This is a genomic window from Kushneria phyllosphaerae (assembly GCF_900312995.1).
Classification (GTDB): Bacteria; Pseudomonadota; Gammaproteobacteria; order Pseudomonadales; family Halomonadaceae; genus Kushneria; species Kushneria phyllosphaerae.
In genome coordinates this window covers 743779-856722 of the sequence record NZ_ONZI01000002.1, presented here as the reverse complement: position 1 = coordinate 856722, position 112944 = coordinate 743779, and the positions used below count along the sequence as shown (strand labels likewise).

The 112944-nt window shown below is 60.4% G+C and carries 110 protein-coding genes and 4 tRNA genes (3 of these 114 running past the window's edge); 58 read left to right on the top strand and 56 right to left on the bottom strand.

Annotated elements, in window-relative coordinates:
* Window positions 1-4: the end of a type I secretion system permease/ATPase gene (locus KSP9073_RS09855; RefSeq protein ID WP_243409179.1), read on the top strand. The gene continues 2216 nt to the left of window position 1, outside the view; 4 of the gene's 2220 nt are visible here — the last part of the coding sequence; the start codon falls outside the window, past its left edge; its stop codon occupies window positions 2-4.
* On the top strand, window positions 1-1391 hold the 3' portion of the coding sequence (locus tag KSP9073_RS09850) for an HlyD family type I secretion periplasmic adaptor subunit (RefSeq protein WP_165814219.1). Its footprint begins 13 nt before the window's first position; 1391 of the gene's 1404 nt are visible here — the last part of the coding sequence; its start codon lies beyond the left edge, outside the window; it ends in the stop codon at window positions 1389-1391. Before KSP9073_RS09855 ends, KSP9073_RS09850 begins: the two co-directional genes overlap by 17 nt.
* Window positions 1392-1435: 44 nt before the next feature.
* Complete coding sequence (locus KSP9073_RS09845) at window positions 1436-2785, top strand: TolC family outer membrane protein (RefSeq protein ID WP_108842764.1); 1350 nt, start codon at window positions 1436-1438, stop codon at window positions 2783-2785.
* On the top strand, window positions 2782-4707 hold the full coding sequence (locus tag KSP9073_RS09840; protein ID WP_108842763.1) for a bifunctional diguanylate cyclase/phosphodiesterase: 1926 nt from the start codon (window positions 2782-2784) through the stop codon (window positions 4705-4707). Before KSP9073_RS09845 ends, KSP9073_RS09840 begins: the two co-directional genes overlap by 4 nt.
* Before the next feature lie 80 nt (window positions 4708-4787).
* Window positions 4788-5417, top strand: coding sequence for a transglutaminase-like cysteine peptidase (locus tag KSP9073_RS09835; protein WP_207771452.1), 630 nt, complete (start codon window positions 4788-4790; stop codon window positions 5415-5417).
* 137 nt (window positions 5418-5554) lie between these two features.
* The gene (locus KSP9073_RS09830; protein WP_108842761.1) at window positions 5555-6769 is read left to right on the top strand and encodes an aspartate aminotransferase family protein; all 1215 of its coding nucleotides are present in this window, start codon (window positions 5555-5557) and stop codon (window positions 6767-6769) included.
* An 11-nt stretch (window positions 6770-6780) separates the two neighbouring features.
* Window positions 6781-7827, top strand: a complete 1047-nt coding sequence (locus KSP9073_RS09825; protein ID WP_108842760.1) for an arginine N-succinyltransferase — start codon at window positions 6781-6783, stop codon at window positions 7825-7827.
* Complete coding sequence (gene astA, locus KSP9073_RS09820) at window positions 7821-8882, top strand: arginine N-succinyltransferase (protein WP_108842759.1); 1062 nt, start codon at window positions 7821-7823, stop codon at window positions 8880-8882. Before KSP9073_RS09825 ends, astA begins: the two co-directional genes overlap by 7 nt.
* Before the next feature lie 31 nt (window positions 8883-8913).
* Window positions 8914-10431, top strand: coding sequence for a succinylglutamate-semialdehyde dehydrogenase (gene astD / locus KSP9073_RS09815; RefSeq protein ID WP_108842831.1), 1518 nt, complete (start codon window positions 8914-8916; stop codon window positions 10429-10431).
* Window positions 10428-11810, top strand: coding sequence for an N-succinylarginine dihydrolase (astB, locus tag KSP9073_RS09810; protein WP_108842758.1), 1383 nt, complete (start codon window positions 10428-10430; stop codon window positions 11808-11810). The genes astD and astB overlap by 4 nt, the downstream gene beginning before the upstream one ends.
* 73 nt (window positions 11811-11883) lie before the next feature.
* On the top strand, window positions 11884-12942 hold the full coding sequence (locus KSP9073_RS09805; protein ID WP_108842830.1) for an NAD(P)-dependent alcohol dehydrogenase: 1059 nt from the start codon (window positions 11884-11886) through the stop codon (window positions 12940-12942).
* Window positions 12943-13037: 95 nt separating this feature from the next.
* The gene (locus tag KSP9073_RS09800; RefSeq protein WP_108842757.1) at window positions 13038-13982 is read left to right on the top strand and encodes a carbohydrate kinase family protein; all 945 of its coding nucleotides are present in this window, start codon (window positions 13038-13040) and stop codon (window positions 13980-13982) included.
* A 34-nt stretch (window positions 13983-14016) separates the two neighbouring features.
* Window positions 14017-14412: a CopM family metallochaperone gene (gene copM / locus KSP9073_RS09795; protein ID WP_243409178.1), complete on the top strand. Its 396-nt coding sequence runs from the start codon at window positions 14017-14019 to the stop codon at window positions 14410-14412.
* 153 nt (window positions 14413-14565) lie between these two features.
* Window positions 14566-16002, top strand: a complete 1437-nt coding sequence (gene eat, locus KSP9073_RS09790) for an ethanolamine permease (protein ID WP_108842755.1) — start codon at window positions 14566-14568, stop codon at window positions 16000-16002.
* A gap of 87 nt (window positions 16003-16089) precedes the next feature.
* Window positions 16090-16806 (top strand): type 1 glutamine amidotransferase, encoded by a 717-nt coding sequence (locus KSP9073_RS09785; RefSeq protein ID WP_108842754.1) that lies wholly within the window; start codon window positions 16090-16092, stop codon window positions 16804-16806.
* Between the two features lie 66 nt (window positions 16807-16872).
* Here KSP9073_RS09785 and KSP9073_RS09780 read toward each other — a convergent pair whose 3' ends face one another.
* Window positions 16873-17907, bottom strand: a complete 1035-nt coding sequence (locus KSP9073_RS09780; RefSeq protein WP_108842753.1) for an FAD:protein FMN transferase — start codon at window positions 17905-17907, stop codon at window positions 16873-16875.
* Window positions 17908-18043: 136 nt separating this feature from the next.
* Between KSP9073_RS09780 and KSP9073_RS09775 the strand changes: the two genes are divergently transcribed.
* A complete protein-coding gene (locus KSP9073_RS09775) occupies window positions 18044-19003 on the top strand; it encodes an alpha/beta hydrolase (protein ID WP_108842752.1) in 960 nt (319 codons plus the stop codon).
* A 198-nt stretch (window positions 19004-19201) separates the two neighbouring features.
* Window positions 19202-20668 carry a carbon starvation CstA family protein gene (locus KSP9073_RS09770; protein WP_108842751.1) on the top strand — a complete coding sequence of 489 codons (1467 nt, stop codon included), beginning with the start codon at window positions 19202-19204 and terminating at the stop codon, window positions 20666-20668.
* A gap of 101 nt (window positions 20669-20769) precedes the next feature.
* On the opposite strand, the gene KSP9073_RS09765 is transcribed toward KSP9073_RS09770, so the two are convergent.
* From KSP9073_RS09765 to KSP9073_RS09745, 5 genes are all read right to left on the bottom strand, one after another.
* Complete coding sequence (locus KSP9073_RS09765) at window positions 20770-21561, bottom strand: transporter substrate-binding domain-containing protein (protein WP_108842829.1); 792 nt, start codon at window positions 21559-21561, stop codon at window positions 20770-20772.
* Window positions 21562-21689: 128 nt separating this feature from the next.
* Entirely contained in the window at window positions 21690-22415 is a 726-nt protein-coding gene (locus tag KSP9073_RS09760; RefSeq protein ID WP_108842750.1) for an ABC transporter permease, read from the bottom strand.
* A complete protein-coding gene (locus KSP9073_RS09755; RefSeq protein WP_108842749.1) occupies window positions 22415-23119 on the bottom strand; it encodes an ABC transporter permease in 705 nt (234 codons plus the stop codon). The genes KSP9073_RS09760 and KSP9073_RS09755 overlap by 1 nt, the downstream gene beginning before the upstream one ends.
* 16 nt (window positions 23120-23135) lie before the next feature.
* Window positions 23136-23909, bottom strand: a complete 774-nt coding sequence (locus tag KSP9073_RS09750) for an ABC transporter ATP-binding protein (RefSeq protein ID WP_108842748.1) — start codon at window positions 23907-23909, stop codon at window positions 23136-23138.
* A 127-nt stretch (window positions 23910-24036) separates the two neighbouring features.
* Window positions 24037-25050, bottom strand: coding sequence for a succinylglutamate desuccinylase (locus tag KSP9073_RS09745; protein WP_108842747.1), 1014 nt, complete (start codon window positions 25048-25050; stop codon window positions 24037-24039).
* Window positions 25051-25224: 174 nt separating this feature from the next.
* Between KSP9073_RS09745 and KSP9073_RS09740 the strand changes: the two genes are divergently transcribed.
* Window positions 25225-26130 (top strand): cation diffusion facilitator family transporter, encoded by a 906-nt coding sequence (locus tag KSP9073_RS09740; protein WP_108842828.1) that lies wholly within the window; start codon window positions 25225-25227, stop codon window positions 26128-26130.
* Between the two features lie 74 nt (window positions 26131-26204).
* On the top strand, window positions 26205-27455 hold the full coding sequence (locus KSP9073_RS09735) for an ABC1 kinase family protein (protein WP_108842746.1): 1251 nt from the start codon (window positions 26205-26207) through the stop codon (window positions 27453-27455).
* A gap of 13 nt (window positions 27456-27468) precedes the next feature.
* Here the strand turns inward: KSP9073_RS09735 and KSP9073_RS09730 are convergent, their stop codons facing one another.
* From KSP9073_RS09730 to KSP9073_RS09720, 3 genes are all read right to left on the bottom strand, one after another.
* Entirely contained in the window at window positions 27469-27792 is a 324-nt protein-coding gene (locus KSP9073_RS09730; RefSeq protein ID WP_108842745.1) for a DMT family transporter, read from the bottom strand.
* Window positions 27774-28121 (bottom strand): DMT family transporter, encoded by a 348-nt coding sequence (locus KSP9073_RS09725; protein ID WP_108842744.1) that lies wholly within the window; start codon window positions 28119-28121, stop codon window positions 27774-27776. Before KSP9073_RS09725 ends, KSP9073_RS09730 begins: the two co-directional genes overlap by 19 nt.
* 78 nt (window positions 28122-28199) lie before the next feature.
* On the bottom strand, window positions 28200-28733 hold the full coding sequence (locus KSP9073_RS09720) for a lipocalin family protein (protein WP_243409177.1): 534 nt from the start codon (window positions 28731-28733) through the stop codon (window positions 28200-28202).
* Window positions 28734-28869: 136 nt separating this feature from the next.
* Here KSP9073_RS09720 and KSP9073_RS09715 point away from each other — a divergent pair, with 136 nt between their 5' ends.
* Entirely contained in the window at window positions 28870-30513 is a 1644-nt protein-coding gene (locus KSP9073_RS09715) for a methyl-accepting chemotaxis protein (RefSeq protein WP_279310056.1), read from the top strand.
* Window positions 30514-30602: 89 nt separating this feature from the next.
* On the opposite strand, the gene KSP9073_RS09710 is transcribed toward KSP9073_RS09715, so the two are convergent.
* On the bottom strand, window positions 30603-31682 hold the full coding sequence (locus KSP9073_RS09710; protein ID WP_108842742.1) for a tartrate dehydrogenase: 1080 nt from the start codon (window positions 31680-31682) through the stop codon (window positions 30603-30605).
* Window positions 31683-31727: 45 nt separating this feature from the next.
* Complete coding sequence (locus KSP9073_RS09705; protein ID WP_243409176.1) at window positions 31728-32636, bottom strand: alpha/beta fold hydrolase; 909 nt, start codon at window positions 32634-32636, stop codon at window positions 31728-31730.
* Between the two features lie 91 nt (window positions 32637-32727).
* Between KSP9073_RS09705 and KSP9073_RS09700 the strand changes: the two genes are divergently transcribed.
* On the top strand, window positions 32728-33633 hold the full coding sequence (locus tag KSP9073_RS09700; protein ID WP_108842740.1) for a LysR family transcriptional regulator: 906 nt from the start codon (window positions 32728-32730) through the stop codon (window positions 33631-33633).
* Window positions 33634-33690: 57 nt separating this feature from the next.
* Here KSP9073_RS09700 and KSP9073_RS09695 read toward each other — a convergent pair whose 3' ends face one another.
* Window positions 33691-34131: a hemerythrin domain-containing protein gene (locus KSP9073_RS09695; RefSeq protein ID WP_108842739.1), complete on the bottom strand. Its 441-nt coding sequence runs from the start codon at window positions 34129-34131 to the stop codon at window positions 33691-33693.
* A gap of 307 nt (window positions 34132-34438) precedes the next feature.
* Between KSP9073_RS09695 and KSP9073_RS09690 the strand changes: the two genes are divergently transcribed.
* The gene (locus KSP9073_RS09690) at window positions 34439-35908 is read left to right on the top strand and encodes a glycosyltransferase (RefSeq protein WP_108842738.1); all 1470 of its coding nucleotides are present in this window, start codon (window positions 34439-34441) and stop codon (window positions 35906-35908) included.
* Window positions 35909-35927: 19 nt separating this feature from the next.
* Here the strand turns inward: KSP9073_RS09690 and KSP9073_RS09685 are convergent, their stop codons facing one another.
* From KSP9073_RS09685 to KSP9073_RS09675, 3 genes are all read right to left on the bottom strand, one after another.
* Complete coding sequence (locus KSP9073_RS09685; RefSeq protein WP_108842737.1) at window positions 35928-36605, bottom strand: TVP38/TMEM64 family protein; 678 nt, start codon at window positions 36603-36605, stop codon at window positions 35928-35930.
* Between the two features lie 234 nt (window positions 36606-36839).
* Window positions 36840-37673, bottom strand: coding sequence for a dioxygenase family protein (locus tag KSP9073_RS09680; RefSeq protein WP_108842736.1), 834 nt, complete (start codon window positions 37671-37673; stop codon window positions 36840-36842).
* Between the two features lie 25 nt (window positions 37674-37698).
* The gene (locus KSP9073_RS09675; RefSeq protein WP_108842735.1) at window positions 37699-38136 is read right to left on the bottom strand and encodes a DoxX family protein; all 438 of its coding nucleotides are present in this window, start codon (window positions 38134-38136) and stop codon (window positions 37699-37701) included.
* Between the two features lie 103 nt (window positions 38137-38239).
* On the opposite strand from KSP9073_RS09675, the gene KSP9073_RS09670 reads away from it, so the two are divergent.
* Window positions 38240-39136, top strand: a complete 897-nt coding sequence (locus KSP9073_RS09670; protein ID WP_133241011.1) for a LysR family transcriptional regulator — start codon at window positions 38240-38242, stop codon at window positions 39134-39136.
* 49 nt (window positions 39137-39185) lie between these two features.
* Here the strand turns inward: KSP9073_RS09670 and KSP9073_RS09665 are convergent, their stop codons facing one another.
* The 3 genes from KSP9073_RS09665 to KSP9073_RS09655 all read right to left on the bottom strand — a co-directional run bounded on the left by KSP9073_RS09665 (window position 39186) and on the right by KSP9073_RS09655 (window position 42021).
* Window positions 39186-39983 carry a M90 family metallopeptidase gene (locus KSP9073_RS09665; protein ID WP_108842733.1) on the bottom strand — a complete coding sequence of 266 codons (798 nt, stop codon included), beginning with the start codon at window positions 39981-39983 and terminating at the stop codon, window positions 39186-39188.
* 160 nt (window positions 39984-40143) lie between these two features.
* The gene (locus KSP9073_RS09660; RefSeq protein ID WP_108842732.1) at window positions 40144-40353 is read right to left on the bottom strand and encodes a hypothetical protein; all 210 of its coding nucleotides are present in this window, start codon (window positions 40351-40353) and stop codon (window positions 40144-40146) included.
* Between the two features lie 105 nt (window positions 40354-40458).
* The gene (locus tag KSP9073_RS09655; protein WP_108842731.1) at window positions 40459-42021 is read right to left on the bottom strand and encodes a bifunctional GNAT family N-acetyltransferase/carbon-nitrogen hydrolase family protein; all 1563 of its coding nucleotides are present in this window, start codon (window positions 42019-42021) and stop codon (window positions 40459-40461) included.
* Window positions 42022-42261: 240 nt separating this feature from the next.
* Here KSP9073_RS09655 and KSP9073_RS09650 point away from each other — a divergent pair, with 240 nt between their 5' ends.
* Entirely contained in the window at window positions 42262-43623 is a 1362-nt protein-coding gene (locus tag KSP9073_RS09650; RefSeq protein WP_108842730.1) for a Na+/H+ antiporter family protein, read from the top strand.
* 97 nt (window positions 43624-43720) lie between these two features.
* The gene (locus KSP9073_RS09645; RefSeq protein WP_108842729.1) at window positions 43721-44416 is read left to right on the top strand and encodes a glutathione S-transferase N-terminal domain-containing protein; all 696 of its coding nucleotides are present in this window, start codon (window positions 43721-43723) and stop codon (window positions 44414-44416) included.
* 84 nt (window positions 44417-44500) lie between these two features.
* Here KSP9073_RS09645 and KSP9073_RS09640 read toward each other — a convergent pair whose 3' ends face one another.
* From KSP9073_RS09640 to KSP9073_RS09615, 6 genes are all read right to left on the bottom strand, one after another.
* Entirely contained in the window at window positions 44501-45268 is a 768-nt protein-coding gene (locus KSP9073_RS09640) for an RNA methyltransferase (protein WP_108842728.1), read from the bottom strand.
* A complete protein-coding gene (locus tag KSP9073_RS09635) occupies window positions 45261-45758 on the bottom strand; it encodes a GNAT family N-acetyltransferase (RefSeq protein WP_108842727.1) in 498 nt (165 codons plus the stop codon). Before KSP9073_RS09635 ends, KSP9073_RS09640 begins: the two co-directional genes overlap by 8 nt.
* A 135-nt stretch (window positions 45759-45893) precedes the next feature.
* Window positions 45894-47534: a chaperonin GroEL gene (gene groL, locus KSP9073_RS09630; protein WP_086899634.1), complete on the bottom strand. Its 1641-nt coding sequence runs from the start codon at window positions 47532-47534 to the stop codon at window positions 45894-45896.
* Between the two features lie 58 nt (window positions 47535-47592).
* Window positions 47593-47886 carry a co-chaperone GroES gene (locus KSP9073_RS09625; RefSeq protein ID WP_086899633.1) on the bottom strand — a complete coding sequence of 98 codons (294 nt, stop codon included), beginning with the start codon at window positions 47884-47886 and terminating at the stop codon, window positions 47593-47595.
* Window positions 47887-48049: 163 nt separating this feature from the next.
* Window positions 48050-48535 carry an FxsA family protein gene (locus KSP9073_RS09620; protein ID WP_108842726.1) on the bottom strand — a complete coding sequence of 162 codons (486 nt, stop codon included), beginning with the start codon at window positions 48533-48535 and terminating at the stop codon, window positions 48050-48052.
* A gap of 270 nt (window positions 48536-48805) precedes the next feature.
* Window positions 48806-49072, bottom strand: a complete 267-nt coding sequence (locus KSP9073_RS09615; protein WP_108842725.1) for a ComEA family DNA-binding protein — start codon at window positions 49070-49072, stop codon at window positions 48806-48808.
* Between the two features lie 180 nt (window positions 49073-49252).
* Here KSP9073_RS09615 and pyrF point away from each other — a divergent pair, with 180 nt between their 5' ends.
* Window positions 49253-49954 (top strand): orotidine-5'-phosphate decarboxylase, encoded by a 702-nt coding sequence (pyrF, locus tag KSP9073_RS09610; protein WP_108842724.1) that lies wholly within the window; start codon window positions 49253-49255, stop codon window positions 49952-49954.
* Window positions 49955-50013: 59 nt separating this feature from the next.
* Here pyrF and lapB read toward each other — a convergent pair whose 3' ends face one another.
* From lapB to KSP9073_RS09595, 3 genes are all read right to left on the bottom strand, one after another.
* Window positions 50014-51204, bottom strand: a complete 1191-nt coding sequence (gene lapB, locus KSP9073_RS09605; protein ID WP_108842723.1) for a lipopolysaccharide assembly protein LapB — start codon at window positions 51202-51204, stop codon at window positions 50014-50016.
* Window positions 51205-51510 (bottom strand): lipopolysaccharide assembly protein LapA domain-containing protein, encoded by a 306-nt coding sequence (locus tag KSP9073_RS09600; RefSeq protein WP_108842722.1) that lies wholly within the window; start codon window positions 51508-51510, stop codon window positions 51205-51207. It abuts the gene before it with no gap.
* 135 nt (window positions 51511-51645) lie between these two features.
* On the bottom strand, window positions 51646-51942 hold the full coding sequence (locus tag KSP9073_RS09595) for an integration host factor subunit beta (RefSeq protein ID WP_108842721.1): 297 nt from the start codon (window positions 51940-51942) through the stop codon (window positions 51646-51648).
* Between the two features lie 208 nt (window positions 51943-52150).
* Between KSP9073_RS09595 and KSP9073_RS09590 the strand changes: the two genes are divergently transcribed.
* Both KSP9073_RS09590 and KSP9073_RS09585 read left to right on the top strand, forming a co-directional pair.
* Complete coding sequence (locus tag KSP9073_RS09590) at window positions 52151-52444, top strand: FAD assembly factor SdhE (protein WP_108842720.1); 294 nt, start codon at window positions 52151-52153, stop codon at window positions 52442-52444.
* Window positions 52425-52805, top strand: a complete 381-nt coding sequence (locus KSP9073_RS09585) for a YgfX family protein (RefSeq protein ID WP_108842719.1) — start codon at window positions 52425-52427, stop codon at window positions 52803-52805. The genes KSP9073_RS09590 and KSP9073_RS09585 overlap by 20 nt, the downstream gene beginning before the upstream one ends.
* Before the next feature lie 5 nt (window positions 52806-52810).
* On the opposite strand, the gene KSP9073_RS09580 is transcribed toward KSP9073_RS09585, so the two are convergent.
* The 12 genes from KSP9073_RS09580 to uvrC form a co-directional block, all read right to left on the bottom strand.
* Entirely contained in the window at window positions 52811-53953 is a 1143-nt protein-coding gene (locus KSP9073_RS09580; RefSeq protein WP_108842718.1) for an FUSC family protein, read from the bottom strand.
* A gap of 116 nt (window positions 53954-54069) precedes the next feature.
* Window positions 54070-55095, bottom strand: coding sequence for a dipeptide ABC transporter ATP-binding protein (locus KSP9073_RS09575; protein ID WP_108842717.1), 1026 nt, complete (start codon window positions 55093-55095; stop codon window positions 54070-54072).
* Window positions 55092-56093: an ABC transporter ATP-binding protein gene (locus KSP9073_RS09570; RefSeq protein WP_108842716.1), complete on the bottom strand. Its 1002-nt coding sequence runs from the start codon at window positions 56091-56093 to the stop codon at window positions 55092-55094. Before KSP9073_RS09570 ends, KSP9073_RS09575 begins: the two co-directional genes overlap by 4 nt.
* A 71-nt stretch (window positions 56094-56164) precedes the next feature.
* Window positions 56165-57103: an ABC transporter permease subunit gene (locus KSP9073_RS09565; protein WP_108842715.1), complete on the bottom strand. Its 939-nt coding sequence runs from the start codon at window positions 57101-57103 to the stop codon at window positions 56165-56167.
* 15 nt (window positions 57104-57118) lie between these two features.
* The gene (locus KSP9073_RS09560) at window positions 57119-58129 is read right to left on the bottom strand and encodes an ABC transporter permease subunit (RefSeq protein ID WP_108842714.1); all 1011 of its coding nucleotides are present in this window, start codon (window positions 58127-58129) and stop codon (window positions 57119-57121) included.
* 393 nt (window positions 58130-58522) lie between these two features.
* Window positions 58523-59449, bottom strand: a complete 927-nt coding sequence (locus KSP9073_RS09555) for a S66 peptidase family protein (protein WP_207771451.1) — start codon at window positions 59447-59449, stop codon at window positions 58523-58525.
* Window positions 59450-59517: 68 nt separating this feature from the next.
* Window positions 59518-61113: an ABC transporter substrate-binding protein gene (locus KSP9073_RS09550; protein ID WP_108842712.1), complete on the bottom strand. Its 1596-nt coding sequence runs from the start codon at window positions 61111-61113 to the stop codon at window positions 59518-59520.
* Between the two features lie 500 nt (window positions 61114-61613).
* Window positions 61614-61700 (bottom strand) — tRNA-Leu (locus KSP9073_RS09545).
* Window positions 61701-61765: 65 nt separating this feature from the next.
* Window positions 61766-61839 (bottom strand) — tRNA-Cys (locus KSP9073_RS09540).
* A 61-nt stretch (window positions 61840-61900) separates the two neighbouring features.
* Window positions 61901-61975, bottom strand: a tRNA-Gly gene (locus KSP9073_RS09535).
* A gap of 83 nt (window positions 61976-62058) precedes the next feature.
* A complete protein-coding gene (gene pgsA, locus KSP9073_RS09530; protein ID WP_108842711.1) occupies window positions 62059-62607 on the bottom strand; it encodes a CDP-diacylglycerol--glycerol-3-phosphate 3-phosphatidyltransferase in 549 nt (182 codons plus the stop codon).
* Between the two features lie 71 nt (window positions 62608-62678).
* Entirely contained in the window at window positions 62679-64514 is a 1836-nt protein-coding gene (gene uvrC, locus KSP9073_RS09525; RefSeq protein ID WP_108842826.1) for an excinuclease ABC subunit UvrC, read from the bottom strand.
* A 171-nt stretch (window positions 64515-64685) separates the two neighbouring features.
* On the opposite strand from uvrC, the gene KSP9073_RS09520 reads away from it, so the two are divergent.
* Together KSP9073_RS09520 and KSP9073_RS09515 are read left to right on the top strand one after the other, a co-directional pair.
* Window positions 64686-64761: transfer RNA gene (locus KSP9073_RS09520), tRNA-Ala, on the top strand.
* A 448-nt stretch (window positions 64762-65209) separates the two neighbouring features.
* Window positions 65210-65653 (top strand): CBS domain-containing protein, encoded by a 444-nt coding sequence (locus KSP9073_RS09515; protein WP_108842710.1) that lies wholly within the window; start codon window positions 65210-65212, stop codon window positions 65651-65653.
* Window positions 65654-65767: 114 nt separating this feature from the next.
* On the opposite strand, the gene KSP9073_RS09510 is transcribed toward KSP9073_RS09515, so the two are convergent.
* The 3 genes from KSP9073_RS09510 to KSP9073_RS09500 form a co-directional block, all read right to left on the bottom strand.
* The gene (locus KSP9073_RS09510) at window positions 65768-65965 is read right to left on the bottom strand and encodes a putative motility protein (protein ID WP_243409175.1); all 198 of its coding nucleotides are present in this window, start codon (window positions 65963-65965) and stop codon (window positions 65768-65770) included.
* A gap of 59 nt (window positions 65966-66024) precedes the next feature.
* Window positions 66025-66255 carry a hypothetical protein gene (locus tag KSP9073_RS09505; protein ID WP_108842708.1) on the bottom strand — a complete coding sequence of 77 codons (231 nt, stop codon included), beginning with the start codon at window positions 66253-66255 and terminating at the stop codon, window positions 66025-66027.
* Window positions 66256-66362: 107 nt separating this feature from the next.
* Window positions 66363-66560, bottom strand: a complete 198-nt coding sequence (locus KSP9073_RS09500) for a hypothetical protein (RefSeq protein WP_108842707.1) — start codon at window positions 66558-66560, stop codon at window positions 66363-66365.
* Between the two features lie 176 nt (window positions 66561-66736).
* Here KSP9073_RS09500 and KSP9073_RS09495 point away from each other — a divergent pair, with 176 nt between their 5' ends.
* Entirely contained in the window at window positions 66737-67285 is a 549-nt protein-coding gene (locus KSP9073_RS09495; protein ID WP_108842706.1) for a hypothetical protein, read from the top strand.
* Between the two features lie 180 nt (window positions 67286-67465).
* Here the strand turns inward: KSP9073_RS09495 and argF are convergent, their stop codons facing one another.
* A complete protein-coding gene (gene argF, locus KSP9073_RS09490; protein WP_108842705.1) occupies window positions 67466-68383 on the bottom strand; it encodes an ornithine carbamoyltransferase in 918 nt (305 codons plus the stop codon).
* A gap of 395 nt (window positions 68384-68778) precedes the next feature.
* On the opposite strand from argF, the gene grxD reads away from it, so the two are divergent.
* Window positions 68779-69123: a Grx4 family monothiol glutaredoxin gene (grxD, locus tag KSP9073_RS09485; protein ID WP_108842704.1), complete on the top strand. Its 345-nt coding sequence runs from the start codon at window positions 68779-68781 to the stop codon at window positions 69121-69123.
* Between the two features lie 120 nt (window positions 69124-69243).
* On the opposite strand, the gene rnt is transcribed toward grxD, so the two are convergent.
* Complete coding sequence (rnt, locus tag KSP9073_RS09480) at window positions 69244-69906, bottom strand: ribonuclease T (protein WP_108842703.1); 663 nt, start codon at window positions 69904-69906, stop codon at window positions 69244-69246.
* Between the two features lie 255 nt (window positions 69907-70161).
* Here rnt and KSP9073_RS09475 point away from each other — a divergent pair, with 255 nt between their 5' ends.
* The 4 genes from KSP9073_RS09475 to KSP9073_RS09460 all read left to right on the top strand — a co-directional run bounded on the left by KSP9073_RS09475 (window position 70162) and on the right by KSP9073_RS09460 (window position 74785).
* Complete coding sequence (locus tag KSP9073_RS09475) at window positions 70162-71382, top strand: argininosuccinate synthase (RefSeq protein ID WP_108842702.1); 1221 nt, start codon at window positions 70162-70164, stop codon at window positions 71380-71382.
* Window positions 71383-71492: 110 nt separating this feature from the next.
* Entirely contained in the window at window positions 71493-71813 is a 321-nt protein-coding gene (locus KSP9073_RS09470; RefSeq protein ID WP_108842701.1) for an HlyU family transcriptional regulator, read from the top strand.
* A gap of 49 nt (window positions 71814-71862) precedes the next feature.
* Window positions 71863-73584, top strand: a complete 1722-nt coding sequence (locus KSP9073_RS09465) for a SulP family inorganic anion transporter (protein WP_165814218.1) — start codon at window positions 71863-71865, stop codon at window positions 73582-73584.
* Between the two features lie 139 nt (window positions 73585-73723).
* The gene (locus KSP9073_RS09460) at window positions 73724-74785 is read left to right on the top strand and encodes a tRNA-queuosine alpha-mannosyltransferase domain-containing protein (protein WP_108842699.1); all 1062 of its coding nucleotides are present in this window, start codon (window positions 73724-73726) and stop codon (window positions 74783-74785) included.
* 8 nt (window positions 74786-74793) lie between these two features.
* Here KSP9073_RS09460 and nth read toward each other — a convergent pair whose 3' ends face one another.
* The 4 genes from nth to metG form a co-directional block, all read right to left on the bottom strand.
* Complete coding sequence (gene nth / locus KSP9073_RS09455; protein ID WP_108842698.1) at window positions 74794-75432, bottom strand: endonuclease III; 639 nt, start codon at window positions 75430-75432, stop codon at window positions 74794-74796.
* 53 nt (window positions 75433-75485) lie between these two features.
* Window positions 75486-76517, bottom strand: a complete 1032-nt coding sequence (locus tag KSP9073_RS09450; RefSeq protein ID WP_108842697.1) for an RnfABCDGE type electron transport complex subunit B — start codon at window positions 76515-76517, stop codon at window positions 75486-75488.
* Between the two features lie 108 nt (window positions 76518-76625).
* Window positions 76626-78215 (bottom strand): sensor domain-containing diguanylate cyclase, encoded by a 1590-nt coding sequence (locus tag KSP9073_RS09445; protein WP_108842696.1) that lies wholly within the window; start codon window positions 78213-78215, stop codon window positions 76626-76628.
* 209 nt (window positions 78216-78424) lie between these two features.
* Window positions 78425-80524, bottom strand: coding sequence for a methionine--tRNA ligase (gene metG / locus KSP9073_RS09440; protein ID WP_108842695.1), 2100 nt, complete (start codon window positions 80522-80524; stop codon window positions 78425-78427).
* Window positions 80525-80669: 145 nt separating this feature from the next.
* Here metG and KSP9073_RS09435 point away from each other — a divergent pair, with 145 nt between their 5' ends.
* From KSP9073_RS09435 to KSP9073_RS09420, 4 genes are all read left to right on the top strand, one after another.
* Entirely contained in the window at window positions 80670-81152 is a 483-nt protein-coding gene (locus KSP9073_RS09435; protein WP_108842694.1) for a GNAT family N-acetyltransferase, read from the top strand.
* The gene (locus tag KSP9073_RS09430; RefSeq protein WP_108842693.1) at window positions 81153-81563 is read left to right on the top strand and encodes a DoxX family protein; all 411 of its coding nucleotides are present in this window, start codon (window positions 81153-81155) and stop codon (window positions 81561-81563) included.
* A gap of 70 nt (window positions 81564-81633) precedes the next feature.
* The gene (locus tag KSP9073_RS09425; RefSeq protein ID WP_108842692.1) at window positions 81634-81981 is read left to right on the top strand and encodes a YkgJ family cysteine cluster protein; all 348 of its coding nucleotides are present in this window, start codon (window positions 81634-81636) and stop codon (window positions 81979-81981) included.
* A 47-nt stretch (window positions 81982-82028) separates the two neighbouring features.
* A complete protein-coding gene (locus KSP9073_RS09420; protein ID WP_108842691.1) occupies window positions 82029-82703 on the top strand; it encodes a spermidine synthase in 675 nt (224 codons plus the stop codon).
* Window positions 82704-83105: 402 nt separating this feature from the next.
* On the opposite strand, the gene KSP9073_RS09415 is transcribed toward KSP9073_RS09420, so the two are convergent.
* Window positions 83106-84485 carry an NAD-dependent succinate-semialdehyde dehydrogenase gene (locus KSP9073_RS09415; RefSeq protein WP_108842690.1) on the bottom strand — a complete coding sequence of 460 codons (1380 nt, stop codon included), beginning with the start codon at window positions 84483-84485 and terminating at the stop codon, window positions 83106-83108.
* Window positions 84486-84670: 185 nt separating this feature from the next.
* Between KSP9073_RS09415 and KSP9073_RS09410 the strand changes: the two genes are divergently transcribed.
* From KSP9073_RS09410 to dcd, 4 genes are all read left to right on the top strand, one after another.
* The gene (locus tag KSP9073_RS09410; RefSeq protein WP_108842689.1) at window positions 84671-85132 is read left to right on the top strand and encodes a tellurite resistance TerB family protein; all 462 of its coding nucleotides are present in this window, start codon (window positions 84671-84673) and stop codon (window positions 85130-85132) included.
* A gap of 277 nt (window positions 85133-85409) precedes the next feature.
* Complete coding sequence (arfB, locus tag KSP9073_RS09405; protein WP_108842688.1) at window positions 85410-85820, top strand: alternative ribosome rescue aminoacyl-tRNA hydrolase ArfB; 411 nt, start codon at window positions 85410-85412, stop codon at window positions 85818-85820.
* Between the two features lie 151 nt (window positions 85821-85971).
* Window positions 85972-86778: an iron-sulfur cluster carrier protein ApbC gene (gene apbC, locus KSP9073_RS09400; RefSeq protein WP_086899600.1), complete on the top strand. Its 807-nt coding sequence runs from the start codon at window positions 85972-85974 to the stop codon at window positions 86776-86778.
* 164 nt (window positions 86779-86942) lie between these two features.
* A complete protein-coding gene (gene dcd, locus KSP9073_RS09395) occupies window positions 86943-87509 on the top strand; it encodes a dCTP deaminase (protein ID WP_108842687.1) in 567 nt (188 codons plus the stop codon).
* 26 nt (window positions 87510-87535) lie between these two features.
* Here the strand turns inward: dcd and cadR are convergent, their stop codons facing one another.
* Window positions 87536-87967, bottom strand: a complete 432-nt coding sequence (gene cadR / locus KSP9073_RS09390; RefSeq protein ID WP_108842686.1) for a Cd(II)/Pb(II)-responsive transcriptional regulator — start codon at window positions 87965-87967, stop codon at window positions 87536-87538.
* A gap of 258 nt (window positions 87968-88225) precedes the next feature.
* On the opposite strand from cadR, the gene glpT reads away from it, so the two are divergent.
* On the top strand, window positions 88226-89560 hold the full coding sequence (gene glpT, locus KSP9073_RS09385) for a glycerol-3-phosphate transporter (protein ID WP_108842685.1): 1335 nt from the start codon (window positions 88226-88228) through the stop codon (window positions 89558-89560).
* 73 nt (window positions 89561-89633) lie between these two features.
* Here the strand turns inward: glpT and KSP9073_RS09380 are convergent, their stop codons facing one another.
* Entirely contained in the window at window positions 89634-90605 is a 972-nt protein-coding gene (locus tag KSP9073_RS09380; protein ID WP_108842684.1) for an alpha/beta hydrolase, read from the bottom strand.
* 348 nt (window positions 90606-90953) lie between these two features.
* Here KSP9073_RS09380 and KSP9073_RS09375 point away from each other — a divergent pair, with 348 nt between their 5' ends.
* Complete coding sequence (locus tag KSP9073_RS09375) at window positions 90954-92051, top strand: YncE family protein (RefSeq protein ID WP_165814217.1); 1098 nt, start codon at window positions 90954-90956, stop codon at window positions 92049-92051.
* A 119-nt stretch (window positions 92052-92170) separates the two neighbouring features.
* Window positions 92171-93307 carry a YncE family protein gene (locus KSP9073_RS09370; protein WP_165814216.1) on the top strand — a complete coding sequence of 379 codons (1137 nt, stop codon included), beginning with the start codon at window positions 92171-92173 and terminating at the stop codon, window positions 93305-93307.
* Between the two features lie 134 nt (window positions 93308-93441).
* On the opposite strand, the gene KSP9073_RS09365 is transcribed toward KSP9073_RS09370, so the two are convergent.
* Window positions 93442-93798 (bottom strand): hypothetical protein, encoded by a 357-nt coding sequence (locus KSP9073_RS09365; protein WP_108842681.1) that lies wholly within the window; start codon window positions 93796-93798, stop codon window positions 93442-93444.
* Window positions 93799-94054: 256 nt separating this feature from the next.
* Window positions 94055-94363 (bottom strand): hypothetical protein, encoded by a 309-nt coding sequence (locus KSP9073_RS09360; protein ID WP_108842680.1) that lies wholly within the window; start codon window positions 94361-94363, stop codon window positions 94055-94057.
* 278 nt (window positions 94364-94641) lie between these two features.
* Between KSP9073_RS09360 and KSP9073_RS09355 the strand changes: the two genes are divergently transcribed.
* From KSP9073_RS09355 to speB, 5 genes are all read left to right on the top strand, one after another.
* Entirely contained in the window at window positions 94642-95016 is a 375-nt protein-coding gene (locus tag KSP9073_RS09355; protein WP_108842679.1) for a winged helix-turn-helix domain-containing protein, read from the top strand.
* A gap of 131 nt (window positions 95017-95147) precedes the next feature.
* Window positions 95148-95927 (top strand): molybdate ABC transporter substrate-binding protein, encoded by a 780-nt coding sequence (modA, locus tag KSP9073_RS09350; RefSeq protein ID WP_108842678.1) that lies wholly within the window; start codon window positions 95148-95150, stop codon window positions 95925-95927.
* 36 nt (window positions 95928-95963) lie between these two features.
* Window positions 95964-96668 (top strand): molybdate ABC transporter permease subunit, encoded by a 705-nt coding sequence (gene modB / locus KSP9073_RS09345; protein ID WP_108842677.1) that lies wholly within the window; start codon window positions 95964-95966, stop codon window positions 96666-96668.
* Window positions 96669-96692: 24 nt separating this feature from the next.
* Window positions 96693-97757 carry a molybdenum ABC transporter ATP-binding protein gene (gene modC, locus KSP9073_RS09340; RefSeq protein ID WP_108842676.1) on the top strand — a complete coding sequence of 355 codons (1065 nt, stop codon included), beginning with the start codon at window positions 96693-96695 and terminating at the stop codon, window positions 97755-97757.
* 147 nt (window positions 97758-97904) lie between these two features.
* Window positions 97905-98801: an agmatinase gene (gene speB, locus KSP9073_RS09335; RefSeq protein WP_108842675.1), complete on the top strand. Its 897-nt coding sequence runs from the start codon at window positions 97905-97907 to the stop codon at window positions 98799-98801.
* A gap of 1 nt (window position 98802) precedes the next feature.
* Here the strand turns inward: speB and KSP9073_RS09330 are convergent, their stop codons facing one another.
* Window positions 98803-100377 (bottom strand): sensor domain-containing diguanylate cyclase, encoded by a 1575-nt coding sequence (locus tag KSP9073_RS09330; protein ID WP_165814215.1) that lies wholly within the window; start codon window positions 100375-100377, stop codon window positions 98803-98805.
* 324 nt (window positions 100378-100701) lie between these two features.
* On the opposite strand from KSP9073_RS09330, the gene KSP9073_RS09325 reads away from it, so the two are divergent.
* Window positions 100702-102015, top strand: a complete 1314-nt coding sequence (locus tag KSP9073_RS09325; protein ID WP_243409174.1) for a purine-nucleoside phosphorylase — start codon at window positions 100702-100704, stop codon at window positions 102013-102015.
* Between the two features lie 81 nt (window positions 102016-102096).
* On the opposite strand, the gene KSP9073_RS09320 is transcribed toward KSP9073_RS09325, so the two are convergent.
* The gene (locus tag KSP9073_RS09320; protein WP_108842673.1) at window positions 102097-104031 is read right to left on the bottom strand and encodes a metallophosphoesterase family protein; all 1935 of its coding nucleotides are present in this window, start codon (window positions 104029-104031) and stop codon (window positions 102097-102099) included.
* A 173-nt stretch (window positions 104032-104204) separates the two neighbouring features.
* Between KSP9073_RS09320 and KSP9073_RS09315 the strand changes: the two genes are divergently transcribed.
* Entirely contained in the window at window positions 104205-104783 is a 579-nt protein-coding gene (locus KSP9073_RS09315; protein WP_108842672.1) for a histidine phosphatase family protein, read from the top strand.
* 52 nt (window positions 104784-104835) lie between these two features.
* On the opposite strand, the gene cra is transcribed toward KSP9073_RS09315, so the two are convergent.
* Entirely contained in the window at window positions 104836-105861 is a 1026-nt protein-coding gene (cra, locus tag KSP9073_RS09310; protein WP_108842824.1) for a catabolite repressor/activator, read from the bottom strand.
* Window positions 105862-106084: 223 nt separating this feature from the next.
* Here cra and ptsP point away from each other — a divergent pair, with 223 nt between their 5' ends.
* From ptsP to KSP9073_RS09290, 4 genes are all read left to right on the top strand, one after another.
* Window positions 106085-108937: a phosphoenolpyruvate--protein phosphotransferase gene (ptsP, locus tag KSP9073_RS09305; RefSeq protein WP_108842671.1), complete on the top strand. Its 2853-nt coding sequence runs from the start codon at window positions 106085-106087 to the stop codon at window positions 108935-108937.
* Window positions 108934-109872 carry a 1-phosphofructokinase gene (pfkB, locus tag KSP9073_RS09300; protein WP_108842670.1) on the top strand — a complete coding sequence of 313 codons (939 nt, stop codon included), beginning with the start codon at window positions 108934-108936 and terminating at the stop codon, window positions 109870-109872. The genes ptsP and pfkB overlap by 4 nt, the downstream gene beginning before the upstream one ends.
* Window positions 109873-109963: 91 nt before the next feature.
* Window positions 109964-111727, top strand: a complete 1764-nt coding sequence (locus tag KSP9073_RS09295) for a PTS fructose-like transporter subunit IIB (protein ID WP_108842669.1) — start codon at window positions 109964-109966, stop codon at window positions 111725-111727.
* Window positions 111728-111904: 177 nt separating this feature from the next.
* Window positions 111905-112944, top strand: the 5' portion of a protein-coding gene (locus KSP9073_RS09290; protein WP_108842668.1) for a sodium-dependent transporter. 424 nt of this gene lie beyond the right edge of the window; the window shows 1040 of its 1464 coding nt (coding positions 1-1040); the start codon lies at window positions 111905-111907; the stop codon falls past the right edge of the window.

The window sequence follows — 112944 nt, the reverse complement described above, 5'->3', positions numbered from 1 at the left end:
GTAGATCGAAACGCTGGCCGCGTCCCAAAAGTCATGAGCTTGAACTGGCCGACGATGCCAGTGCCGCCATGCTGATGGCCACGCCCTGGCGCTCGCGCATTCTGTTATGGGTATTGCTGGCGGTGCTGGCGGCATTTATTGGCTGGGCGGCGCTGGCTCATGTCGAGATCGTGACCCGCGGTACCGGCCAGGTCGTGCCTTCGACGCGCCTGCAGACCATCCAGAACCTGGAAGGCGGGATCGTCAGCGAGCTCTACGTACGCCAGGGCGATATTGTCGAGCCCGGCCAGAAGCTTGCGCGAATCGACCCGACCCGGGCCAGTTCCGATCTTGCCGAACGTGAATCCACCCTGGCAGGACTTCAGTCGGCCATTGCCCAGTATCATGCCGAGCTATCGTCGGTGGCCATCGATGCCGAGGCCGACAGCTGGCAGGATCAGGTCATCATTACCTCACAGCCGCCCGAGTTCAATGAAGCGTTCATGGCGGATAATACAAGGCTTGCGGACACGTCTGCCGAAGGTTATCGCGAGCGGATAGGTGGGCTGCGCACGCAGCTGGCTCAATCCCGCGATCAGATCGCTCAGCGCAACCAGGAGCTCAATGAGCTTCGCGCTCGGGCCGGCAGTCTATCTCGCAGCTATCAGCTGGCCAGTCAGCAGCTGGCGATTACCACCCCGCTGGTGCAGGAAGGTGTGGTCTCCCGGGTGGATCTGCTCGAACAGCAGCGTCAGGTCAATGACCTGCGCGGCGAGCTTGAGTCTGCACGATTGTCCATCCCTGCCAAACAGTCCGAGCTGCAGGAGGCCATCAGTCGACGTCGCGATGTGGCCGCCCAGTTCCGTGTGCGTAGCGCCGATGCCCTGACCGAGGCCCGAAGCCGGATGGAGAGCCAGCAGCAGGGACGCGCCAGCCTGCAGGACCGGCTGGATCGAACGCTGGTGACGTCGCCGGTACAGGGCAGTGTGCGCACCATCAACGTCAATACCATCGGTGGCGTCATCGAACCTGGCGCGAGCCTCATGGAGATCGTGCCCATCGAGGATCAGCTGCAGATTGATGTGCGCATCCCGCCTCGCGACATCGGCTTTATCCATCCGGGGCTGCCGGCCACGGTCAAGCTCTCTGCCTATGACTTCACCATCTATGGCGGGCTCAAGGGCGTGGTAAAGCGCATCAGCCCGGACACGGTTCAGGATGAGAAGGGCAACAGTTTCTACGAGGTCACCGTCGTAACCGATCAGAATCATCTGGGCAGTGACAGCAGCGCCATGATGATCATTCCCGGCATGCAGGCCAGTGTGGATGTGATCACGGGCGATCAAACCATCCTGCAATATCTGCTCAAACCGATATTGAGAGCGCAGCAGGGCGCTCTGCGGGAACGTTGAGTGCGGCCACGCCAAACAATGACAAATAGATCAGGGGATTTGTGATGAAAAAATGGTTGGCCGGGTGCCTTGTGCTTTCACTCACAGGGGCGGCGCAGGCGCAGTCGCTGGATGACGCCGTGACGCAGGCCATCATGGAAAACCCCATAACGCGCACGGAAGTCGCGCGCTATGAACAGTTCAGAGACGATGCCCGGGCGCAGCGGGGCGCCTGGCTGCCGTCGGTGGATCTGGAGGCGCGTGCCGGGCGAGGCAGTAACGACAGCGAGGTCAACGGACTTGATCGCAACAGTGACGTCCACGATTATCGTCGCGGCTCGATAACGCTGTCACAGCTGATCTGGGACAACAACCGCACCCTTGAGCGGGTGCGCAATGCCGACAATCAGGTTGATTATCAGCGCTGGGAGGTGGCCGCTGCGGCCAATCGACTCGGGCTGGCGACAATCGAGACCTATCTGGACGTTTTGCAGACCCAGCGGCTGATCGAACTTGCCGAGCGCAATGTGGACACCCACCAGCGCATTGCCGCCGACATTCGGCGTCGCAGCGAGCTGGGTGCGGGAACGGCCACCGACGCCAGTCAGGTCGACGGCCGTCTGGCCCGGGCTGAAGCCAGCCTGATTGCGGCATATAATAACCGTGAAGATGCCATTTCCTCCTTTGTGCGGCTGGTTGGCGAGCCGCCTCGGGATCTGGCACCGCCGCAGGAAGTTGATCTTGCCGTCGTTCCCGACGATATCGATGCGGCGCTGGCCATGGCCAATGAACACAACCCGATTCTGGTGGCGGCTCGTCGTTCAGTGACGGCCGCCGGTCATGAAGTCGGTGCCGAACGCGCCGATTTTCTGCCGGAGCTGCGCTTTCAGGCCAGCCGGCTGGCCAGCCGGGACTACGACTTTGAGGGCAGCCGTTCCAGTGACTGGAATGCCGATCTGGTGATGTCGTGGAATCTTTATCGCGGCGGCATCGATGTCGCCGAAATGCGTGCGCGCCAGCACTCGCTGGAAGCTGTGCAGTACGACAGTGACCGCGCCCTGCGCGAGGTGCGCGACGAGCTGCGCCTGGCCTGGAATGCTCGCGACTATGTGTCTAGCCAGCTGCCGTATCTGGCGCGTCACATGAGCGCCAGCGAGCAGACCCGAGTCAATTATCGCAAGCAGTTCGATATTGGCCGTCGCACCCTGCTGGATGTGCTGGACAGTGAAACCGAGCTCTACGGTGCCCAGCAGGATCAGCTCCAGGCACGTTTTGCCCTGATTCGCGCGCAATATCGATTGCTGGCTGTCACCGGCAACCTGCTCGACACCCTTCAGATTTACATTGATCCGGAGGATGTTGAGGGAAATCAGCTGCTTGGAACAGGCAGTAGTGCTCAGGGGGATGCCACATGAGTCTCTTTCATCGTCTGGTGGCAGGGGTGGCCGGTTTGTTGCTGGTCTTTTCGATCGGCATCTTTGCCATCAACGTTAACCATGCCCGTCAGTCGCTGCTCGACAGTCAACGTATGGAAACGTCCAACATGACGCAGGGGTTGAGCCTGGCGCTGGTGCAGTTCATTGAAGCGGGTGACTGGACCAGCGCTCGAACGCTTTTGCAGGCCACCTCGGACGGCAGCTTTGTCAGTGCGCTCAGGCTCGATGCGGTGGGGCTGGACGAGCCGATCGTGGTGCAAAACCCGGGTGCAACCCGGGCGCCTGGCTGGTTCCAGTCGCTGATCGCGCTGCCACAGCTGTCCAATCGGCGCGAAATTTCCGGCGGCTGGTCGCCGCTGGGCACCATCATGCTAGAGGCTGACAACAGTCTGCCCTACAACCAGCTGTGGAAGCTGGGTCTGAACCTGCTGCTGTGGCTGGCGATCGGCATGGCGCTGACACTGGTTATCTGTGCGCTGGGCTTCCGACGGCTTCTGGCCCCACTGCATCGCCTGTCCCATTACCTGGAAACCCTGCAGATCGAAGGTTATGCCCAGCCGGTTGCATCGACCCGCGTTCGGGAACTTCAGGGCATCACTCTGGCGGTCAATCAGCTCAGCGCGCGGCTCAACGACCAGTTCGTGGCACAGACCGCGCAGGTTATCCGTCTGCAGCGCATGGCCGAGCAGGACGCTGTCTCCAAACTGGGCAATCGCGCCTATCTAACCCGCATCCTGGATGAGTGGCTGGCGGCGCCTGAAAGCGGGGCGCTGATGATCCTGCGGATCGATCACCTCAGCGAAATCTATCGTCGTGATGGCTTTGAGCAGCGTGATAGCGCCATTCGAGCCATCGGTCATTACCTGTCGGGCATCAGCGTTCAGGGCACACCCATTCAGGCCGCCAGACTTTCGGCTGAAGAGTTTGCCCTGATCGTGCCCGATGACAGCGATGATCACCGTGAAGAACTGTTGGTGACCCTGCTGGACAGAATCGACGACATTGTGGATATCAATCCGCTCGATGAGTCGCGCGTGCATCATGCCCGCGCGGGTGTCGTACTGCGTGAACCGGGACTTCAAAGGGCCACCATGCTTTCCAAGGCCGATAGTGCGCTGCGTGAAGCCATTGAATCCGATCAGCGATGGGTTACTGGATCACGCGAGGCGCGCCACAACGAACGCAGTCGCGGTGAATGGCGCATGGTGATTGACCGTGCACTGGCCAGCAATGAAGCCACTTTCGTGGCGCAACCTGTACTGCTTAACGATGGTCAGGAGCTGCATCGAGAACTTTTTATGCGGCTCAGGGAAGGCGACGAACTGCATATGGCCTCGACCTTTTTGCCCATCGCGCGGCATTTCGGCATCGGCGCGCAGATGGACCGCTATGTACTGGACTGGTTGAGCCGCCATGGTCATGAGACCAATCGCCGTCTGGCCGTGAACCTGACCCAGGATCTGATTGGCAACGATGCAGAAGTGAATGGCCTGATCGAGTGGCTGAAAAATTATCCGACGCTGGCCTGTCGTCTGGACCTTGAGGTCACCGAAGACAGCGTCTTGCGCCATACCGACAATGTACAGCGCCTGTTCCGCGTGGCGTGGAACCTGGATGGGCGGGGCGGTATTGATCGATTTGCACGTGATTTGAACTCCCTGCCGATTCTGAGCCGGCTACGGCCGGATTACGTCAAGATCGATCAGACCTTTTTCGTGCGTGATGACGTCGATAATGAGTTTCTGCGCAGCCTTTGCATGGCTGCCCATCAGATCGAGGCGCTGGTGATCGTAACGCGTGTCGAGTCCGAGGCGCAGCGAGAGCGCGTCACTGATATCGGAGCGGACGGCTATCAGGGCTATCTCGCACCGGCCGTGCCATTGAACCCCGTGGTCAATTGATCGACGCATCGGCCGATAGACAAGCATGATCTGACAGGGAATGTCTTGTGATGGGGCAATGGGGCAGATGGGGAGTGACAGTGTTGCTGGCGATCGCCATTCCGGTCTCGGCCGGCATGCTGTCGAATGCCTCTACTCCAGCCTCTTCTGCCATCACGTCGCATTACGGTACTGCCGGTCTTGAGCGGGTGCAGCGCTGGCAGGCGCTGATCACCCGGCTCAAGGGCCAGTCAGTGACGGCGCAGCTGGCCGGCGTCAACGACTTTTTCAATCAGCTGGGTTTTGTAGATGACGTCAATATCTGGCATCAGGAAGATTACTGGGCCACGCCGATCGAGTTTCTGGGGGTTGGGCGCGGGGACTGCGAGGACTTTGCTCTGGCCAAGTATCTGACCCTGCTCGAACTGGGGGTCCCCGATGACCAGATGCGCCTTCACTACGTCAAATACGTGCCCTATGACCAGTTCCACATGGTGCTTTCCTGGGCGGCCACGCCGCAGCAGATGCCTGTGCTTCTGGACAACATCAATAAAACCATCGCACCGGCAACGTCACGCCGGGATCTGATCCCCATCTATAGTTTCAACGGCAGCAGCCTCTGGACATCGACGGCATCGGGCCAGGAGGCGCCGGTCGGCAGTTCAAGCCATCTGAGCCGCTGGGAGGACTGGCAGGTGCGCGTGCGCAATGGCGCCATGCAGTCGCCCTGACCCTGCTACCAAAACGATGGCATCTTTGCTGCATGGATCACGTTTGCCCCCTGCCTTTTGCCGGTCTCCTCTGCGTATACTGATATACCTGTCGGCGACGTCTTGTCGCCAGATGTGTTTGTCAACGGAGACCTGTCATGAGCTGGACCCCCACCCGTGAAGCCTTTGATCAGTACATGCTGCCCAATTATTCACCCCAGAAGGTGATACCGGTGCGCGGCGAGGGTAGCCGCCTGTGGGACCAGGAGGGTCGCGAATATATCGATTTTGCCGGCGGCATCGCGGTCAATGGGCTGGGACACTGCCATCCGGTACTGATGGAAGCGCTGAAGGCACAAAGCGAGAAGGTCTGGCACCTCTCCAATGTTTATACCAATGAGCCGGCACTGAAACTGGCCCGTACGCTGGTCGAGAAGACCTTTGCCGACAAGGTGTTTCTGTGTTCCTCAGGGCTGGAGGCCAACGAGGCGGCCCTCAAGCTGGCGCGTCGCTATGCCCATGACACGGCAGGCGAACAAAAGCATCGCATCGTTTCCTTTCGACAGTCCTTCCACGGCCGCTCCTTTTTCACCGTCAGCGTCGGCGGTCAGCCCAAGTACTCCCAGGGGTTCGGCCCGGTGCCCGGCGGTATCGTGCACGGCACCTATAACGATCTTGAAAGTGCGCGCGAGCTGATCAACGACGACACCTGTGCGGTTATTGTCGAACCCATGCAGGGTGAGGGCGGCGTCACCCCGGGCACGCCCGAGTTTCTCGAAGGTTTGCGCACGCTCTGTGACGATCACAAGGCGCTGCTGATCCTTGATGAAGTCCAGTGCGGTGTCGGCCGCAGCGGCCATCTGTACGCCTATATGCATTACGGCATTACCCCCGACATTCTGACGTCAGCCAAGGCGCTGGGCGGCGGTTTCCCGATGGGCGCGATGATGACCACCGACGAGATTGCGCGCGTGTTCGTGGTCGGCACCCATGGCTCGACCTATGGCGGCAATCCGCTAGGCTCGGCGGTGGCGCTGGCGGCGGTGGAAACCATCAGCTCGCCCGAGGTGCTCAAGGGCGTCGAGGCGCGCTCACAGCGGTTTCGCGAGCATCTGCAAAAACTCAACGAAAAATATAATTGCTTCAGCGACATCCGCGGCATGGGGCTGCTGCTGGGGGCCGAATTCAATGAATCCTTTGGCGAGCGGGGGCGTGATGTACTGGCAGCCGCGACCGAAGAGGGGCTGATGCTGCTGGTGGCCGGCCCCAATGTGCTGCGCTTTGCGCCGTCTCTGGTCATCGAGCTGGAAGTGATTGATGAAGGCATGGCGTGTCTTGATCGTGCCCTGGCGCGGGTAATGGCCAACGGCTAAGGGGCGTTGTCATGTCACTGATTGCACGCAGTGCCACGCCTGATGATGTCGACGCCATCATGGCCATGGCCGCGATGGCGCGTCCTGCCCTGACCAACCTGCCGGCCGATCGTGACCGCTTGATGCAGCGCCTGGCTTCGAGCCAGGCGGCGTTGGCAGCAAGCGTTGACCGCCCGGGGGATGAACAGTATGTGCTGGTGGCGGAGACCGAGGCGGGTGAGGTGATCGCTACGGCCACGGTCAAGGCGCTGGCAGGGGGCCGGGAGGCCTATTACACCTATCGTCAGGAAACGCTGATTCACGCCTCGCAGCAGCTCGATGTCCGCCGCGAAGTGGACATTTTATCCATCTCGCATGAGATGTCTCACGCCTCGCTGCTGTGCGCGCTGGCGACCACCGATCATGGCCAGGCCGACAGCGCTCGCCGCCTGCTGCGCGCCGCGCGGCTGGCGCTGATCGCCCGGTTTCCGGAGCGCTTTGCCGCGACACTGTTCGTGGCGCTGTCCGGCTATCGTGAGGGTGGGCGAACGCCCTTCTGGGATGGTGTGGGGCGCCATTTCTTCTCGCGTGACTTCGATGACATTCACCGGGCAGCAAGCCTGGGGTCGAGAAGCTTTATTGGTGAAGTCATGCCGCCGTTTCCGCTGTACCTGCCGCTTTTGGACGACCATGCGCGTGACGCTATCGGTCGGGCCGGCGACAATCATCTCAACGCCCTGACGGCCTGGCAACAGGAGGGATTTCGCCTGTCGCGCCATGTCGACATGCTCGATGGTGGACCGCTGCTGGAAGCGTCGCGCGATCATCTGCCCCATGGTCAGTGGCTGACCGCGCAGATTGATGACGCCGTGCCCGAAGGCGCCGGCGCCAGGCCCATGCTGATTGCCAGCCAGCGGCGGGGTGACTTCAGGGCCAGCGTGGTCACAGGGTGTATCAACGAGCGGGGGCAGTGCGTGATGGACGTCGACAGTGCCCGGGGCTTGTCGGTGGATACCGATGAACCCGTGCTGGTGATCCCGTTTGATGGCACAGAGGATGCGGAGGACCCATCATGCTGATTCGCCCCATCGAGGAAGGGGACATCGATGCCCTGCAGGCGATCGCCGTCGAGACCGGCCCCGGGTTTACCTCCCTGCCGGACAGCCGCGACTTTTTGATCGACAAGATCGCCCATGCTCGCGAGAGCTTTCAGCGCTCGCATGACACGACAGACGATGCGCCTGAAGCTGCGCTCTATTTCTTTGTGCTCGAGGATGACAGCCAGCCTCTGGAGAGTGCCGAGCGTCTGGCCGGCTGCTGTGCGATCGAGTCGCGAGTCGGGCTCGAAGCACCATTTTACCACTACCGCATTGGCCAGCTGGCGCATTCCTCCAGCCATTTGGAACTGCATCGAACGCTGGATACGCTCTTTTTGTGTTCCGATCACACCGGCTCCGCCGAGGTGTGCTCGCTCTATCTGCGAGAGCGCTGGCGCGGCGAGGCACAAAGACCGATGCGCAACGGCACGCTGTTGTCCCGGGCGCGATGGCTGTTCATGGCCGGCTTTCGAGAGCGCTTCCCGGACCGGGTGCTGGCCGAGATGCGTGGTCGCTTTGATGACGACGGCAACAGTCCGTTCTGGGAAGCACTGGGCCAGAAATTTTTGCCCATCGAGTTTCAGCGTGCCGACCATCTCACCGGCATGGGCGAAAAGGGGTTTATCGGCGAGATGATGCCGCGCCACCCGATCTGTATCTCCTTTCTGCCGCCCGGTGCCCGGGCATGCATTGGTCAGGTCCATACCCAGACCCGCCCGGCGCTGGCGATGCTCAACCGCGACGGTCTGCGCTTTGAAGGCTACATCGACATCTTTGACGGCGGCCCGACCGTGGAGGCCTACATTGATGACGTGCGCTCAATTCGCGATAGCCGGACCGCCCGTGTCAGCGTTCAGGAGGCGCTTTCAAATGACGAGCGGCCGGGCTGGCTGGCGGCCACGACCGGGGCGGCGGTGGATTTCCGGGCCGGCTGGGTCGGGCGGGGGCCGCAGGACGACGTGATTGCCCTGACCCCGGAAGAGGCGCAGCGGCTGAAGGTCGACAACGGAGATACGCTCAGGCTGCTGGCCACCTGAGCATGCCATGTTCATGGAGGAAGAGATGAGTATCGAGATCATGCAGCAGCTGTTGGTAGGCGGTGAATGGATTTCGGGCGAGGGGAGCGCATTTGAAAAGCGTGACCCGGTCAGCGGTGAAGGTCTCTGGCAGGGTCGTGGTGCCAGTGTCGATCAGGTGGCGCGAGCGGTTGCTGCCGCCCGGAAAGCCTTTCCGGGCTGGGCACGACAGCCGATCGAGACCCGTATCGCCCTGCTGGAAGCCTTCCGTGAGCGTCTGGAACATCACCGCAGCGTGCTGGCGGATACCATTGCCCGGGAAACCGGCAAGCCACGCTGGGAGGCCGGTACCGAAGTTCAGGCCATGATCGGCAAGATTGCCGTTTCCATGGCGGCCTGGCATGAACGCACGCCCACCCGCGTGCGGGAAAACGCCGGCGTGCGCGCCGTGGTGCGTCATCGCCCCCACGGCGTCATGGCCGTTTTCGGGCCTTACAATTTTCCGGGCCATCTGCCCAATGGTCATATCGTGCCCGCGCTTCTGGCCGGCAACACGGTGGTATTCAAGCCCAGCGAGCTGACGCCGGCCACGGCTGATCTGGTGCTTTCCTGCTGGCAGGAAGCCGGCCTGCCGCCGGGCGTGATCAATCTGGTACAGGGCGGCATCGAGACCGGCCAGGCGCTGGCCGGCGACACCGGGATCGACGGGCTGCTCTTTACCGGCAGCGAGGGGACCGGAAAGCGTCTGCACGAAGGCATGGGCGGTCGACTGGAGACGATGCTGGCGCTGGAGCTGGGCGGCAATAATCCGCTGCTGATTCATGACGTGCCGGAAGACATCGAGGCCACGGTGCTGACCATTATTCAGTCCGCCTATCTATCGGGCGGCCAGCGCTGTACCTGCGCCCGACGTCTGCTGGTGCCGGAAGGCACTTCGGGAGATCGGCTGATCGAGGCCCTGCGTCAAACACTGGCCACGCTGGTGGTGGGGCCGCAGTTTGATGGTATGGATGGACACGGCGAGCAGGAGCCATTCTACAGCGGGCTGGTGTCTCCAGAGGCGGCGCAGAAAATGCTCGACGCCCAGCAGCAGCTCGAGACGATGGGGGCAAGGGTGCTGTCGCGCATGACGTGCGTGAAGAAGGGCACCAGTCTGCTGTCGCCGGGGTTGATGGACGTGACCGGCATTGAGGGGTCGGACGAGGAATATTTCGGACCGTTGCTAAAAATATACCGTTATCCTGATTGGGAAAATGCGATTGCCGAGGCCAACAACACCCGTTTTGGACTGGCCGCCGGACTGATTGGCGGCACTTTAGAGGTCTGGGAAGACTTTGTGCTGCGCATTCGTGCCGGCGTGGTCAACTGGAATCGACAGACCACCGGTGCGGCCAGCGATGCGCCCTTCGGTGGCGTGGGCGCCAGCGGCAATCACCGCCCCAGCGCCTGGTATGCAGCGGATTACTGTGCCTGGCCGGTCGCTTCCATGGAAAGCGATACGCTGGTGCTGCCGGATCAGCTGCCGCCGGGCATTACGCTGGCCTGCCATGACGGTGAGGAGGCCATATGAGTGATGCCATCGAGATCAATTTTGATGGTCTGGTGGGCCCCACACACAACTACGCGGGGCTGGCGCAGGGCAATCTGGCCTCGAAACGTCACGCCGGGCTGATCTCCAACCCGCGAGAAGCGGCGTTGCAAGGGCTTGAAAAGATGAAGGCCTCACGCGATGCCGGCTTTGCTCAGGCGGTATTGCCGCCGCAGCAGCGCCCCGACATGGGGCTGTTGCATCGTCTTGGCTATCGCGGCGCCCCGGAAGATGTTCTGCCGCGAGTCGGCAGCGAGTCGCCCGAGCTTTTGTACGCCGCCTGCTCGGCGGCGGCCATGTGGACGGCCAACGCCGCCACCATCACGCCCTCGCGCGACACGCTGGATTCACGCGTACACGTTACGCCCGCCAACATGCAGTCGGCGCTGCATCGCTCGATCGAGACGGCGCAGACCGCGCGAACCCTCAGGGCGATCTTCGCCGACGATCGATACTTTGCCCACCACCCGGCACTGCCGGCCACGCCCTGGTTTTCCGATGAGGGCGCGGCCAACCATACTCGCCTATGCGCGCAGCACGGCGGTCCGGGCGTGCATCTGTTCGTGCATGGCGACCCGGCGCCGGACACCCTGGCTGCCCCGACACACCATCGCCCGCGTCAAACGCTCAGGGCCTGCCGGGCGCTGGCGCGCCAGCACGGTTTGAGTGATCAGCAGACCGTGTTTGCCCAGCAGCACCCGGAGGCCATCGACGCAGGCGTGTTTCACAATGACGTGATCTGTGTCGGCAATGGCCCGGTGCTGCTCTATCACGAGCGTGCCTTCCTTGAAGAGCGTGCGGTGCTGGAGGCGTTGCGCGATCGTCTTGCCGCGCGCAGCGATGGCCAGCCGCTGATTCCCATCCGCGTGCCCGAGGAGGCCGTGCCGCTGGAAGCCGCGGTGGCGAGCTATCTGTTCAATTCCCAGCTTTTGAGCCAGAGCGACGGCAGCATGACGCTGGTGGTGCCGGGGGAGTGCGAGGCCGATGAGGCCGTCTGGATGACGATCCAGAACCTGCTGCTGGGGGGCAACAACCCGATCAGCGAGGTTGTGGTACGCGACGTCAAACAGAGTATGCGCAACGGCGGCGGCCCGGCCTGCCTGCGCCTGCGTGTGGTGCTTGATGAGGCCGAACGTCAGGCGATGAGCGGGCGCGTCATGCTTGATGATGGCCTGTATCGGGACCTCGTCCAATGGGTCGAGCGTCACTATCGCGATCGTCTGACGCTTGAGGATCTTGCCGACCCGCAGCTGGCCCACGAGTCGCTGGCAGCGCTTCAGGAGCTGACCGACCTGATGGCACTGGGATCGATTTACCCTTTCCAGCCGGAAGGCGTTGCGTCGCAGGGCCTTTTTTTATAAGACCATGGTTGTAAAGCGCTGGCGCCCTCTGGCGCTGACACTGCAGGGCAGTCCATCAACGAGAGGTCGTGACATGAAGGCGAAAGCACTGGTACTGGAGCGTCAGAACGAGCTGGCCCTGCGTGAGATCGAACTGCCCGGTGAGGTCGGACCGGATGAGGTGCGCATCAGTATGCACACCGTGGGCATCTGCGGTAGCGATATTCACTACTACACCCACGGGCGCATCGGTCCCTTTGTGGTGGAGGCGCCGATGGTGCTGGGTCACGAGGGCGCCGGTACCGTCATGGAAGTCGGCGCCAATGTCAAAACGCTTGCTCCGGGTGATCGGGTCTGCATGGAGCCGGGTATTCCGGATGCGACCTCGCGTGCGTCAAAACTCGGAATGTACAACGTCGACCCTGCCGTACGCTTCTGGGCCACGCCGCCCATCCATGGCTGTCTTACGCCCGAGGTCATTCATCCGGCAGCGTTTACCTTCAAGCTGCCGGACAGCGTCTCCTTTGCCGAAGGGGCCATGGTCGAGCCGTTTGCGGTGGGCATGCAGGCCGTGGTCAAGGCAAAATTGCAGCCGGGCGATACCTGTGTGGTGACTGGCTGCGGCCCGATCGGCCTGATGGTGGCCCTGGCGGCTCTGGCCTCCGGCGCCAGCCGCGTGGTGATCTCTGATGTGGTGGATGACAAGCTCGCCATTGCTGCCGGGTACAAGGGGCTGATTCCGGTCAACGTGGCCCACGAGTCGCTGACCGAGCGCGTCGCCGAGCTGACCGGTGAAGGCTGGGGCGCCGATGTGGTGTTTGAAGCCAGCGGCAGCCCGCGTGTGTATGACGATGCGCTGGCCTGCGTTCGTCCGGGCGGCGTCATGGTGCTGGTCGGCATGCCGGTCGAAAAGGTCAGCTTCGATGTGGTCCTCGCCCAGACTAAGGAAGTGCGCATCGAGACCGTTTTTCGCTATGCCAACGTCTATGACCGGGCCATCGAACTGATCGCCTCCGGCAAGGTGAACCTCAAGCCGCTGATTGCCGAAACCTTTGATTTCGACCAGAGCGTGGCGGCCTTTGATCGAGCTACCGAGGCGCGGCCCACGGACGTCAAGCTGCAGATCAGGGTGGCCGCCGACGACCGGCACTGATCGAACGGTCGAAAAGGGGCAGCGGATGAGGCCCACGACGTTCGGGCCCGGGTGCGTTAAGCTTGTTCCTTTTCAAACGGTTGTGGAGGCGTTCGATGTTTCTGGTCTGCGGTGAGGCCCTTTTTGACTTCTTTTCCGATGAGGGGCAGATCGCCCCGGACGCTTCATCGCTGTCGTTTACGGCCGTGGCCGGCGGCTCGCCCATGAACGTTGCCATCGGCCTTTCACGCCTTGAGCGTCAGTCCGCCTTCTTCACCGGGCTGGCGCAGGACGCGCTGGGCGAGCGCCTGCGTGCGGTGCTGGCCAGTGAGGCGGTCGAGACCGATTTTATGGTCGAAATTCCCGGCAGTGCGACCACGCTGGCCATGGTGACGCTGGATGATAACGGCTCGCCGCGCTACGTCTTTTACAACCAGTGCGGCGCCGATCGCATGCTGGAAACGGCGCATTTGCCCTCAAACCTTGAGACGGTGCATGCCATTCATGTCGGTTCCTATGCGCTCGCCGTCTCGCCCACCACCGAAACGCTGGAGGCGCTGGTGGCGCGTGAGCGCGACCGCTGCCTGATCTCGCTGGATCCCAACATTCGTCTCAAGGTCGAGCCCGACGTGGCCCGCTGGCGCGAGCGTATCAATACCTTCGCTGCGCATGCCCATCTGATCAAGATCAGCGATGAAGATCTTGCGTCCCTTTATCCGGACAGGGACCCGGAAGAGGTGATCCGCGGCTGGCTTAATGACCGTTGCCCGATGGTCATCATGACCCGCGGCGGGGAGGGCGTCACGCTTTTCACGACAAGCGGCAGCGAGTCGTTCACGCCTGAAGTGATCAGTGTGGTGGACGCCGTGGGCGCCGGCGACAGCTTCATGGCCGCCCTGCTGGCCTGGCTTGACGAACAGGGCCTGGCCACGCCCGAAGGCCCCGGTCAGCTGACGCTGGATCAGCGCCGCGACATGGTGGAATTTGCCATGCGGGCGGCAGCACATACCTGCCAGCAGCGCGGTCCGGATCTGCCTCGTCGTCACGAGATCGTGACGTAAACACCATCGCCATGGTTGATCAGGGAGGAAAGAGATGTTCTCAATATCCGGTCGCGGTATGTCACTTGTCGCCGGGCTGCTGATGTCTGGCGTGGCGTTGGCAGAGGCGCCCGCCACGCACGAGGTTCATGGCGCATCGGCGGGCGAGGCCGATCAGGCGGCGCACGCCTTCAGTGAGGCCAATCAGCGCATGCATCACGACATGGCCATCAGTACCAGTGGCAATGTCGATATGGACTTTGCACGCGGCATGCTGGCCCATCACAAAGGTGCGCTCGACATGGCGCGTATCGAGCTTGAGCACGGCAGCGACGAGCAGATGCGGTCACTGGCACGTGATGTCATCGATGCCCAGCAGCGTGAAATCAGTCTGCTCGAGCACTGGATTGCCGGGCATGACGACTCGCATGAATCTCAAAAAGCAAAATAGACAGCACTCGATGCCGGCAGGCACTCGCCTGATCCGATCTGACAGGGCATGATGACCTGACGCTCAGGCACGCCTGAATCGTGACCGGGCACGGGGCCGCCCGCGGGTGGCCCCTCACAATGCGACCAATAACAACAATCGCGAGGTGTCGTCATGACGCATGATAAAAGGCACGACAGCGGCGTTCGTCACGACGCCGTGGCTGAAGACTATCTGCAAAAGCGCCAGCTCAAAAAGGGCGCCGCCGGCTGGGTGCTGCTGGCAACGCTGGGCGTGTCCTATGTGATCTCCGGTGATTTTGCCGGCTGGAACCTGGGCATCGGTGTCGGCGGTTTTGGCGGCATGCTGATCGCCACCATCCTGATGGCCATCATGTACACCGCCATGGTGCTGTCGCTGGCGGAGCTCTCCTCATCGCTGCCGACCGCCGGCGGCGGCTACAGCTTTGCCCGCCGGGCCATGGGACCGTGGGGCGGCTACATCACCGGCACGGCCATTTTGCTCGAATACGCCATTGCACCAGCAGCGATTGCCATCTTCATTGGCGGCTACGTCAATTCCCTGATCGGGCTCGACGGGCCGCTGGTCTATGCCGTGTTTTATATCGCCTTTGTGGGGCTGCATCTGTGGGGTGCAGGTGAGGCGCTTCGCATCATGATGGGGGTCACGGCGCTGGCCGTGATCGCCATTGTCGTGTTCATCGTCGGCATGCTGCCGCATTTTGACACCGCCCGACTTTTTGATATCGCCCCGACCCAGGCGCTGGGCGCTTCCCTCTTTCTGCCCAACGGCTATATGGGGATCTGGGGGGCGATCCCCTTTGCCATGTGGCTGTTTCTGGCCGTTGAGGGGGTCCCGCTGGCCGCTGAAGAATCGCGCCATCCCGGACGCGACATGCCACGCGGCATTATCGCGGCGATGGCTGTCCTGCTGGTTTTCGCCTTTTGCATGCTGCTACTGGCGCCGGGCGGTGCCGGTGCCCGCGCCATGAGTACTTCGGCGGCGCCGCTGGTGGACGCCCTCAACGCCGTCTACGGGCTGGGCAACTGGGCGGCAAGCTTTGTGAATCTGATCGGCCTGTTCGGGCTGATTGCCTCGTTTTTCTCGATCATCTTTGGCTATTCGCGTCAGGTGTTTGCCTTGTCGCGGGCCGGCTACATTCCCCGGATACTGTCGATTACCAGCCGCCGCGGGGCGCCCGTACTGGCCCTGATCGTGCCCGGCGTCATCGGCTTTTTACTGTCACTGACCGGGCAGGGGGATTTGATGATCACCATGGCCGTGTTCGGCGCGACCATCTCATACGCCATGATGACGCTGTCGCACTGGCTACTGCGCACCCGCGAGCCGGACCTGGCACGGCCCTATAAAACGCCGGGCGGGCGCTGGACCTCCGGGGTGGCGCTGGGACTCTCCATCATTGCCTTTATCTCGACCTTTGTGGTCAGTCTGCAGGCCGCGCTCTGGGCAGGTCTTTTCTACGCCATCATGCTGGCCTGGTTTGGGCTTTACAGTCGCAAGCGACTGGTGGCACAGGCGCCGGAAGAGGAATTTGACGCCATTGCCAGCGCCGAGGCGACATTAAAGTAACCCTGTTCGATGGGCGCATCTGATAACAGAATTCGATAAAAGCGTCTGATGACAGTGTCTGTTGATAGAAAAAGGGTGTAACCACGCATGAAAGTCGGTCTGCTGCAGTGTGATGATCTGGCCCCCCATGTGGCCAGTGTGCATGGCAACTATCCAGCCCTGTATGCGGGGCTTTTACAGGCGGTGGACCCCGCCATCGAATTCGTCACCTGGCGGGTTCACGACGGTGAGCTGCCCACCGAATCTGATGTGGTCGATGCCTGGCTGATTTCCGGCAGCAAGGCCGGCGTCTACGAGGGGCATGCCTGGATCGAGTCGCTACTGGCCCTGATTCGCCGTCTACACGCCGAGCATCAAACGGTGGTGGGCATCTGCTTTGGCCACCAGGCGATGGCGCAGGCGCTTGGCGGTCGTGTGGGGAAAAGCGATCGCGGCTGGGGCGTGGGGGTGTCGTTTAATACGGTGATACATCATAAACCGTGGATGACGCCCGGGCAGGAAGGGCTGGATCTGATCGTCAGTCATCAGGACCAGGTACTGGCCCTGCCGGAAGGCACCGAGGTGCTGGCCGAAAGCCCGTTCTGTCCCTTTTACCTGCTGCAGTATGGTGCCCGCTTCATGAGCGTTCAGGGTCATCCCGAGTTCTCGAAGGCATGCAGCGCAGATCTGATGGCCGACAAGGGCGACAGGCTGCCGGACCGGCGTCGCCGCGAGGCCATGGCCTCGCTCAATGCCCCGGTCGACGATCATGTCATGGCGCGCTGGATCGTCAATTTCATGCGTGATGGCAGCGCTGCCGACTAGACCTTCTTGATGCTGGCAGCCCACCCGCGGGCCGGCTGCCTTTTTCTGTTCTGCCGATCGGTGGCGCTATTCCAGCGTGAGCCTTTGGCTTTTTTCCAGCGCCTTCGTGCGGCTGTCGGTAAAGTCGTTTTCTGCGTGGCGTTCGATGAGATAGACCGGCAGGCCTTCACTGTCCGCCACGGTAGTGCCGTCCTCTCGTCCCAGACAGAGCATGGTGGTGGCCCAGGCGTCGCTGACGGCGGCCTCGGTGCCAAAGACGGTGGCCGAGACCAGATCATGCGTGGCGGGGTGGCCACTGCGCGGATCGATGATATGGCCATAGGCATGGCCGCTGTCGTCAAAATAGCGGCGGTAGGTACCAGAGGTGTTGAGAGAGAGCCCCTGGCGGTCGTTGACGGTCACGATATGGCCGGCGCGGCGCTCGCCGGGGCTTGGCGTCTCGATCCCGACCCGCCAGGGCTCATCGTCCGGCTTGGTGCCGCGGATGCGCATGTCGCCGCCCAGCTCTGCCAGGTAATCGTGAATGCCATGGGATTCCAGCATTGCGGCAATCTGATCCACGCTGAAGCCTTCGCCCATCGAGGATAGATCGATGGAAAGCTCGGGAATCGTCTTGCGGATTTTTCCGGCGCTGGCGTCGATCTCGAGATGCTCAAGGCCGATATGCGTCATGGCCTCACGGATGTCCGCTTCCGAGGGCACCTGGAAATGTTCGTCCTGAAATCCCCACAACCGAAACAGCGGAGCGACCGTCGGGTCGTAGCAGCCCTGCGACTGTTCATTGACGCGGCGTGCAATCTGCAGCAGATGAATGACGTCGGACGGCGCTGCCTGCCAATTGGTACTGCGACTGTCGTTAAAGCGTGAAATCCAGGAGTCGTCACGATAGGTCGAAATGTCCTGATCGATCTTTGTGAGTACCCGGGTCAGGTCCGCCTCGATGTCTCCATGAGCGGGGGCATCCTCGCCCCACCACTTGATGTGATAAGTGGTGCCCTGTGCCTCACCCTGAGCCAGTTCGACTTCGGGGACGCGGTCACAGCCGGTCAGCAGCATGGCGGCGATAATGGGGTAAAGGGGGGCAAGTGTGCGAGTGTTCATGAGCAACCGTTAACAGAAGTGAGTCCGTGTCCAGGACCATGACTGTGGTGAAAATCGCATACATTGTGCGTCATCGCGACGCGCAGCTCCATTCAGGTTAGGCTGAGGGCTTGGAGCCACGTCAGAGGAGGGGAATATGCCACTAGATTCGCAGTTTGGACGCTGGCTGCAGGAAGCCGCAGAAAGGGCGCCGGATGTCAGCGCCATGAGTGTTGCCCAGCGCCGCGCTGTCGCCGATCAGGCCAATCTGAAACTTCAGCGCCCGCCGCTGGCGTATCCGGTCGCAGAAATCAGGGATATCTCGATTCCCGGCCCGGGCGGCGCCATGACACTGCGACTTTATTACCCCTTCGTACACGGCTCGAGCGGGCCAAGACCCGTCACGGTATTCTTTCATGGCGGTGGTTTTGTCACCGGGTCGCTGGCGACCTATGACGTGATCTGCCGCGCGCTGTGTCGCGCCTCGAAAACCATCGTGGCCTTTGTGGATTATCGTCTGGCACCGGAGCATCCGTTTCCGGCCGCGCCCGATGATGCGCTGGCTGCCGTGCGCTATATCGGCCGTCACGCCGGCAGTTTTGGTGGCGACGACACCCGTCTGGCACTGGCCGGGGACAGTGCCGGTGCGCTTCTGGCAGCGCTGACAGCGCTGCGGGTACGTGATGAGGGCGGGCCAACGCTGCGCGGTCAGTGCCTGCTCTATCCCATGCTGGATTTTCAGCGCGACGGGCTGGATTCGCTGACACGCCATGCCAGCGGTTATGGTTTCACTCGTGAGGCGCGCGACTGGTACATCCAGCAGTATCTGCCGGATGAGAAAGCCCGCGCCCATCCGTTCAATACGCTGCTCGAACCGCAGGACCTGTCCGGGCTACCGCCGGCACTGGTCATGACGGCAGAGTTTGATCCGGTGTGTGACGAAGGCGTGCGCTATGCCGAGCTACTGGCCGAGCAGGGCGTGCTGACGCGTCACAGCCACTACTACGGCATGATTCACGCCTTTGTTCGAAGGCTTGGTCAGCACATTCAGGCCGACCAGGCCATTGATGAATGCGGGGTCTGGCTGCGCCGTATGCTGGTACCTCCTGCCGGCTGATGCCCGCTCTCGAGCGCAACGCTCAAACACTTTCAGGACTGCGACCTTGGTCTATACAACCAAGGTCCATCTGTTGACCTCTCCAGCGTGTGAATAAGCTCTGCAGGTTACAAAAACCTCACAGGCAACCTTGGCCGCGCTGGCCGGATCGAGACGATTCAGGAGATGGCGTGCGCAAGGGTCAAGGAGAATGTTGATATGGTGACCTTTCTGGCCGGGATCCTGCTGCTTGTCGTGGGGTATTTTACCTACGGCAAGTTTGTGGAACACGTTTTCGAATCCAATCACCGCCGTCCCACACCGGCACATACCCTGCGCGATGATATCGATTATCTGCCCATGGGCACCAAGCGCAACGCGCTGATCCAGCTTCTAAACATCGCCGGTGTCGGACCGATCTTCGGGCCGATTCTTGGCGCGCTTTATGGCCCGGTGGCCTTTATCTGGATCGTGGTGGGCTGCATCTTCGCCGGCGCCGTGCATGACTATCTCACCGGCATGATCTCGATTCGCAATCACGGTGCCCACCTGCCGCAGCTGGCCGGCAAGTTTCTGGGCCGGGTGATGAAGCATGTGGTGAACTTCTTTGCGCTGCTGTTGCTGTTGCTGGTGGGTACTGTCTTTGTGACCGCACCGGCGACGCTTTTGGCCAACATGCTGCCGGTCTCGCTGACGGTCATCACGCTGGCCATTTTTGCCTACTATCTGATCGCCACGCTTCTGCCCATCGACAAGGTCATCGGACGTATCTACCCCTGGTTTGGCGCGCTTTTGCTGTTCAGTGCTGCCGGAATCGGCATCATGATGATCGTACGTGGCGCCCCGATTCCGGAACTGAATTTCTCCAACATGCATCCGGACGGCGCCCCCATCTTTCCGCTGCTGTTTCTGACCATTTCCTGTGGCGCGCTGTCCGGCTTTCACGCCACCCAGACGCCGATCATTTCGCGCACTACCGGCAATGAGAACAACGGCCGCAAGATTTTTTACGGCATGATGATCACTGAAGGCGTCATCGCCATGATCTGGGCGGCGGCTGCCATGAGCCTGTTCCATGGCGACAACAGCCTCTCTCAGGTACTGGCACAGGGTGGCCCGGCCGCCGTGGTACAGAGCGTGTCGGTGAATCTGCTGGGCGCGGTAGGCGGTACGCTGGCCGTACTGGGCGTTATCGTATTGCCGATCACTTCGGGCGATACTGCGTTTCGCAGCGCGCGCATGATCATTGCCGACTATCTCCACATCGCTCAGCGTCCGATGGCCAAACGCATCATGGTGGCGGCTCCGCTGTTCGTGATCTCCTATGGGCTGACCCATATGGACTTTACGCTGCTGTGGCGCTATTTCTCCTGGGCCAACCAGACCACCGCCGTCATCGCACTGTGGGTCGCTACCATGTACCTGATTCTGGCCAAAAAGGCTTACTGGATGACGCTGCTCCCGGCGCTGTTCATGACCATGGCGACGTTTACCTACATTGCCTGGGCACCGATCGGTTTCGGACTGCCCCTGACCGTGGCCTATATTGTGGCCGCGCTGGGCACCGCCGTGGCACTGGCGCTGTTCATGAAGCGGGTACGCAGACTCTCCGGCGGTATCTTTGCCGTGGATGAGCCGGCAGAGCCGGGCACCTCAGGGGCCATGCTGACCGGCGCGCCGGCCTGATCGTTCTGGCATTATGCTCATGGCGGACATGACCGCCCATGAAAAGGCCCCGTCAATGACGGGGCCTTTTCGTTTACGGCAAAAGGACTGCCGGGTCGCTGTCAGTTCTGGTCGGGCTGCGGGGCGTTGGTGCCGTCTTCATTGAAGTACTTGTCGTGGATCTCATCGTAGGTACCGTTGGACTTCAATGTGGCCAGTGCCTTGTCGAATTTTTCAGCCAGGGCCTTGTCACGCTGGCGAAAGGCAATACCAAAGCCATCACCGAAGTACTCTTTCGGTTCGGTCATCATCTCGCCCATGGTCTTGTACTTGCCGCCCTTGAGCAGCGCAGCCTGACCGGTGGGGTAGTCCAGAAATGCGATGTCCAGCCGCCCGGTTTCCATGTCGACGGCCACATCATCGGCACTGGCATAGCGCTGAATGTTGGCCACATCGCCAAACTTGTCGGTCACGTAGTTGTCCTGCACGGTGCCACGCTGCACGCCGATGTTCTTGCCCTTGAGATCGCTGGAGGCAACGCCTGCCATCTTCGTTGAAGTGGGCGCAAACCAGGCCGAGGGCGGCACCAGGTACGGATCAGAGAAAAGCACCTGCTGACGGCGTTCTTCATTAATGGTCATCGAGGACATGATGGCGTCGAACTTGCGGGACATCAGACCCGGAATAATGCCGTCCCATCCCTGTTCGACCCAGTTACACTTGAGCTCGGCCTGCTTGCACAGGGCGTTGCCCAGTTCAATATCAAAGCCTGCCAGCTCGCCGGAAGGCGTGCGGTATTCCATGGGCACATAGGGAATATCCACTCCGATACGCACCGTATCTTCATCACGCGCCTGAGCCGAGCCTGCAGCAATGGCTGCCCCCAGCAGTGAAACCGTCAGTAGTCTTTTCATCATTGTCTCTCTTTTTAAAAGGACCGCCCGGCGCACCGGGTCGACGCTGGATTATCACCATGATCTACCGGGCGGATGCAAGTGCTGTAACCGCATGTAAGGAAGATCCTGGTGATGTCTGGTAGACATCAGCGGGGCTGTAAATGGGCCAGCATGCGTTTTTCCAGCAGTCTGAAAATGCCCTGAATGGAAAAGCTCAGCACCATGTAGCACAGCGCCACAAAAATGAACGCCGAGAAGGGCGCGTAATAGCGCGAATAGATGTTGTAGGCCACGCCGGTCAGATCGGCAATGGTCACGACACTGGCAATGGCACTGGCGTGCAGCATGAAGATGACTTCGTTGCCGTAGGCCGGCAGCGCGCGACGCAGGGCGCTGGGCAGGATGATGCGCCGATAGGCCAGCATCGGTGACATGCCGTAGGCGCGTGCCGCTTCAAGCTCGCCTCTGGGTGTGGCCTTGATCGCTCCATAGAAGATCTCGGTGGTATAGGCCGCCGTATTGAGCAGAAAGGCCAGCAGCGCCGGATAGAGCGGGTCCTTGATCAGCGGCCATATTGCACTGTCCTGTACGCCCGGGATGAAGGCCAGGCCGTAATAGGCAATGTAGAGCTGGATCAGAAGCGGGGTGCCACGAAAGATCCACGTATAGAGCCAGATGCTCTTGCGTACGATCCAGATCGGGCTGGCGCGGCCAATGGACAGCGGTACGGCCAGAAACAGGCCAATCACCAGCGAGATAAAGACCAGCTGAACGGTGTTGACGAAGCCGCCCCAGTACTGGGCAAGCGTGGCCGGTGTGAAGATGGCGTTGTCACTGAGCCATGGGGCGAGAGACTGAAGAAGCTCCTGCATTATGACGCCTCCTCAAAGCCGGCGTTATAGCGTTTTTTCAACCACTGCATGCCGATTTCCGACAGTGATGTGATGGCCAGATACCCGAGCGCTACCGGAATCATGAACAAAAAGGTCTGGTGGGTGGCCCGTGTGGCCTCGGCGGCGACGCGCACCATGTCGGACAGGCCAATGATCGACACCAGGGCCGTGGTCTTTAACAGCACCATCCAGTTGTTGCCCAGACCCGGCAGGGCGTGGCGCATCATCAGCGGAAAGCGGATGTGGCGAAACAGTAGCCATGGGCTCATTCCAAAGGATTCGGCGGCCTCGATCTGGCCCTGATCCACGGCCAGAAAGGCGCCGCGAAAGGTTTCGGCCATGTAGGCCCCAAAGATCAGCCCGATGGTGATTACACCGGCCACAAACGGGTCAATATTGATGAAAATGTCCCAGCCCCAACGGTCATAGATCATGTCGGTGATCTGGTTGATGCCGATCTGGGCGCCATAAAACAGCAGCAGCATCAGCACCAGGTCCGGCACGCCGCGAATGATCACGGTGTAGATGATGGCCGGCAGGCGCAGTACGGCCAGGCGTGACAGACGGGCGCTGGCGGTCACAAGCCCCAGCACGACCGCCACCAGCAGCGAGAGTACCGCCAGCTCAAGGGTCAGCAGGGCGCCCTCCAGAAGACGGGGTCCATAGCCCTGAAAATCGATCATGGCAGTCTCCTTGAGGTTAGCGCCCGCGCGGTGCGAGAAACTGTTGCAGGCGAGGCGAGCTCGGGTGGTTCAGCACCTCGGAGGGGTGGCCCTGCTCCTCGACCATGCCCTGATGCAGGTAGACCACCTGATTGGAAACGTCGCGGGCAAAGTCCATCTCGTGGGTGACCACGATCATGGTGCGTCCCTCGTCGGCCAGCTCGCGCATGACCTTGAGCACATCGCCCACCAGCTCCGGGTCGAGCGCCGAGGTCGGCTCGTCAAAGAGCATGACCTCGGGCTCCATCGCCAGTGCCCGGGCGATGGCGCCACGCTGCTGCTGGCCGCCGGAAAGCTGGGCCGGGTAATAGTGCGCCCGGTCGGCCAGTCCGACCCGCTCCAGCAGCGCCATGCCCTGTTCCATCGCGCGGGCCTTTGGAATGCCGCGCACGTACACGGGGGCTTCGATGACGTTGGCAATCAGCGTCATGTGTGCCCATAGATTGAAGCTTTGAAAGACCATCGACAGCCGCGTACGAATGCGCTGTAGCTGGCTCCGGTCGGCTGGTTCACGCCCGTGGCGAGTCTGACGAAAGCTGATCGGCTCGCCATGCACGAGAATGTCACCGCTATCAGGCCGCTCAAGCAGGTTCATGCAGCGCAAAAAGGTGCTCTTGCCGGAGCCGGAGGCACCGATCAGGGTGATGACATCCCCTTTTTTGGCTTCCAGCGAAATGCCCTTGAGCACTTCGTTGCTGCCAAAGCGTTTATGGATGTCGCTGACGATCAGCGGAATGGAGGCGTCGGCCAAGGCACTCTCCTGAATGTTGTCATTTGTGGTATGAAGTCATGCAACAGGCCGTTTTTTGATGTGGCGACCCGAGGTGTTTGGCGGCGCATGTTAACAGGCCCGCCACGTGCGCGCCTGTCTGATGGGATCATCCTGTACCAGGATACGCCGCTGCCACGGGCCGGGCCAGCAATAGTGCTCTTGCCCCGCGCTCGACACCGGCATTGGGAAACACGACATGCACCGGGGCGTCCTTGACGATCCAGTCGCCGTAGGCACGGTCATGGACTACCCGGCTACCCGGGGGGAATTCGGTAAAGTTGGCAATGTCATCGGCAAAGCACAGGTGGAAGTCATCGCTTTCGCGCATGATTTCATCGACCACGGCAAAGCGCACAAGCGGCGTCTTGCCGGAAGGCTTGTCATGGGTGCCGGCGATGCGTGCGCGCAGCAGATCCAGCATGGGAGCGAGGGGCTCGAGGTCGTTGCTGCCAAAGGGCGCCACGCGTCCCAGTTCCAGCGTAAAGCCCTGAGCGCCATGATAGTGGCGACTGTAGTGCGAAAACGTCCAGCTGTGCTGATGCTGTGAAAGCCCGGCCTGAATGCCGGCATCGGCCAGTTGCTGCCAGACGGCGTCAGGGGTTGGCGTGTCGCTGAAGGGTTCGACGGCAAAGCGCGGATAGCGGCTGTCGCGGATGGCGGTATGCATGTCCAGATGCAATACAGGCCCGGCAACCCCGGCCACGAAGCGGTCCACGGCATGCATCAGCTCAAGGGCGCGCAGGCACTCGAATCGATGGTCATCCTGAAGCAGGGTCTCGCGGCGAAAAAGCCGGTTGAGGTTGGTGTCGAGATAGCGCTGCCCCTTGGCAATGGCGCGGCGGTTGCCCAGGATCAGCAGGGCAGGTGCCCCGACGCGCAGCTGCCCGGCATCAATCGCTGCCAGAAGCTCGCCAAACAGCTCGATCGGCGCCGTCTCATCACCATGGATGCCGGCCGAGATAATGGTGGCGCCCGGTGGTTCATGCGATCGCTGTGGTAATAGTGCCATGACCCCCGGGGCATACTCGACCACCGATACGCCTGGCAATGCGCCACAATCCGACCACACTGTCAGCTCATCAGTGGCGATGAACTCCGCAAAATAATCGCTCAGTGACATGTCCGCCCCTCGTTGTTATGCAATCGGCAGCCTGTAGTGTAAGCCAGGATGGCCGCATTCACGCCTGCTACCGCAGGGTAGAGGTGTTTCTGAAGCAGGTCGTTTTAAAAAGGATCGTCCAGGCAGGATTGCCTGAAGAAAAGTGTCTGAAGAAGAACGTTTCGGAGAATGGTCATGGATGCCCGTCTGGAGCAGCAAACGCTGAAGCGCTCGATTGCCGCGACGCTGTGCGTGTCAGTGCTCGGGATCGTTTTTGGCCTGATCTCGGGTTCGGAATCCATTCTTTTTGATGGCATGTTTTCGGCCATCGATTCGGTCATGTCGGCGCTGTCGCTTTTTGTGGCGCGTCTGGCCATGCGCGATAGCAGTGACCGGTTTCAACATGGTTTCTGGCATCTGGAGCCACTGGTGGCGGCGCTCAACGGCGCGATTCTGACGCTTTTATGCCTGTATGCCTTTCTCAATGCCGTGCAGGGCATCATCAAGGGCGGCCACACGCTGGCCTTTGGTCCGGCGCTGGGGTATGCCCTGGTGGTGGCCGTGATCTGTCTTGTCATGTACCGCATGGAAAAGCGCGTCAACGCCCGCATTGATTCGGTCTTCATTCGCATTGATGCCCAGAGCTGGCTGATGGCGGGCCTGATCACGCTGGCGTTGATCGCAGCCTTTGCCCTGTCGCTGGTGCTGGAGCGCACGGCCTGGGTCATCTATACGCCCTATGTGGATGTGGTGCTGCTGGCGGTTCTGACGCTGTGTTTTCTGCCCGTGCCCATTGGCATCGTGATTCGGGCCATGAAGGAGGTGCTGCTGATTGCGCCCCGCGAGCTGGACCAACAGGTGCATGCCGTGATGGAAAGCGTCATGCAGCGCGATGGGCTCAGGCACTACTACAGTCATGTGGCCCGCACCGGACGCGGTAACTTCATCGAGATCCATATCCTGACCACGCCCGAGTTTGCAGCCAATGCTGGCGTGGCAACGCTGGACGATGTGCGCACCCAGATCGGTGCGGCACTGAGCATTGCCCCGCAGCAGCGCTGGTTCACGGTTTGCTTTACGGCCGATGAGCGCTGGATGTAAATCATGCAAGGGACACCCAGTGTGCAGCGTTGCCCTTGGCGCTGGACCCTTAACGCTTGAAAGGAGTCACGTGAATGAGAGAGCGAGGCAGAACCCGACGAATGCTGGGCATGGGCGCGCGTACCGGCGGGGCCCTGTTGCGCTCGCGCATGGGGCGTGACGCAGGCTGGGAAGTACTCGGCGAACAGCTGTTCAACGAGCTTTCCGAGCTCAAGGGCCCGGCCATGAAACTGGCCCAGATCATGGCCCAGTGGGATGACCTGCTGCCCCCGGCGCTGGCCGAGCAGCTGGCGCGGCTGCAGCGTCAGGCCCGCCCCATGCCCTGGGAAGACATTCGCCGAACCCTGGTGGATGAGTTTGGCGACCTGGAGGCGGCCTTTGCCAATATCGAGCCCACACCCTTTGCCAGCGCTTCCATGGGCCAGGTGCATCGCGCCACCACCCATAACGGTGAGACGCTGGTTTTGAAAGTGCAGTATCCCGGTCTTGAGCGCGTGCTTGAGCAGGATCTGGTGCAGGTGCGTCGCATGATGCGCCTGATGCGCTGGATGAAGGTGCCCCAGGCCCGGCTGGATGCCATGTTTGACGAGTTTGCCGATAGCCTGCGCAAGGAGCTCGACTACCGCACCGAATTCGAGGCACTGGTGCGCTATCGAGCGCGTTACGCCGACAACGATGGTCTGCGCTTTCCCGAGCCGCTGGCGGATTATTCCGGTGACCGGGTGCTCGCCATGCGTTACCTGCCCGGTATCCCAATGCGGGAGGCGGAAGGGCTGGACGATAGTGTTCGCCAGACCCTGGCCGCCAACCTGGGCGACTGGCTGACCGAGGAGCTGTTCACGCATCGAGAGCTGCATGCCGACCCGCACGCTGGCAACTTTGCCACCGACGAGGAGGGACGGTTGATTGTCTATGACCTGGGAGCGGTGATCAGCGTGCCCGAGGCGCGGCTGCGCTCGATGATGCAGCTTCTGGGGGCGGCCATCGAGGATGATCCGATGGGCATGGATGAAGCGCTGCGCTCGATGGGCGGGCGCCAGGGCGAAGGAGCACCGCTGGCGCTGTATCGCGAATCGGCGGCCGCCATGCGACCGCTGTTCGAGCCCGGGGCGCAGGACTTCAGCGATGCGCGCATCCACTATCGGCTGCGCGAAATCAGCCCGAAGGTCTGGTCGGCCATGGACCGACTGCAGCCGCCGGCCGATACCATGCTGCTGTCACGCACGCTCAACGGGCATTACTGGAACATGGTGCGTCTCAAGGCGCGACTGGACATGCATGCACGCACTCGCCCGCTGCTGGCCTGGGCGCGAGAAGAACCGTAACGCTCTATTGGCGTCATTGACTGCCGGAAACCAGCTTGAGCCCGATCACCGAGGCAATGATCAGAGCAATGAAGCCCAGGCGGATCGGGCTTCTCGACTCGTCCCAGAACAGCATGCCCAACAGCGCGCTGGCCACCGTGCCGATGGCGGTAAAGACGGCGTAGGCGATCCCCAGACTGATCTCGCGCATGGCAAACGAGATGAACGCCAGCGACAGACCAAAACCGATCACCAGCATGGCCAGACCCTGCCGGCGCGAGCCGCGGTTGAACTTCTCGATGCCGGTCACGCCGATCACTTCCATGAGGCCTGAAACGATCAGTGCGAGCCAGTACATGACGCCTCCTTGTGACCGGAGGAGTAGAGTTTGAGGCCGACCACCCCGGTCAGCAGGGTCATGATCAGTATCAGCGTCAGGGCGTTGAAGGGCGCACCCAAAAAGGCAATATCCACTAACACGGTGCCCATCGCTCCGAGACCGACGAAGACGGTGTAGACCGTGGTGGTGGGGAGGGTGCGTGCCATCCACGTTGCCAGCCCCAGACTGAGGGTGACCAGCACCAGTGTGCTCAGCCACTCCAGAGGCCCCTGAGCATACTTGGCGCCCATCGCCCAGCCGATTTCACACAGCGTGGCCGGCAGCATCAGCCACCATTTTGACGCCATCAGAGCATCCTCCGGGCGGGGCCCGTCAGGGAAAGGCCCTGAGATATGAGTGGGACGGTAGCGATGTTCAGAGGGCGCTTATGCATGGTCATGAGACACCAGCATGAGTGCCCTGGTATCAAAGCCGTTCTGGCGGGCAAAATCGACCATGTGCTCGTACATGTCCGGCGTGATACTCGATGATCTGGCCAGCAGCCACAAAAAGCCGTGGTTGGGGCCGGCCACGATGGCGTGCTCGTAGCGGTCATCGAGCCACAGGATGTTATAGCCGGCGTAAAAGGGGCCAAAAAAGGACACCCGAAAGCGCCCGGTGCCGGAATCTTCTTCAAAAAAGGCCTTGCCCTCGGCTTCATCCCACTCGTTGTCATCAGGATTAAAGCCACGATTGGTGACTGCCACGCCGCCGTCATCTCGCATCGCGTAATGCGCCGTGACCTGTTCTAGGCCCCGCTCGAAGCTGTGATCCAGCCGCGCGATTTCATACCACAGGCCCAGATAGCGATTCAGCTCGAAACCTTCCACGGCCTGGCATCCTGTGGGCATTCCCGTTTCACCACCCATGGCACTGGCAAGGCTGCCCAGTAGCCCTTTTAGATCCGCCATGTCAGGCATGTCATGCTCCCTTCGGTCAAATGGATACGCTGTTGTCCTGAATGACCTCAAGTCTAGTCACTGTCGGCCGATGTTGTGCATTGAGTCGCGCCATTACGGTGCCGGTGATGGACGTGGGGTCCGAAGGGAGAGAAACATGGCGTCGCAGGCAGGCTGGACGGAAATGACATCGGGAGAGCACACGGCTCCTCACCACAACGCGAAAGTGACACAACGTCGTCGCGCCGGGTTCAGCCTGGGCACCTGGACGCTGAGAAAGAAGATGTTCGCCATTCTGGCCCTGATGTGGGTCGGCATGCTGGTGCTAGTGACCAGCATGGCATGGAATGCACGCGGGATGATGTTCGACGAGCGTCAGCGCAGCCTGGAGGCGACCGTGGGCGTGGCCAGTACGCTGTTTGCGCGTTATCAGGAGCGCGCCGGTGCCGGGGAGTTCACTCAGGACGAAGCGCGCCGCCGAGCACTGGATGCGCTGGCCGGCCTGCGTTTTGGCGATGACCGCCAGAACTATATTTTTGCCTTTGATGACAGTGCCCGTGTGCTGTATCACCCGCGTCGCAGTAGCGGCGAAGACATGTCGACTTACACTGATCCCAATGGCGTCGCCGTCTACAGCGAGCTTTTAAAAGAGGCTTTGGCTGGCGGCAGTGGATTCGTTAACTACGATTCCCGCGATGCCAGCGGTGATTCGTTGTTGCCCAAGCTGGGTTATGTCGAGCGCTTTGCGCCCTGGCAGATCAATCTGGCGGCCGGGGTCTATACCGACGATATCCAACACGCGTTCATGGCCAAGCTTTTCCAGTACATCGCGCTGCTGTTCGCGGTCGGTGCTGCCCTGACGGTGGCATTCTTGCTGTTGACCCGTAATATCTATCGCGGTCTGGGGGGGGAGCCTGCCTATGCCATCGACTGCGTTCGTGAAATCGCCGACGGCCGACTGGGCACACGCCTTGAACTGAAAAACGGTGACCGGACCAGCCTGCTCTACCATATTGAGCACATGCGCGCCGAGCTGGCCGACACCATTGCCAGCATTCGTCAGGCGAGTGAGTCAATCGATGTGGGCGCGCGCGAAATTGCCGCCGGCAATAATGACCTGTCTGCGCGTACCGAACAGCAGGCAGCGTCACTGGAAGAAACGGCTGCCAGCATGGAACAGCTGACCGCCACCGTGCGTCAGAACGCCGATAACGCGGCTCAGGCCACGCGCCTGTCCCAGACGGCGTCCAGTGAGATGGACGGAGGACGTGAAGTCATCAAGCGTGTGGTGTCGACCATGGGCGAGATTCGCGAAAGCTCCAGCAAGATCAGTGAAATCATCAGCATGATCGACAGCATTGCCTTCCAGACCAATCTGCTGGCGCTCAACGCTGCCGTTGAAGCGGCGCGTGCCGGTGAGCAGGGACGCGGTTTTGCGGTGGTGGCCGGCGAGGTTCGTCAGCTTGCCAGCCGCTCCGCGACAGCGGCCAGCGATATCAAGGCGCTGATCGAGCGCTCGGTGTCGCAGGTTGCCAGCGGCACCACGCTGGTGGATGAAGCCGATACCACCATGGCGACCATTACTCAGAGCTCGCGTCGGGTCAATGATCTGATGTCCGAGATTGCAGCGGCCTCCAAGGAGCAGACCAGCGGCATCGAACAGGTCAACCAGGCCGTCAGCCAGATGGACCAGGTGACGCAGCAAAACGCCGCACTGGTGGAAGAAGCGGCCGCCGCCGCCTCCTCGCTGGAAGAGCAGTCAGGGCGTCTTTATCAGTCGGTTGTCCGTTTCAATATCTGACCCGCGGGTTGTCTCTGAGACAAAAGGGGCCGCATCAAATGATGCGGCCCCTTTTTTGCGGTCCCTTTTTGTATCGAGACCATCGCTGATTAGCCAGCCTTGATTGCCTCGGCGACAGCTTCCCCCAGCTCACTGGTCGTGCCCTTGCCACCCAGATCCGGCGTCAGTGGCGCGTTTTCAGGGCCTGCGGCCAATACGCGTTCGATGGCCTCCACCATGGCCTTGCCGGCGTCAACGTGGCCGAGGTGTTCAAGCATCATCGCTGCTGACCAGATCTGGCCGATCGGATTGGCAATGCCTTTTCCAAAGATATCCGGCGCGCTGCCGTGAACCGGCTCGAAAAGACTCGGGAAGTGGCCTTCGGGATTGATGTTGGCCGAGGGCGCCACGCCGATGGTACCGGTACAGGCCGGGCCCAGATCGGAGAGAATGTCACCGAACAGGTTACTGGCCACGACCACATCGAACCAGTCCGGGTGCAGCACAAAGTTGGCGGTCAGAATGTCGATATGGAACTTGTCGACGTTGATGTCCGGATAGCCTTTGGCCATCTCCACCACACGCTCATCCCAGTAGGGCATGGTGATGGAAATGCCGTTGGACTTGGTGGCAGACGTCAGCTTTTTGCGCGGGCGAGTCATGGCCAGGTCAAAGGCAAACTTCAACACGCGATCGATGCCGGTCCGGGTCATGACCGTATCCTGAATCACCACTTCGCGGTCGGTGCCTTCAAACATCCTGCCGCCGACGCTTGAATACTCGCCCTCGGTGTTTTCCCGCACGACGTAGAAATCAATGTCGCCGGGCGCGCGGCCCGCCAGAGGGCTCTTGATGCCGGGCATCAGTTTGCACGGGCGCAGATTGACGTATTGATCGAAGGCGCGGCGAAACTGCAGAAGCGATCCCCACAGCGAAATGTGATCCGGCACGCGCTCGGGCATGCCCACAGCGCCAAAGAAGATCGCATCCATGCCGCCCAGTTGGTCGCGCCAGTCATCGGGCATCATCTTGCCGTGGCGCTCATGGTAGTCGCAGCTGGCAAACTCGAACTCCGAAAAGCTCAGATCCAGATTGAAGCGATGTGCGGCCGCTTCCAGCGCGCGAACGCCCTCGGGCATGACTTCATTACCGATGCCATCGCCGGGGATGACCGCAATGTTATGGCTCATGTTGAGCTCCTCTGATGGGCGACAGGAAAGACTGACCGAGCGGGCTCAGTCAGCGTTGAAAAACGCAAGGGCTTCCCGGATGACATCGTCGGGACACTCCTCGGGCAGATAGTGGCCGCAGGGCAGGGCACGGCCGCTGACCTCAAGGGCACAGGCCCGCCACAGTGTCATGGGATCGAACAGTTTCTCGATCACGCCGTGCTCGCCCCACAGCACCCTGAGCGGGCAGCGGATGCGATGCCCGGCATCTCGATCAATGCTGTCATGATCAAGATCAATGGTGTTGGCAGCGCGGTAGTCTTCACACATGGCATGTGCGGTGCCCGGCAGCCTCATTGCGGCCCGGTAGGCATCAAGGGCTTCGGTAGAGAAGGGCGCAAGCCCCGCGTGGCGACCGCCCATGACTTCCTCGATCCAGGCATCGGGACTGGCCTCGATCAACCGCTCCGGCAGTGGCGCGGGCTGAATCAGCAAGAACCAGTGGAAGTAGGCGCTGGCAAAGGCGCGATCGGTGCGCTCGTACATGTCTAGTGTCGGGGCAATGTCGAGAAACATGGCGCGCTCGATGTGCTCAGGATGATCCAGACACAGCCGATGGGCGACCCGGGCGCCGCGGTCATGCGCCAGCATGGAAAAGTGTTCGAATCCAAGCGCGGACATCAGCGCGACCAGATCAAGGGCCATGACACGCTTGCTGTAGCTCACATGTTCGCGATCGCCCGGCGGCTTTGAGGAGTGGCCATAGCCGCGCAGGTCCACCATGACGACATGGAAATGATCCTTCAGCTTTGGTGCCACCCGGTGCCAGATCACGTGTGTCTGCGGATGGCCGTGCAGCAACAGCAGGGGTGGCCCCTCGCCCCCGGCACAGCCGTGCAGGGTGACACCGTTCACGTCCAGATCGAAGGTCTTGAACAGCTCCAGCATGGTGGGCCCTCGCAGGATATGGGTCATGACCATTACTGTAGAGCATCGCGCGGCGTTTATAATCACCCGCTCACGCAATTGATTATTGAATCCAGGTAGATAATCGACGGGAGTGTTCATGAAGGCCATCAGTGATCTGCATTTTTTTCAGGTGCTGGCCCGACACGACTCGATGACGCTGGCTGCACAGGCGCTGGGGCTGTCGCTGTCGGCCGTGAGCAAGCGGCTGGCACAGCTGGAAAAGCGCCTCGGCGTTCAGTTGATGCGCCGAACCACGCGACGTCTGGTTCTGACCGGGGAGGGTGAGCACTATTTAAAGCGGGGGGCTTCGCTTTTGCAGGAGCTTGATGAGTTGGAGGCGTCGCTGGGCGCGCAGCGTCATGCGCTTTCCGGGCTGCTACGGGTCAATGCCACCTTTGGATTCGGTCGCGCCCATGTGGCGCCCCTGATCGAGCAGTTCACCCGCCATCATCCGGAAGTGGAGGTGCTGTTGGACCTCAGCGACTATCCGCGTGATCTGCTCGCTCATGATCTGGATATCGGCATCATCGTGGGCCCTGCCCCGGACTCACGCCTGCGTGCCAGGCGTCTGCTGGCCAGTCGCCGTATTGCCTGTGCCTCGCCTGACTATCTTGAGCGCGCCGGCCGGCCGACTACCCCGGAGGCGCTGGCCGATCACAACTGTCTGGTCGTGCGTGAGCGCGAGGCCGGTTTTGAGGACTGGCGCTTCATGAAAAACGGGCAGGAACACCGCGTGCGCGTCGGCGGCACGATGAGCAGCAACGATGGCGAAAGCGTGACGCACTGGGCCATGGCCGGGCACGGCATCATCTATCGTTCCTGGTGGCAGGTACAAAAGCCGCTGGCACAGGGCACGCTTGAAAGACTGCTGCCCGAGTTTGAAACGCCGCGCATGGATTTCATGGTGGTGCATCGCCAGCAGCGCTTTGTTCCGGAACGGATTGCCCGGTTCATTAATGCCATGACAGCGGGGCTTGCCGAACGGCTACCGCCGCTGCCCTGACATCAGACCAAACAGCAAAGCGGGCGCCTGCCGGAAGGGCTCGGGCACCCGGGGGGATCAGCTGTTCAGACGTTCCATTTCACTGCGGTATTCCTGACCCAGCCGCGTTTTCTCATCATCTTCAAATTTCTGGCCGGCCGAGATGAAAAACTGCTTCTCTTCATCTTCAAAGTGATGAAGCGCCATGTCCTGGAGCTTTTTGGCATAGCCCAGCCAGGCCGGCGAGCTGAAGTCGGTGCTTTCCATCTGTTCGATGACTTCATCCATCTCGTGATGCTCAGCGATGCCGTGACGGGATTTTTCAACGCCGGTGTCATAGGCCATCAGCGGACGATAGAAAAAGCGCTCCTCGGCGGTTTCATGCGTCTGAAGCGCCGCCTTGACGCGCTGGAAAAGCTCTTCTCGCCCATCGCTGTCACCATGGGTCTTGACCAGCAGGTCCAGCAATGTGCGCTGAGTGTCATGGTCCTTGCGGATCTCTTCAAAAATGGTGCTCATGGGGCGTGCTCCTTCATCTTTCGGTCAGCTTGTCAGGGTTGGGGCCAGGGTCAGGGCTGCGACCGTCAGGTGGCCGGCCATCCTGTTTTATGATGTCAGGGATTTATAGTGTCAGGGATCAACCTGTCGTGATGCCGCCTGCAGTGTAGTTCTCGTTACGCCGGAATGCCCGGCACCATACAGCTCTGTTAAACTCCGTCGGCTATAATGCGCGCAGGTGTCGAGGCCCTCGGCACGTATGCGCAGTCAGGTTTGTCAGGTGCAGCCGTCGGCTCAATTTTTGCAGGCCAGCACCAGGAGGAATGGCTTGAACATTTTGATGTTCACCAACACCTATAGCCCCATCGTGGGGGGGGTCAGCGAATCCGTGCAGCGATTCGTCGAATGTTTCAGGGCATCCGGTCATCGGGTGCTGGTCGTGGCGCCCACGCTCAACGGCCAGCCCGAGTCGGAGACCGATGTTATCCGTGTGCCCGCCATGCAGCGTTTCAACGGCAGCGATTTTTCCCTGCCGGTCACGATTCCGGGCTCCCTCGATGACGCCATTCGGGACTTTGCGCCCGATATCGTGCACTCCAACCATCCCTTTTTGCTGGGGGATACGGCGGTACGCGTCGCTCAGGGGCGCGGGCTGCCGCTGGTGTTTACCCACCACACGCTCTATGAGCATTACACCCACTATGTCCCGGGCAATTCTCCGGTAATGCAGCGCTTTGCGCTGGCGCTGTCCAATGGCTATTCCGAGCTCTGCGATACCGTGATTGCGCCCAGTGAAAGCATTCGCACCATTTTGCGCGAGCGTGGCGTCCAGACCCCGCTGGAAGTGGTGCCCAGCGGGGTCGATATAGAACGGTTCGGTCAGGGAACGCGCCAGCGCTGGCGTACCCATTTTGGCATTGATGAACACGCGCACGTGGTGGGGCATGTCGGACGGCTGGCGCAGGAGAAAAACCTGCCGTTTCTGACGCGCAGCGTCTGTCAGGCGCTGATTGATCACCCGAACATGCACTTCATGGTGGTCGGTGATGGTGACGAGCGCGATGCCATCCTGACCCGGGCCTATCAAATGGGGGTGGGAGAGCGGGTGCATCTGACCGGCGTGCTCAAGGAGCAGTCGCTCATTGATGCCTATCACGCCATGGACAGCTTTGCCTTTGCCTCCTTTAGCGAGACTCAGGGCATGGTCGTGGTCGAGGCGATGGCTGCCGGACTGCCCGTGGTGGCGCTTGATGCCACTGGCGTGCGCGAGGTGCTTTCCCACGAACGTAACGGCCTGCTGCTGCCGGAGCAGGATGAGCAGGCATTTGCACGGGCAGTGGGGAGTCTTTCGGACGCGATGCGCTGTCAAAGCCTGCGCCAGGGGGCACTGGATACGGCCGCCAGGTTTGATACCTGCAAGTGCGCTGATCAGTGTCTGGCAGTCTATCAGGGGCTGCTCGCGGCCCATCAGACACAAAAGACGTCATCGGGCAGTGACAAGACGGCCTGGGACCAGGCGCGGGCGCGACTGGAGGCAGAATGGAACCTGCTGTGCCACCGTGGCACGGTGCTTCGCCGTGTGTTCGGTGGCTCGAAACGGGTGGCGCCGCGCATGCGTCCGGTGCCGCCCACCGGGCAAAGGGTGCCGCTGGTGGAAGGCAGTCTGACGCCGATGGCGCAGGGACACTCTCCTCAACCCGGTGGCAGCACCTCGATGACCCCGGGAGAGGTGACCCTGATGCAGCTTCGGGACGATCTTGAAAGTAACGTCTCGTCCTCCAGCGGCAAAAAGCCCTGATATCACGACACCGACAGCGTCAGATCTGCTGTCGGTGTCGTGAGACCCATCGAAAGACCAGCCCCAGAACCATCACGCCCACCACTGCCGCGATCAGCCAGATGAGATCGTCGAGGCTGCGCGAGCGAATCAGCTCGCCCAGTCGACTGCCGGCCACCGTGACCGCTGCCAGCCCCGGCACGATGCCAATGACCGACCCGATCATGTAGACCCCATAGGGCATGCGACACGCCCCGGCAATCATGTTGGTGAAGGTGAAAGGCGCCAGTGGCAGCAGGTTGAAAACAATCATGGTGCGAATGCCATGGCGCGAGACGCTGTCTGCCAGGCGATGAATCCGATCGCCGCCGTAGCGGGTCAGCAGCTCTCGCCCCAGAAGGCGCCCTAAAAGCCACGTGGCGGTCGACGCCACCATGGTGCCCGCAAGCGCATAGAAAAGCCCCCACCAGGGGCCGAAGATCAACCCGGTGGCCCCGACCAGAATCGTCAGCGGAAACATGATCAGGCTGCCGATCATGTAGGTCAGCATCAGCGCCGGCGGCGCCCACCAGGACTCGCGCAGGCGCATGGTCTCGCCCAGCCACTGCTCGAGCTTTTCGGCCGTGAGGGCGTCGCCCATGGCAAGCCACTGCCAGAAACCGCCCATCGCCACCATGAGCACAATTACAATAATGACAAGCCACACACGCCTGTTCATGACAACGCCGTCCGCAGCCAGATAAGGGGCACGAGTCTAGTCAGGCCGTGCAGGGGCATCAACCGATGCTGTCATCTTAATGTCGGCTTCCTGTCATGAGGGTGTCGCCGGATGATCCAATCGGCACAGTCGCGGTCGTTGTCAGGACATTCCCTGTCAGCGTACCGCGACCATGAGCGTTTGCGATCAGGCGCAAAAATGGGTTGATGAAAAAGCCCCGGTCCGTCACCGACACTAGCGGCCGACGCTGACCAGCGAACGTATCGGGCGCGACATCTCGGGGGCATCATCAATGGCGGTGCGCTCAAACAGATAGGCATCCATTGCCAGAGCCTGAAGCGACACGACGGCATTGAAACGCTGCGGTGCGCGGGTATCGCCTGCGCCCATGGCGACAAACAGCGGCAGCAGGTGCTCATCGGTGGGATGGGCGCGTACCGCGGCCGGGGCCTGGCGGCGATAGTCCAGCAGCGCTGCATCGTTGCGCAGGGCCATCTGTTGACCAATCCATGTCTGGAAGGCATCGACATAGGCGGAGACGTCATCACGATCATCGCGCATGTCGCCCAGATTATGGGTAATGCTGCCCGAACAGATCAAAAGCGTATCGTCATCAAGCGTCTGCGCCAGCTGGCGGCCCAGATAGTAGTGCCAGTCGGCGTCGTGGCGGGCGCTGATGGAAATGCCAACCACCGGAATGTCCGCCTCGGGATATAGATGACGCAGCGGGACCCACATGCCGTGATCCAGCCCTCGCTCCGGGTCGATCCATGACTGTAGACCGGCAGCGCTCAATCGGCAGGCCACCTCACGTGCCAGCCTGGGCTCGCCGGGCACCGGATATTGAAGGTCATACAGGGGCGCGGGAAAGCCGTGAAAATCATGAATCGTTTTCGGTGTCTGGCTGCCCGTCAGGCGAATGGGAAAGCCTGACCAGTGTGCCGAGGCCACCAGAATGCGCGAGGGGCGCTTGATCTGGCTGGCCAGTGCGCGCCAGGCGCTGGCGCTTTCGCCCTGATCCAGCGCTTCCATGGGCGAGCCATGAGAAATGAACAAAACCTGTGCCATGTCATGAACTCCAGTGATTGAAGGATCAGCGCTGTCCGACGAAACGGGAAACGGTCAGTTTTCCGCCGTCAAGAAAGCTCAGGGCCAGTGCTGTGGCCGCCAGAAACACCGGGTATTCCCAGCCGCCGCCGGTGGATGTGAACATCCAGCCGTTGGCGATATGCGGCATGCTGGCGCCGGCCAGTTCGGCGGCCAGAATCAGCGCCACCCAGCGTACCCGAACGCCTAGAATCAACAAAATTCCGCCTGCCAGCTCAAGACCGGTGATGGGCCACGCCACCCAAGCCGGCAGTCCGATCGAGGCAAAAAATTGACCGGTGCCTGCCAGCGTCCAGACCAGCAGTTTGGTCAAGCCATGGGCAATGAACATGGTGCCCAGTGCCAGACGCAGCAGCAGGGCGGCAATGTCATGACCTGCGATGCTGGTGCTGTCGGAAGCGACCGCTTTGGAGGTGGTTTGCATGAGCGCCTTTCCTTGAAGGTTTGAATGCCCGCAGTTTGATCACTTCCTTGTTTGGAATAAACCTGCTAATCAGGGAGTATTGGTTTTCGATCTGGAAACAATCATGGACACTGTTGCAGCACTCAAGGTCTTTATGGAGGTGGCAGAGCAGGGGGCCTTTATCGGTGCCGCCGAGCATCTGTCGATGTCACGCTCTTCGGTCAGCAAGCATATTGCCTTTCTGGAACAGCGCTTCGGCGCGCGATTGATCAACCGCACCACGCGGCGCTTGAGCCTGACCGATGCCGGCCGGGAAGTCCTGACGCGAGGAGAAGCCATTGTGCGCGAACTGGCTACCCTTGAAGGTGCGCTGCACGATGATCAGGCCCTGCTGGATGGCCGGCTTCGCATCAGCGCGCCTCATGCCTTTGGCACACTTTATCTGGGGCCCATTCTGGCTTATTACCGGCAGGCATATCCTTCCGTGGCGCTGGAGCTGGTGCTCAGCGACCGGCAGGTAGATCTGGTCGATGAAGGTTTTGACATGGCACTTCGCATCGGCAAGCTGGAAGACTCCACTCTGATTGCGCGGCGCATCGGCGATATCGGCATCACGCTGTGTGCCTCGCCCGACTATCTGGCACGAGCGGGCACGCCACAGCATCCCTGGGAGCTGTCGTCGCATCAGGGGCTTCACTATCGCTATGCCCGTCACGGCCAGCGCTGGCATTTTACGCGTGGCACCAATCATCACAGCGGCACGACCCAGGCCGGGGTCACCGCCAACAGCGGCGAAGTACTGCGCGACATGGCCATCGCCGGCATGGGGATCACGCTACAGCCTGATTTTCTGCTCAGGGAGGCGCTCGACAGCGGGCAGCTGGTGCGCGTTTTGCCGGAGTATGATCATGATGTGCTGGGGCTTTACTGCGTGTACGCCCATCGCGATCAGGTGACGCCCAGGCTTCGCAGCCTGCTGGATCATCTGCGTGAATGGTTTGAGCGCTACCCGCTGTCCTGAACGCCGGGCGGTCATGAAATGAGCGTGGCTATCGCTCGAGTCTGGAGGTTCAAAGGGCAGGGGCCAGACGTTGATGGCGTTCAAGCGGATTCTGGTTGAAATAGCGCACCAGCAGGGCATAAAGATCGGGCCAGACGCCTTCAAGCAGTTCTGGAGCACTGAAAAAGTACTCGCAGCATACGGCAAAAAACTCGCTCGGATGGGTGGCGGCATAGTCATCGACCGCCGGCACTTCGCCGCGCTCAAGAGTGCCCTGCAGCGCATGCCAGGCTCGCATGAAGGTGTCGTACCACTCTTTGGCGCTGATGTGGGTTGGCAGGGCGGGCTGGCCATCAATGGCCATGTTGCCGGTCATGTCGAGCTTGTGGGCAAATTCGTGAATGATGACGTTGAAGCCGCCCCGCGCTCCCGAGCGTTCAATATCCTCCAGTGACAGCACGACCGGCCCGCCCCAGGAGGTTTCTCCGGCACGCTCATCGTCAAATTCGTGCATGACCCCGAAGTCATCCATCTCCTGAACATGACGGCGAAAGGCGCCAGGTACCACGATAATGTCGTGGGCATCTCCAAGGGCAGCAATGGCCTGCCGATCCGACCAGCCAAGCCCCATCAGCGCAATCTGTGACGCCATCTGCAGATGCGCTTCAAGTGACCATTCAACGCCTGCCGGCAGTGACAGACGCAGCTCAAACAGCACCCGCCAGCTGCGCTCGCCCAGCCGTGCCAGCAGGGGCTCGGGCACACCGGCCAGTAGAGGCAGGCTCGATGGAACGTTACGCCACGCCGCGTCAGGCAGTGGGTGGTGCGCCTGCCATCGCTGCCATTTCTGCTCTTGCCACCAGCCCATGATGCCCTCGCAGACAGGTCATTTGTTCTTCAAGAATAGAAGAGGCGCGCCTATGGGGCATGACAACCCCGAGAGCGTCTTGCGATCAACAGAATGCATCATGAAAAAGGCCTCCCACAGGGGAGGCCCGAGACGCGATGGCGTATTCATCAGACCGATATCAGTTGGGCGTCCAGCCTCGGCCCTTCATGCAGTCATCATAGGTCTGATCATTGTCTGCCTTGTTTTCCATGACTTGGCAATCGGCCTGATCGGAATGCAGCTGCTGAGAGGTACCATCCGGCTTTTGCCAGTCCGGTCCGCCGGCACAGCCGCCGAGCCAGAGGGTGGTCAAGGCCAGGGTAGCACCGGTCATCAAAACTTTTTTCATCATCGCCTCCTGCTGATAGGGGGAACGGCAGGTATGCCTGCCGTTCCTTTGCAAAGTCTAGAACAATGACGTGTAAAGACAATGGTTGGTGTACAACCGTTCGTATCAATATGAATCCGGATTGGAGCCCGACTTCCACGACCAGTCACGCCAGCGCAGATCGAAAAGGTCCTTGCGGCGATCCTTGAGGTTGGTCACCGAACCTTCGCTTCTGACCACGCGCAGGCGCGTCAGGTCGAGATCCGAGAACATGACCATCTCGGTGTTGGGCGTGGTCTCGGACATCACGGCATCATGCGGGAAGGCAAAGTCCGAGGGTGAAAAGACCGAGGACTGCGCGTACTGAATATCGAGATTTTCGATCGAGGGCACATTGCCAACGCTGCCGCAGGCGACCACGTAGCACTCGTTTTCGATCGCCCGGGCCTGGCTGCAGTGGCGCACACGCAGATAGCTGTTTTTGGTGTCGGTCCAGAACGGTACGAACAAAATATCCATCTCCTGCTCGGCCAGAAGCCGCGGCAGTTCGGGAAATTCGACGTCATAGCAGATCAGGATGCCGACCCGTCCGGCGTCGGTCTCGAAAACGCGCAGCTCATCGCCGCCTTCAACTACCCAGTCGCGTCGCTCCTGCGGGGTAATGTGCAGCTTGGCCTGGCGCTCGATGTTGCCGTCTCGGTGACAGAGGTAGGAGACGTTGTAGAGCTTGCCTTCGCTGTCTTCCTCCATCATCGAACCGGCAATAATGTTGATGTTGTAGGACACCGCCATGCGCGAGATTTCGGTCTTGAAGCGCTCGGTAAAGCCGGCCAGAAAGTGTATGGCCTTGATCTGGTCGGACTGGTCGGTCAGGCCCATCAGGGGGGTGTTGAAAAGCTCCGGGAAAACCGCGAAATCGCTCTGATAGTCGGCGATGGCGTCCACATAGAACTCGACCTGCTGAAGCACCTGCTCGACCGAGGCGAACTCGCGCATCTGCCACTGGACGGCGCCAACCCGTACCTGGGTCTTGCGCGTTTCCAGCACGCGCGCCACAGGCTCATAGAGGATGTTGTTCCACTCAAGCAGGGTGGCATAGCCCTGCGAGCGCTCGTCTTCGGGCAGATACTTCTTTAAAAGGCGCTTGACCAGAAAATCGTTGGCGAGCTGAAAGGAGAGGATCGGGTCGTAGATCTCCTTGCGCGACACCTGGTCGATATATTGCGTCGGTGAAAGCTCTGCGGCGTGCTCGAAATAATTGGGGATTCGCCCGCCGGCCAGAATGGCACGCAGGTTCATGGAGCGGCACAGGTCCTTGCGCGCTTCATAAAGACGCCTGCCCAGACGGTAGCCCCGGTAGGCCGGATCGATCAGCACATCGAGGCCGTAGAGTGCATCGCCTCGAACGTTATTGAGGATGATCTCGCGGTTGCCGATCAGGTCATCGTACTTGTGGGGATTGGAAAAGGTTTCATAGTCCACCAATACGGTCAGCGCGACGCCGACAATGCGGTCTTCATCCTCGATGACGATCTGGCCATCCGGGAATTCGGCGATCAAACGATCGATGGTGTGCTTTTCCCAGGCCCCGCCAATGTCGTTATAAACAACATCCATCAGCACCTTGAGTTTGGCGTAATCCTCGACTTCAAGATTACGCAGATTGAGGTGTAGATCTTCGATCGACATGGCGATCCTTGCTCCAGAAAACGTCGGTCACGGTAGACTTCAGTCTAGCATGGGGTGGCAGAAGTACCTGAAAGCGATACTTTTGGCCATAAGAGGGTATGCCGGAGCCGCCCCACTGCAGGCGTTTGTGATCCTCCTGACAGGTGTTTGTGATAGAGTGCGCGCGCCCTTTTGAAGGGGGCAATGCCATCCCGGTCCTTGCCGATCGGGCTTCACTCTCTGTCTGTGGTTGCTGCGCCAATGAATGCCATTGTCATCTCCATTCTTGTCATGGTCGGTCTGAGCCTTTCGCGTGTGCCGGTTGTGGCGGCCCTGATCGTGGCGGCAGTGTCCGGCGGTCTTTATAGCGGTCTGTCCATCCATGAGGTGCTTGACGCCTTCAATGACGGCATTGGTGATGGTGCCGGTATCGCGCTTTCCTATGCCTCTCTAGGTGCCTTTGCCGTGGCGCTGGCACGTTCAGGGATCACCGAGGGTGTGGCGCAGCGCTTTATCCGGGCACTCGACGGCGAGCGCACTCATCCAAGGACCCTCAAGACGATACTGATCGTGTCCCTGCTGGGCGCCGCCATCTGCTCGCAGAATCTGGTACCGGTGCACATCGCCTTTATCCCCATCGTGGTCATTCCGCTGCTGCCGGTCTTTAACCGTTTGAAGCTCGACCGGCGCCTGGTGGCCTGCGTGATCACCTTTGGCATTACCGCGCCCTACATGCTGCTGCCGGTGGGATTTGGCGCCATCTTTCTCAACGATATTCTGCTGGCCAACATCAACTCGGCCGGGGAAGCCGCAGGGCTTGAGATCACGGCAGCGCAGGTGCCGATGGCCATGGCGCTGCCCATTTCGGGCATGCTGGTGGGGCTTTTGGTGGCGGTCTTTATCAGTTATCGCCGCCCGCGTCTTTATGAAGATCGCGCCGTAGCCCAGCAGGCGGATGCTGTCGCGCCCGAGTCGGGAACAGACAAACAGGAGACCCGTGCCCGGCTCAGACCCTGGCAGTGGGGCGCTCTGGTGGTATCGATTGCCGCGACACTCACCGTACAGCTTTGGCTTGATTCCATGGTGCTGGGAGCGCTGGCAGGCTTTGTGGTGCTCTCGGTCAGCGGTGTGTTTCGCTGGCGTGAGCAGGATGGCGTCTTTACCGAAGGCATGCGTCTGATGGCGACCATCGGATTTATCATGATCACGGCGGCAGGCTTTGCCAGCGTGATGCAGGCCACCGGCGAGATCGAGGCACTGGTGCAAAGTGCCCATACCTTTGGCAGCAGCCAGGCGCTGGCCGCGCTGATCATGCTGCTGGTGGGGCTTTTCATCACCATGGGCATTGGGTCATCGTTTTCGACCATTCCGATCATCGCCTCCCTTTATGTACCACTGGCGCTGAGCTTTGGCTTCTCGCCCATGGCGACCGTGGCGCTGGTGGGGACGGCTGCAGCCCTGGGGGATGCGGGCTCGCCTGCTTCCGACTCCACGCTGGGGCCAACCTCGGGCCTTGCTGCCGACGGTCAGCACGACCATATCCGCGACTCGGTCGTGCCGACCTTTATCCATTACAACCTGCCACTGATGGCCTTTGGCTGGATCGCCGCCATGATTCTCTGAGCCGGAAGCCGTTGTCGCTGTGCGGTGTTTCCTGACTGCTATAGTGAGGGATACCGCGACAGCACGACTGTCGATCCTATATCGAGAAGGAGCAAGCATGGCGCGCATCATGTATGACCTTTGTGGCGAAAACACGGCCCTGCGGTTTTCTCCCTTTTGCTGGCGAGCAGCGCTGGCCATGCATCACAAGGGCCTGACGTTCGAGACCCGGGCATGGCATTTCAGCGACAAGCAGGACATTGCCTTCTCCGGTCAGGAGAAAGTGCCGGTCATCGTTGACGAAGATGATGAGGTGGTCACCGACAGCTTTGAGATCATGACCTGGCTGGATCAGAAATATCCGGGGCCTGCCCTTTTTGGCGATGATATGGCGCGCTCGCGGGCCCGCTTTATCAAGCACTGGTCTGAAACGCAGCTGGCCCCGGCATTGATGAAAATTGCCATTCTGGATGTGTTCTCGATCATTGATCCGAAGGATCAACCGTACTTCCGGGAAAGCCGAGAGGCGCGCTTTGGGGTAACGCTTGAGCAGTTTCAGGATACCGAGCAGGGTTTTGAGATGCTGGAAAAGGCACTGCCACCGCTGCGTGCTCAGCTTGAAGGATCATCCTTTATCGATGGCGATCATCCGGGCGGCGCCGACTATCTGGTGTTTGGCATGTTCATGCTGGCGTACGTGGTCCATGACGGTGCCCTGTTCAAATCCGATGACCCGGTGGCGCAGTGGCATGAGCGTATGCTGGATCTTTTCGGCGGGCTGGGCCGTAACGCACCGCGCACAGGGTCACACTGAATCCTTGATCGACAAGACAGGCTTTGCATTAACGACAAGGGCCCCATCGCGGGGCCCTTTTTCATACATGGCAGTTTGTCGATGTCATGGCTTTTTGGCGGGGTCGACAAGCGCTCGAAGGGCTCCCTGCAGCAGCGAAAGCTCCTTGCGGGTGGGTGAGGAGCGCTGATAGAAGTTCTGGAGCCGCTCCAGGGTCTGGGCATGAGGCTGGTTTAAAAAGCCGGCTTCCTGAAGCGCCGCGGCCAGCGACTGCTGAAAATGCTGCATCTGCTCACGAGTGGGGGGCAGATCCTTTTCACGTCCGCCAGCAGGCGCCTGAGTGGATGCGGTATCATCTGCGTTGCGGTGGCGCCACGCTCGATAAAGCTCATGAGCACAGACCTGCACGGCCTGGGAAAGATTGAGAATCGGATAGTCCGGATTGGCCGGCAGGCTCAGCTGATGCGTGCAGCAGGCGATTTCGTCGTTGGTCAGGCCCGAGCGCTCGCGACCGAATACCAGTGCCACCGGCATGTCCTCGGCCAGTGCCATCAGTTCGCGCGCCATGTCGTCGCCTTCTTCAAACTGCGGCAGGGGCAGATTGCGAAGCCGGGCAGAGAGGCCCACCACCGCGCCACAGTCGGCGACGGCGTCTTCAAGCCTCTCCACGACGTGCGCCTGTTCCAGCAGGAATTCGCCGCCGGCGGCCATGCGCGTTGCTTCTTCATCGGGAAATTGGCGCGGATTGACCAGCACCAGCTGCGTAAGTCCCATGGTGCGCATTGCGCGTGCCGCTGCCCCGATATTACCCGGATGCCAGGTCTGCACCAGCACGATACGAACGTTATCAAGCGTTGAGCGTGGTTCAGTCATGGTGCGTCGCTCCCGAACCTGCAAACTGTCTGAGTGCCTCGCCTTCAAGACGATAGGAAAGCCATTCCCTGCGCGCCTCGGCGCCGATGGCATCGTAGAAATCGATCGCCGGCTGATTCCAGTCCAGCACCTGCCAGTCAAAGCGCGGGCAGTGGTTATCGACGGCAATCCTGGCCAGCGCCTTCATCAATGCCAGTCCGGCCCCCTGGCCTCTGGCGCTTGAGGTGACGAACACGTCTTCGACGTAGAGGCCTCGATGGCCGAGCCATGTCGAATAGTTGAAGAAATAGACGGCAAGACCGACGGGTTGATCATCCTGCAGGGCGATCAGGGCATGGGCATGCGGGCAATCACCGAAAAGCGTGGATCGAATCATCGATTCATCCGCCTTCATTTCGTGCTTGGCACGCTCATAGATGGCAAGTTCGGTAATGAAACGAACGATGGTGGCGGCGTCATCGGGAACGGCGTCACGGATGGAAAGCGTCATGATAGCGGGCACATACGAAGGTCATGGATGAGTGCGCAAAGCCTATCATGGTCATTAAAAAGATGGGTATAAAAAAGCCCCGCACAAGGCGGGGCTTTTGAAGGGACCCTGGGAGGGTCGGGCTTCGGGGGATGATTACATCATGCCGCCCATACCACCCATACCGCCCATGTCACCGCCACCGGCAGCTTCCTTCTCTTCCGGATCATCGGCGACCATGGCTTCGGTCGTGATGATCAGGCCGCCAACGGAACCGGCTGACTGCAGGGCAGAGCGAGATACCTTGGCCGGGTCAAGAACACCCATTTCGAACAGATCGCCGTACTCGCCGGTCTGGGCGTTGTAGCCGAAGTTGCCTTCGCCGTCGCGAACACGGTTGAGCACTACGGAAGCTTCTTCACCAGCGTTGGTCACGATCTGGCGCAGCGGCGCTTCCAGGGCACGGATGGTCAGCTGAATGCCGTGCGTCTGGTCTTCGTTGGCGCCTTTCATGTCGCGCAGGCGAGCCGAGGCACGAACCAGTGCCGTACCGCCACCAGGCACCACGCCTTCTTCAACCGCGGCGCGAGTCGAGTGCAGCGCGTCTTCAACGCGAGCCTTCTTCTCTTTCATTTCCACTTCGGTAGCTGCACCGACGCGGATGACAGCAACACCACCGGCCAGTTTGGCGACGCGTTCCTGAAGCTTCTCGCGATCGTAATCGGAAGAGGTATCTTCAATTTGCGTGCGGATCTGGCTGACACGCGATTCGATGTCGGACTCAACACCGTTGCCGTCGATGACGGTGGTGTTTTCCTTGGACATGGTGATGCGACGAGCGCTGCCCAGGTGATCCAGAGTGGTCTGCTCAAGGCTCAGGCCGACTTCTTCAGAGATCACGGTGCCGCCGGTCAGGATCGCGATGTCCTGCAGCATGGCCTTGCGACGATCCCCAAAGCCCGGTGCCTTGGCAGCCGCGACCTTGACGATGCCGCGCATGTTATTGACGACCAGTGTTGCCAGCGCTTCGCCTTCGATGTCTTCGGCGATGATGACCAGCGGCTTGCCGGCCTTGGCAACGTTTTCCAGCACCGGCAGCAGTTCGCGGATGTTGGAGATCTTCTTGTCGACCAGCAGGATGTAGGGGTCTTCCAGCTCGACCGACATGGTCTCGTTGTTGGTCACGAAGTAGGGCGACAGGTAGCCGCGATCAAACTGCATGCCTTCAACGACTTCGAGTTCGTCTTCAAATCCGCGACCTTCGTCAACGGTGATGACGCCTTCCTTGCCGACCTTTTCCATCGCATCAGCGATGATCTGACCGATGGTACTGTCGCCGTTGGCAGAGATGGTGCCGACCTGTGCAATGGCGCGCGAATCGGTGCACGGTACGGCCATGCTGCGGATTTCTTCAACGGCCTTGGCGATGGCAATATCGATGCCACGCTTGAGGTCCATCGGGTTCATGCCGGCAGTGACGCCCTTGAGGCCTTCGTTGACGATGGCCTGCGCCAGAACGGTGGCAGTGGTGGTGCCGTCACCGGCAACATCAGAAGTCTTGGAAGCGACTTCCTTGACCATCTGCGCGCCCATGTTTTCGAACCTGTCCTTCAGTTCGATTTCCTTGGCGACGGAAACGCCGTCCTTGGTGACCGTCGGTGCACCAAAGGATTTTTCCAGAACAACGTTACGACCCTTCGGCCCCAGCGTTGTTTTTACGGTATCGGCAAGAACGTTGACGCCGCGCGCCATGCGCTTGCGAGCATCATCGGAGAACTTGATCTGCTTGGCGGACATTACGGTAATTCCTCGATTCTATGTTCGTGTAAAAAATGACGTAGACGTAAAAGAGGTATCAGCCTTCGAGCACGCCGAGAATGTCGGACTCGCTCATGATCAGAACTTCTTCACCGTTGATCTTTTGTTTCTCAACGCCAAAGCCATCCTTGAAGATCACCTTGTCCCCGACCTGTACGTCGAGGGGGCGTGTCTCACCGCTTTCAAGGATACGGCCCTTGCCAACTGCGAGGATCTCACCGCGGGTCGGCTTTTCCTGCGCGTTGCCGGGCAGAACGATGCCACCGGAAGTCTTTTGTTCTTCTTCCACGCGACGAACGACAACGCGATCGTGCAAAGGACGGATGTTCATTTCTCACGTTCTCCCTAACTGGTTACATGGACTGCTCGGGGGCGACTGGCCGGTGGCCTCATCGCCCCCAGGTTCCGGGTTACCGGAGTATTTGGGTCGATATCACGACGTGGCAGATTAATGAGGTCGCATCGGATTGTTTCAAGGGGTCGACGCAATTTTTTTACTTGCGATGATCCTTTTCACTATCAACGATTTCGCCCTCTATCACGCGGGGATTGGACGATGAATTGGCAGAGGTGTCGCGCTCGGGCTGGGTATAGGTATCGCCCTGGCGGTCGCGGTCGGGATGATAGCGATGCACGTTGACGTTACTGCGCATGAAACGCCCCAGCAGCGCGCTGCGGGAAAACGGCATGAGACAGAATACGGCAATGACATCGGTCAGGATTCCCGGCATGACCAGCAGGACACCTGCCATGATCAGGGCAGCACCGCGCTTGAGCTCGGCACTTGCCTCACCTCCGGTGGCCATTTTCTGCTGGGCCTGACGAAAGGAGTCCACGCCTTCACGACGTATCAGATGTATCCCGAAGGCGGCCGCCAGCACGATGACCAGCAATACCCAGGCACCGATCAGCTTGCCCAGTACAAAAATCGAGATCAGATCCAGCAATAGAAAAAAGCCGATGGGTAAAAGCAGGGGCATGATGTCTTCGCACTCTCGCGTTCAATGTGTTCACAAGGATGCCGCGATCACCCGAGCCTCCCGGTCAGGGAGCATCAGACGCGGCAGCTGTCGATAGCACAGGATACTGGCATGTCAGCCGCAAGAGGTATATGCCCGGATGATGACAGGGGACAAAAGTCAGGCAATCGAGGGAAGAAACAGAAAGAATGTCGGACAGTAGAAGAAAGAAACAAAAAGGGGAGAACAGGCAGGGCGGCAGAGGCAGAACTGCCGCCCGGGGGGGGCTGATCAGAGTTCGACGCTATCGCGCAGCTGGTCGACGGTTGCGCTGCCGATACCGCTGACGCGGCTCAGATCATCGGCGCTTTCATAGACGCCATGAGCTTCACGATCAGCAATGATGGCATCGGCCTTTTTCTCTCCAATACCCGGCAGGGCGGTCAGCTCGGCCGCCGTGGCGGTATTGATATTGACGCTTTGCGGCTCGGCCATCAGCGGTGCGGAAAGAGACAGTGCAGCGGTGGTCAAAAGCATTGCAATCAGTTTGCGAGACATGCCGGTTCCTTGTGATAGAAAAGTTACCTTTAAGGTATCGGCAAGAATACTTGCTTTTTTAGTTTATTTTTATATATCGATTTGTGGTGTTTCGATGATCGGTGCCTATCCCGCTCATGAGATGCAACCTTTATACTGCCTGCTCGAATCGGTCACTCGAACGACAGCACAGGAGCCCGCATGTCTTCCCCTCTGATCATCGCCCTCGATCATGCCAGCCTGGACGCGGCGCTGCCGCTGGTGGACCAGCTGGACCCCCAAAGCTGTCGGCTCAAGGTGGGCAAGGAGCTCTTTGTCCGCAGTGGTCCGCAAGCGTTAAAGACCCTGCACCAGCGCGGTTTTGAGGTCTTTCTGGATCTCAAGTTTCATGATATCCCCAATACAGTGGCCGCCGCGGTTCATGCCGCCGCCGATCACGGTGTATGGATGGTCAACGTCCACGCCTCGGGCGGTCGACAAATGATGCAGGCGGCGCGCGATGTGCTTGTTCAAAACGGACTCGCCACGCATTTGATCGCCGTGACGGTGCTCACCAGCATGGATGATGCTGCCCTTTTGGAGACTGGCGTAACGCGTACGGCCGGCGAGCAGGCGCTGCATCTGGCCGAGCTGGCTCGCGAGAGCGGTATGGATGGCGTGGTGTGTTCAGCCCGCGAGGCCGGCGATGTGGCCGCGCAGTGTGGCGATGCGTTCTTGCGGGTGACCCCGGGCATTCGTCCGGCCTTCGCTCAGCGCGATGATCAGAGTCGGGTCATGACACCGCTTGAGGCCATGCAGGCCGGCAGTACGCATCTGGTGATTGGTCGGCCGGTGACGCGTGCCAGTGATCCGATGGCCGCGCTTGCCGCCATTGAGCAGGAGCTTTCGGCACTCAAGGCTTAGCAGGTGACAGGGGAGGCAGCGGCGATAAGGGGGCAGTGGCGATAGAGATGGCGGCGGCGTTACTCGCCTTCCAGACCCGTGATCGGTTTGATGGCCCCCCACTGGCGACAGCTGGGGCAGTGCCAGTAAAGCTGTTCCCCCTGGAAGCCACAGCTTTTGCAGCGGTAACGAGCGCGCTGAGCCATAAGCTGTTCGGTATGACGCTTGAGCAGTCGCAGGTGCTCGAGCTCATGTTCGGGCACCTCCTTGAGATAGAGATCCATCAGGTAGTCGATACCGCGCAGGCTGGGGTGGCGCTGAAGCTGCTCACTGACCAGGCGGGTGGCGTGTTCAAGCCCGTCACGTGTGCGCAGTCGTTCGGCCAGCAATAACACGAAAGAAACGTAGGGAGACTTTTCGAGCTGATCATGCAGAAAATCGATCAGTCCCTGTTCATCATCCAGCAGATCAAAGGCGCGCTGAATGGGGGCCAGGGTGATGGGCACCATATCGCTGTCCTGATCACGAATGCGGCGCAGGGCGCGGATTTCATTGCGGTAACTGCCAGCGCGATGCTCGATATCGGCATAAATCCAGTTGGCACGAACGCAGGCCGAATCAATGGACAGCGCCTGCTTGAGATGGCGTCGTGCGGGTCCGGGGCTGCCTTCTTCGATGTTTTGTTCGGCAAGCTCGCAGTGCCAGTGCGCTGCGGCGCGCTTGAGCGATTCATCCTGTTTTGCCAGCTGAGGCAGCGCCACGTTCAGCGCTGCCTGCCAGTCCTTTTCCCGCTCAAAAAGGTCCACCATCAAGTGCTTGGCGGCGGTCGCGGTCTGTTCGTTTTCACACTGTCGTACCAGCCCATCAAGCAGCCGTTCGGCGCGGTCGAGCACGCCAAGACGCATGAAGTCGCGGGCCAGCTCAAGCTGTACCTGCTCACTTTGCTGCGTGGTCAGGACGGGGCGTGCCAACAGGTTCTGGTGAATGCGCACGGCACGGTCGGTTTCACCGCGCATGCGAAAGAGATTGCCCAGCGCAATGTGGGTATCGATGGTATCGCCGTTGACTTCAAGCGCCTGTACGAAGGTCTCGATGGCGCGGTCGGGCTGCTCGTTGAGCAAAAAATTCAGCCCGACAAAATAGTCACGGGACAGGTGCTGACCGGACAGCGTGCGCTGGCGATAGCGGTAGTGCTTTCGCTCCATGCGGCCCAGCCACCAGCCGATACCGATGGCCGCAACGAGTATAAGGAGCAGCACGGGATCCGGCATTCAGGGGGCTTCCTTGAACTCCTGAACGCGTAGACGATCAAGCTCCTTGCGCTGTTGCTGATTGTCGTGGCGGGTGCGCATGAGCGTGGTGCGCAAGCGCAGATAAAGTCCGGACATGGCCACCATGCCCAGCAGCACGCCAACCACCAGCGTTGACAGCAGCCACAGGGACAGCGATGCCGGCGGCAATTCCGCCCAGATGACATCCAGCGGTACTGTCTGCTGATTGCGCACGGCAAACAGCATGCCCAGAAGGAGAACGATCAGTGTGACAACAGCAAGTACCACGCCCTTGAGCCAGCGCATAGCAGATCCCTGATTTTCCTTGTCCAATTGCAGGCAGTGTAACACCGGCAATGGCATGCAGCGATGTTTACAGCGCTTGCCTGCAAGCGTTATGCAACAGGTGTCATCGTGAGGCAGGGGTAATGCGAGCGGGGATCAGAACCCATGCTCGCGGCTGGAGTTGACCTGCTCGCGCAGCTCCTTGCCCGGCTTGAAATGGGGAACGTGCTTGCCGCTGAGGCTGACGGCGTCTCCCGTTTTGGGATTGCGTCCGGTACGTGGCTCGCGATAGTGAAGGGAAAAACTGCCAAAGCCGCGTATTTCGACTCGACCGCCATTGGCCAGCGTATCGGTAATATCGTCAAGAATCAGGCGAACCGCCGACTCTACCTCCTTGACGGACAATTCTGACTGTTGCGCAGCAATCTGTTCGATCAATTCGGACTTCGTCATCGGGGGTTCTCCATCCGGCCTGTCGGGAGCCTTTACAAGGCTTTTTGTTTGGTTTCAGCATAGCCGCTAATGTGAGATAAAACAACGCACTACATGCCGCACAAAATTTGTGTCAGGGGTGGCTTTCAAAGTTTCAGACAATCATGGGCGTGGCGCGCTGGCTGCGTATAATGGGGCAGGGTCAACCGCCCTCTTACAGGAGATCAATGTGAGCGAAGAACAAGCCTTTGATGCCACGGCGCGCAAGCGTCTTTATTGGCATTCCCGGCGTGGCATGTGGGAGCTGGACCTGATGCTGGTGCCCTTTATCGAGAACTGCTTCGATGGCCTCAGTGATGAAGATCAGTATGCCTATCAGACGCTGCTTGCCTGCGAGGATCAGGACCTTTTTCTGTGGCTGATGCGCCGCGAGCTTCCCGACGACCCGGCCCTGACCCCCATTATCACCAAAATCGTGGATTATGCCGAAAGCACCCGTACAAGTGACGTTCGCCCGCTCTAGGGTCGCACTCGGGCTCCATGGTCTGATCGGGGGTGCCATCGCACTCGCCTGTGCCCTCTGGCTTTCCATCCTCTGGGCAGGCGTGGTGTTTCTCGTGCTGGTCGCATTGGGAGGGTATCAGGTGGGGCGTTTGCCGCCTCCGCTTCGCACGACCGACAGCGGCCAGTGGGAGCAGTATCGTGACGGGCAGTGGCGGGGTGTGGCCCTTGAAGTCTCAAGACTGGGGCCACTGCTTTGTGAAGTGCGCATCGAGCGCCGCCGTTATGCGCTCTGGTATGACATGCTGCCGCCCGAGCAGTTTCGCCGACTGCGTCAGGCGCTTTTGAACCGCTCTGCCACCGGTAATACTCTCCCGTGCTAGCTGCCTCAGGGCTGAGCACTGTCAGCAGGGCGTTCGTCACTCAGACGCCTGCCGCCCACCAGATGATGACGATTGGCCCGTTTTCTGAGCCGCGAGCTGGGTAGGCGTTGAATATTGCCCAGATAGCCGACCAGGGCACGAGCCTGCCGCGCCAGTTCCCGGTTGAGCCATAAATAACCACTCGGGCTGAACAGAGCGCGCCCTGATGAGGAGCGCCCGGAAAAGGCCCGGTTGACGTAGCGCTGCAGGTCCAGCGCCGCAATGTTCATGTCGATTTGCTGACCGGTGCGCACCTGATGAGCCAGCATCGACAGCGACCGTGCCAGCTGCTGTTGATCGATGCGCAGCCCTTCAAGACTTTCAATGATCTCGTGACCGTTGCGGGTATCCCAGTGGGTTTCCAGCAGCAGCTCGACGGTCGAAATCATGCGCCGCTCCAGCGACAGCAGGCTGTTGAGCTCGCCGCGCCGTAGCCTTCCTTCCTTGTGAACGGCATCCACCAGGCTGCGCTGCTGGATCAGCTGCGTGGTGGTCTTTTTCATCTCTTCCAGTGCCTGGTCATGATCGGCTTCGGTGGCCAGCGTGTGGGCATAATAGAGACTCGCCAGACGATCAAGATTATCGGCCAGCATGAAGCGAAACAGGTCCGTGGCCTTCTGGGGCAGCACGATGATCGTGATCAGAATGCCGATGCTGGTGCCCAGCAGCACATCAAAGGCGCGCCACAGGGCAATGGTCAGATCCTGGTTGCCATCGCCGGTGACCATCAAAATCGTGATGCCAAACATCAGCACGCTATAGCCGTAGCGTGAGGTAAAGGTAGCGTGTAGTGCCACGGCAATGGCGGCCAGCGTCAGCACCTGAATGGTGCCCGGCGGTGCCGACGGAATCAGCAGCAGAGCGACGCCCAGAAGCCCGCCCAGCGCGGTGCCGATCAGGCGCTGGCCGCCCTTGTCGAGCACGCCACCGACATGGGGCAGGTTCCCCATGACCATCAGGGTGCTGACCGGCGCCCAGATGCTGTGGGGAATGTTGAAAACAGACACGATGCAAAAGGTGACGCTGAGCGCGATGGTGGCGCGCAGGGTGTAAAGATAGTGGCGGTATCGATAGTTGAAGTAGGGATCGCGAAAGCGTAAGCGTGCCATGGGGTGCCAGGCTGAAGAGTTGAATGTCTCTATCTTATCGTCGAAGAATCCAGAAACTCGAGCAAAAATACTGTTTTACCGACGATTGGGGCGGCGTTGCACCGCCCCGGTTGGGGTCATGCCGCGCCGCTTTCGCGCGCTACCATGAGCTCCTCGGCAAAGTGGCAGGCCACCTGGGCACCCCCGACCTCGCGAAGCTCGGGGCGCCTGTCAGCGCACTCTGGCCGGGCATGCGGGCAGCGTCGATGAAAGGCGCAGCCCGACGGCGGTGACAGCGGTGAGGGCAGTTCGCCGCTCAACGCGATGCGGTGTCGCTGCTCATCGGGGTTGACCGATGGCGTTGCCGACAGCAGTGCCTGGGTGTAGGGATGGCGCGGCGTTTCAAACAGCGCCTCACGCGAGCCCACCTCTACCGGTCGGCCCAGATACATCACCATGACGTTGTCGGCCACGTGGCGAACCACGCTCAGATCGTGCGAGATGAACAGATACGCCAGCCCGAACTCCTCCTGCAGATCGTTGAGCAGATTGAGCACCTGCGCCTGAACCGACACATCAAGGGCAGAGACGGGCTCATCCAGCACCAGCACTCTGGGCCGCAGCATCAGGGCGCGGGCCACGGCAATGCGCTGGCGCTGACCGCCGGAGAACATGTGCGGGTAGCGATCATAGTGTTCCGGGCGCAGCCCGACGCGGGCGAGCATGTCCTGTGCCATGCGACGGCGCTCATCGGCCGGGGTCGAGGTGTTGATGACCAGCGGCTCTTCCAGAATGGTGCCAATGCGCTTGCGCGGGTTGAGCGAGCCGTAGGGATTTTGAAACACCATCTGCACATCACGGCGCAGGGCGGCCATGGTCTGCCGGTCCGGGTTGGCCGCGTCATGTCCGCCCACCGAAAGCGTCCCCGATGATGGCGGCTCCACCAGCGTCAGCATGCGGGCAAGCGTTGACTTGCCACAGCCGGACTCTCCCACCACGGCCAGGGTTTCTCCGCCGTGAAGCGTGAAGCTGACGCCGCGTACGGCATGAAGTTCGGCGCGGCGCAGAAACCCCTGGCGCACCTGATAGGTCTGAACGAGGTCGCGCGCTTCCATCAGGGGCGCGTCGAGCAAGGATTTATCAAGAATGTCAGGTCTGCTCATGGGGCGATCTCCAGAACCTCTTCATTCAGCGGGTGATAACAGCGCACGTGACGCGTGCCAAGACCGGTTTCCGCATGGATGGCCTCAAGCGCCGGCCGGCTGGCGCGGCAGTCCTTTTGGGCATGGGCGCAGCGCGGATGAAAAAGACAGCCCTGCGGTCGGTCGTTGATGCCCGGCACCACACCGGGGATGGTGGGCAGGCGCGTCGTGCCCGGATGACGCTCCGGCAGGGCATTGAGCAGGGCTCCGGTATAGGGATGGGCAGGCTCACGGAAAACATCGTGACTGGTGCCGGTTTCCATCAGCTGCCCGGCATACATGACGGCCACGCGTTTGGCGGCGCCGGCCACTACGCCCATGTCATGAGTGATCAGGATCATGCCCATCCCGCGCTCTTCCTGAAGCCTGAGCAAAAGATCCAGAATCTGCGCCTGAATGGTCACATCGAGTGCCGTGGTTGGCTCATCGGCGATCAAAAGCCGCGGGTTGCAGGCAATCGCCATGGCAATCATGACGCGCTGATTCATGCCGCCCGAGAGCTGATGGGGATAGTCACTCAGGCGTTTGGCAGGGGCCGGGATGCCGACCTGGTCCAGCAGCTCAATGGCGCGCTCGCGTCGCTGACGGCGACCGCCGCCTTCATGGGCCTTGATGGCCTCCAGTAGCTGAAAGCCGATGGTAAAGCTCGGGTTGAGGCTGGTGCTCGGTTCCTGAAAGATCATCGCGATGTCGTTGCCGGTCAGGCGACGCCGGGCGCGGTCACTCAGGGTCTGCATGTCCTGCCCGGCAAAATGAAACCGGCTGGCCTTAACCCGGGCGTTGAAGGGTAAAAGCCCCATCATCGCCAGCATGGTCACGCTCTTGCCGGACCCGGATTCCCCGACGATGCCGAGCACTTCGCCTTCTTCCAACGTCAGACTCAGATCCGATACCGCAGGAAAGGTCCCTTCATCCGTGTCAAAGGACACGCTGAGCTGTTCAATGTCCAGAAGCGCCATGGCGCTCTCCTGTTTTGCAATGGTCGACGTTTGTCGTTGTTGTCGTGTCTGTACAGCCGTGGCCGTCATCATCAGCGCTTGAGGCGCGGGTCGAGCGCATCGCGCAGGCCGTCACCCATGATGTTGAAGGCCAGCACCGTGATCAAAACGGCAAGCCCCGGGAAGGTCACCACCCACCAGGCCTGCAGCACATACTGGCGTGCATCGGCCAGCATGCTGCCCCATTCCGGCGTCGGCGGCTGGGCACCCAGTCCCAGAAAGCCAAGTGCTGCGGCATCCAGCACGGCGTTGGAAAAGCTCAGCGTGGCCTGAACGATCAATGGTGCCAGGCAGTTGGGCAGGATGGTGATGAACATCAGTCGGAACACGCCGGCGCCGGCCAGCCGTGAGGCCATGACGTATTCGCGCTCACGCTCGGTAATCACCGAGCTGCGCGTCAGGCGCACGTAGTGGGGCAGATAGACCACCGCAATCGCCAGCATGGCGTTGAAAAGCCCTGGCCCCAGTACAGCGACCACGACCACGGCCAGCAAAAGGCTCGGGATCGACAGCATGATGTCCATCAATCGCATGATGACGGTATCGATCCAGCCGCGCAGAAAACCGGCCAGAAGACCCAGCAACACGCCGATGCCCAGTGACAGCGACACCACGATGACGCCAATGGTCATCGACAGTCGCGCGCCGTGAATCAGGCGGCTCAGGATGTCGCGGCCCAGGTCGTCGGTGCCCAGCACGAAGCGCAGGGAGCCGCCGTCCTGCCAGAAGGGCGGCGTGAGCACGCTGTCACGAAACTGTGCCACCGGGGAGTAGGGTGCGACCACGTTGGCCAGGCAGGCGATCACGATGATCAGCGCGATAATGACCATGCCGGCCAGGGCGGCGCGGTTGCGGCGAAAGCTTCGCCAGGCATCTTTCAGCGGTGAGGGGCGCTGTGGCGTAAGCTCGGTTGTGGCGTTGTCGTTGATGTCCGGCACGGCGGCCGGGGGCTGAGGGGTAACCTGTGTCATGTGTGGCCTCCGGGCTCAGCGACTGTTGCGAATGCGGGGATTGATCAGCCCATAGAGCAGATCAACGATCAGATTGACCATCATGACGATCAGGGCAATCAACAGGATGCCGCCCTGAAGCGAGGGATAGTCGCGCCGTCCGACGGCATCGATCAGCCACTTGCCAATACCGGGCCAGGAGAAGATGGTCTCGGTGAGGATGGCGCCGGAAAAGAGCAGCCCGATCTGCAGCCCGATGACCGTGGTGACCGGAATCATGGCATTGCGCAGGGCGTGAATGGCAATGATGCGCCAAGGAGAAAGCCCCTTGGCCCGTGCGGTACGGATATAGTCCTCGCCCAGCACCTCGAGAATCGATGACCGCGTCATGCGCGCAATCACGGCCAGCGGGATGGTGGCCAGTACGACCGTGGGCAGAATCAGATGCTGCAGGGCATCGACGAAGGCGCCGGGCTCTCCGGAAAGCAGCGTATCAATCAGCATGAAGCCGGTGGGGGTGTCGATCCAGTAGCTCGAGGAGAGGCGTCCCGAGACCGGCGTCCAGCCCAAGATCCCCGAGAAGAAAATGATCAACAGCAGGCCCCACCAGAAAATTGGCATCGAATAGCCGGTCAGCGAGGTGCCCATGACCGTGTGATCGATGATCGAGCCGCGCTTGATGCCGGCAATGACGCCCAGCGGAATGCCCAGACACACGGCCAGTAGCATGGCGCAAAAGCCAAGTTCGAGCGTGGCCGGGAAAAGTGACATGAATTCATCGAGTACCGGGTTGCTGCTGATCAGCGAGTGACCCAGATCACCATGGGCCAGATTGCCCAGAAAGCTCAGGTACTGCTCCCACATCGGCCGGTCCAGCCCCAGCTCGGCCATCACCTCGGCGTGTCGCTCGGCAGAGATGCCGCGCTCGCCGGCCATGATGGCGACGGGGTCTCCGGGGATCAGGTGTACCAGCGTAAAGGTCACCAGCGTGATGCCCAGAAGCGTTGGGATCAGCATTAAAAGTTTGCGAAAGACAAAGCTCAACATAGGGGTTTCCGCCACCGCGAACGTGTAATCCGTACCTGCCAACAGCACGCCGACATGGCCTGTAGGCCAGAGCGCGTGATGATGAGCAGGGATGGGCAGGCAATGAACACGGGCTGTGCAACGATTGCGCCGGGTTCATGCTTGAAAGTCGGGATCCGGTCTAGCCGGGATCCGACCGACACGGACCGGCCACGGAGGTGGCGCGAAGGGTCAGACGAGCCTTGTAGAGACGGCGAGTCGAGAGGGTATTGGTCATGGTCATGTATCCATACTTGTTATTGTTGCTGCAGCGAGCAGGCCTTCCAGGCAGTGATGCAGTAAGTGATAGACCCTAGGGGATTGTGTTGACCCTGTCCATGCTCGTAAGGGCGCATGGACAGGGATCGATGCTGATCATTCGGGCGCCCAGTCCAGCCCCGAGGCCGCAAGCCGCGCCATCCGTCCGACCGGCCAGGCCTGGTTATGCTCACCGTGGCCGAAGGGCAGCTGGTGATAGAGCGCAATATCATGGGGGGCCAGCCACTCCTGCACCATCACCTCGATACTGCTGTCACCGGTATCACAGTCGACGAAGCTGCCCAGACAGACCGCGCTCAAACGACCCAGCGCCAGACTCGCCAGCAGCTGGCAGAAACTGCGCTCAAGGCGATAGAGCCGCTCGCCTACATCCTCCAGCATCAAAATGGCACCGTTCGGCACGTGCAGTGCGCCAGAGGTGCCGGCAGCACTGGCAAGCGTGGTGAGATTGCCACCGATGAGCGGACCCTCTACAGGCGCGTCGGGACCGGCCACGTGCGTCACCGCCATGTGGCCTGCGCTGCCCTGAAGCACCGATGCGATGCTGGCCATGGATGCGGCCCGTGCCTCGCGCGTCACCCCATTGGCCTGTTCAAGCAGAGCCAGTTCGGTGGCCACCGGCGCATGAAGCGCCCGGCGGCCTCGAGCGTGAAAGGCGCTCAGCAATACGCTGATATCGGAATAGCCCAGAAGCGGCACATCGGGCAGGTGCTGCCAGTCGATGTGATCCATCAGCTGAGCGCAGCCGTAGCCACCGCGCAGACACCACACGGCTGTCACGTCTGCCAGGTTGAAGGCGGCATGAAAATCCTCAAGGCGCTGCTCGACGGTGCCGGCCAGGTAGCGATGCCGCGCCCGGGCGTGGTCCATAAGCTGTGGGCGGTAGCCCATTTGTGTCAGCAGGCTGCAGGTGGCCTCGATGCGCTCGGGCAATACCGCTCCGGCTGGGGCAATGAGGGCCACGGTGCGCGGGCCGTCGCCCAGCGGGCGCAGCGCAGAGGATTTAATGATGGGTGACGTCATGGGCGGCTGTCCGAAAGGCATGAAAAACCCCGCTCGTCGGAACGGGGCTCTATCCTACGTCAGGGACGTTACTCCTTGATATCTACCCCATAGAAGATGTGGGAGCCGGTCGGCTGTACCTGATAGCCGGTGACGTTGCTGCGAACCGGGTCGTAGACAATCGAGTGGGCGATCGGCAGCCAGGGCATCTGGTCGCGGAAGATCTCCTGCGCCTGCACATAGAGTTTTGTGCGTTCATCCTGATCGGTGGCCGTGGCTGCCTGTCGGATGATGTCGTCGTACTCCGGATTACACCACTTGGCGTAGTTGGAGCCGTCGCGTGCTGCGTTGCACGACAGCAGCGTGTTGAGGAAGTTGTCCGGGTCACCATTGTCCCCGGTCCAGCCAAAGAGACCGGTCATCGCTTCGCCCTCAGAGGCACGGCGCAGATACTCGCCCCACTCATAGGACACGATTTCGGCGTTGACGCCTACCTTGCGCCAGTCTGACTGAATGATTTCCGCCATGCGCCGCGCGTTGGGGTTATAGGGGCGCTGTACCGGCATGGCCCATAGCTGGGTCTTCAGGTCCTTGACGCCGGCCTCGGCAAGCAGCTTTTTGGCCTGCTCGGGGTCGTAAGGGATCTCCTTGACGTTCTCGTCATAGCCCCAGAGCGTCGGTGGAATCGGGTTTTTGGCCTTCTCGCCGGCCCCCTGATACACCGATTTGATAATCGCATCGCGATCCACGGCCATCGACAGGGCGCGGCGTACCTTCGGGTTATCGAACGGCGGCTTCTCGGTCTGGAAGGAGAGATAGCCCACGTTCAGCCCTTCGGCCGATTCCAGGTTGATGTTGGGGTCGTTGCGCATCGCCTCAAGATCGGCCGGATTGGGGAAGACCATGACCTGACATTCATTGGCCTGAAGCTTCTGGAAGCGTACCGAGGCGTCGGGCGTGATCGAAAATACCAGGCGGTCCAGAGGTGATTTGCCTTCCCAGTAATTCGGATGTGCCTGATAGCGAATGTAGGCATCGCGCTGAAAGCCGGCAAACTGGAACGGCCCGGTCCCCACGGGTTGCTGGTTCATGCGCTCCGGGTGGTTTTCCTTCATCAGCTGGTCGGCGTATTCCCCTGACAAAATCGAGGCGAAGTCCATGGCCATGTCAGACAGGAAGGGCGCCGAGGCGCGGCTCAGATGAAAGCGTACGGTGTTGTCATCGACCTTCTCGACACTTTCGATCAGATCCGGCATGCCCATGCCTTCAAAATACTCATAGCCGCTGCCGACCCCGTGCCAGGGATTATCGTCCTGCAGTTGGCGATTAAACGAATAGAGCACGTCATCGGCGTTGAATTCACGTGATGGGGTGAAGTAGTCCGTGGTCTGGAACTTGACGCCCTTGCGCAGGTGAAAGGTATAGGTCTTGCCGTCATCGGAGACCTCCCACGACTCGGCCAGCGCCGGCTTGATCTCGGTGGTGCCCGACTTGAACTCCACCAGACGGTTGTAAATGGTACGCGAGGAGGCATCGAAGGTGGTCCCGGCCGTATAGTGCTGCGGGTTAAACCCTTCGGGACTCGCTTCCGAACAGTAGACGAGGGTCTTGGCATGGGCAGTACCGGTGGCCGCCATCAACAGGCCACCTGCCAGCATCAGCCGGCGTGAGGTTTTCTGGGTCATGAGCACGTCTTTTGTATATTGTTGGTGTGACCGGCCGGGTAGGCCGGCTGTCGCCACGGGAACGACGATAAGTCGGGCCCGTGAGGGTAACGTCATGACACAACGTCACGCATTGAAACTATGTCGGGGTCGGGCAGGCTGTCAATCACTGCTATCACGCTCGGGGCCTGGACCTGAGTCTAATAGCGACATGCATTGCTCCGAAAGGGACGCCTTTATGACAGGGCGGCACAGGGCAAGTACGGGCCATTGGCACCGATCCGGCACGCCTGGGTATCAGCACCAGAGGTTCTACATCAGCACAATAAAGGGCCGGAAATGAAGACGTGCCTGTCGAAGAAGGTCACATGGTGTTGGCTGAAGGTCCAGGGCGTACAGACGTGAGTGATCGATGCCCTCTGGTGGAGGCATAAAAGAAAAATATGGTCTGCAAAAGGATATTGGACTCGGGAAGAGTCACTTGAAAAACAAGGGCAGGGAAGGGGTCATGCTAAAAGGTTTGGTGCCCGGAGCCGGAATCGAACCGGCACGACCTTGCGGTCGAGGGATTTTAAGTCCCTTGCGTCTACCTGTTCCGCCATCCGGGCGAGGATTCGACGGCTTTATCTGCTTGAGGCCATCTGATACGGCCGGAGATCAGGCAGAAGGGATATGGAGGCTGGAGTCGGAATCGAACCGGCGTACACGGAGTTGCAGTCCGCTGCATAACCACTCTGCCATCCAGCCTCAAAACGCTGCGGAAAACGAATTCGATACTCGTTGACCTGTCCGTTGATCCCGTAAGGGATGGAGCGGGAAAGGAGATTCGAACTCCCGACCCTCGCCTTGGCAAGGCGATGCTCTACCACTGAGCTATTCCCGCTCAACGGGTGCGAAATATACCGATGTGACAGAAACCTGTCAAACAAAACCCGGTAAAAATCGCACCTGAGTCACACGTTACGCTCACATCGAGCGTGTCAGTTCAGGCCAGGCAGCCCGCAGATACTTGTACATCGACCAGAGCGTCAGGATGGCGGCCAGATACAGCAGCAAAAAGCCTGCCTGTGCCAGAAGCGTTCCCGGCGCAAAACCAAGCAGCAGGATAATCGAGATCATCTGAAAGGCAGTCTTGTACTTGCCAATGCTGGAGACCGACACGCTGGCACGCTTGCCAAGTTCCGCCATCCACTCCCGCAGTGCCGAGATCACGATCTCGCGACCGATGATCACCAGCGCGGGCAGCGTCAGAATCACATCGCTGTAAAACTCGATGAGTACCCCCAGAGCGACGGCAACCATCAGCTTGTCGGCAACCGGGTCCAGAAAGGCGCCAAAGGGGGTGCTCTGGTTCCAGCGGCGTGCCAGATAGCCATCAAACCAGTCAGTGACCGAGGCGATGGTGAACAGCAGGGCGGCCAGTGGATTGCTCCAACCGGTCGTCAGGTAGAATACGATGACCAAAAGCGGTATGAGAAAAATTCTCGTCAGCGTCAAGATATTGGGGATGCTCATGGCACTTCGGGTCCTGACCGGGGGTGAAACGTACCTGCAAGAGTTCTGGATTCTAACGCCTGAACGCGCTGTCAGCCATGCAGTGCCTGATGAATCTGTGTAGCAAGTTGTGCATTGATGCCTGGAACACGGGCGAGATCGTCGCGGGAGGCGTTGCGGATGCCCTGCAGACCACCAAAATGGCGCAGCAGCTCCCGGCGTCTTTTGGGCCCGATGCCGGGAATCTCCTGAAGGGTAGACGAACGTCGCGCCTTGTCACGCTGTTGACGGTGCCCGGTAATGGCGAAGCGGTGCGCTTCATCGCGAATGTGCTGGATCAGATGCAGCGCGCCGGAGGAGCTTTCCAGCGTCATACTGCGCTCTACGGTATCGATAAACAGCGTCTCAAGGCCCGGTTTGCGGGTTGTGCCCTTGGCCACGCCCAGCAGCACAATGTCAAAAACGCCCTGTTCCTCGAACACCTCGCGCGCCATGTTGAGCTGTCCCTTGCCGCCATCCACGATCAGGATGTCGGGCCTCGCCACATCACCGCTTTGAATGCGCTTGTAGCGTCGTGTCAGGGCCTGACGCATGGCGGCGTAGTCATCGCCGGCCGCCACGCCCTCGATGTTGAAGCGGCGGTAGTCCGACTTGATCGGGCCGCTTTGATCGAACACCACGCAGGAGGCCACCGTGGCTTCGCCGCTGCTGTGGCTGATGTCAAAACACTCCATCCGCTGGGGTGTTTCTTCCAGATCCAGCGCCTGAGCCAGCGCCTTGAAGCGCGCGTTGAGCTGCTGGCGGCTGGCCAGTTTGGTGGCCAGATGCTGGTCGGCATTGGTTTGCGCAAGCTCGAGCCACTGGGCGCGGTGGCCGCGGACCTGATGAGCAATGCGTACCCGGCGCTCGGCGTGTTCGGAAAGGGCATCCTGCAAAATCTCCCGATCCTCGACGGCATGGGAGGTCAATACCTCTGTCGGCATTTCATTGCTCTGGCCCAGATAGTACTGGCTGACAAAGCTGCTCAATAGTGCCTCGGAGCTAAGATCCAGGCCGTTGTCGGGCATGTGATGACGTGAGCCGAGCACCCGTCCCTGGCGGATGATCAGCACGCTGACGCACAGCCCGCCCGGGCGTTCGGCCAGCGCGAAGACATCGGCGTCACCGCCGGCGGTGTCTACCGACTGCTGGCTCTGCAGGCGGCGAAGCTGCTGGACCTGGTCGCGCAGGAAGGCGGCCTGCTCGAACTGAAGCGCTTTTGCCGCTGCCTCCATGTCGGTATAGAGCTTTTGGGTGACCTGATCACTTTTGCCTTCCATGCACATCAGCGCATGGTTGAGATCGCGCTGATAGTCTTCCTGAGTGATATGACCCACACAGGGCGCCGTGCAGCGGTCGATCTGATACTGCAGGCAGGGGCGACTGCGGTGGGCAAAGACCGAATCCTCGCAGTTTCGGATACGAAAGATCTTCTGCATCAGCGACAGACTTTCCCGCACGGCGCCGGAACTGGTAAACGGGCCAAAGTAACGTCCGTCGCCGCGTTTTTGACGTACGCGGCGAAGCTCCAGTGCAGGGTAGGGGTGGCGGTCGCTGGCAAAGATGTACGGGTAGGATTTGTCATCGCGCAGCAGTATGTTGTAGGGCGGACGCTGCTGCTTGATCAGCGTCTGCTCCAGCAGCAGCGCCTCGGTTTCGCTGCGGGTCACGGTCACCTGAATGTCCCGGATACGGCTGACCAGTGCCTGGGTTTTGGCATTGAGCCCCGTATTGCGGAAATAGCTCGACAGGCGCGCCTTGAGACGCTTGGCCTTGCCGACATAAAGGACATTCTCGTGCTCATCGAGCATGCGATAGACGCCCGGTGATTCGGTGACCGTTTTGAGAAACTGACGTGGATCGAACGCCGTGATCACCTCATCGTTCATGATGGCCTCCGCAAGTGATAGTGCCTTCATTTTAACAGATATCCCTGAAAAGGCCGTGGCTATCCGGCGGCGTGCCTGCGCGCTCATGGCGGCAAAGGGCCTCTGATGTTCATGGGAAGATAAAAGGGTGTTGACGCCAACGCTCAGGTGTCGTAAATTACGCACCGGTTCGGGGCCTTAGCTCAGCTGGGAGAGCGCAACACTGGCAGTGTTGAGGTCAGCGGTTCGATCCCGCTAGGCTCCACCAACAACATGATCGAAAAAGCCGCTTGCAGCCTCGCTGAAGCGGCTTTTTTGTGCCTGCTTTTTGACCTTTCCTGCCAATGTCCGACAGGAACAGACCGTGCCCGACAGAAATGAATAAAAAGGCGCGCCTGTTCATCTCTCGGGCTTCTATCCGGGTACCTTCCCCACCTTTATTCCCCCTTATCTGCCATATCCTCCCAGCGTCCTTGTACCCAATATCAGCAAAAACCATATTTTTTATGCCTGAAATTCTGTCGCGCCCCTTCGTGTTGGCCGCGCGCTGCCGATAACAATCGGATAGGAGGCGCTCGTCATGACATGTGTCGCGCTGCAGCACCTTCTGCGATAGCGCCTTGGCCAAAGGGTGCTGACGTCTGTCGGCGGTTCAATGGAGTGATTGCCTTTGCTTCCTTGTTCCCGGACACACATTTGATGCAGGACAAATGAACATGACCAGTAGTGAACAGGCCACGGTTGCCAACATCATGAGCCGGGAGGTCGTGACGCTGCGTCTTGAGCAGACGCTCCACGATGGCAACGAACTGATGCGTGAACACCGTATACGCCATCTCCCGGTGCTGGATGAGCAGGGGCACCTGGTGGGATTGCTGGATCAGAAGGTGGTTTTGAAAGAGGCGCTGCGCATTGCCGATAATTTCGGTTCAAAGCGCTTGAGCCATCATCTGAAGCGGATTTCCCTGAACGATGTGATCTCGAGGGAAGTGCTGACGCTGTCCATCGATACGCCGCTTGTCGACGCCGGGCAAAAGTTTCTGGCGCATCGTCAGGGCGCCCTGCCGGTTCTGGACGCCGAAGGCCACCTTGTCGGCATTCTGTCGTCAGTGGATTTCGTTCGTCTGGCCGTTGCGTTGCTGGACACATCGTCGAGCTGAGGGCGGCCTGACGGTCGTCATCGAGTACTCGGGGCCTGAAAAACATGAAAGAAAAGGCGCCTCCCTTGCAGGAGGCGCCTCTACGTGACGGCCCGGATACGGCCGCCGCTTCCATCAGGCCGTGGTGTTGATACGTGTTCCCACCATGCCTTCGGTGGCAAGCTTTGGCATCGTGTCGACCGACGACATCAGCTGCGCCATCTGATCGGCCTGGCCGTCCAGTGACTTTTTCAGAACACTGGTCTGTATGTCGCTGCTGAGCTGGTGCTGCTGCAGTGCCATTGAGGCATTGACCATGCTATTCACGCTCATGTCCATGGGCGCTCTCCTGCATCGAGTGGATCACCGCTGCACCTGCAGCGGGTGGCACCTCAGCCAATGATGGCTTCGGCGGCCTCGGGTGACAGCGTCTCAAGTACTACGCACTCTGCCGCCTCGGGCACAAGACCGGTAATTTTGACCCGGTAGTAATAATGGACATCGTTACCACTGTCCGTTTTTCCCGCCACGACACTCGACATCATGTGGCATTCATCGCCCGGATGAAGATCCGGCGGCATCAATTCGATGGGAATCCATGCCTTCGTTCCGGTGGCAAGCATAAATCGCTCCTGATCCGGCAGCACAGGCTGCCCTTATGGCTCTCTTATCGGCATCGGGCGCCATCGCTTTAGTCCTGCTCTATTCATGACATCAGCGGGAGATCAGCTCATGACACTGGCGGCTCGGAGGGCTGAACCGCGAGCACCTCACACAGGGCTTCCACGGCCCCGACTTCCCTGACCAGCAGCGCACAGGTCACGCGCTCTCCGGTATCGCGCGCCAGGCGTAAATGAAACAGCGCGCCCACGTCGGCATTGTCAGGCAGCTCTTCAAGCGCCACCACCAGCTCATCGCCTGTGGTCATTTCGTCATCCCGTTATCAAATATGGTTGGTCGAGAGTCATCTGGCGAAGCGTTTAACTGTATGCATATCCAGTTTTTGGCTTGTTCATGACCCGATTTGGCGTAATAATTATCCATAAGGGATAATTATTGTCCTGATGAGTTGTTCTTTATCAACAGACTCAAAAGGAGATGTTCATGTGGAACGTGCTCTGGGGGTTCTGCGGCAGGATCCCCGCCCGCGTATTGATTGCACTGGTTGCCATTGCGCTTTTGATCGGTGGTCTGTGGGGATTTACCCAGCGACTGGATCAATGGCGACAGGCGCTTTCCAGCGCTCAGGAAGATGCCCGCAGTGCCCATGAGCTTGCCGAACGTCAGCAACTGGTGGCGCGTGCATGGCAGGCTCACGCCGAGCATCTGGCCAGGATCGGCGCCCGCCGCGAGCAGGAGCTTGAGGCCAATCAGCGGGCGCTGGCCGGAAAACGACAACAGCTGGAGAGGATAATCAATGATGACCAGACATCAAAGAAATGGGCTGATCACGCTGTGCCTGACGGGATACATCAATGGCTGCGCCAGCTCGCCGGGGCCGATGACACCGGTGATGGTGCCGCCACCGCCCATGCCCCGTTATCTGACACAGCCTTTGCCGGCGCCGGAGGGGATCGACAATATCCGTACCAATCAGGACCTGATTTCATTGCTGACGGACTACGAACAGCTTCGACGGCGCATGAACACTGATCGTGAGAGTGTTCAGAGGCTATGGGAAGGCATGAAATTATCGATGACCAGCGACAGGGGCGCGACCGATCAGGTCACGACCGACAGCGCCATGACAGACAGGGATGGCGATGAGCAAAATGAACAATGAGTAGACCCACCTCGACGTCATCGCCCGGGCGATGACGTCGAATAAGGGTGTCAGTCGATGCGACCGACCATTAGAAACTCCAGCAGCGCCTTCTGGGCGTGGAGGCGGTTGCCGGCTTCCTGCCAGACAAAGGCACGCGGGTCATCCAGCAGGGTCTCGCTGACTTCTTCGCCGCGATGAGCCGGTAGGCAGTGCAGGAACATGACATCGTCATCAGCAGCGTCCAGCATGGCCTCATTAACCTGAAACCCCTTGAACGACGCCATGCGTGCGGCCTGTTCCTCTTCCTGACCCATGGATGCCCAGACATCGGTAGTAATCAGGTGCGCACCCTCGGCCGCTGCGAGCGGGTCGCGAACGATCTTGACGCGTGAGCCGGCCGCTTCAAGGATGTCCTGATCGGGCTCGAACCCTTCGGGGCAGGCAATGCGCAGATGGAAGTCGAACTGACGGGCTGCATTGATCCAGGAGTGGCACATGTTGTTGCCATCGCCCACCCAGACCGCCGTCTTGCCCTTCACGGGGCCTCTGCATTCCGTCCAGGTCTGCATGTCGGCCAGCAGCTGACAGGGGTGGTAATCATCGGACAGCGCGTTGATGACCGGAATGGAGCTGGCGTCAGCGAAGGACTCGATGCTTTCGTGCGAGAAGGTTCGAATCATGACCGCATCGACCATCTCGGACAGCACGCGAGCGGTATCGCCCACCGGCTCACCGCGACCCAGCTGGCTGTCGCGCGGTGATAAGAACAGCGCATGGCCGCCGAACTGCGTCATGCCGGTTTCAAAGGAGACGCGAGTACGGGTGGAGGACTTTTCGAAAATCATGGCCAGTGTTCGATTTTTCAACGGCGTGTAGACCGGACCGTTTTCGGCCAGTTCACGCTTGATGGTGATCGAACGATCGATGAGATAGGCCAGTTCCTGAGGGGAAAGATCCATCAGGGTAAGAAAGTGGCGAAGGGCCATGTCTCGATGCTCCTGTCTGTGCATAACGTTACGGTGATTGAAACGTTGCGAAGCGCCACGCCGGGCGTGACGCTCGAAAAGGGCTGCGCACTGCCATGGACTGTCCCGTCTCCCCGGGTAACGGATCCTGCGCTGTGGAAGCCACATCCCTGTCGGAAAAACCAACGAAAAAGCGCCGCACGATAGCTGGCGGCGCTTTGAAATATTGCCATGGTTGATGACGGAATACGGGCGTCTGGGCCCGTCATCTTCCTTGGTCATCCTAACCAGAGCCTTTGGAGCGTGCAACTTCATGTGAGGACGATGCCTTGATCCGGGCTGATTTAGCCCCCATGTCGGCGTACACTGACGCCAGACATTCATGGGCGCTTGAAGCCCTCTCTTGGAGACCGGACATGAGCGAAACACTCGATACCATCAAGCAGCAGATCAGCGAAAACAGCATTCTGCTTTACATGAAGGGTTCACCGCAGATGCCGCAGTGCGGATTTTCCGCTCAGGCCGTGCAGGCGCTGATGGGCTGTGGCGAACGCTTTGCCTTCGTTAACATTCTGGACAACCCGGACATTCGTACCGAGCTGCCCAAGTACGCCAACTGGCCCACTTTCCCGCAGCTGTGGATCAACGGCGAGCTGGTGGGCGGTTGCGACATCATCGTTGAGATGTATCAAAATGGTGAGCTGGCACCAATGATCAAGGATGCTGCTGGCGCTGCACCGCAGGAAGGCGACAACGCCTGATCCTGTCTGTCGTGATGGGCTGTGCGCTAGCGTTGGCCTAATGAGCGCTGCGCAATGAACGTCAAAAACCCGCCTCCATGGAGGCGGGTTTTTTAATGTCGGCGGTGCAGGCTCGGAGAATCAGTCGCCATCCATGCTCTGTTCGCGCAGCGCCAGATCCCAGCCGCCCAGATCCTTGAAGCGATTGACGATGGCACAAAAAAGTTCGGCTGTGCGTTCGGTGTCATAGCGCGCCGAGTGTGCTTCCTGACTGTCAAACGGTATGCCCGAGGCGCGACAGGCGCGTGCCAGTACGGTCTGCCCATAGACCAGCCCCGAGAGCGTTGCGGTATCAAAGCTCGAAAAGGGGTGGAAGGGGTTGCGCTTGATGCCGGCACGCTCAACGGCGGCGTTGAGAAAGCCATGGTCAAAGGCGGCGTTATGACCGACCAGAATGGCGCGGTTGCACTGGTGAGACTTGAGCGCCTTGCGAATCGGGCGAAAGATCCCCTCGAGGGCTTCCTTTTCCTTGAGCGCTGCGTTCTGGCGTAGAGGGCTGTCCAGCCGGATGCCGGTAAAATCGAGCGCGGACTGCTCGACGTTGGCACCCTCGAACGGCTCGATATGAAACGAAAAGGTTTCATCGGGCATCAGTTGCCCCTGTTCGTCCATGGTCAGCGTGACGGCTGCGATCTCGAGCAGCGCGTCGGTGCGGGCATTGAAGCCGCCGGTTTCCAGATCGACGACCACGGGCAGGTAACCGCGAAAGCGACCGGACATGAGTTTTGGGACAATATCGTTCATCGCCGTATTCTCCTGTCGCAGACAACAGAAGACGCCATGGGAATCGGGAGCATGGATAACCGGGCAGGGCCCGCAGATATGGTGACCGGCACAGGAAGCCTTCTGGTCGGAAGATGGATTCGGTTTGCAGGGTCGCAGTGTAGCATTGTGCTCACCGCCAATCCCATCCATCGCACTCGACGCGGTGTTCGCCGCGAGCCGGTGACGATATACTCACGTTACACACTAAGCATGACTACGCCTTAAGGAGCCGGTATGTCCGATGTAAAAAAGGTTGTCCTGGCCTATTCCGGGGGGCTTGATACCTCCGTGATCGTCAAGTGGCTCAAGGAAACCTACGACTGTGAGGTCGTGACCTTCACGGCTGACCTGGGTCAGGGAGAAGAGGTTGAGCCTGCACGTGCCAAGGCACAGGCGCTGGGTGTGAAGGAAATTTACATCGAAGACCTGCGCGAAACCTTTGTGCGTGACTACGTCTTCCCGATGTTTCGTGCCAATACCATCTATGAAGGCGAATACCTGCTGGGCACCTCGATTGCGCGCCCGCTGATCGCCCGTCGCCTGATCGAGATTGCCAACGAGACCGGCGCTGATGCCATTTCCCATGGTGCGACCGGCAAGGGCAACGACCAGGTCCGCTTTGAGCTGGGCGCCTATGCGCTCAAGCCCAACGTCAAGGTCATCGCCCCGTGGCGCGAGTGGAATCTCAACTCGCGCGAAAAGCTGATGAACTACTGCGAAGAGCACAACATCCCGGTCGACTTCGCCAAGAACAAGAAAAAGTCTCCGTATTCGATGGACGCCAACCTGCTGCACATCTCCTATGAAGGCGGCGTGCTGGAAGACCCCTGGACCGAAGCCGAAGAAGAGATGTGGCGCTGGAGCGTCAGCCCGGAAGCGGCACCCGACCAGGCCACCTATATCGACCTGACCTTCGAGCATGGCGACATTGTGGCCATCGATGGCCAAACCATGAAGCCGCACGACGTGCTGTCCTATCTGAACAGGATCGGTGGCGAAAACGGCATCGGTCGTCTGGACATCGTTGAAAACCGCTATGTGGGCATGAAGTCCCGTGGCTGCTACGAAACGCCTGGCGGCACCATCATGCTGCGTGCTCACCGCGCAATCGAGTCGATCACGCTGGACCGAGAATCTGCGCACCTGAAAGACGAACTGATGCCCAAGTACGCCGAGCTGATCTACAACGGCTACTGGTGGAGCCCGGAGCGCAAGATGCTGCAGGCCGCGATCGACAAGTCCCAGGGCAGCGTCAACGGTGTGGTCCGCCTCAAGCTCTACAAGGGCAACGTCATCGTGGTCGGCCGTGAGTCGGAAGACTCGCTGTTTGACGCCTCGATTGCCACCTTTGAAGACGATGCCGGCGCCTACGACCAGAAGGATGCCGAGGGCTTTATCAAGCTCAACGCACTGCGTCTGCGTATCGCGGCGAAAAAGGGTCGTCTCGACGACTAAACGACAGAAGTTGCATCAAGAAGGGGCCGCTTTTCAGCGGCCCCTTTTGTGTCAGACTGACAGGTATCGTGCGCGGGGGCGCACCGAACCACCATCATCAGGAGTGGGTCATGCTGAAAAGACTGTTCGATGCGCTGAAAGGCGCCGGCAGCGCCACGACCGCTGACGAGCCACGCCGTGAGGTGGCCGATACCGTCGAATACAAGGGCTGTGAGATCGTGATTACCCCGGCACCCGCTGGCGGGCAGTATCGCGTCAGTGGTCTGATCCGCAGGGATTGCGACAACGACGAGCCTTTGGAGCTGCGCTTTGAGCGCTCTGATGTTCTGCCCGACCGCGACAGCTGTATCGACATGACCCGTACCAAGGCCGAGCGCTATATCGACGAGCAGGGCGACCGGCTCTTTGAGGACACGCATCGCCCGGTCTGAGCGCACAGGACCACGCCAGTATCGTGATTTCAGGGGAGTAGTGATGAGCATGTCCGATACCGGAAGTCCCGTACTGCTGCCAGCCATTACGCGCTGGCGACAGCTCTCGACCGGAGATCGCTTCAGCGATCTGATTGCCGGGCTGATCACCGCGGCGCTGCTGGTGCCGCAGGGCATGGCCTATGCCACGCTTGCCGGGCTGCCTGCGCAGGCAGGGCTTTACACGGCGCTGGCGCCGTTGGTGCTGTATGCGCTTTTTGGCACCAGTCGCGTGATCGCAATGGGCCCCATGGCACTCACCTCCCTGCTGGTCGGGGAGACACTGCACAATGCCAATATACCGTTATCATCCTACGCCGGACATGCTGCACTGCTCGCGGCACTGGTGGGGGTCTGGCTGCTGCTGATTCATGCCTGCCGTCTGGGGCGACTGATTGATTTTGTCAGCCCCAGCGTCATGCAGGGCTTCACCACGGCTTCAGCGCTGATGATTGTGCTCTCTCAGGCCAGTGACCTGATCGGGGTCAGCGGCGCCGCCGGTAATGCCATTGAACGTCTGCTGGCACTTGCCCGCTCACTGGGCGAGATCACGCCGGGGTCGGCGCTTTTTGGCGGCAGTGCCATGGTGCTGCTGCTTGCCATGCGTCGAGGGCTGTCGCCTCTTTTAAAGCGTCTGGGCCTGCCAGACGCCGCGGCCACGGTGCTGGGCAAGACCGGCCCGTTGATCGTACTGATTCTGGCGCTTTTGCTGGTGCCGCTGTGGCCCCGGGCACTGGCGCAGGTCGGGCAGATCCCGGCTGGGCTGCCGCTGCCGGCACTGCCCACGCTCTCCTTTGGTGCGATGGATGCGTTGTGGCTGCCGGCGCTCGGGATTGCGCTGATCAACTATGTCAGCGCCATTTCGGTGGCCCAGACGCTGGCCGCCAAACACCGCGAGCGGCTCTATCCGCAGCGTGAACTCTGGGTGCTGGGCGCAGCCAATCTGCTGGCAGCCCTGACGCGCGGCTTCCCGGTCACCAGCGGGCTGGGACGGGCAGTGGTCAATGACCAGGCCGGATCAAAAACGCCGCTGTCATCGCTGTTTGCCGCGCTGGCACTCATGGTGGTGCTGCTGTTTGCCACGTCGCTGTTTGCCCCACTGCCGCAGGCCGTGCTGGCCGCCATCGTGATTCAGGCCGCCATTCCTCTGGTTAACCCGAGCCCGCTATGGCGTGCCTGGCGCTATTCCCGCGCCGATGGCCTGGCCTGGCTGGCCGCCTTTGCCGGCGTGCTGCTGCTGGGGGTCATGCAGGGGCTTCTGGCGGGCGTGGGCATCGCGCTGGCACTGCTGCTGGCACGCTCGAGCCGGCCGCACATTGCCGAGATCGGCCAGCTGCCCGACGGCGGCTTTCGCAACTGTGAACGCTTTGACGTCGAGCGTCTGCCGCATCTGATGATGGTGCGACCGGATGCCAACCTGCACTTTGCCAACATGGGCGCGCTGGAACGCTGGATCAATGAGCATCTTTTCGAGCGGACGCAGGTCACTGACATGGTGCTGGTGCTCAGCAGCGTGACCCATATCGACGGCGCGGCGCTGCACGCACTGGAAACGCTCGATGAGCGCCTGGCGGCACAGGGGATCGCCCTGCATCTGGCCGAGCTGCGCGGCCCGGTGCGTGATCAGCTGCGTCACACGGCCTTTATGAGCGACCATCACCCGCGGGTCTTTTTTACCTGCGCCGCGGCCTGGCAGGCGCTGTCGGATGATGGCATCGAATTCAATATCTAGGCCATATCGGGTCGGCACCATCCCACATGGCGCGTGACCCTTTACAATAAGCTCTTTGGTTTCAAGGCCTTTTGACTTCAAGCCCCCTTTGACTTTAGAGCCCCTTCGTCATGCCTGTTTTACTGCCGGTGCGTCTGTCATGAAAGCACTGTTACTCTCGGCCTATGCTGCCGACAGCCATCGCTACTGGGCACGCGGTCTGATGGCGCATCTCGATGCCATTGACTGGACCCTGATCGAGCTGGCGCCGCGTCACTTTCAATGGCGTGTGCGCGGCAACCCCCTGAGCTTCATGAGCGAGCATGATGCGACGCTTTCGCAGTCCTTTGATCTGATCGTGGCCACCTCACTGGTGGATCTGGCCACGCTGATCGGGCTTTATCCGCATCTGGGGCGGGCCTTTCGCGTGGTCTATTTCCATGAAAATCAGTTCGCCTATCCGCTGGGAGAGCAGCAAACACGTCGGCTCGAGCCCCTGATGGTCAATCTCTACAGCGCGCTGGCCGCGGACCGGGTGCTGTTCAACAGTCAGTGGAATCGGGACAGCTTTTTTAACGGCGTTGATGCCTTTTTAAAAAAGATGCCCGAGCGGGTCGCCCCTTTGCGACTTGAAGCCCTGAAGACGCACTCGGAGATTTTACCGGTACCGCTGTGGCCGCTCGAAAAGACGCCATCGTTTGATCGCAAGACGCCGTCCCGCATTGTCTGGAATCACCGCTGGGAGTACGACAAGAATCCGGAAGATTTCTTTGCAGCGTTTGAGACGCTCTCCGGCTCAGGCATCGAGTTCGAGCTGGTGGTGATGGGGCAGGTTTTTCGACACCGTCCCGAAGTGTTCGACCAGGCCCGATCGCGTCTGGCGCGGCACATTACCTGCTGGGGGCATCAGACGCGCGAGCGCTATCTCGAAGAACTGGGAAAGGGCGGTATCGTGGTGTCCACCGCCTGGCATGAGTTTCAGGGTCTGGCCGTGATGGAGGCCGTACAGCATGGCTGTATACCGCTGGTGCCGGAGCGGCTGTGCTTTCCGGAGTACTACGCCAGCCCGTATCGATATGATGGCAGTCGTGATGCGCTGGTTGAGCGCCTGGAGCAGTGGCTGACCTCACCGGAGGCGCGTCCGGCACCGCCGGATATCAGTGCGTGGACATGGCCGCAGATGAGCAGGCGTTATCAGTCGCGGCTACAGCGCCCGGTCTGACGCGAAGACTACGTCAGCTCGCCCTTGTCCTTGTATTCGCACAGATCCTCGATCACGCAGCTGCCACAGCGCGGTTTGCGCGCCACACAAGTATAGCGCCCGTGCAGGATCAGCCAGTGATGGGCGTCACGCTTGTAGTCGCGCGGCACCACCTTCAAAAGCTTCTGTTCGACCTGATCGACATTCTTGCCCGGGGCGAGATTCGTTCGATTGGAGACGCGAAAGATGTGAGTGTCCACCGCAATGGTGGGTTCACCAAAGGCCGTGTTGAGAATTACATTGGCGGTCTTGCGTCCTACGCCCGGCAGCGCTTCAAGTCCCTCGCGGGTGCGGGGCACTTCTCCTGCGTGATCGCGCTGCAAAAGCTCGCACATGGCCACCAGATTTTTGGCCTTGTTGTTATAAAGCCCGAGTGTCTTGATGTATTCCTTCACGCCGTCCAGGCCCAGATTCACGATAGCCTCGGGGGTGTTGGCGACGGGAAAGAGCCGTGTCGTGGCCTTGTTGACGCCCACGTCGGTGGACTGAGCGGACAGCGCCACAGCCACCAGCAGCTCAAAGGGGGAGGACCAGGCAAGCTCGGTGGTGGGCTCGGGGTTGGCCTCGCGCAGGCGGTGAAAGATTTCGCGGCGTTTTTCGTTGTTCATGGGGGCTGCTTATCAAAACGGTCGACAGGTGAAAAAAGGATGCGATGGCGCCGTCAGTGGCGCTCGGCGTTGTCCAGTGCCTGACAGGCGTCCTGCAGGGTCTTCTCGGCGCGCTGGATCAGGGCCTGTGCGGCCTCGATATCCTCCGGGCCCCCCTGACGTCTGGCATGTGCCAGCTGACGATTGGCAAGCGCCAGTCGCTGTTTGGCCGCCGAGCGGGCGATGCGCAGCGAATTGAGCGTGCTGGATGGTGCAGCGTCATGTGCACCGGCCGATGCCGCAGGGGCTTCGACTTGCGTTTGAAGATCTGCCAGCTGCTGACGCGCGTGCTTGAGAGCGGCCTGGGTATCAACGTCATCAGGCGCCGCGGCCAGGCGCTTTTCCAGCCGTCGAACGGTGGCGCTCAGGGCGGCCTTGCGTGCACGCGTATTGCCAGCGGGTGCCGGTGTCGAGGGGCCACTGGTGCTCGTCACAGGCTCGGCCCGGTCTACCGGTTCGGTCTGATCCAACGGTTTGGCAGGTGTCTGTCGGGCCTGCATGCGTGCGCGTCGGCGAGCCTCCTTTTCCTGACGCTGGCGCTCGAGGCGGGCATTGCGGTTTTCAAAACGGCGGCGGCCCTGTTCGGCGCGTCGTGCCAGCCAGTCTTGCTGCTCGCGCTCCTCACGGGCGGCCTGCCAGCCGGGATGCGGCACAATATCGATGCAGTCTACCGGGCAGGGCGCCACGCACAGTTCACAGCCGGTACATTCTGCTTCAATGACGGTGTGCATCTGTTTGGCCGCGCCCAGAATGGCATCCACCGGACAGGCCTTGATGCACTTGGTGCAGCCGATGCACTCGGCTTCGCGAATGACAGCAGCTTTTGGAAATTCGGCATCCGTCTCCAGTGGCAGCGCAGGGCGATTTAGCAGGGTGGCAAGTTCCGTGACCGTCTCGTCACCGCCGGGCGGACAGCGATTGATGGCTTCGCCCGCGGCAATGGCCTCGGCATAGGGACGACAGCCGGGGTGGCCGCACTTGCCACACTGGGTCTGGGGCAGCAGGCGGTCGATATCGGTGACGGTAATACTGGCAGAGGCGCTCATGCAGGTTGTCGGCAGGCTCAGGCGTTATGATCAGGGAAAGTGGCGCGATTATACGCGCAATGCCCCGGCGCTTCGAACCCGGCGCTGAACCGCATCGACATGAGCCCTCTAAGTAGTGCTCTGCTGGTAATGCGGGTCCTTGAGGCGTACGCCCACCTGGTTGCGTCCGGCCTGTTTGGCGCGATAGAGGCTTTCATCGGCCAGACGCATCAACTCGGGCGGCTGGCAGGGCGCTTCCGGCAGGCTGATGGCCATGCCGACGCTGATCGTCACATGGCTGGCCACGCCAGAGTGTTCATGCGGCAACGCCAATGCTGCCACGGCCAGGCGCAGTTGCTCGGCCAGATGCCAGGTACGTTTGCGGGTCACCTTTGGCAGCACAACGATAAATTCCTCGCCGCCGGCGCGGGCCACGATACCCTGATCATCCACGACATGACTCAGCGTGCGAGCCACCCGTGTCAGGCAGTAATCACCTTCCGGATGGCCGTAGTGGTCGTTGTAGGCCTTGAAATAATCGATATCGATGATGATCAGCCCGACGGCGTGGCGGCACTGGTGGGCCTTTACCAGAGCGCTGACCAGGTATTCGTCGAGATAGCGCCGGTTGAACAGGTCGGTCATATGATCGCGCTGGCTGAGCTGCTCCAGGGAGTCGGTGCGCTTTTTTTGGTGCATCAGAAGGTGCTGAAACTCACGAGCCAGACTGCCGAGTTCATCGCGCCGAGCAATGAGGCTGACCGGCAACCCCCCCGAAAAATCATCTTTCCGGCGCTGCTCCCGGGTAAATCGGGCAAGGCGCCGGGTGGGGGCCAGCACGATCATTTCAAGAAGCCCCAGAATGACGATGATCACGGCCAGCAGTACACCGACGGTCCAGAACATGGCGAAGTTAAAAGAGGCAGCATTGGCCATAAAATCCCGACGCGGCAGCGTGGCCTGCAGGGAAAGCACGTCATCATTGGGCTCGGCCTTTAGCCATCGACTCGCCAGTATCTGATCCTCGCTGATACGAATAAGAGCGGGCGGTTTGATGATCAGGTCCGGGTGCAGAATTGGCTCGATGGACATATCGACGCCGGTCTGGCCTCGAATGGCGTTAAACCATGCGCGATCCATGCTGCGAACGATCGCCAGCCAGCCCAGCGGCGGCGAGTCACCACGATCGGTCGGAACGATGGGGCTGGTGGCAATCATGGTGGGCGCCGGCACGCTCAGAAGCCATTTGTCCAGTTCAGGCACCTGCTGGTGCACGTGTTGTTGTATCACGCTGAAAAAAGGCGACATCCAGCGGCACTCATTGGTGGCCGAGGCGCAGGTGCTGTATTTATCCGTGGCCGGGTTGTAGCCGGCCATCCAGACGGGTGTGCCGTCCATTCGCATAAAGACCATCATCAGATGGTCCATGTCTTCAAACATTTCCTGACTAAAGTTCTTGTCGGCAAACCCCGGTATGTCGCCCTGCATGAAGGCATAGGCATCATCCCAACTGGCCCAGTCACGCGTCTCCGCGCCCAGCTTGTTCAGATCGCTTTGCCAGGCACTTTCTACCCGGCCCATTTCCATGGCCGCATAGTCGTCTTCACGCGAGAGCAGCTTTGGATACACCAGAAAGTGCGCAATGCCCCACAGCGCCAGCAGGGCGATGCACGCGACCAGCACAAGAGATAATAAAAAACGAAACCGTAATGAATGCATGTCGTCAAATATCCATGGCGACCTGACATCACCCAAAGTGTTGGCCGGGCATGTTTGTCAGAATGCGGATATATCGGCATACGGGCCAATTTATGAAGTTAGCTTGCAGGCAGGGCCACCGTTTAAAGGCGGGTATAAAAAACGCCAGCCTCCGGAGAGGCTGGCGTTAGGGGTAGCAGGGTGGAGCGGGAGTCAGGGTGGCCCTGGGATCAGCTCACGCGGCTTCCCGGCTTTGCACCGCTGTCAGGCGCGAGCAGATAGATACCGTCGTTATCGCCTGCGGCCAGTACCATGCCTTCTGACAGACCAAAGCGCATCTTGCGTGGCGCCAGGTTGGCAATCATCACGGTCAGCCGGCCCGTCAGCGCCTCGGGCGCATACTGGGCACGAATACCGGAAAAGACCGTGCGGGTTTCACTGCCGATATCGAGTGTCAGCTTCAAGAGCTTTTTGGCCCCTTCGACGTATTCGGCCTGTGTGATGCGGGCGATGCGCAGATCGACTTTCGCGAAATCATCGATGGTGATTTCCGGAGCGATGGGCTCGAGATCCGCGGCCGGCGTCTCACCGGCGCCTTCACCCGGCGTGCTGGTTGCCTCGCCCTGAGCGGCCTTCGCATCGTCCTTGAGCTTTTTCTCGACCGCGAGATCCTCCTTTGAGGCCTCGATCATCTGATCGATTTTGTCGCTCTCGACGCGTGTCATCAGCGGCTTGAACTTCTCGATCGGGTGATCAAGCAGCACCGTGGTACGGCTGGCCCAGTTCAGCGTCTCGAGGCCCAGGAAGCTGCGCGCGCCTTCGGCAAGCGTCGGCACGATGGGGGCCAGGTAGACCACCAGCTGGCGGAAGAGATTGATGCCCACCGAGCAGATATCCAGCACTTCCTGCTCGCGGCCTTCTTCCTTCGCCAGTGCCCAGGGTGCCTTCTCGGCAATATAGCCGTTGGCATCATCGGCCAGCGCCATGATGCGACGTACCGCACGCGCAAATTCACGGGCTTCAAAGTCCGCCGCGATCGCCTCGCCTTCATCGATAAAGCGCTGCACCAGCTCTGGCTCGGCGCAGGTAGCGGACAGGCGCCCACCGGATTTTTTCACAAAGCCCGCACAGCGGCTGGCGATGTTGACCACTTTGCCGACCAGGTCCGAATTGACGCGGGCAGCGAAGTCCTCGAGGTTCAGGTCGAGATCATCAACGCCGGCGGTCAGCTTGGCCGCGAAGTAATAGCGCAGGTATTCGGGGTTCAGGAACTGCTCATAGGTTTCGGCCTTGATGAAGGTGCCGCGGGATTTCGACATCTTCGCGCCGTTGACGGTCACGAAACCGTGGCAGTTGACCCCGGTGGGCGTGCGAAGGTTGGCGCCTTCAAGCATCGCCGGCCAGAACAGGGCATGGAAATAGACAATGTCCTTGCCGATGAAGTGATACAGCTCGGCATCACTGTCCCTTTTCCAGTAATGATCGAAGTCGAGGCCTTCGCGCTCGCAGAGCTGCTGGAAACTCGCCATGTAGCCGATCGGCGCATCCACCCAGACATAGAAATACTTGCCCGGCGCATCGGGAATCTCGAAGCCGAAATAGGGCGCATCGCGGGAAATGTCCCAGTCGTTGAGGCCGGCCTCGAACCACTCCTGCAGCTTGTTGGAGATCTGCGGCTGAAGACGCTCCGAGCGCGTCCACTCCTTGAGGAACGGCTCGAACTTGGGCAGTTCAAAGAAGTAGTGGGTCGAGCTCTTGACTACCGGCGTGGCGCCCGAGACCGCCGAGACCGGGTTGAGCAGTTCGGCCGGGGTGTACGTGGCACCGCACGCTTCGCAGTTGTCACCGTACTGATCATCGGTATGGCACTTGGGGCAGGTGCCCTTGACGAAGCGGTCGGCCAGAAACATGCCGCGCTCGGGGTCATACATCTGCTCGACGTCACGGGTCGCGATAAAGCCGCCGTCGCGCAGGGCGCGATAGATGGCCTCGCTGTGGACGCGGTTCTCTTCCGAGTGGGTCGAGTAATAGTTGTCAAAGGCCACGCCAAAGCGGGCGAAGTCGGCCTGATGCTCGGCGTTCACCCGATCGATCAGCTGCTGGGAGGTAATGCCCTCCTGCTCGGCGCGCAGCATGATGGCGGTGCCGTGGGCATCATCGGCGCAGACGTAGTGACACTCATGGCCGCGACTTTTCTGAAAGCGCACCCAGATATCGGTCTGAATATATTCCAGTAGATGGCCCAGATGGATCGAGCCGTTGGCATAGGGCAGGGCGCTGGTGACCAGAATCTGGCGCGTGGCGTTGTCTGACGTGGTAGAGGTCGACATGAAAGGGCTGTTCCCGTGACAAAACCCGAGGCCGGGCCATGCAGCGCCGGACGGGGTGAAGAGGGTGAAATCGATGGCTGATTGTAGCATCGTTGCCCTTCGACATGCCCATGTGCGCGTTGTGCCTCATAAACCGGGAAACGCCATGACAAAAGATGCTCTTGTGGTCGAAAAGGTATCCGTCTCCTCTCTGCCGAGACATCTCCTGCTTCAGGCTGATCCGGAGGAGGCTTTCATTGAAGTTTATCCTGACGATGGCATTGGACTGAGCGCAAGGCTTGATGGGGAGATAGTGGGGGCCTGCGTGCTGGGCGGATCACGTCATCACGGCGAGCTCGAGCTTTTAAATATTGCGGTGATGCCTGCGTTACAAAAAAGGGGAGTTGGAACATGTCTGCTGGAAACCGCCATCAATACTGCGCGCGAGCATTCATATCAGCATCTGGTACTGGGAACCGGAACCTTTGGTTATCAGTTGAGCTTTTATCAGCGTCACGGTTTTAGAGTGATCGAGGTTCAAAGGGATTACTTTACGCAGCATTATGCCAGGCCGCTTTTTGAAAACGGCATTCAGCATCGCGATCGCCTATGGCTGGCCTTTGATCTTTCAACGATGTTGGGTAAATAAATGACCACTGAAAGCGTTCTATCCCGCCCACAGCGCTTTGGCCTTGCCATTGTCTTTAGCTGGTTTTGTCTCGGCGGCATTGCGCACTTTGTCTGGCCGGCGGCGTTTGCCTCGATCATTCCACCCTCGCTGCCCTTTAAAATGCCGGCGGTTTTCATTACCGGGGCGTTCGAGCTGCTGGGCGCCATCGGTATTCTGCTGCCACGCTATCGCCGCGCTGCCGGCATCGGGTTGATCGCGCTGACGCTGTGCGTGACGCCGGCCAATATCTACATGTGGTGGCACGCTGAGCAGTTTGCGCCGATTCCATCTTGGCTTTTGCTGCTGCGCCTGCCGCTGCAGGTGCTGCTGATCGTCTGCATTGCGTGGAGCACGCAGTTGATCGGCGCCCGGCGTCGCACGATGTCGTAAATGCAGGCGTTGTTACGGTCGGCGATGTGTACAATGGCCGGCCAATTCTGATCGATGATGGCTGTGCGTCATGTCCGGTGATATCCCCCTTGAAAATATCGAGCCGCCTGATGGTGTCAGCTGTTTCAACTGCGAGGCGTGTTGCTGCCGGTTGCTGGTGATGCTCGATGATGATGATCTGGACCGCGGTGTGCCTCATGGCCTGCTTGAGGAAGATGAGTGGGGTGGGGTGGTCATGCGCCAGGATGAAGAGGGCTGGTGCGCAGCGGTGGATCGAGACACCATGCTGTGCAGCATTCATCCCCGCCGTCCGCAGGTCTGTCGTGACTTCGAGGAGGGCAGTTATCAGTGCCGTGAAGAGCGCTCGCTCTATGGTCTGGTCGACGCCCCCCTGCCAACGGATGCCGGCGCCCTGTAAGGGGGGGCGTCAGACCTCGTTTTCTTCTTTTTTCTGACAGGTATTTCATGGCCAAGCTTTGTGAGATTGATACCGCTGATATCCCCGGCGGGCGCGGTCAGCTGCGGCTTTTACAGCGCAACGACGAGTTTTCCATCCGCATTGTTGGCAAGCCCGGTGAGCTGATGAATACCCGACTGCACGGCTCCGAGGATGCACTGGCGGAGCTGGCCTGTGAGCGGGTGCGCGAAAACCCGAACGTGCGGGTATTGGTGGGCGGGCTGGGGATGGGCTTTACCCTGGCCGCGGCGCTCAAGAGCCTGGGTGCAGAGGCCGAGGTGGTGGTGGCCGAACTGGTGCCCGGAGTGGTCGAGTGGAACCGCGGCCCGTTGGGCGCGGCGGCCGGCTACCCGATTCGTGATCCGCGCTGTCAGATCGTTGTCGAAGATGTCGTAGAAGTGCTGGCGCGTAGCGAGGGCGCTTTTGACGCCATCATGCTGGATGTGGACAACGGCCCCGAAGGGCTGACCCAGCGCGAAAACGATCGTCTTTATAGCGCGCGCGGGCTTGAAAGCATTCAGCGGGCGCTGCGACCTGACGGCGTGCTGGCGGTCTGGTCAGCAGGGTTGGACCCCGGTTTCAGCGAGCGGCTCAAGCGGGCCGGGCTTTGTGTCGAGGAGCATATGGTGCGTGCGCATCGTCCCGGCAAGGGCGCGCGCCATACCATCTGGCTGGCCTGGTAAAGGCTGGAGAGGTGTTCCTGGCATGATTTTAGGCAGGTATGACGTCATTCATGCCTGAACGCCTGGCTCACGGTCATACCGTGAACTAATCTGATGCCAACGCAGGAACGCGTTAACGGTCGGCCTTGAGTCGGGTTGGGCCGCATTCATAACGAAGCAAGGGGCAAGATATGCGCAATATTATTTATCTTATCGGTCTGGTGGTCGTGGTGCTTTTCATCCTGTCCTTTCTGGGACTGCGTTAAACGTCGGTTGACGACGCTCTGCAGGCCGTAGAAGTGTAAAAAAAATGCCCCGGGGAGTGACCACTCTCCGGGGCATTTGTTGTTGCCGCATCGCTCACGGTTCAGGGACACTCTGGCCTTTTACTGCAAGGGATGGGTCAACACCCGAATCATGGGGTTATTGCTGCCCGATCATCAGTGACTTGGTGTTGACGAACTCGAGCATGCCGTAGCCGCCGTGTTCACGACCGTAGCCGCTCTCCTTCACGCCGCCAAAGGGCAGGTTGGGCTGGGCGATGTAATAACCGTTGACGCAGACCATGCCGGTATCGAAATGATCGCGGGCCAGCCGTACGGCGCGCTCCTCATCTTCAGAGAAGATGCCGCCGCCCAGGCCATAGACCGAGTCGTTGGCAATGCGCAGTGCGTCTTCCTCATCGCGGGCACGGATCAATGACGCGACCGGACCGAACAGCTCGCCGTCGTAGGCCGGCATGCCGGGCGTGACGTTGTCCAGCACCGTGGAAGGATAGAAAAAGCCGTCAACGTCGGGAACTTCACCACCGGTCAGGCAGACCGCACCCTTTTCAACAGATTCCTTCACCTGCTTGTGCAGCTCATCGCGCAGGTCCTTGCGCGCCAGCGGGCCCAGCTGGGTGTTTTCATCGGTCGGGTCGCCGAAGGCCACCTGCTTCATTTTTTCAACGAAGGCATCGCGGAACTGCTCGTACACGGCGTCTACCACCACGAAGCGCTTGGCCGCGACACAGGTCTGGCCGTTGTTCGTGATGCGACCGGTGACACAGGTTTCCACTGCCTTGTCGATGTCGGCATCCTCGAGCACCAGGTAGGCGTCGTTACTGCCCAGCTCCAGCACGGTCTTTTTGAGCTGTTCGGCGGCGGCTGCGGCGACCTTGCGGCCGGTGGCGGCGCTGCCGGTAAAGGTCACGCCGCGCACGAGTTTATGCTCGGTGACCTGGCTTGCCTGCTCATCGCGAATGTAGAGCACGGTGAACACGTTGTCGGGCATGCCGGCTTCACGGAAGATCTCTTCCAGCGCCTCGGCGCAGCCCCAGACATTGGGCGCGTGCTTGAGCAGTACGGCATTGCCGGCCATCAGGTTGGCGATCGTGTAGCGAACGACCTGATAGAAGGGGAAGTTCCACGGCTGAATGCCGAAGATGATGCCGATCGGCTGATGAGTCACCAGGGCGCGGCCGCCGGGAAGATCACGGGCTTCTTCGGCCAGCACGCTTGCGGCGTTGTCGGCGCTGTAGTCGCAGATGCTCTTGCACAGATCAATTTCAGGCGGTGCCTGGCTGATCGGCTTGCCCATCTCCTGAGTCATGAGACTCGACAGGCGATCCTTGTGCTTGACCAGCAGTTCACCGACCCGACGGACCAGCTTGCCGCGCTCTTCAAGAGATCGCTGTTTCCAGTCGAGAAAGGCCTGATGCGTCTGCTCGATCTTTTGCTGCAGGTGTTCATCGGAGATGGTCTCGAATTCCCGGATCGTCTGGCCGGTGGCCGGATTCACGGTTTTAATGGTGTTCGACACGTTAACCTCCTTTGGTATGACGGAACGACCCCGAGTGTAGTGCGTCGAATACGCCAATGCCGCAGTGATTACTGTCTGTGTCTTGCCTGATCCTCCAGCCCTGATCGAGGCAGCACGCACGCCTGTACCTTGTGTATTGCCCTGTGGCATAACGATGAGTGCCCATCCCTACCGGAGACAACAGCATGCTGGATACCATTAATGAGTTCTTCGAGCGCTTGAGCGGGCGCTCGCCGAGTGACCAGGACCACGAGATGACGCTGGAGCTGGCAGTGGCGGCGCTGATGTGTGAGGTCATGCGCGCTGATGGCGAGATGAAGGCGGCCGAGCAGCATACATTGCGCGAGATGCTAAAACGCCGATTTGACCTTGAAGAGAGTGCGGTGGAAACGCTGGTCGACATGGCGCATCAGCAGGTCGAGGATTCGGTCGATCACTATCAGTTCGTGCGCCTGATCAGGGAAGAATATGACTATCCGCAACGGGTTGCCCTGATTGGACGGCTCTGGCGTGTGGCCTACGCCGATAGGGTGCTGGATCCGCTGGAAGAGGCGCGGGTGCGCAAGCTGGCCGAGCTTTTGTATGTCGATCATGCCGATTTCATCATGCAAAAGCTCGAGGTGCAGGAGTCGCTGGGGCTGGCATAGGGGTTTCCCGCTTTTGAACTTGTCCTTGCCTTGCTGTCACTGGCCATGGAGTCGAGCATGTACAATGTGGCGCTGGATCGCCGGCCCTCGCCGCAGGATCACTGGCAGCGCCTGCGGGCTTGATGCGCCTGTGGGTACGGCCAGACATGACAATGGCCCATGATCGTATAAAAGCCCCCTGACGCCGCACCTCTGGTGTCCTCGGAATACCCTGCCGATACGACCGGTCATCCGACGATACGTATCAGGCGCCGATTTGGTTTGAGACACACAACACATGCAGATATCACGTCACATCACCATCGACGACAGCGAGTATGAGCTGCGCGCCATTCGCTCGCAGGGTGCCGGCGGTCAGAACGTCAACAAGGTGGCCTCGGCCATTCATCTGCGCATGGACATACAAAACAGTAGCCTTGCGCAGGAGTACAAGGACCGGCTGCTGGCACTCAATGACCATCGCATCACTGCCAGTGGATTGATCATCATCAAGGCGCAGTCCCATCGCACCCAGGAACTCAATCGCCAGGAAGCGATCATGCGTCTTCGAGCGCTGATCAAGTCGGCGGTCTATACCGCCAAACCGCGCAAGGCGACCAGACCCACACTTGGATCCAAAAAGCGTCGGCTGGAGGGCAAGAAACAGCGCGGCCAGAAGAAGAGCCTGCGTGGACGCGTGGATCACTGAGACGAAAGGGGAAGGCCGGATGGGACGAGGGACGTCCATATCCGAGTGTTTCACCTGGGATTGTCGGCGGGTGAGGGTTTATACTATCGCTCGATCATGACATCGCAGCCATGACAGGCGGTGTCGGCAGGGAATTGACAGGAGACAGGCAGTGCTCGAAACAGTCAAACATGTAGTGGCCGTTGCCTCCGGCAAGGGCGGTGTGGGCAAGTCTACCGTGACCGTCAACCTGGCGCTGGCCATGGCCGCGCAGGGTCATCGCGTCGGCCTTCTGGACGCCGATATCTATGGCCCCAGCCAGGCCCAGATGCTGGGCATCAAGCCCGGCACCCGGCCCACCATGGTCGATGACAAGACCATGAAGCCGATCGAGGCGCACGGGCTGAAAATGATGTCCATGGCCGTGCTGGTGGATACCGAAACCGCCATGGTCTGGCGTGGACCAATGGTGGCCGGCGCCTTTCAGCAGCTTCTGACCCAGACCGGCTGGGGCGAGCTGGATTATCTCTTTATCGACATGCCGCCAGGCACGGGTGACATTCAGCTGACGCTGTCGCAGCAGGTGCCGGTGTCGGGTTCGGTGATTGTGACCACGCCGCAGGACATTGCGCTGCTGGATGCGCGCAAGGGCATCGAGATGTTTCGCAAGGTCAACGTGCCGGTGTTGGGTGTGGTCGAGAACATGAGCACCCACGTGTGCTCGAACTGTGGCCACGAAGAGGCAGTCTTCGGCGAAGGTGGCGGCGCGCGCATTGCGGCGCAGTACGACACTGAAGTGCTGGGGCGCCTGCCGCTGACCATGAGCATTCGCGAGCAGGTTGATGGCGGTCGTCCGACCGTGGTCGCCGACCCCGAAAGCGATGCGGCCCGCGCCTTCATGGCGATCAGCGCCCGTATCGATGAGCAGCTTGGCGGTAAAACCCGCGAAAGCGGCCCGGCGATCAGCTTCGGCGACTGATCACGTGCTCGCCCGGACCGACTGAAGCCTGGGAAAGGCTTTAGTCGGTCTGGCCGTGCCGGTATCATGCCCGGCTTTTGGATACGGTTGCCGGACACTCTGGTTCTTCGGCGCCGTATCGACTCACCCTATTTTATTTCAGGCATTGCGACAGGACACCCCTCGTGAGCATCAAGGCAGACAAATGGATTCGCCGCATGGCGCAGGAACACGGCATGATCGAGCCGTTCGAGTACGATCAGGTCCGTCATGCCGGTGATCAGCGCGTCATCTCCTATGGTACGTCAAGCTATGGCTACGACGTGCGATGCTCCGATGAATTCAAGGTCTTCACCAATATTCACTCAGCGACCGTCGATCCCAAATACTTTGACGAAAAGAGCTTTGTGGACGTGAAGGGTGATGCCTGCGTGATTCCGCCCAACTCCTTTGCCCTGGCGCGCACGGTGGAATATTTCCGCATTCCGCGTAACGTGCTGACGATCTGTCTGGGCAAGTCGACCTACGCGCGCTGCGGCATCATCGTCAACGTCACGCCGCTGGAGCCGGAGTGGGAAGGGCACGTGACGCTTGAGTTCTCCAATACCACCAACCTGCCGGCACGGATCTACGCCAACGAGGGTGTGGCGCAGATGCTCTTTTTCGAGTCCGATGAAGTGTGCGATATCTCCTACAAGGACCGCGGTGGCAAGTACATGGGCCAGCGTGGCGTGACCCTGCCGCGGACCTGAGTTTCAAAAAAGGATCTGCTGCCCGGCTAGCCCAGATGCGTGGCGTTGCCGGGCTCTTCCTCCCATGACATCTCTTCCAGACCATGTACGATGCCGCAATCATTCACGGGGCTGGCCTGCCCGCACTTGTCCCGCAGACTCGTGAGCTGACCGTGCAGCTGATCAAGTTCTCGAAGACGCACTTCGACGTGATGGATGTGTTCATCAAGTAGCGCATCGATGGCCTGACAGTTGCCCCTGGGTTCATCCACCAGCGCCAGCAGGGCGTGAATCTCGGCATGACTCATGGCCAGCGCCCGACAGTTGCGAATAAAGCTCAGCCGCTTGAGATGCGTTGGGCCGTAGTGGCGATAGTTGCTTTCACTGCGATGCGGGGCGGGCAGCAGCCCCTCGCGCTCGTAAAAGCGAATGGTCTGACTGCTGCAGCCGGTTTCCCGGGCCAGTTCTCCAATCTTCATGAGCGCCTCCTGTGTCATGACCCTGCAGCCACTATAGGGTTTTCACGCCATGTCCTCCAGAATTCATGTTATTGGACCAGACGCACAGGGTCTGAAGGCCGGTGAATAAAGGCCCGGCAGGGTGGTCACGACCAAGGTCTCGATAGGGGGTTACAACAAAATGTGACATTTTGATGACAGCGCCGTGACAGAGATCTATCTCGCCTGTGGGATACACCATAATCTGCGGCGCGTCATGTCACAGACATCGAGGCATTCATGTACGGAATCTTCAAGGCTGGAAGTCCCGGTAAACCGCTCCCAGAAGCGGATATCGACGGTACTTACAAGCGCCTGCGCTGGCAGATCTTTGCCGGAATCTTTATCGGCTATGCCGGTTACTATCTGGTCCGCAAGAACTTTACCCTGGCCATCCCCAGTCTGGTGGAGCAGGGGTATTCCCGCGGTGATCTGGGGCTGGCGCTGGCCGGCGTCTCGATTGCCTATGGCATTTCCAAGTTTTTGATGGGGGCGGTGTCGGATCGCTCCAACCCGCGCTATTTCCTGCCGGCAGGGCTTTTGTGCTCGGCGCTGATCATGTTCCTGTTCGGCTTCTCCGAGTGGGCAACGTCCAGCATTGCCATCATGTTCGTACTGCTGTTTCTCAACGGCTGGGTGCAGGGCATGGGATGGCCGCCGTGTGGACGCACCATGGTGCACTGGTGGTCAAAGCATGAGCGCGGCAGTGTGGTGTCGGTATGGAACGTGGCGCATAACGTGGGCGGTGGTCTGATCGGGCCGCTGTTCATTCTGGGCATGGCCTGGTTCAACGACTGGCGTTCGGCCTTTTATGTGCCGGCGACCGTCGCCGTGGGGGTGGCCGTCTTTGCGCTTCTGACCATGCGCGATACGCCGCAGACCTGTGGGTTGCCGCCGATCGAGAAGTACAAAAACGATTATCCGGAAGGCTACGATGACAGCCACGAGCGTGAATTTTCCGCCCGCGAAATCTTCGTTGAGCATGTGCTGAAAAACCGTCTGCTGTGGTGTATCGCGCTGGCCAACGTTTTTGTCTATCTGCTGCGCTACGGCGTGCTCGACTGGGCGCCGACCTACCTTCAGGAGGTCAAGCACTTCACGGTCGACAAGTCTTCCTGGGCCTATTTTCTCTATGAATGGGCAGGTATTCCCGGCACGCTTTTGTGCGGCTGGCTCTCCGACAAGCTGTTTCGCGGCAATCGCGGCGCGACCGGTATCTGCTTTATGGCGCTGGTCACGATCTTTACCGTGCTTTACTGGCTCAACCCGCCCGGTAATCCGACCATCGATATGCTGTGTCTGATCGCCATCGGCTTTTTGATCTATGGACCTGTCATGCTGATCGGGCTGCATGCGCTGGAGCTGGTGCCCAAAAAGGCCGCCGGCACTGCGGCCGGCTTTACCGGGCTTTTCGGCTATCTGGGCGGGTCGGTCGCCGCCAGTGCGCTGGTGGGCTATACGGTGGACCACTACGGCTGGGACGGTGGTTTCGCACTGCTGGTGGGGGCCTGCATTCTGGCCATTTTGCTGCTGGCACTGACGCTTCGCCAGGCACCGACCAAACGCGCCGCCTGATGCGAGCGTGATGCCTGTGACTGACCGGCCCGCCTGGCGCGCCGGTCATTTCGTGTTCGTCATGTCAGGTTTTTTACGTCAAAGCCGCGCCGCTGATGTCTGAAAGGGTCAGCTTGAGCGAACGCGCCAGCGCGGCACCATGTCCCATCCCTTCAAGCACTTCAAAACGTGCCTCAAAGCCGGGCAGCCGGTCCATCTGTTGTGCCAGATTTCGCATTTGATCGTTAATCTCCTTGTCACTGCCACCGTTGGAGTAGGGGCCGTGGCGTTTGAGTTCGGCGTCGCCGCGCATTAAAAGGGCGCTGCCTGGATGATCCGTCGGCCACTGAAACTGACCCGCTTCTGCAACGACCTGATAGCCGTTCCAGCTCAGTGAGGGGCTGGCCGCATACCAGTGATCAAACAGCGCAGGTCGGGTAAAAAGCGCGTGCAGAACAAACAGTCCGCCAAAGGAGTGACCCCAGAGGGCGCGCTCGGCCGTGTTGATGGGCAGGTTACGCTCGGCCTCCGCCATGAGGGTGTCATTCAACAATGTAATGAAGTCGTCAGCGCCGCCACCACGACGCTCTGGGTCACGATCATTGATGATCGGCGCCTGTTCCGGGCGTTTTGGCGTGTAGTCCCACTGACGCGCGACCACATCGAAGCGCTGATCCGTGTCGTAGCCCAGCGCGATCAGCACCGGTGGTATCGCACCATCCATCGCTTTCAGGTGCTGTTCATCCAGTGCGGCCAGAGCAGCATTGCCATCGAGCAGGTAGACCGGGGTATAGCCCGCTTCAGGGGGCGCTTTTTTGGGAATGGCCACGGTAATGCGGTAGTGACGCTGCCCATCCGGACTTGCCAGTCGATGTACCCTGAAATCATAAACGCCTGACCCCTTCTCGACGATGCCCGGCGGCAGCGGCTGGTTGAACTCCGGGTCCGGGCGCGCTTCGGCAGAAAGCGGCCAGAGCGCCCCTGGCAGCAATGAGAGCAGAGCGCCGGCGGTGGCACCCTTGAGCAATCGGCGTCGGGTGCCATCACAGTTGGCATGCAGTGTCATGAGGCCTCGCAATGATTTGTGGTATCGCTGGTGACCGCGCCAACAACGTTTGCTGCGGGTAACGTCTGTTCCTCGCTACCACGTCAGTATGGAAAGCCGGGGTGGTCTGTGGCAAATGAAGACCGCTTTCCATCTTGTTGCAGGTGGCTTGATTTATGCGCTTTACAGGCGCTGTCCTGAGCAAATGTCCGCAGGAGCCCCAATTTTCCGATGGTTAATGTTAATCATTCTCATTTTTAAGTAAAGTTATGGTTTCAATACATAATCGAGCGGCATGTCATGTCCCGAGGCGGTCGGTTCAAGACGACAGGGTCTGTGGGTGCGTGCAGCGTTAAAAGGGAATCAGACATGGCAGCAGGCAGGGCAGAAACATCACGAGGCAATGGGCGCCGGGTGTCGGCAGTGGCTGCAGTGGTCATGAGCGCCATTCTCTCGACGCAGGCGATGGCCGAGCCGACCACACCCCTTGTCAGCAAGAGCGTCAGGCTTGATCACGGTCTGTATGACGGCGTTTACAGTTTGGATCAGCAGCAGCTTTTCGTGGCTGGTGGCGGCTCAAAGGGTGATAAGGATGGCGGGCGTATCTTCCGTCTGGACCCGAAGACACTGGCCACCCTTGATACGGTCAGAACGCCCCGTCAGGTGTTTGGTCTGGCGGTGGATCAAAAGCAGCACCGTCTTTATGCCACCGGCAGTCGGGATGGCTCATTGACCATCCTTGATGATCGCAGCGGCAAAATACTGACCACACTGGTACTGGCGGATCCGGATCAGCCGGTACCCAAAGGTGAAAAAAAGCATGCCGAACCGCGTCATGTGGTGATCGATCAGAGCACCGGGCGCGCCTACATCACGGGTGTGGCCAACGATGGCAAGGTGTGGGTTGTTGATACCACAACGCTTGAGCAGATGCCGGCCATCGAGCATATCGGCAAGCGCCCGACCGGGCTGGTGCTGGATGAGGCGCATCATCGCCTTTATGTGACGCTGATGGGCGATAACGCCATTGCGGTGATCGATCTCGATCAGGAATCAGTGGTAGAGACCTGGCCCACGACCGTTGAAGGGCCGATCGATATCGAGATGGATCACAAGCGTCAGCGGCTGCTGGTCACGAGCACGCAGGCAGGCGCACTGGAGGTGATGGATGCCGACAACGGTCACTCGCTGGGCCGCTATCCAACCGGTGATGGCGCTCTGGGCGTAGCACTCGATTCGGATAATGACCATGTCTATGTCGCCAACCGCAATGCCGGAACCGTCACGGTGCTCGACGGCGAGGACTACCGCACGATCGCCAGCCTCCCGACCGGCACACATCCCAACACGATCACGATCGATCCGGCCTCGCACCATGTCTTTGTGACCAACAAGGCAGCACGGATCGGCAAGCAGGACGATCCTGATGATGAGCATGGCAATACGGTCACTCTGATAACGCCCTGAACCGCTCTGGCATTAACTGATAATCATTTACATTCAGGTGGCGGATAGTCACATGTTATGACATCCTGCCCGTCTGAATATGGATCACATGGGACTACTTTTTTATGCCAAAAACGGTCATGGCAAGGACAGCCACACGTTCCGCTCGCCTATTGCAGGGCACGCTCATTGCACTGGGGCTTGTCACCCTGTCAGCGCCCTGGGCGATGGCAGCCGAGCAGCCGGCTCAGCAGCAGAGCAGCGCGCAGCAGGGTGTTTCCGATCACATCGTGGCGCAAAAGGATGTGGCTCGAGGGCTCTACGAGCTGGTGTTCAGCCCGTCGCAGCAGTCGATCTATGTCGCAGCGACCGGTGGCTTTGGCAAGGGCGCCAGCGATAATTACGGTGAGGGCGAGGGCGGCAGCATCTATCGACTCGACCCGCAGACGCTGGAAATCAAGGACACCATCAAGCTGGATCAAAAGCCCTTTGGCCTGGCGCTTAACGAGAAAACCCACACGCTGTTTGTCGGCCATACGCTGGACCAGAGCGTGACCGCCATCAACTTGGATGACAACAGCACGCGTCACCTGGCACTGGCCACCGAAGCTGAAAAGGCCGAAGCGAAAAAGAACGATGTCTTTGGCCCCAATCCGCGCCAGCTCAGCGTCGATGAGCAGAGCAATACGCTTTATGTGACCGGCGTGGGCGACAAGAGTGTTTTGTGGGTCATTAATGGGGAAGACCTGACCCTGACCGATACCATCGAGGGTTTCGGCACCTGGGCGACCGGTCTAGCCGTGGATCATGATGCCGGGCGCATCTATGTCTCCACCATGAAGGACAACGCCGTGCGCGTGGTTGACATGAAAAGCCACAAGATCATTGCGCAGTGGCCTACCGGCGGTGAAGGCCCGTTGAATCTGGCCCTCGATGGCAAGGCACATCAGCTGTACGTTACCAATGCCAACAGCGGCAATGTCACGGTGCTGGATACGCAAAACGGCAAGGTCGTAGACACGCTGAAAAGCGGCGAAGGGACGCTGGCACTGATGCTGACAGGCGATCGTCTTTATGTGACCAATCGCAAGGCACAAACGGTGACCCTTTTTGATCGGGAAAGCCACAAGCTGCTCGATACCATCAAGACCCCGTTGATGCCCAACAGCCTGGCGGCAATCTCGGATGCCTCGGGGGCCTACGTGTCCCTCAAGCAGAAACTGGATGAAAGCCATCAGACCGAGGAGTCTGACAGCATCATTCGTATCAAGCCCTGAGCGTTGCGGCGTCACTGAAATGGCGTTCATTGAAACGGCCTCCCTTTGGGAGGCCGTTTTTGTTTTCAGATCATGTGCCAATACGCCGGTGATCCGAGCACGTCTGGCATGGCACACGTTATCCAAAAACGGTGTCAGGTGCCCGTATCGTTTTGGGTGTCATGATCGGCACTGGCGCTGCTGTCCGCGCTCGAAGCGCCTTCAGCGCTGGCACCGTCATCAGTATTCGTGTCCTGATCGTTGCCGCTTTCACTACCGATATCGGTATCGGCATTGGCCGTTTTGGACGCAGAGAAATCGTCAGTGTGCTTCTGGTTTTCGCCACCGGTGCTGTGACCATCCGGCTGTTTGCCCTGCCCCGGATTGATGGCGTTGGGTGAGACGCTGCCCTGCGTCTGACTTTGTTGCTGGGCATTGTTGCCGGTATCCGAGGCCAGTGCCGGGGTGGTGGCAAGTGCCAGAACGAAAGGGGCTATCCATGCTGCTTTCATGCGGTCTCTCCTGACTCGGATGGGCTGTTCAAGGCCCTGAGGGGCTGATGTCAGAACATCCGGTATCTATCGAAATCGAGGACAACGAAGCAACGCCTCGTTAGTCACACTATAGATCAGGGTAAAAAAAGTGCCTGAAGACATGACAATGTCTCGGGAGAGTCAACACGGGATGGCCAACAAGACCAGCGGGTAGATTTGAGCGGTGCGGGAGCGCAGCACCGAGTGCTGCGCTTTTATATCGGGCAGGCGTTGATCAGGTGTCGGTGTCAGTATCCTTTTCAAGGCTCATGTCACTGTCTCTATGGGTTCGCGTTTCCAGCTCGCTCTGGTCCAGGTCGCTATCCGCAGTCTTGTCATCGGTGTGGCGCGTCATCTGACCACCGTGATTGGCGTCATTCTTGCCCACGTCGGAATGCATGTTGTCAGAGGAGGTACTCTGCTGCGTCTGACCATTTTGCATCTGACTGTCCTGCATCTGGCCCTTGTCGGTATCCGTGTCGTTGGCCAGCGCTGGGGTGGCGGCAAGCGCCAGTATAAAAGGGGCTATCCATGCTGCTTTCATCGTATCTCTCCTGTCCCTGGAATGGGGTTTGACAGACGTTTGGCCTGGTCATCAAAAGCCTGGTTGGCCTTGCGCCGGAACACAACTCGTTACAGCGCTGAAACTGTTGTCTTGTACGGTCAGAATTCGCCAAGGTATTGAAAATTAATAATAATTTAGACTTAATATAAGTTTAAGTTGATGGTCTGGCTCGCTGGCTGACATGGCGCCATGACCTGCGGCAGTGACAGGGCCGTGTTATAACAGCGGCCCTGTTCACTGCGAAAAGGTGAGGCCTCATGGCCATCGACATGTCCTGCCCGGAGACCAAGCTGCGCCTGGTCTTCGACAATGGCCTGGTCCTTGGGCCGGGCAAGGTTGCGCTGCTGCAGGCCATCAGCGAGACCGGGTCCATTGCTGCCGCAGCAAGGTGTACGGCCATCAGCTACCGCAAGACGCGTCATCTTATCGATGCCCTCAATGGCGCTTTTGATCAGCCCTTGGTGCTTTCCAGCAAGGGCGGAGCGGCTCATGGCGGTGCCCGGCTGACGCCGCTGGGCCTTGATATCATCGCGCGCTATCGACGTGTCGAGCAGCAGACCCGCAGCGCGGTCGACACGCACTTCGGCGATCTAAAGTCCTCGCTGACGTCTTCTGATGATGAAACGCCCTGAATACCCGCTGGCGAATAGTGCCCAGCTGAAACGGTATTTGAGCCAGACGGTCTCGATGTGCAAATATAAGCACATCGAAAACATGATGCGTTTCGCGCTCACAGCTACCCCCTCAAGGAAGATCGAATTTCATGTTCAGACCCTTCGCTATCCTCACGGCAGCGGCACTTTTGTGTTGCAACACGGCAGGGGCTGCCGAGCGCATTGACGTTCAGGCAGCAGCCTCTTTGACCGATGTCATGAACACGCTGATCGAGCGCTACGAGCAGCATCATGACGTGGACATCGTGCCGGTCTATGCCTCTTCCTCAACGCTGGCGCGACAGATTTCCCAGGGGGCGCCGGCGGATGTCTATCTCTCGGCCAACGAGAAATGGATGGACTGGCTGGAACAGCAGGGGGAGCCGATTCAGGCGCGTCGCGATCTGCTTAACAATCGTCTGGCGCTGATCACGTCGGACCAGAGTGATATCGAAGACTTTACGCCGGATGCCGAGCACCCGCTGAGTCAATATCTCAAGGACAATGACCGTATCGCGGTCGGAGACCCGGACCATGTGCCGGCCGGTATCTACGCCAGACAGGCCTTCGAACGCCTCGGGCAGTGGGAGACGCTCAAGCCGCGTCTGGCACGCGCCAGCGACGTGCGCGGCGCACTGGCACTGGTCGAGCGTGGCGAGACACCGCTGGGGGTGGTCTATGCCACCGATGCCATGGCTGGTGAGCACGTGCATCAGCTGGGCCTTTTCCCGGCCGACAGTCATGACCCGATCACCTACCCGGCGGCCCTGACCGGCAAAAAGCCGAGTCCGCAGGCCCGTGAGTTCCTGAACTGGCTGGGCAGCGATGAGGCAGCTGATACCTTCAAGCAGTATGGGTTCGAGGTGAACGGGTCGGCGGATGCGAACTGATCGACGCCTGCGCCCTCGCCGCGCAAGGATGATGATGTGCTGACACCGCTTGAAATCGAAGCCCTTCGGATCAGCCTGCAGGTCTCCGGTACGGCGCTTTTGATCATTTTGGTGCCCGGCATCGCCATGGCATGGCTTCTGGCCCGTCACGAATTTTTCGGCAAGTCGCTGCTGGATGGCATCGTGCACCTGCCCCTGGTGCTGCCCCCGGTCGTGGTGGGCTATCTGCTGCTGGTCGTGATGGGACGTCGGGGGCTGGTCGGCAGCTGGCTTTTTGATCATCTGGGGTTGTCGCTGCCGTTCACATGGCAGGGCGCGGCGCTGGCGGGCGGCATCATGGCCTTCCCGCTTTTGGTGCGCGCCGTCAGGCTGTCGCTGGAAGCCGTGGACCCGCGCCTTGAAGCGGCCGCTCGCACTCTGGGCGCTTCAAGGCTGCGGGTTTTTTTCACCATCACCCTGCCGCTGGCGGTGCCCGGTCTGGTCACGGGTGCCGTACTGGCCTTTGCCCGGGCGCTGTCGGAATTTGGCGCCACCATTACCTTTGCCTCCAACATCCCCGGCGAGACACGTACGCTGCCGCTGGCACTGTATTCCCTGATCCAGACGCCCGGCATGGAAGATGCCGCAGCCCGTCTGTGCGTAATCTCGGTGGTGGTGGCGATGGTCTCGCTGGTGGCCTCTGAATGGCTGGCGCGCCGTACCCGTCGGCGCATGGCCGGTCGCGACCGGGGCACGACATGACAACGACATTGCGAGGCCGTCGCCATGCTTGAAATGTGCCTCAAACACCGCCAGGGCGGTTTTGATGTCGATGTCGATATCACCACGCCGGGGTCGGGCGTGACGGCCCTGTTTGGCCATTCGGGCAGCGGCAAGACCACGCTGTTGCGCATGCTGGCCGGCCTTGATCGTCCCGATCAGGGGCGCGTGGTGCTCAATGAACGCACCTTTGTGGATACCGGGCGCGGGATTTTCATCCCGCCCCATCAGCGTCGCCTGGGCGTGGTCTTTCAGGAGGCGCGGTTGTTTCCGCATTACCGGGTACGCAGCAACCTGACCTACGCCCGGCGCATCACGCGTGGGGAGGCGTTTGATCGTATCGTGTCCCTGCTGGGTATTGAGGCGCTGCTGGATCGCATGCCGGGCGCGCTCTCCGGCGGCGAGGCGAGACGGGTCGCCATCGGGCGGGCGCTGCTGGCCGAACCGGACATGCTGCTGATGGATGAGCCCCTGACCGGTCTGGACGGCGCGCGCAAACAGGAGCTTCTGGACTATATCCTGCGCCTGACCCGTGAGATCGACCTGCCCATTTTATTTGTCAGCCACGACCCGGAGGAGCTGATGGCGGTGGCCGAGCAGCTCGTGGTGCTGGATCAGGGGCACGTTGTTGCCAGCGACCGGCTGGAAACGCTGCTGTCACGCGGCGACATGACGCCTTGGCTGGGCGGGTTTGAGGCCAGTTCGCTCTTGAAGGCGCAGGTGTGCTCGCACGATCATCACTACCACGCCACGCAGCTGATCCTGGGGGATGGACAGCGCCTGACGCTGCCGCTGCTGGACCGGCCCGAGGGAAGTGTCCTGCGGGTGCGGGTGCGCCGTCGGGAGGTGGCCATTGCGCTGTCGTCTCAAAGGGACAGCAGCGTTCGCAACCAGCTTGAGGCCGTCGTTTCCGCCATCACGCCAGGAGCCCCGGGTACGCTTGAGGTGACGCTGGCACTCGGTGAACAGTCGCTTTCCTCGCGCATCACGCTTGAGGCCGGCGAAGCGCTCGGGCTCAAGCCCGGCATGACCGTTATCGCGCTGATCCGAAGCGTCAGTCTTGCCGGCTGACATCGCCATTTCCGCTGATCTCTGACTACCCTGAAACAAACGCGATGGCGTATCCCGTGAAACCGTTGACCCATCAGGGGGTCGGCCTCAGGATGCGCCTTTTCGTCATCACCTTTTGTGCGTTGTACGTCGAAACAGGGGAATGTCATGTTTGGTCTGCCGTATCAGGGTATCGCCACCTTCTTGAAAGCACCGCAGGACAGCACGCGGCCCTTCGCCTTTCTGGGGTTGCCCTATGACTGCTCGGTCACCTTTCGCCCGGGCGCCCGTATGGCCCCCAATGCCCTGCGCCGGGCCAGCATGATGCTGACCGATGGCCGTCATCCCGAGTTTGAAACCGACCCCTGTGCGCTGGTCAGCGATCTGGGCGATCTCGATATCATGCAGGTCGGCCAGCATGACGCCCTGCGGCGCATTGAAGCCGGGGTCATGGCGGCATACGAGCAGGCGCCCGGGCAGACACTTCTGTGTGCCGGCGGTGATCACATGACCACCCTGGGCGTGCTGCGCGCGCAGCGTCGCCTTCAGGGGCAGCCGCTGTCGCTGATCCACTTCGATGCGCACTGTGATACGTGGGCCAGCCACTTCGGAGATGATATCGGCCATGGCACCTTTTTGCGCAATGCCATCGATGAGGGGCTGGTCGCACCGGAGCGTACCCTGAGTCTGGGACTTCGCTCACCGGTCGAGCCATCCACGCGGGACTGGTTGTCGGAGCAGGGCGGGGAGTGGCTGAGCTCGAGGGCGCTGATGCGACTGGACGGTGAGGCGCTGGCGCAAAAGGTGCGTGAGCGCATGGGGTCATCCCCCATCTACATCACCTTTGATATTGATGTGCTGGATCCGGCTCACGCGCCCGGAACCGGCACCCCCGAGATTGGTGGCATTACCACCATGAAGGCGCTGGAGCTTCTGGAAGCCCTGCGGGAGTTCAATCTGATCGGCATGGATGTGGTGGAGGTGTCACCGCCCTATGACCCGCAGGAGATCACCTCGCTGGCGGCGGCCACGCTTTTATGGACATTTATTGCCATGCGCGGCTGATTCAGCCGGGGCGGGCACATCCGACGGCGTTACGGCTGCCTTTCTTGACCTGATAGAGCGCCTCGTCAGCCTGTTTGATAAGGACCTCGCCCGGCAGCGGATGCTCGGGCGAGGAAATGGCCACACCGGCACTGATGGTAACGTACTTGTGGGTCGGCGAGCGTTCATGAGGCAAACACTGGGCCTCCATGGCCGTACAGACCCCACGGGCGATGTCCATGGCGCGGTCCAGATCGAAGTCGGGCAGCACGATCACGAACTCCTCTCCGCCGATACGGGCCACCAGATCCGATTCGCGCTGAAAGATGTCGCTGAGCGTCTCGGCAATGGTCTTGAGGCACTGGTCGCCTTCCGGATGGCCGTAGAAGTCGTTGTAGAGCTTGAAGTGGTCGACATCGATCATGATCAGCGCGACAGGGCGCTCAAGACGATGGGTCAGAGAGAGAATGCGCGGCAGCTGACGATCCAGCAGGCGCCGGTTGCCCAGCCCCGTCAGCGCATCACGATTGGTCAGCGCCTTGAGATGGGCGTTGCGATCGTTGAGCTCCTTGATAAGCGTTTGAAACTCGCGCGCCATGACGCCCAGTTCATCACCGCGCGCCTGTAGCCAGGAGGGCGGTGACTCCAGATGCTCACCCGGTGCCTGGCGCAGGGCCATGGCGTAGCGGGAGAGCTCGGCAATCGGGCGCAGTACAATGGTTCGAAATACCCATAGCATGAGCATCATGAGCGCCAGCAGCAGGCCCATGGCGCCCAGCATGGTCAGATTGAAGCGCTTGATGCCGTCTCTCAGGCTCTCACGATCCATGCGGGTGCTCATGACCACCAGATAGCCGGGAGTGGCACTGTCTCGTGACAGCGTCAGGCGCAGGTTGTCGTCGCTGGTGGAATCGATATCGACGGCCGTCGAATCAGCATCGGTATCGGTGCCTTGTCGAACGGCAGACAGCGTCAGGGTCGAGGTGTGATCCGCCGGGTTGGGCTGCCACTGCCCGGGCAGAAAACGTACCAGTGTCAGTTTCCCCGACAGTAGCGGGCTGTTCTGGCGTGCGATGGGCCAGGTACTGAGCAGGGCAAATTCAGGGCTGACGCCGATGCGGGGCGTGGTATCGGTGACGGGCAGCTGCCTTTGAATCTGGCGCACCTGCTCAAGGGTCCACAGGCACGGGCCTTCCGGTCTGGCACAGGATGTAAATTCACCGGTGACCGGGTTGCGACCGGCCACCCGGACAACGCCGTCATTGCTATTGGTGATCAGCATCATGTCGGCATCGTGGTCGGCGAAGACGGCAGACGTGATATGGGTCGCTGGAAAGTCTGGCAGCCGGCCTGCCATGAATTCGCGGGTACTGACCCAGCTGGCCCATTGCCAGGTCATGTCACTGAGGGTGCTAGCATTGTGGTCAATGCTTTTTTGCAGCGCGTTGGCGTAGACGTGGGCGCTCTGGCGCTCCTCACTGATCAGGTTGGGGATCATCAGCTGGTGCAAAATGAAGACCAGAATGCCCATGACCAGCACCAGCATGACCGATAGCGTGATGATGAATCTGTTGCGCAGCGAATTCGGATAGGGCATCGACATTTCCGGCGGATGCAGGCAGAGAGCGCTGGAAGGCGCCAGACCTGATGATCCCTGTTTTTAACGGCGCCATGACCACAAACTTTACGACGTGTCTGGAGACGCAGGGCTTTGGTCAACGCGTGCTGGCGGCCTGAAGGGCATGGCAGGCCATGCGGATAGGAGAGCAAACAGATATTGTACATTAATTTTAATTAAATTAGTCGGCATTGTCACCGTTTGGGAGGCAGGAAGGATTCTATGCATCTGTTGGACGCCATATTGCCCGGCGAGCGGATGTGAGATGATCACGGCCATCTCGATGAAACAGCAGGTTACGTCATGATTGATCCCCGCTTACTGGCAGCCACCCTGTTGATCCTGCCGCTGTCGCTTTCCGCACAGGCCGATACTCAAAAGGCTGCTCAGGACAAAAACGCCGGTGCTGCGCAAAAAACCGAGGCGCAGGCCACGGATGGTGCCACCTCCACGGATGCGTCGTCCGATAAGACGACATCGACCAGTGCTGACAAGCGCGCAGACGATAAAGCCGCCGGTGAAACGAAAGCAGCCGATGAAAGCCCGCGCCATGTTCGGGCGATGGTCATCACCACATTCGGTCCCGAGCGCAAGGTCTGGGCCGAGAAGCTGGCCCCGATGCAGGACATCACCGTGCCCGGACTGCACGGCTCGTTTGGCAGCGTCAGCTGCAACGATGACGATGTTTGTTTGATGACCACCGGCAAGGGCTATGCCAATGCCGCGACCTCCATCTCGACGCTGGCATTCTCACCGGAGTTTGATCTGTCCGACAGCTGGTTTCTGGTGTCGGGTGTGGCCAGCATTGACCCGCATCAGGGAACGCTCGGGACGCCCACCTGGCCGCGCTACCTGGTGGATTTCGGTATTCAGTGGGAGCTTGATGCCCGTGATATTCCTGACGGCTGGACCACGGGCTATCTGAGCATCAATACCCACACGCCCACCCAGGACCCGCATCAGGAGTACGGCACCGAGTTTTATCACCTTGATGATGCGCTCGTGGATCGGGCCGTGGCACTGTCAAAAGACGTTGAGCTTGCCGACAGCGACAACGCGGCGTCCTATCGCAAGCACTATGACTATGCGCCCGCCAACGAGGCCCCGAGCGTCGTACAGTGTGACAGCGTTTCCAGTGACACCTGGTGGTATGGCAATCGGCTCGCCGACCGTGCCAGCCAGCTGGGCAAGCAGGTGGCCGGCGACAAGGCCAGCATCTGCACCGGCCAGCAGGAAGACAACGCCATTCTGACAGCGCTCAAGCGTGCCGATGAGGCAGGGCGCCTTCAGCGTGAACGTACTGTTGTGGTGCGCGTTGGTTCCAGCTTCAATCGTCCCTACGAAGGGCTTTCCGATGCCGATGGCCTGACCGGCTACGCCAAGCAGGGCGGTTATACGCCGGCGCTGACCAATATGGTGCGCGCGGGCTATCCGCTGATTGAATCCATCGTGACTGACTGGAACGACTGGAAAGAGGGCGTGCCGAAAGAGGCGGAGCAGGCGCCATCCTCGTCCGACAAGACGGCCTCTTCCGAGCAGGATGCGCCATCAGAAGATGGCGCCAGTCAAAAAAGCGATGCGCCGGCCGGTGACGACAAGGGCGACGCCTCGAACTGATTTCGTGTCGGGGTCGACTGGTCTGACAGCGCCCGGCGAATGCCGGGCGCTCTGCTGTCAGGACCTGGCTCGGCCGACAGGTTATCGGTCATCGCGCTCAAAGCGCACATCATGATTATTGCCGCCCAGCTGAATGATCTCCCGGGGACGCCCCTGGTCGTCCAGATGCAGCAGACCGATACCGGCCTTGTTGACCAGCCGCTCGCCTGGAGAGCGGTTATCGGGCTGGCGCGGCTTGATTCGCATGTGGCGGCGCTTGGTCAGCCAGTTTACCGGAGAGCGGGCTGCAAACAGCCAGCGATTGATCCGGTCAAGCACGTTGAGCAGGGTGTTCGGGAACTCGTTACGAATACCACTGCTGGTCACCTGCCAGATACTGGGGCGCTGATGCTGTCCGCGCAGCTGCACGTCATAGGCAAAGCTGTAGTGCACATCTCCCGACAGGACGGTGAAATTTTTCGGGGTATGGCGATGTCGAAAGATATTGAGCATGACGTGTGCGGCACCGCGATGGGACATCCAGTTCTCGGCGTCCACCAGCAGAGGGTGGTTGAGCCAGACAAAGACGCGCTGCACCGTTTCGATCAGCTTGACGCCAAACACCGGTGCGGCTGACACCATGATAACGGCGTCGTGTCCCATGAGTTCCTGCTGCAGCTCGGTCAGTGCTTCCCAGTCCATCAGACCCGAGGGTTTGTGCGGAGCACGCTCGTTGTGCCAGCGGCGTGTTCGAGTGTCCAGTATGACCATGGCAGGCCGGGTAGGCAGGGTGTAGTGCCAGTGGTCAAAGTCCAGCAGGGCATCGATCAGGGCATCATGGTCGCGCTCTTCCCGGGTGTGAAGGGACGTCTGAAGGTGCGCCATGAGGTCAACTTCGAAATGTTCGGGCGCATTGCCCCAGCCCTGGCAGATCAGATAGCCGATCATGGCATTGCCCATGATGCGTCGTGAAAAGGGATGCCCCAGCGCTGCCTCTTCCCACTGTGCGGTCAGATTCCAGTCGTCGGTCACGTCATGATCGTCAAAGATCATCCAGGTCGGCAGATGGGCCAGCACCCGACGTACCGCGGGCAGCTCGTCGATGAAGTGCTCAAGCGCCTGGTGCTCCTTTTCAAAGCGCGCAGCGGCCTTGTCCTCCAGCGCCGGTGTTTTGATGTCGATGAGCTGCCAGGCGATGGGGGACCAGACCAGCAGGTACATGGCCAGTATTTCGCTCAGGCTGATGAGATGGTTATCGGCGCCTGCCGCGGTAAAGATCGGTTTTTTCTTGCCGCGAAAGAAATAGCGCTGCAGCAACCGGTTTTCGGCCGTGGCCGGCAGCAGGCGATTGCGCTGATAAAGCCAGGGGTCCTGTAAAAGGGTGCGGCTGTCGCTGATTTCGGCTGATTCAAAACGTTCGTGATAAAGCCCCAATCGCGCCACCAGCGCATTGATGGCCAGCAGCATGGGACCGGCGACATCGTCGGCATAGATCTGATCACCGCTCATCATCAAAAGCGATGGCCACTTCTCGGGTGTCGCGCGCTGGTCGTGAAGCTGTCGGTCCAGCCGGGCCAGGCCGTCGGGCGCATCATGATGTGGCCGGCGACACGAACCATGAGCAATGGAGGCAAGCGTCATGGCATGACGCACGGTCAGAAGGTTTTCTCCGTCATGGCACAGCTGTGGTGCCCAATCGGCAATACCGCGATACTGCCCTTCGCTTTCGATCAACAGGTCGTAGTGGAAGATCTCGCCTTCATCGAGCGTCGGGCACAGAGCCACATCGATCATGTGGACCACGGCATGCTCACCGATGCGCAGCTGGTGGCACTGCTGGTGATCAAGGGGCAGGCGAACCGAGCGCTTCCCGGAGCGCTCAAGCACCAGCGTCAGTGCCAGCGCTTTTGAAGCCACCAGCCACAGGGTCATTCGCTCGGGCAGCAGGCGGCGCAGCATGGGACCCGCAATAACCTCGGGCAGGGCGTGCAGAACAGGCGTTTTTGATACCACTTTTTCAGGTGCAAATGTCGACATGCTCACCACAATGACGCTGTAGATTAGGGGGCCTTGAATGTGACAACGGCGAAGGCAATAACGACCGGTCACAAAAGACAATGATATTGCGCGAGCCTGAATGGGCGAGGTAGTGGCTATACTCTGCCAACTGGAATTAATTTCAATCAAGTTTTGGTGTGGAGCAGCGGGGCATGAAGATCATCCTGATGCGGCATGGGGCGCCGCGGGTGCGTTTTGACGAAAAGATGGCCGCTGCTGATTTCAGAGACTGGGTGGCCCGCTATCAGCTGGCGGGTCTTGATGAGGTCACGCGCTGCGACCGGGCCCTGTCGATTGCCCAAGAGTGTGCCGCTGTGGCCTGTAGCGACCTGCCGCGCTCGCTGGAATCAGCGCTGCGTCTGGAAGCGGGCAATATTGTCTACAGCGACCCCTTGATGCGTGAGATTGATCTGCCTCATGGCAGCGGGCGCTGGCCGACACCGCCCTTGCCGACCACCTTCTGGCTGGTGGCCTTTCGTGCGCTGTGGCTGATGGGCTATCACGGCAATGCCGAAGGGCGTCGCGCGGTCTTTCATCGCGCCGATGCCGCGGCCAATAAGCTGGTTGAACTGGCCCGCGAGCACTGTTCGGTGCTGTTTGTCGGTCATGGCATGATCAACCATCTGCTGGCGCGCGAACTGCTTTCACGTGGCTGGCAGGGACCCAAAAGACCCGGCCGTGCCCACTGGCAGTACGGCGTGTATGAATATCAGGGCCAGGCCATTGCCTGACCCGGCCGAACCCTGAAGGCCTCGATTCTCTCCGACATCCTCTTTGAGCTGCTCAGTCCCGGCGAATCAGGGTGCGCTCGATTTCAATCGTCCCGGGACTGAGCCGTCCGTCGATGGCGCCCAGTACGCTGGACAGTGCAAGCGCTGCAATACGTTCAAGATCCTGCTGCATCGAATTGACCCTGATGGGCAGAAAATCCAGCAGCCGGTCGTTGCCAAAAGTGGCCATGCGCAGAGGGTGTTTTTGTAGCCTTTCCATCGAATACTTCGTCAGCAGCACGTCCAGTGCGCCTTCCAGCAGCGTATAGGAGGCGGTCACCAGCGCCTGTGGCATGTCATGATGCTCAAGATGCGCCTGCATGAGCGCCATACCGGTCTCGCGGTCATAGCGCGCGCCGCAGCGGTGATAGGCACGCGGTGGCTGCGCGCCGCAGGCGGCGATCGCCGCCATGAAGCCATCACGACGCTCGAGGGTATTGGCAAGCCCTGGCAGGGCGTCCAACCACAACACCTCCTGTACCTGTGAAGCCTGCCCTTGTGGATCTTGTGGAGAAAGTACCGACGCCGTCAGGGTCATGGCGGTCTGGCGATTTTCGCTGATGATGCAGGGCATCAGCGTGTCATCGAGTGCGCGGTCAACGGCCACCACCGGCATGCCGGCGCTGATCAGGCGCTGATAGCGGCTGTCGTCCGGAGGCAGGCTCGAGGCCACGATCAGGGCATCGCAGCGCCGGGCCCGCAGGGCACTGAGCAGCTCTCGCTCGGTGTCCGGATCATCATTGGAGCTGACCATCAAAAGCTGATAGCCCGCACTGCGTGCCCCCTGTTCCAGCAGTTTGGCAAGCCTTGCGTAGCTGGTGTTTTCAAGGTCCGGCAGGATAAACCCCAGCGTGCGGCTGACTCCGCGGCGCAGGGCGGCGGCCTGGGCATCTACCCGGTAGCCGTGCTCCTCGATCACCGCCATGACGCGCTTGACCGTCGCCTCGCTGATGCGGTGCTGGCGTGACTTGCCATTAATGACGTAGCTTGCTGTCGTCCGTGATACGCCCGCCAGGCGCGCAATCTCTGCAAGCGTCATGATGTTGTTTCCCAATATGAAAGGCAGGAAGCTGTCAATACGACGTGGGTCCATGCCATTGGTGCTTGATTCACCGGTTAATCTCTTTCAGCATTACGGCAAGGAAAAGGTGACACGATTCAGCCATGCTGTCATGACCTGTTTCATGCCGTTTTGCGTGTTGGGCCGCATAAGCTGATGCCGTCATCTGCGCAAATTTGCCACTCACAAGGATCAATACGCCATGCTCACGCTGCAAAGTGATGCCGTTTTGCTCGATCATCACGCCAGCGACTGGCGTGATGCACTCAATCAGGCCGGTCAGGCGCTCATGGAAGGCGGACTTGCCCGCGAAGGCTATCGCGATGCGCTGTTTGAGCGTGAACAGCAGGCGTCGACCTGGCTGGGCAACGGCATCGTCATTCCCCACGGCACTCAGAAAAGCCGTGAGCATGTGCTGGCCACCGGCGTGCGTCTCTTGCAGTTCCCGCAGGGCGTCGAGTGGCACGATGGCAATCGGGTGCATCTGATCATCACCATTGCCGCGCAAAGCGATGAGCACCTCGACATCCTGCGCCAGCTCACCCATGTGCTAGACCGTGAGGGTGTGTCAGAAAAGCTGGCCCGCGCTGACGATGCCGAGGAGGTGGTGCGCTTGCTGTCAAAGGCGCCGGTCACGGCGCGTCTGGATGGCGACACCATTGTTCAGGGCGTGCCGGCCCGCTCGGCGCTGGAGCTCACGGCTGCTGCCGCCGCGCGCCTTGAGCAGCTCGGCTGTGTCGATCGTCGTTTTGTGGCCGACATTCTGGCCCAACAGGCCATCTCGCTGGGCCAGCAGCTGTGGCTGGTGCGCAGCGCCACGGGCGTCACTCAGCCGGCGCTGGGGCTGGCCCTGCCGCAGGCGCATGTGGATGGCGTGGCCGGTATCTTCTGTCTGGCCGAGAGCGGCAACGCTCACGACGTGCTGCTGGACCGGCTGGTGAAGGTGCTGGAAGAGGGCAAGGGCGAAGAGCTGGCGCGACTGGGGCGCGATGCACTGCTGGCACGACTGTCCGGTGAGTCGGCCAGTGCCGAAACCGTCCGGGTCAGGGTGCGTAACGCCCATGGCCTGCACGCCCGTCCAGCCAAACAGCTGGTGCAGGTGGCGCGAGCACAGGGAATGCCGGTACGTGTGCGGCTTGCCGAAGGCGGCAATGAAGCGGTTTCAGCGGCCAGTCTGACCAAGGTGATCGGACTGGGCGCGCGGCGCGGTCAGATGCTGATCTTCTCGGCCGAAGGCGCCGGCGCGCGTGAGGCTGTCGAGGCCATGGCCGAGGCGCTGCGCGGCGGACTGGGTGAAGAAGTCACGCCGCTGGGAGAGACCAGCGATGCGCGTCCGTCACGCAATCGACAGACCCCGAGGGAGCCGGTGGTGGCCCCGGCGGCCGACACGCCGCTGACGGCCGTGCCGGCGTCACCCGGTATGGCGATTGCTCCCGTGTTCGTGATGCGCCCGCCGGAGTTTCACTATGAGGAAACGGCCTCTGACCGCGAGGTGCAAAAAACGCGTCTGGGTGAAGCGATCAAGGAGGCCGAGCAGCAGCTTGAGGAGATGATTCGCGCCGCCGGTGGTGAAGTGGCCGAGATTCTCTCCATGCACGAAGAGATGCTGGGCGACCCGGAGCTTCGCGAAGCCGCCTATGAAGCGATCAATGAAGGCAAGAGTGCCGAGGGTGGCTGGTGGCGCGCCATTGATGTGGCCGCCCGCGCCCAGGAAGCACTGGCCGACCGCCTGCTGGCCGAGCGCGCTGCGGATCTGCGCGATGTGGGTCGCCGCGTGCTGGGCAATCTCTGCGGCGTGAAGATGCCTGACCCGCCGACGCACCCCTACATTCTGGTGACCGATGACGTCGGACCTTCCGATGTCGCGCGGCTGGATACCTCGCGGGTACGCGGCATCCTGACCGCTCGCGGCGGCGCCACCTCTCACAGCGCGATTCTGGCCCGTGCGCTGGGCATCCCGGCGGTCGTGGGAGCAGGTGAAGCCATCATGGCGCTGGAAAACGGCATCGACATGATTCTCGACGGCGAGCGCGGTCGCGTGATTCCCGCGCCCGACCCGGAGCGTCGTGCCCGCACCGAGCTTTCCATCCGCGAGCGCGAGATCCGCGAACGCGAAGCCTTTGAGGTTCGTTTTGAGCCGGCCGTGACCCTGGATGGTCATCGCGTCGAGGTCGCCGCGAACCTGGGCAATACCGCACACGCTGCAGATGCCGTCGAGCGCGGCGCCGAGGCGGTGGGGCTTTTGCGCACCGAGTTTGTTTTCATGGCCCACCCGCAGGCGCCGGATCTGGACACCCAGATCGTCGAGTACCGTCAGGCCTTTGACGCTCTGGGCCCCGATCGTGCGCTGGTAGCGCGCACGCTGGACGTCGGCGGTGACAAGCCGCTGGATTACTGGCCGGTGCCGGCCGAGGACAACCCCTTTCTGGGGCTGCGCGGCATTCGTCTGGCCCTGACCCGTCCGGACGTGCTTGAAACCCAGATTCGAGCGCTTCTGATGGCGGCCGGTGATCGACCGCTGCGCGTCATGTTCCCGATGGTCAAGGACGTGGAAGAGTTCCACGCCGGCAAGGCCATTTTTGATCGCGTGCAGGCCGAAGTGAAAGCGTCTGACGTGCAGCTGGGTGTGATGATCGAGATTCCTTCCTGTGCGCTGCTGGCCCCGAGTCTGGCCGAGCATGTCGACTTCTTCTCGATCGGCACCAACGATCTGACCCAGTACACCCTGGCCATCGACCGCGGTCACTCGCGCCTGTCGGCCCAGGCCGATGGCCTGCATCCGGCGGTACTGCGCCTGATCCAGATGACCGTGGAGGCTGCGCATGCCAAAGGGCGCTGGGTCGGTGTGTGCGGCGAGCTGGGCAGTGATCCGCAGGCGATCGGCGTGCTGATGGGGCTGGGGGTCGATGAGCTGTCCGTTTCCAGTCGTCAGATTCCGCTGGTCAAGCAACGCATTCGCAGTCTGAATCTTGAAGACAGCCGCGCGCTGGCGCTGCGCGCGCTGGCCTGTCCGACGGCCGTAGAAGTGCGCGCCATGCTGGAGTCGTTAACATGAGCCGCGTTCTGACGCTGACGCTTAATCCGGCGCTGGATCTCTCCATCCGCCTGGCCGAGCTGTCCCCGGGAAGCGTCAATCGCTCCGAGGAGAGCTCAATGACCGCGGCTGGCAAGGGCAACAACGTGGCCCGCGTATTGGCGCGTCACAGCCATCAGGTGGCGGTCAGTGGCTTTTTGGGTCGTGACAATCAGGCGCCGTTCGAGCGTGCCTTTCATGAATGGGGTGCGGAGGATCGCTTCATTCGAGTGGCTGGAGAAACGCGGGTCAACGTCAAGCTCTCCGAAGCCGACGGTCGGGTGACCGATATCAACGGCTCCGGTGCGCCGGTGGATGAAGCGGCCATGACACAGCTGCTTGATGATATCGAAGCTGGGGCGGACAACCTTCATGCCGTGGTGGTCTCCGGCAGCCTGCCGCCGGGTGTGGCGCCCGAGTGGCTGTCTGCACTGATCGGGCGGCTCAGAACGCAGGGGTTGCCGGTGTGGCTCGACAGCAGCGGCAAGGCACTGGTGCAGGGCACGCGTGCGCGTCCCGTTTTGATCAAACCCAATGAGCACGAGCTGGCCGAGTGTGTCGGTCGGCCACTGCCGGACGAGGCAGCGCTCTTGTCTGCCGCCCGTGAACTTCAGCTGGGTGGCATCGAGAACGTCTTGCTGTCGCTGGGCGCCGAAGGTGTGGTGTGGCTGTTTGAGGGCGGCACGTTGCGCGCTCGTCCGCCGCGGGTAGAGGTCGTCAGCACCGTGTGTGCCGGCGACACGCTTTTGGCCGGGACGCTGCACGGCGTGCTTGAAGGCTGGTCGCGCGAAAAGACGCTGCGCTTTGCCACGGCCCTGTCGGCCGATGCCGTGCGCCGGATTGGCGTGGGGCGCTCGGATGTTGAGGACTTTACCGCGTTGTGCGATGCGGTCTGCGTGGAGGCGCTGACGATATGATGGTCTCCCCGATTTCTTTTGAGCTGCCTGCTGATGACAGGCGCGGTCAGTATGGCGACCAGTGGTTGGCACTGGCACAGGAGTGGTTTGCATGAATATTGTTATCGTCACGGCGTGCCCCAGCGGCACGGCGACGACCTACCTGGCAGCGCGCCGTCTCGAACAGGCGGCTCACCGACTGGGCTGGCAAACGGCCGTTGAAATGCAGGGCCAGTTCGACCAGACCACGTTAAGCGATGAGCAGATTGCTTCGGCCGATCTGGTGGTCGTCGCGGCCAGTCGGCCCATCACGCTGGCACGTTTTACCGGCAAGGCACTTTATCGTGAGCGCCTTGAGGGCGCGTTGCCGGACCCGGATGGCTTTCTGGCGCGCGCGCGTGAGCAGGCCGAACCCTGGCAGGGCATTGATGACGCCCCGGAAGAAAAAAGTGCAGCACCAGCGACTCTGGATGACCGCACGGCCAAACGTATTGTCGCTGTGACGGCCTGTCCGACCGGAGTGGCGCATACCTTCATGGCCGCCGAGGCACTGGCAGAAGCCGGTAGAGCGCTGGGCCATCAGATCAAGGTTGAGACTCAGGGCTCGGTCGGGGCGCAGAATCAGCTCACCGATGAGGAGATCGCAGACGCCGATATCGTACTGCTGGCCTGTGATATCGAGGTTGATGACGAGCGCTTTGCCGGCAAGCCGGTCTACCGCACCTCGACTGGCACGGCACTGAAGAAGTCGCAGCAAACCATCAACGACGCAATGGCCAATGCCGCAGTGGAAAGCGAGGGCAGTGCACCGGCCGGTGGCGAGCGCAAGAAAAGCATCAAGGAGCGGGGCGTCTACAAGCACCTGCTGACCGGGGTGTCGTTCATGCTGCCGATGGTGGTAGCCGGTGGCCTGTGTATTGCGCTGTCGTTCGTCTTCGGGATCGAGGCGTTCAAGGAAGAGGGGACGCTTGCCGCCGCGCTGATGCAGATTGGTGGCGGCACGGCCTTTGCCCTGATGGTGCCGGTGCTGGCGGGCTATATCGCCTACTCGATTGCCGACCGACCCGGTATCGCACCGGGCATGATCGGCGGCATGCTGGCCAGCACTCTGGGAGCCGGGTTTATCGGCGGCATCATCGCCGGTTTCCTGGCCGGTTATACCGCCAAACTGATTGCCAAAAAGCTGAAGCTGCCGGCCAGTGTTGAATCGCTCAAGCCGATTCTGGTCATTCCGCTGCTGGCGAGTCTGGTGACCGGTCTGGTCATGATTTACCTGGTCGGCACCCCGGTCGCCGGCATGCTCTCGGCGCTGACCGATTTTCTCAACAACATGGGCTCTACCAACGCCGTGCTGCTGGGGCTGTTGTTGGGTGCAATGATGTGTGTGGATCTGGGCGGCCCGATTAATAAGGCGGCTTATACCTTTGGCGTCGGCCTGCTGTCGACCCAGACCTACGCGCCGATGGCCGCCATCATGGCTGCCGGTATGGTGCCGGCGATCGGTATGGGCATCGCCAGCTTTCTGGCGCGCTCGAAGTTTGCCGACACCGAGCGTGACGGTGGCAAGGCGGCGTTTGTGCTGGGGCTTTGCTTTATCAGTGAGGGCGCGATCCCCTTTGCCGCCAAGGATCCGCTGCGGGTCATTCCGATCTCGATCGTGGGCGGGGCCATCACCGGGGCGCTGTCGATGTATTTCCAGATCAAGCTGATGGCGCCGCACGGTGGGCTCTTCGTGCTGCTGATTCCGGGCGCGGTCAATCAGGCGCTGCTGTATCTGCTTGCGATTGCCGTGGGCTCGATCTTCATTGGCGCGACCTATGCGCTGCTCAAGCCGGCGCAGCAAAAGCTCGAAGTGCCTGAGGGCGCTGCCAGCTAAGGCCTTCATCGCACTTGAACACGCTGCATGCAGGATCCAGGGGCCCCAACGGGGCCCTTTTTTGCAGGCGTCGACGTAAAATCGTGACGGGTTCGGGCCAAAAGGGAGCGACACCATTACAATGCGCTCCTGATCGACAAGAGGGCCGAGCAAGGCCGACAACCGATAGGGACGCACATGACAACAAATAATGGCACCGGTGGCGTGCTCTGGGCCGGACGCTGGGGGTTTGTGCTCGCGGCAACGGGCTCGGCCGTGGGGCTTGGTAATATCTGGAAATTCCCCTACATGACCGGTGAGTATGGCGGCGGCGCCTTTGTACTGGTGTATCTGCTGTGCATTGCTGCCATCGGGGTGCCCCTGATGATGACCGAGATCGCCTTTGGTCGGCGCGGACGCGGCAGCCCGGTCGAGGCCGTCAAGCGCGTGGTGGCCGAGTCCGGCGGAGGTTCCTGGTGGTCCCTTCTGGGCTGGATGTCGATGATCTGCGGGTTCATGATCCTGAGCTTTTATGTGGTGGTGGCCGGCTGGTCGCTGTCGTATCTCTGGAAGGCGATCACCGGCGGGCTTTCCGCCGACAGCGTCGAGGGCATGGCGGCCATCTTTGAAGACAACAACGCCAACCCGCTCAATCTCGGCTTCTGGAGCACACTGGTCACGCTGATCACCATGCTGATCGTGGGCAAGGGCGTTCAGGAAGGCATCGAGCGCAGCGTGCGCTGGATGATGCCAGGCATGGTGGTCATGCTGGCCATCCTGATCGGCTTTGGGGTGTTTTCCGGCGGCTTTGGCCAGGCGGTACATTTCCTGTTTGCCTTCGAGTTTGGCCAGCTCTCCGGTGAGGGGCTGCTCGCGGCGATGGGGCATGCCTTCTTTACCCTGTCGCTGGCGGCAGGCGCCATCATGGCGTATGGCGCCTATCTGCCGGCCGGGAAGTCCATTGCCCGTACGACCTTCATGGTGGCGATCTGTGACACCCTGGTGGCGCTGATGGCGGGGCTTGCCATTTTTCCGGTGATTTTTGCCAATGGCATGGATCCGGCCAGCGGCCCGGGACTGATTTTCATGAGTCTGCCACTGGCCTTTGCCCAGATGCCCATGGGCACGCTGCTGGAGGTCATCTTTTTCGTCATGCTGACCATGGCGGCACTAACGTCGGCCATCTCGATGATCGAGGCCACCATCGCCTGGCTGGTGGAAAGTCACGGTATTGCCCG

Excerpts from the sequence above, each read along its gene's own strand:
- KSP9073_RS09700 (WP_108842740.1), top strand. The coding sequence starts at position 32,728 with ATGAAGGCCATCAGTGATCTGCATTTTTTTCAGGTGCTGGCCCGACAC.
- eat (WP_108842755.1), top strand. The coding sequence starts at position 14,566 with ATGACGCATGATAAAAGGCACGACAGCGGCGTTCGTCACGACGCCGTG.
- KSP9073_RS09645 (WP_108842729.1), top strand. The coding sequence starts at position 43,721 with ATGGCGCGCATCATGTATGACCTTTGTGGCGAAAACACGGCCCTGCGG.
- KSP9073_RS09650 (WP_108842730.1), top strand. The coding sequence starts at position 42,262 with ATGAATGCCATTGTCATCTCCATTCTTGTCATGGTCGGTCTGAGCCTT.
- arfB (WP_108842688.1), top strand. The coding sequence starts at position 85,410 with ATGCAGATATCACGTCACATCACCATCGACGACAGCGAGTATGAGCTG.
- KSP9073_RS09710 (WP_108842742.1), bottom strand. The coding sequence starts at position 31,682 with ATGAGCCATAACATTGCGGTCATCCCCGGCGATGGCATCGGTAATGAA.
- glpT (WP_108842685.1), top strand. The coding sequence starts at position 88,226 with ATGTACGGAATCTTCAAGGCTGGAAGTCCCGGTAAACCGCTCCCAGAA.
- KSP9073_RS09715 (WP_279310056.1), top strand. The coding sequence starts at position 28,870 with ATGGCGTCGCAGGCAGGCTGGACGGAAATGACATCGGGAGAGCACACG.
- KSP9073_RS09570 (WP_108842716.1), bottom strand. The coding sequence starts at position 56,093 with ATGGCGCTTCTGGACATTGAACAGCTCAGCGTGTCCTTTGACACGGAT.
- cra (WP_108842824.1), bottom strand. The coding sequence starts at position 105,861 with ATGACGCTTGCAGAGATTGCGCGCCTGGCGGGCGTATCACGGACGACA.
- KSP9073_RS09460 (WP_108842699.1), top strand. The coding sequence starts at position 73,724 with ATGAAAGCACTGTTACTCTCGGCCTATGCTGCCGACAGCCATCGCTAC.
- KSP9073_RS09370 (WP_165814216.1), top strand. The coding sequence starts at position 92,171 with ATGGCAAGGACAGCCACACGTTCCGCTCGCCTATTGCAGGGCACGCTC.
- KSP9073_RS09695 (WP_108842739.1), bottom strand. The coding sequence starts at position 34,131 with ATGAGCACCATTTTTGAAGAGATCCGCAAGGACCATGACACTCAGCGC.
- KSP9073_RS09365 (WP_108842681.1), bottom strand. The coding sequence starts at position 93,798 with ATGAAAGCAGCATGGATAGCCCCTTTCGTTCTGGCACTTGCCACCACC.
- KSP9073_RS09560 (WP_108842714.1), bottom strand. The coding sequence starts at position 58,129 with ATGTTGAGCTTTGTCTTTCGCAAACTTTTAATGCTGATCCCAACGCTT.
- KSP9073_RS09840 (WP_108842763.1), top strand. The coding sequence starts at position 2,782 with ATGAGTCTCTTTCATCGTCTGGTGGCAGGGGTGGCCGGTTTGTTGCTG.
- KSP9073_RS09470 (WP_108842701.1), top strand. The coding sequence starts at position 71,493 with ATGCTGAAAAGACTGTTCGATGCGCTGAAAGGCGCCGGCAGCGCCACG.
- KSP9073_RS09660 (WP_108842732.1), bottom strand. The coding sequence starts at position 40,353 with ATGAAAAAAGTTTTGATGACCGGTGCTACCCTGGCCTTGACCACCCTC.
- KSP9073_RS09705 (WP_243409176.1), bottom strand. The coding sequence starts at position 32,636 with ATGACCCATATCCTGCGAGGGCCCACCATGCTGGAGCTGTTCAAGACC.
- KSP9073_RS09770 (WP_108842751.1), top strand. The coding sequence starts at position 19,202 with ATGGTGACCTTTCTGGCCGGGATCCTGCTGCTTGTCGTGGGGTATTTT.
- KSP9073_RS09675 (WP_108842735.1), bottom strand. The coding sequence starts at position 38,136 with ATGCAAACCACCTCCAAAGCGGTCGCTTCCGACAGCACCAGCATCGCA.
- KSP9073_RS09445 (WP_108842696.1), bottom strand. The coding sequence starts at position 78,215 with ATGCATTCATTACGGTTTCGTTTTTTATTATCTCTTGTGCTGGTCGCG.
- KSP9073_RS09600 (WP_108842722.1), bottom strand. The coding sequence starts at position 51,510 with ATGCGCTGGCTCAAGGGCGTGGTACTTGCTGTTGTCACACTGATCGTT.
- KSP9073_RS09655 (WP_108842731.1), bottom strand. The coding sequence starts at position 42,021 with ATGTCGATCGAAGATCTACACCTCAATCTGCGTAATCTTGAAGTCGAG.
- metG (WP_108842695.1), bottom strand. The coding sequence starts at position 80,524 with ATGTCGACCTCTACCACGTCAGACAACGCCACGCGCCAGATTCTGGTC.
- KSP9073_RS09780 (WP_108842753.1), bottom strand. The coding sequence starts at position 17,907 with ATGAACACTCGCACACTTGCCCCCCTTTACCCCATTATCGCCGCCATG.
- modC (WP_108842676.1), top strand. The coding sequence starts at position 96,693 with ATGCTTGAAATGTGCCTCAAACACCGCCAGGGCGGTTTTGATGTCGAT.
- KSP9073_RS09465 (WP_165814218.1), top strand. The coding sequence starts at position 71,863 with ATGTCCGATACCGGAAGTCCCGTACTGCTGCCAGCCATTACGCGCTGG.
- ptsP (WP_108842671.1), top strand. The coding sequence starts at position 106,085 with ATGCTCACGCTGCAAAGTGATGCCGTTTTGCTCGATCATCACGCCAGC.
- KSP9073_RS09725 (WP_108842744.1), bottom strand. The coding sequence starts at position 28,121 with ATGGCGTCAAAATGGTGGCTGATGCTGCCGGCCACGCTGTGTGAAATC.
- KSP9073_RS09800 (WP_108842757.1), top strand. The coding sequence starts at position 13,038 with ATGTTTCTGGTCTGCGGTGAGGCCCTTTTTGACTTCTTTTCCGATGAG.
- pgsA (WP_108842711.1), bottom strand. The coding sequence starts at position 62,607 with ATGAGCATCCCCAATATCTTGACGCTGACGAGAATTTTTCTCATACCG.
- KSP9073_RS09640 (WP_108842728.1), bottom strand. The coding sequence starts at position 45,268 with ATGACTGAACCACGCTCAACGCTTGATAACGTTCGTATCGTGCTGGTG.
- nth (WP_108842698.1), bottom strand. The coding sequence starts at position 75,432 with ATGAACAACGAAAAACGCCGCGAAATCTTTCACCGCCTGCGCGAGGCC.
- KSP9073_RS09410 (WP_108842689.1), top strand. The coding sequence starts at position 84,671 with ATGCTGGATACCATTAATGAGTTCTTCGAGCGCTTGAGCGGGCGCTCG.
- KSP9073_RS09765 (WP_108842829.1), bottom strand. The coding sequence starts at position 21,561 with ATGAAAAGACTACTGACGGTTTCACTGCTGGGGGCAGCCATTGCTGCA.
- KSP9073_RS09720 (WP_243409177.1), bottom strand. The coding sequence starts at position 28,733 with ATGCCTGACATGGCGGATCTAAAAGGGCTACTGGGCAGCCTTGCCAGT.
- KSP9073_RS09635 (WP_108842727.1), bottom strand. The coding sequence starts at position 45,758 with ATGACGCTTTCCATCCGTGACGCCGTTCCCGATGACGCCGCCACCATC.
- KSP9073_RS09740 (WP_108842828.1), top strand. The coding sequence starts at position 25,225 with ATGGATGCCCGTCTGGAGCAGCAAACGCTGAAGCGCTCGATTGCCGCG.
- KSP9073_RS09565 (WP_108842715.1), bottom strand. The coding sequence starts at position 57,103 with ATGACACAGGTTACCCCTCAGCCCCCGGCCGCCGTGCCGGACATCAAC.
- KSP9073_RS09615 (WP_108842725.1), bottom strand. The coding sequence starts at position 49,072 with ATGTCTCGCAAACTGATTGCAATGCTTTTGACCACCGCTGCACTGTCT.
- KSP9073_RS09670 (WP_133241011.1), top strand. The coding sequence starts at position 38,240 with ATGGACACTGTTGCAGCACTCAAGGTCTTTATGGAGGTGGCAGAGCAG.
- pyrF (WP_108842724.1), top strand. The coding sequence starts at position 49,253 with ATGTCTTCCCCTCTGATCATCGCCCTCGATCATGCCAGCCTGGACGCG.
- KSP9073_RS09450 (WP_108842697.1), bottom strand. The coding sequence starts at position 76,517 with ATGAGCGCCTCTGCCAGTATTACCGTCACCGATATCGACCGCCTGCTG.
- KSP9073_RS09595 (WP_108842721.1), bottom strand. The coding sequence starts at position 51,942 with ATGACGAAGTCCGAATTGATCGAACAGATTGCTGCGCAACAGTCAGAA.
- KSP9073_RS09320 (WP_108842673.1), bottom strand. The coding sequence starts at position 104,031 with ATGTCGACATTTGCACCTGAAAAAGTGGTATCAAAAACGCCTGTTCTG.
- KSP9073_RS09425 (WP_108842692.1), top strand. The coding sequence starts at position 81,634 with ATGTCCGGTGATATCCCCCTTGAAAATATCGAGCCGCCTGATGGTGTC.
- KSP9073_RS09575 (WP_108842717.1), bottom strand. The coding sequence starts at position 55,095 with ATGAGCAGACCTGACATTCTTGATAAATCCTTGCTCGACGCGCCCCTG.
- uvrC (WP_108842826.1), bottom strand. The coding sequence starts at position 64,514 with ATGAACGATGAGGTGATCACGGCGTTCGATCCACGTCAGTTTCTCAAA.
- KSP9073_RS09355 (WP_108842679.1), top strand. The coding sequence starts at position 94,642 with ATGGCCATCGACATGTCCTGCCCGGAGACCAAGCTGCGCCTGGTCTTC.
- KSP9073_RS09825 (WP_108842760.1), top strand. The coding sequence starts at position 6,781 with ATGTCACTGATTGCACGCAGTGCCACGCCTGATGATGTCGACGCCATC.
- KSP9073_RS09375 (WP_165814217.1), top strand. The coding sequence starts at position 90,954 with ATGGCAGCAGGCAGGGCAGAAACATCACGAGGCAATGGGCGCCGGGTG.
- argF (WP_108842705.1), bottom strand. The coding sequence starts at position 68,383 with ATGGCCCTTCGCCACTTTCTTACCCTGATGGATCTTTCCCCTCAGGAA.
- astB (WP_108842758.1), top strand. The coding sequence starts at position 10,428 with ATGAGTGATGCCATCGAGATCAATTTTGATGGTCTGGTGGGCCCCACA.
- rnt (WP_108842703.1), bottom strand. The coding sequence starts at position 69,906 with ATGAACGATATTGTCCCAAAACTCATGTCCGGTCGCTTTCGCGGTTAC.
- KSP9073_RS09785 (WP_108842754.1), top strand. The coding sequence starts at position 16,090 with ATGAAAGTCGGTCTGCTGCAGTGTGATGATCTGGCCCCCCATGTGGCC.
- KSP9073_RS09315 (WP_108842672.1), top strand. The coding sequence starts at position 104,205 with ATGAAGATCATCCTGATGCGGCATGGGGCGCCGCGGGTGCGTTTTGAC.
- KSP9073_RS09515 (WP_108842710.1), top strand. The coding sequence starts at position 65,210 with ATGACCAGTAGTGAACAGGCCACGGTTGCCAACATCATGAGCCGGGAG.
- KSP9073_RS09420 (WP_108842691.1), top strand. The coding sequence starts at position 82,029 with ATGGCCAAGCTTTGTGAGATTGATACCGCTGATATCCCCGGCGGGCGC.
- pfkB (WP_108842670.1), top strand. The coding sequence starts at position 108,934 with ATGAGCCGCGTTCTGACGCTGACGCTTAATCCGGCGCTGGATCTCTCC.
- KSP9073_RS09550 (WP_108842712.1), bottom strand. The coding sequence starts at position 61,113 with ATGACCCAGAAAACCTCACGCCGGCTGATGCTGGCAGGTGGCCTGTTG.
- KSP9073_RS09760 (WP_108842750.1), bottom strand. The coding sequence starts at position 22,415 with ATGCAGGAGCTTCTTCAGTCTCTCGCCCCATGGCTCAGTGACAACGCC.
- lapB (WP_108842723.1), bottom strand. The coding sequence starts at position 51,204 with ATGCCGGATCCCGTGCTGCTCCTTATACTCGTTGCGGCCATCGGTATC.
- KSP9073_RS09435 (WP_108842694.1), top strand. The coding sequence starts at position 80,670 with ATGACAAAAGATGCTCTTGTGGTCGAAAAGGTATCCGTCTCCTCTCTG.
- KSP9073_RS09620 (WP_108842726.1), bottom strand. The coding sequence starts at position 48,535 with ATGCCCCTGCTTTTACCCATCGGCTTTTTTCTATTGCTGGATCTGATC.
- KSP9073_RS09755 (WP_108842749.1), bottom strand. The coding sequence starts at position 23,119 with ATGATCGATTTTCAGGGCTATGGACCCCGTCTTCTGGAGGGCGCCCTG.
- grxD (WP_108842704.1), top strand. The coding sequence starts at position 68,779 with ATGAGCGAAACACTCGATACCATCAAGCAGCAGATCAGCGAAAACAGC.
- cadR (WP_108842686.1), bottom strand. The coding sequence starts at position 87,967 with ATGAAGATTGGAGAACTGGCCCGGGAAACCGGCTGCAGCAGTCAGACC.
- modA (WP_108842678.1), top strand. The coding sequence starts at position 95,148 with ATGTTCAGACCCTTCGCTATCCTCACGGCAGCGGCACTTTTGTGTTGC.
- KSP9073_RS09625 (WP_086899633.1), bottom strand. The coding sequence starts at position 47,886 with ATGAACATCCGTCCTTTGCACGATCGCGTTGTCGTTCGTCGCGTGGAA.
- KSP9073_RS09330 (WP_165814215.1), bottom strand. The coding sequence starts at position 100,377 with ATGCCCTATCCGAATTCGCTGCGCAACAGATTCATCATCACGCTATCG.
- KSP9073_RS09325 (WP_243409174.1), top strand. The coding sequence starts at position 100,702 with ATGATTGATCCCCGCTTACTGGCAGCCACCCTGTTGATCCTGCCGCTG.
- KSP9073_RS09430 (WP_108842693.1), top strand. The coding sequence starts at position 81,153 with ATGACCACTGAAAGCGTTCTATCCCGCCCACAGCGCTTTGGCCTTGCC.
- KSP9073_RS09665 (WP_108842733.1), bottom strand. The coding sequence starts at position 39,983 with ATGGGCTGGTGGCAAGAGCAGAAATGGCAGCGATGGCAGGCGCACCAC.
- KSP9073_RS09680 (WP_108842736.1), bottom strand. The coding sequence starts at position 37,673 with ATGGCACAGGTTTTGTTCATTTCTCATGGCTCGCCCATGGAAGCGCTG.
- KSP9073_RS09495 (WP_108842706.1), top strand. The coding sequence starts at position 66,737 with ATGTGGAACGTGCTCTGGGGGTTCTGCGGCAGGATCCCCGCCCGCGTA.
- KSP9073_RS09380 (WP_108842684.1), bottom strand. The coding sequence starts at position 90,605 with ATGACACTGCATGCCAACTGTGATGGCACCCGACGCCGATTGCTCAAG.
- KSP9073_RS09745 (WP_108842747.1), bottom strand. The coding sequence starts at position 25,050 with ATGTCACTGAGCGATTATTTTGCGGAGTTCATCGCCACTGATGAGCTG.
- KSP9073_RS09735 (WP_108842746.1), top strand. The coding sequence starts at position 26,205 with ATGAGAGAGCGAGGCAGAACCCGACGAATGCTGGGCATGGGCGCGCGT.
- KSP9073_RS09510 (WP_243409175.1), bottom strand. The coding sequence starts at position 65,965 with ATGAGCGTGAATAGCATGGTCAATGCCTCAATGGCACTGCAGCAGCAC.
- KSP9073_RS09555 (WP_207771451.1), bottom strand. The coding sequence starts at position 59,449 with ATGACGTCACCCATCATTAAATCCTCTGCGCTGCGCCCGCTGGGCGAC.
- KSP9073_RS09360 (WP_108842680.1), bottom strand. The coding sequence starts at position 94,363 with ATGAAAGCAGCATGGATAGCCCCTTTTATACTGGCGCTTGCCGCCACC.
- speB (WP_108842675.1), top strand. The coding sequence starts at position 97,905 with ATGTTTGGTCTGCCGTATCAGGGTATCGCCACCTTCTTGAAAGCACCG.
- astA (WP_108842759.1), top strand. The coding sequence starts at position 7,821 with ATGCTGATTCGCCCCATCGAGGAAGGGGACATCGATGCCCTGCAGGCG.
- KSP9073_RS09845 (WP_108842764.1), top strand. The coding sequence starts at position 1,436 with ATGAAAAAATGGTTGGCCGGGTGCCTTGTGCTTTCACTCACAGGGGCG.
- KSP9073_RS09505 (WP_108842708.1), bottom strand. The coding sequence starts at position 66,255 with ATGCTTGCCACCGGAACGAAGGCATGGATTCCCATCGAATTGATGCCG.
- KSP9073_RS09805 (WP_108842830.1), top strand. The coding sequence starts at position 11,884 with ATGAAGGCGAAAGCACTGGTACTGGAGCGTCAGAACGAGCTGGCCCTG.
- copM (WP_243409178.1), top strand. The coding sequence starts at position 14,017 with ATGTTCTCAATATCCGGTCGCGGTATGTCACTTGTCGCCGGGCTGCTG.
- KSP9073_RS09730 (WP_108842745.1), bottom strand. The coding sequence starts at position 27,792 with ATGTACTGGCTCGCACTGATCGTTTCAGGCCTCATGGAAGTGATCGGC.
- KSP9073_RS09580 (WP_108842718.1), bottom strand. The coding sequence starts at position 53,953 with ATGGCACGCTTACGCTTTCGCGATCCCTACTTCAACTATCGATACCGC.
- KSP9073_RS09775 (WP_108842752.1), top strand. The coding sequence starts at position 18,044 with ATGCCACTAGATTCGCAGTTTGGACGCTGGCTGCAGGAAGCCGCAGAA.
- KSP9073_RS09475 (WP_108842702.1), top strand. The coding sequence starts at position 70,162 with ATGTCCGATGTAAAAAAGGTTGTCCTGGCCTATTCCGGGGGGCTTGAT.
- KSP9073_RS09295 (WP_108842669.1), top strand. The coding sequence starts at position 109,964 with ATGAATATTGTTATCGTCACGGCGTGCCCCAGCGGCACGGCGACGACC.
- KSP9073_RS09830 (WP_108842761.1), top strand. The coding sequence starts at position 5,555 with ATGAGCTGGACCCCCACCCGTGAAGCCTTTGATCAGTACATGCTGCCC.
- KSP9073_RS09685 (WP_108842737.1), bottom strand. The coding sequence starts at position 36,605 with ATGAACAGGCGTGTGTGGCTTGTCATTATTGTAATTGTGCTCATGGTG.
- groL (WP_086899634.1), bottom strand. The coding sequence starts at position 47,534 with ATGTCCGCCAAGCAGATCAAGTTCTCCGATGATGCTCGCAAGCGCATG.
- KSP9073_RS09500 (WP_108842707.1), bottom strand. The coding sequence starts at position 66,560 with ATGACCACAGGCGATGAGCTGGTGGTGGCGCTTGAAGAGCTGCCTGAC.